Origin of the sequence: Streptomyces sp. NPDC056144, assembly GCF_042264145.1 — a bacterium.
Taxonomy (GTDB): domain Bacteria; phylum Actinomycetota; class Actinomycetes; order Streptomycetales; family Streptomycetaceae; genus Streptomyces.
This window is the reverse complement of sequence record NZ_JBHJVF010000015.1, coordinates 56,796-166,605: the sequence shown is the minus strand read 5'-3', so window position 1 is coordinate 166,605 and position 109,810 is coordinate 56,796. Positions and strand designations below refer to the sequence as shown.

General features: G+C 69.9%; 121 protein-coding genes and 4 tRNA genes (2 of these 125 only partly in view). 47 read left to right on the top strand and 78 right to left on the bottom strand.

Annotation, left to right across the window (positions count from 1 at the left end):
• Both coaA and ACFC0Z_RS32075 read left to right on the top strand, forming a co-directional pair.
• Positions 1-249 carry the final stretch of a type I pantothenate kinase gene (coaA, locus tag ACFC0Z_RS32080; protein WP_376445431.1) on the top strand. The gene continues 882 nt to the left of window position 1, outside the view, so 249 of the gene's 1,131 nt are visible here — the last part of the coding sequence; the start codon falls outside the window, past its left edge; the stop codon is at positions 247-249.
• 26 nt (positions 250-275) lie between these two features.
• A complete protein-coding gene (locus tag ACFC0Z_RS32075) occupies positions 276-1,226 on the top strand; it encodes a DUF389 domain-containing protein (protein WP_376445428.1) in 951 nt (316 codons plus the stop codon).
• Between the two features lie 97 nt (positions 1,227-1,323).
• On the opposite strand, the gene glmM is transcribed toward ACFC0Z_RS32075, so the two are convergent.
• The 4 genes from glmM to ACFC0Z_RS32055 all read right to left on the bottom strand — a co-directional run bounded on the left by glmM (position 1,324) and on the right by ACFC0Z_RS32055 (position 5,723).
• Positions 1,324-2,691, bottom strand: coding sequence for a phosphoglucosamine mutase (gene glmM / locus ACFC0Z_RS32070; protein ID WP_376445425.1), 1,368 nt, complete (start codon positions 2,689-2,691; stop codon positions 1,324-1,326).
• A 179-nt stretch (positions 2,692-2,870) separates the two neighbouring features.
• Positions 2,871-3,383 carry a 30S ribosomal protein S9 gene (gene rpsI, locus ACFC0Z_RS32065; protein WP_188269149.1) on the bottom strand — a complete coding sequence of 171 codons (513 nt, stop codon included), beginning with the start codon at positions 3,381-3,383 and terminating at the stop codon, positions 2,871-2,873.
• Between the two features lie 44 nt (positions 3,384-3,427).
• Positions 3,428-3,871, bottom strand: a complete 444-nt coding sequence (gene rplM, locus ACFC0Z_RS32060; RefSeq protein WP_055641831.1) for a 50S ribosomal protein L13 — start codon at positions 3,869-3,871, stop codon at positions 3,428-3,430.
• 229 nt (positions 3,872-4,100) lie between these two features.
• Positions 4,101-5,723 (bottom strand): ABC-F family ATP-binding cassette domain-containing protein, encoded by a 1,623-nt coding sequence (locus ACFC0Z_RS32055; protein WP_376445422.1) that lies wholly within the window; start codon positions 5,721-5,723, stop codon positions 4,101-4,103.
• A 56-nt stretch (positions 5,724-5,779) separates the two neighbouring features.
• Between ACFC0Z_RS32055 and ACFC0Z_RS32050 the strand changes: the two genes are divergently transcribed.
• Positions 5,780-6,796 carry a hypothetical protein gene (locus tag ACFC0Z_RS32050; RefSeq protein ID WP_376445419.1) on the top strand — a complete coding sequence of 339 codons (1,017 nt, stop codon included), beginning with the start codon at positions 5,780-5,782 and terminating at the stop codon, positions 6,794-6,796.
• On the opposite strand, the gene truA is transcribed toward ACFC0Z_RS32050, so the two are convergent.
• The 33 genes from truA to ACFC0Z_RS31885 all read right to left on the bottom strand — a co-directional run bounded on the left by truA (position 6,767) and on the right by ACFC0Z_RS31885 (position 26,470).
• Complete coding sequence (gene truA / locus ACFC0Z_RS32045) at positions 6,767-7,627, bottom strand: tRNA pseudouridine(38-40) synthase TruA (protein ID WP_376445417.1); 861 nt, start codon at positions 7,625-7,627, stop codon at positions 6,767-6,769. The genes ACFC0Z_RS32050 and truA overlap by 30 nt on opposite strands.
• Before the next feature lie 84 nt (positions 7,628-7,711).
• Positions 7,712-8,176: a 50S ribosomal protein L17 gene (gene rplQ / locus ACFC0Z_RS32040; protein ID WP_376445414.1), complete on the bottom strand. Its 465-nt coding sequence runs from the start codon at positions 8,174-8,176 to the stop codon at positions 7,712-7,714.
• Between the two features lie 180 nt (positions 8,177-8,356).
• Positions 8,357-9,379: a DNA-directed RNA polymerase subunit alpha gene (locus tag ACFC0Z_RS32035; RefSeq protein ID WP_071373341.1), complete on the bottom strand. Its 1,023-nt coding sequence runs from the start codon at positions 9,377-9,379 to the stop codon at positions 8,357-8,359.
• 126 nt (positions 9,380-9,505) lie between these two features.
• Positions 9,506-9,910: a 30S ribosomal protein S11 gene (rpsK, locus tag ACFC0Z_RS32030; protein ID WP_003956432.1), complete on the bottom strand. Its 405-nt coding sequence runs from the start codon at positions 9,908-9,910 to the stop codon at positions 9,506-9,508.
• 66 nt (positions 9,911-9,976) lie between these two features.
• Positions 9,977-10,357, bottom strand: coding sequence for a 30S ribosomal protein S13 (rpsM, locus tag ACFC0Z_RS32025; protein ID WP_015035595.1), 381 nt, complete (start codon positions 10,355-10,357; stop codon positions 9,977-9,979).
• 185 nt (positions 10,358-10,542) lie between these two features.
• A complete protein-coding gene (gene rpmJ / locus ACFC0Z_RS32020) occupies positions 10,543-10,656 on the bottom strand; it encodes a 50S ribosomal protein L36 (RefSeq protein ID WP_003956441.1) in 114 nt (37 codons plus the stop codon).
• Between the two features lie 62 nt (positions 10,657-10,718).
• On the bottom strand, positions 10,719-10,940 hold the full coding sequence (infA, locus tag ACFC0Z_RS32015; RefSeq protein WP_003956442.1) for a translation initiation factor IF-1: 222 nt from the start codon (positions 10,938-10,940) through the stop codon (positions 10,719-10,721).
• Positions 10,941-11,446: 506 nt separating this feature from the next.
• A complete protein-coding gene (gene map, locus ACFC0Z_RS32010; protein WP_189800374.1) occupies positions 11,447-12,298 on the bottom strand; it encodes a type I methionyl aminopeptidase in 852 nt (283 codons plus the stop codon).
• 96 nt (positions 12,299-12,394) lie between these two features.
• Complete coding sequence (locus tag ACFC0Z_RS32005) at positions 12,395-13,042, bottom strand: adenylate kinase (protein ID WP_376445411.1); 648 nt, start codon at positions 13,040-13,042, stop codon at positions 12,395-12,397.
• Positions 13,042-14,361: a preprotein translocase subunit SecY gene (gene secY, locus ACFC0Z_RS32000; RefSeq protein ID WP_376445409.1), complete on the bottom strand. Its 1,320-nt coding sequence runs from the start codon at positions 14,359-14,361 to the stop codon at positions 13,042-13,044. The genes ACFC0Z_RS32005 and secY overlap by 1 nt, the downstream gene beginning before the upstream one ends.
• 416 nt (positions 14,362-14,777) lie before the next feature.
• Entirely contained in the window at positions 14,778-15,233 is a 456-nt protein-coding gene (rplO, locus tag ACFC0Z_RS31995) for a 50S ribosomal protein L15 (RefSeq protein WP_360800242.1), read from the bottom strand.
• A 1-nt stretch (position 15,234) separates the two neighbouring features.
• Positions 15,235-15,417 (bottom strand): 50S ribosomal protein L30, encoded by a 183-nt coding sequence (gene rpmD / locus ACFC0Z_RS31990; RefSeq protein ID WP_015035589.1) that lies wholly within the window; start codon positions 15,415-15,417, stop codon positions 15,235-15,237.
• Positions 15,417-16,019, bottom strand: coding sequence for a 30S ribosomal protein S5 (rpsE, locus tag ACFC0Z_RS31985; RefSeq protein WP_015035588.1), 603 nt, complete (start codon positions 16,017-16,019; stop codon positions 15,417-15,419). Before rpsE ends, rpmD begins: the two co-directional genes overlap by 1 nt.
• A 45-nt stretch (positions 16,020-16,064) precedes the next feature.
• Positions 16,065-16,448: a 50S ribosomal protein L18 gene (gene rplR, locus ACFC0Z_RS31980; protein ID WP_015035587.1), complete on the bottom strand. Its 384-nt coding sequence runs from the start codon at positions 16,446-16,448 to the stop codon at positions 16,065-16,067.
• Positions 16,449-16,451: 3 nt separating this feature from the next.
• Positions 16,452-16,991 carry a 50S ribosomal protein L6 gene (gene rplF / locus ACFC0Z_RS31975; protein ID WP_376445407.1) on the bottom strand — a complete coding sequence of 180 codons (540 nt, stop codon included), beginning with the start codon at positions 16,989-16,991 and terminating at the stop codon, positions 16,452-16,454.
• 21 nt (positions 16,992-17,012) lie between these two features.
• Positions 17,013-17,411 carry a 30S ribosomal protein S8 gene (gene rpsH / locus ACFC0Z_RS31970; protein ID WP_015035585.1) on the bottom strand — a complete coding sequence of 133 codons (399 nt, stop codon included), beginning with the start codon at positions 17,409-17,411 and terminating at the stop codon, positions 17,013-17,015.
• A gap of 205 nt (positions 17,412-17,616) precedes the next feature.
• Positions 17,617-17,802, bottom strand: coding sequence for a type Z 30S ribosomal protein S14 (locus ACFC0Z_RS31965; protein WP_003948630.1), 186 nt, complete (start codon positions 17,800-17,802; stop codon positions 17,617-17,619).
• A 5-nt stretch (positions 17,803-17,807) separates the two neighbouring features.
• Positions 17,808-18,365 carry a 50S ribosomal protein L5 gene (rplE, locus tag ACFC0Z_RS31960; protein ID WP_086024646.1) on the bottom strand — a complete coding sequence of 186 codons (558 nt, stop codon included), beginning with the start codon at positions 18,363-18,365 and terminating at the stop codon, positions 17,808-17,810.
• Positions 18,362-18,673: a 50S ribosomal protein L24 gene (gene rplX / locus ACFC0Z_RS31955; protein WP_041130777.1), complete on the bottom strand. Its 312-nt coding sequence runs from the start codon at positions 18,671-18,673 to the stop codon at positions 18,362-18,364. The genes rplE and rplX overlap by 4 nt, the downstream gene beginning before the upstream one ends.
• Positions 18,674-18,675: 2 nt before the next feature.
• On the bottom strand, positions 18,676-19,044 hold the full coding sequence (gene rplN, locus ACFC0Z_RS31950; RefSeq protein ID WP_003956455.1) for a 50S ribosomal protein L14: 369 nt from the start codon (positions 19,042-19,044) through the stop codon (positions 18,676-18,678).
• A gap of 106 nt (positions 19,045-19,150) precedes the next feature.
• Positions 19,151-19,432, bottom strand: a complete 282-nt coding sequence (gene rpsQ, locus ACFC0Z_RS31945) for a 30S ribosomal protein S17 (RefSeq protein ID WP_024755411.1) — start codon at positions 19,430-19,432, stop codon at positions 19,151-19,153.
• Positions 19,432-19,656 carry a 50S ribosomal protein L29 gene (gene rpmC / locus ACFC0Z_RS31940; protein ID WP_056552388.1) on the bottom strand — a complete coding sequence of 75 codons (225 nt, stop codon included), beginning with the start codon at positions 19,654-19,656 and terminating at the stop codon, positions 19,432-19,434. The genes rpsQ and rpmC overlap by 1 nt, the downstream gene beginning before the upstream one ends.
• A complete protein-coding gene (rplP, locus tag ACFC0Z_RS31935) occupies positions 19,656-20,075 on the bottom strand; it encodes a 50S ribosomal protein L16 (RefSeq protein ID WP_017239579.1) in 420 nt (139 codons plus the stop codon). The genes rpmC and rplP overlap by 1 nt, the downstream gene beginning before the upstream one ends.
• A gap of 5 nt (positions 20,076-20,080) precedes the next feature.
• Positions 20,081-20,920, bottom strand: a complete 840-nt coding sequence (rpsC, locus tag ACFC0Z_RS31930) for a 30S ribosomal protein S3 (protein WP_015035579.1) — start codon at positions 20,918-20,920, stop codon at positions 20,081-20,083.
• Positions 20,920-21,267: a 50S ribosomal protein L22 gene (gene rplV, locus ACFC0Z_RS31925; RefSeq protein ID WP_030359020.1), complete on the bottom strand. Its 348-nt coding sequence runs from the start codon at positions 21,265-21,267 to the stop codon at positions 20,920-20,922. Before rplV ends, rpsC begins: the two co-directional genes overlap by 1 nt.
• A 42-nt stretch (positions 21,268-21,309) precedes the next feature.
• Entirely contained in the window at positions 21,310-21,591 is a 282-nt protein-coding gene (gene rpsS / locus ACFC0Z_RS31920; RefSeq protein WP_015035577.1) for a 30S ribosomal protein S19, read from the bottom strand.
• Positions 21,592-21,603: 12 nt separating this feature from the next.
• Positions 21,604-22,440, bottom strand: coding sequence for a 50S ribosomal protein L2 (gene rplB / locus ACFC0Z_RS31915; protein ID WP_376445399.1), 837 nt, complete (start codon positions 22,438-22,440; stop codon positions 21,604-21,606).
• Between the two features lie 40 nt (positions 22,441-22,480).
• A complete protein-coding gene (rplW, locus tag ACFC0Z_RS31910) occupies positions 22,481-22,804 on the bottom strand; it encodes a 50S ribosomal protein L23 (protein ID WP_024755407.1) in 324 nt (107 codons plus the stop codon).
• The gene (gene rplD, locus ACFC0Z_RS31905) at positions 22,804-23,454 is read right to left on the bottom strand and encodes a 50S ribosomal protein L4 (protein WP_376445396.1); all 651 of its coding nucleotides are present in this window, start codon (positions 23,452-23,454) and stop codon (positions 22,804-22,806) included. Before rplD ends, rplW begins: the two co-directional genes overlap by 1 nt.
• Positions 23,455-23,461: 7 nt before the next feature.
• Positions 23,462-24,106 carry a 50S ribosomal protein L3 gene (gene rplC / locus ACFC0Z_RS31900; RefSeq protein WP_267045310.1) on the bottom strand — a complete coding sequence of 215 codons (645 nt, stop codon included), beginning with the start codon at positions 24,104-24,106 and terminating at the stop codon, positions 23,462-23,464.
• An 11-nt stretch (positions 24,107-24,117) separates the two neighbouring features.
• Positions 24,118-24,426 (bottom strand): 30S ribosomal protein S10, encoded by a 309-nt coding sequence (gene rpsJ / locus ACFC0Z_RS31895; RefSeq protein ID WP_003948644.1) that lies wholly within the window; start codon positions 24,424-24,426, stop codon positions 24,118-24,120.
• 446 nt (positions 24,427-24,872) lie between these two features.
• On the bottom strand, positions 24,873-26,111 hold the full coding sequence (locus ACFC0Z_RS31890; RefSeq protein WP_376445393.1) for an RNA polymerase sigma factor: 1,239 nt from the start codon (positions 26,109-26,111) through the stop codon (positions 24,873-24,875).
• Positions 26,108-26,470 (bottom strand): YciI family protein, encoded by a 363-nt coding sequence (locus ACFC0Z_RS31885; protein WP_376445391.1) that lies wholly within the window; start codon positions 26,468-26,470, stop codon positions 26,108-26,110. Before ACFC0Z_RS31885 ends, ACFC0Z_RS31890 begins: the two co-directional genes overlap by 4 nt.
• A 222-nt stretch (positions 26,471-26,692) precedes the next feature.
• Between ACFC0Z_RS31885 and ACFC0Z_RS31880 the strand changes: the two genes are divergently transcribed.
• Positions 26,693-28,669: a PIG-L family deacetylase gene (locus tag ACFC0Z_RS31880; protein ID WP_376445389.1), complete on the top strand. Its 1,977-nt coding sequence runs from the start codon at positions 26,693-26,695 to the stop codon at positions 28,667-28,669.
• A gap of 97 nt (positions 28,670-28,766) precedes the next feature.
• Here ACFC0Z_RS31880 and tuf read toward each other — a convergent pair whose 3' ends face one another.
• The 5 genes from tuf to ACFC0Z_RS31855 form a co-directional block, all read right to left on the bottom strand.
• Entirely contained in the window at positions 28,767-29,960 is a 1,194-nt protein-coding gene (tuf, locus tag ACFC0Z_RS31875; RefSeq protein ID WP_376445386.1) for an elongation factor Tu, read from the bottom strand.
• A 149-nt stretch (positions 29,961-30,109) separates the two neighbouring features.
• Positions 30,110-32,236, bottom strand: a complete 2,127-nt coding sequence (fusA, locus tag ACFC0Z_RS31870; RefSeq protein WP_376445384.1) for an elongation factor G — start codon at positions 32,234-32,236, stop codon at positions 30,110-30,112.
• 39 nt (positions 32,237-32,275) lie between these two features.
• Complete coding sequence (gene rpsG, locus ACFC0Z_RS31865) at positions 32,276-32,746, bottom strand: 30S ribosomal protein S7 (RefSeq protein WP_055641845.1); 471 nt, start codon at positions 32,744-32,746, stop codon at positions 32,276-32,278.
• A gap of 2 nt (positions 32,747-32,748) precedes the next feature.
• On the bottom strand, positions 32,749-33,120 hold the full coding sequence (rpsL, locus tag ACFC0Z_RS31860) for a 30S ribosomal protein S12 (protein WP_003948652.1): 372 nt from the start codon (positions 33,118-33,120) through the stop codon (positions 32,749-32,751).
• A 313-nt stretch (positions 33,121-33,433) separates the two neighbouring features.
• Positions 33,434-33,886, bottom strand: a complete 453-nt coding sequence (locus tag ACFC0Z_RS31855; protein ID WP_376445380.1) for a helix-turn-helix domain-containing protein — start codon at positions 33,884-33,886, stop codon at positions 33,434-33,436.
• A gap of 252 nt (positions 33,887-34,138) precedes the next feature.
• Here ACFC0Z_RS31855 and ACFC0Z_RS31850 point away from each other — a divergent pair, with 252 nt between their 5' ends.
• The 3 genes from ACFC0Z_RS31850 to ACFC0Z_RS31840 are packed head-to-tail and all read left to right on the top strand — an operon-like array spanning position 34,139 to position 35,389.
• The gene (locus tag ACFC0Z_RS31850) at positions 34,139-34,414 is read left to right on the top strand and encodes a WhiB family transcriptional regulator (protein ID WP_376445377.1); all 276 of its coding nucleotides are present in this window, start codon (positions 34,139-34,141) and stop codon (positions 34,412-34,414) included.
• The gene (locus ACFC0Z_RS31845) at positions 34,407-35,186 is read left to right on the top strand and encodes a hypothetical protein (protein WP_376445374.1); all 780 of its coding nucleotides are present in this window, start codon (positions 34,407-34,409) and stop codon (positions 35,184-35,186) included. Before ACFC0Z_RS31850 ends, ACFC0Z_RS31845 begins: the two co-directional genes overlap by 8 nt.
• Positions 35,186-35,389 (top strand): hypothetical protein, encoded by a 204-nt coding sequence (locus tag ACFC0Z_RS31840; protein ID WP_376445372.1) that lies wholly within the window; start codon positions 35,186-35,188, stop codon positions 35,387-35,389. The genes ACFC0Z_RS31845 and ACFC0Z_RS31840 overlap by 1 nt, the downstream gene beginning before the upstream one ends.
• Before the next feature lie 91 nt (positions 35,390-35,480).
• Here the strand turns inward: ACFC0Z_RS31840 and ACFC0Z_RS31835 are convergent, their stop codons facing one another.
• A complete protein-coding gene (locus ACFC0Z_RS31835) occupies positions 35,481-36,365 on the bottom strand; it encodes a hypothetical protein (RefSeq protein ID WP_376445369.1) in 885 nt (294 codons plus the stop codon).
• Between the two features lie 189 nt (positions 36,366-36,554).
• On the opposite strand from ACFC0Z_RS31835, the gene ACFC0Z_RS31830 reads away from it, so the two are divergent.
• The 4 genes from ACFC0Z_RS31830 to ACFC0Z_RS31815 all read left to right on the top strand — a co-directional run bounded on the left by ACFC0Z_RS31830 (position 36,555) and on the right by ACFC0Z_RS31815 (position 38,531).
• Complete coding sequence (locus tag ACFC0Z_RS31830; RefSeq protein WP_376445366.1) at positions 36,555-36,965, top strand: hypothetical protein; 411 nt, start codon at positions 36,555-36,557, stop codon at positions 36,963-36,965.
• Positions 36,966-37,111: 146 nt separating this feature from the next.
• Entirely contained in the window at positions 37,112-37,723 is a 612-nt protein-coding gene (locus ACFC0Z_RS31825; RefSeq protein WP_376445363.1) for a phage tail protein, read from the top strand.
• Between the two features lie 107 nt (positions 37,724-37,830).
• Positions 37,831-38,121 carry a hypothetical protein gene (locus ACFC0Z_RS31820; protein ID WP_376445361.1) on the top strand — a complete coding sequence of 97 codons (291 nt, stop codon included), beginning with the start codon at positions 37,831-37,833 and terminating at the stop codon, positions 38,119-38,121.
• Positions 38,122-38,309: 188 nt separating this feature from the next.
• Positions 38,310-38,531: a hypothetical protein gene (locus ACFC0Z_RS31815; protein WP_376445358.1), complete on the top strand. Its 222-nt coding sequence runs from the start codon at positions 38,310-38,312 to the stop codon at positions 38,529-38,531.
• A 77-nt stretch (positions 38,532-38,608) separates the two neighbouring features.
• Here ACFC0Z_RS31815 and ACFC0Z_RS31810 read toward each other — a convergent pair whose 3' ends face one another.
• On the bottom strand, positions 38,609-39,388 hold the full coding sequence (locus ACFC0Z_RS31810; RefSeq protein ID WP_376445355.1) for a hypothetical protein: 780 nt from the start codon (positions 39,386-39,388) through the stop codon (positions 38,609-38,611).
• 307 nt (positions 39,389-39,695) lie between these two features.
• Here ACFC0Z_RS31810 and ACFC0Z_RS31805 point away from each other — a divergent pair, with 307 nt between their 5' ends.
• The 14 genes from ACFC0Z_RS31805 to ACFC0Z_RS31740 all read left to right on the top strand — a co-directional run bounded on the left by ACFC0Z_RS31805 (position 39,696) and on the right by ACFC0Z_RS31740 (position 52,069).
• Positions 39,696-39,908, top strand: a complete 213-nt coding sequence (locus ACFC0Z_RS31805) for a hypothetical protein (RefSeq protein WP_376445353.1) — start codon at positions 39,696-39,698, stop codon at positions 39,906-39,908.
• Between the two features lie 102 nt (positions 39,909-40,010).
• A complete protein-coding gene (locus ACFC0Z_RS31800; RefSeq protein WP_376445350.1) occupies positions 40,011-40,988 on the top strand; it encodes a hypothetical protein in 978 nt (325 codons plus the stop codon).
• Positions 40,989-41,019: 31 nt separating this feature from the next.
• Entirely contained in the window at positions 41,020-42,219 is a 1,200-nt protein-coding gene (locus ACFC0Z_RS31795; RefSeq protein ID WP_376445348.1) for a phage tail protein, read from the top strand.
• A 14-nt stretch (positions 42,220-42,233) separates the two neighbouring features.
• The gene (locus ACFC0Z_RS31790) at positions 42,234-43,499 is read left to right on the top strand and encodes a tape-measure protein (RefSeq protein ID WP_376445345.1); all 1,266 of its coding nucleotides are present in this window, start codon (positions 42,234-42,236) and stop codon (positions 43,497-43,499) included.
• A 74-nt stretch (positions 43,500-43,573) separates the two neighbouring features.
• On the top strand, positions 43,574-44,497 hold the full coding sequence (locus tag ACFC0Z_RS31785) for a phage tail protein (RefSeq protein ID WP_376445342.1): 924 nt from the start codon (positions 43,574-43,576) through the stop codon (positions 44,495-44,497).
• Positions 44,498-44,567: 70 nt separating this feature from the next.
• Positions 44,568-45,758 carry a hypothetical protein gene (locus tag ACFC0Z_RS31780; protein WP_376445340.1) on the top strand — a complete coding sequence of 397 codons (1,191 nt, stop codon included), beginning with the start codon at positions 44,568-44,570 and terminating at the stop codon, positions 45,756-45,758.
• Between the two features lie 62 nt (positions 45,759-45,820).
• On the top strand, positions 45,821-47,005 hold the full coding sequence (locus tag ACFC0Z_RS31775; protein ID WP_376445337.1) for a hypothetical protein: 1,185 nt from the start codon (positions 45,821-45,823) through the stop codon (positions 47,003-47,005).
• 36 nt (positions 47,006-47,041) lie between these two features.
• A complete protein-coding gene (locus ACFC0Z_RS31770) occupies positions 47,042-48,181 on the top strand; it encodes a hypothetical protein (protein ID WP_376445335.1) in 1,140 nt (379 codons plus the stop codon).
• A gap of 12 nt (positions 48,182-48,193) precedes the next feature.
• On the top strand, positions 48,194-49,306 hold the full coding sequence (locus ACFC0Z_RS31765) for a hypothetical protein (RefSeq protein ID WP_376445332.1): 1,113 nt from the start codon (positions 48,194-48,196) through the stop codon (positions 49,304-49,306).
• Positions 49,306-50,016, top strand: coding sequence for a hypothetical protein (locus ACFC0Z_RS31760; RefSeq protein ID WP_376445330.1), 711 nt, complete (start codon positions 49,306-49,308; stop codon positions 50,014-50,016). Before ACFC0Z_RS31765 ends, ACFC0Z_RS31760 begins: the two co-directional genes overlap by 1 nt.
• A 28-nt stretch (positions 50,017-50,044) precedes the next feature.
• Positions 50,045-50,524 carry an ATP-binding protein gene (locus tag ACFC0Z_RS31755; RefSeq protein ID WP_376445329.1) on the top strand — a complete coding sequence of 160 codons (480 nt, stop codon included), beginning with the start codon at positions 50,045-50,047 and terminating at the stop codon, positions 50,522-50,524.
• Positions 50,525-50,641: 117 nt separating this feature from the next.
• Positions 50,642-51,565 carry a peptidoglycan-binding protein gene (locus tag ACFC0Z_RS31750; RefSeq protein ID WP_376445326.1) on the top strand — a complete coding sequence of 308 codons (924 nt, stop codon included), beginning with the start codon at positions 50,642-50,644 and terminating at the stop codon, positions 51,563-51,565.
• Between the two features lie 17 nt (positions 51,566-51,582).
• Positions 51,583-51,819, top strand: a complete 237-nt coding sequence (locus ACFC0Z_RS31745; protein ID WP_376445323.1) for a hypothetical protein — start codon at positions 51,583-51,585, stop codon at positions 51,817-51,819.
• On the top strand, positions 51,806-52,069 hold the full coding sequence (locus tag ACFC0Z_RS31740) for a hypothetical protein (protein ID WP_376445321.1): 264 nt from the start codon (positions 51,806-51,808) through the stop codon (positions 52,067-52,069). The genes ACFC0Z_RS31745 and ACFC0Z_RS31740 overlap by 14 nt, the downstream gene beginning before the upstream one ends.
• Before the next feature lie 72 nt (positions 52,070-52,141).
• Here ACFC0Z_RS31740 and ACFC0Z_RS31735 read toward each other — a convergent pair whose 3' ends face one another.
• The 10 genes from ACFC0Z_RS31735 to ACFC0Z_RS31690 form a co-directional block, all read right to left on the bottom strand.
• Positions 52,142-56,053 (bottom strand): DNA-directed RNA polymerase subunit beta', encoded by a 3,912-nt coding sequence (locus ACFC0Z_RS31735; protein WP_376445318.1) that lies wholly within the window; start codon positions 56,051-56,053, stop codon positions 52,142-52,144.
• A gap of 100 nt (positions 56,054-56,153) precedes the next feature.
• Positions 56,154-59,636 (bottom strand): DNA-directed RNA polymerase subunit beta, encoded by a 3,483-nt coding sequence (gene rpoB / locus ACFC0Z_RS31730; RefSeq protein ID WP_376445315.1) that lies wholly within the window; start codon positions 59,634-59,636, stop codon positions 56,154-56,156.
• 547 nt (positions 59,637-60,183) lie between these two features.
• Entirely contained in the window at positions 60,184-60,570 is a 387-nt protein-coding gene (gene rplL / locus ACFC0Z_RS31725) for a 50S ribosomal protein L7/L12 (RefSeq protein WP_376445312.1), read from the bottom strand.
• A gap of 111 nt (positions 60,571-60,681) precedes the next feature.
• The gene (gene rplJ, locus ACFC0Z_RS31720) at positions 60,682-61,212 is read right to left on the bottom strand and encodes a 50S ribosomal protein L10 (RefSeq protein WP_030687887.1); all 531 of its coding nucleotides are present in this window, start codon (positions 61,210-61,212) and stop codon (positions 60,682-60,684) included.
• 247 nt (positions 61,213-61,459) lie between these two features.
• Positions 61,460-62,386 (bottom strand): hypothetical protein, encoded by a 927-nt coding sequence (locus tag ACFC0Z_RS31715; protein WP_376445309.1) that lies wholly within the window; start codon positions 62,384-62,386, stop codon positions 61,460-61,462.
• Positions 62,387-62,505: 119 nt separating this feature from the next.
• Positions 62,506-63,234: a 50S ribosomal protein L1 gene (gene rplA, locus ACFC0Z_RS31710; RefSeq protein WP_189800408.1), complete on the bottom strand. Its 729-nt coding sequence runs from the start codon at positions 63,232-63,234 to the stop codon at positions 62,506-62,508.
• Between the two features lie 80 nt (positions 63,235-63,314).
• A complete protein-coding gene (gene rplK / locus ACFC0Z_RS31705) occupies positions 63,315-63,749 on the bottom strand; it encodes a 50S ribosomal protein L11 (protein WP_137993976.1) in 435 nt (144 codons plus the stop codon).
• Positions 63,750-63,907: 158 nt separating this feature from the next.
• Positions 63,908-64,813, bottom strand: coding sequence for a transcription termination/antitermination protein NusG (gene nusG, locus ACFC0Z_RS31700; protein ID WP_376445305.1), 906 nt, complete (start codon positions 64,811-64,813; stop codon positions 63,908-63,910).
• Between the two features lie 43 nt (positions 64,814-64,856).
• The gene (gene secE, locus ACFC0Z_RS31695) at positions 64,857-65,144 is read right to left on the bottom strand and encodes a preprotein translocase subunit SecE (protein ID WP_376445303.1); all 288 of its coding nucleotides are present in this window, start codon (positions 65,142-65,144) and stop codon (positions 64,857-64,859) included.
• Positions 65,145-65,249: 105 nt separating this feature from the next.
• Positions 65,250-65,322 (bottom strand) — tRNA-Trp (locus tag ACFC0Z_RS31690).
• Between the two features lie 206 nt (positions 65,323-65,528).
• Here ACFC0Z_RS31690 and ACFC0Z_RS31685 point away from each other — a divergent pair.
• The 3 genes from ACFC0Z_RS31685 to ACFC0Z_RS31675 all read left to right on the top strand — a co-directional run bounded on the left by ACFC0Z_RS31685 (position 65,529) and on the right by ACFC0Z_RS31675 (position 69,372).
• Positions 65,529-66,752: a pyridoxal phosphate-dependent aminotransferase gene (locus tag ACFC0Z_RS31685; RefSeq protein WP_376445300.1), complete on the top strand. Its 1,224-nt coding sequence runs from the start codon at positions 65,529-65,531 to the stop codon at positions 66,750-66,752.
• Between the two features lie 126 nt (positions 66,753-66,878).
• Positions 66,879-67,901: an adenosine deaminase gene (locus ACFC0Z_RS31680; RefSeq protein ID WP_376445298.1), complete on the top strand. Its 1,023-nt coding sequence runs from the start codon at positions 66,879-66,881 to the stop codon at positions 67,899-67,901.
• Between the two features lie 115 nt (positions 67,902-68,016).
• Positions 68,017-69,372: a capsule biosynthesis protein CapZ gene (locus tag ACFC0Z_RS31675; protein ID WP_376445296.1), complete on the top strand. Its 1,356-nt coding sequence runs from the start codon at positions 68,017-68,019 to the stop codon at positions 69,370-69,372.
• 96 nt (positions 69,373-69,468) lie between these two features.
• Here the strand turns inward: ACFC0Z_RS31675 and ACFC0Z_RS31670 are convergent, their stop codons facing one another.
• The 6 genes from ACFC0Z_RS31670 to ACFC0Z_RS31645 all read right to left on the bottom strand — a co-directional run bounded on the left by ACFC0Z_RS31670 (position 69,469) and on the right by ACFC0Z_RS31645 (position 72,022).
• Positions 69,469-70,596 (bottom strand): UDP-N-acetylmuramate dehydrogenase, encoded by a 1,128-nt coding sequence (locus ACFC0Z_RS31670; RefSeq protein ID WP_376445460.1) that lies wholly within the window; start codon positions 70,594-70,596, stop codon positions 69,469-69,471.
• A complete protein-coding gene (locus ACFC0Z_RS31665; RefSeq protein ID WP_376445294.1) occupies positions 70,593-71,021 on the bottom strand; it encodes a MaoC family dehydratase in 429 nt (142 codons plus the stop codon). The genes ACFC0Z_RS31670 and ACFC0Z_RS31665 overlap by 4 nt, the downstream gene beginning before the upstream one ends.
• Before the next feature lie 2 nt (positions 71,022-71,023).
• Positions 71,024-71,476: a MaoC family dehydratase N-terminal domain-containing protein gene (locus ACFC0Z_RS31660; protein WP_376445291.1), complete on the bottom strand. Its 453-nt coding sequence runs from the start codon at positions 71,474-71,476 to the stop codon at positions 71,024-71,026.
• A gap of 100 nt (positions 71,477-71,576) precedes the next feature.
• On the bottom strand, positions 71,577-71,741 hold the full coding sequence (gene rpmG / locus ACFC0Z_RS31655; RefSeq protein WP_003956487.1) for a 50S ribosomal protein L33: 165 nt from the start codon (positions 71,739-71,741) through the stop codon (positions 71,577-71,579).
• Between the two features lie 89 nt (positions 71,742-71,830).
• A tRNA-Met gene (locus tag ACFC0Z_RS31650) sits at positions 71,831-71,903 on the bottom strand.
• A gap of 46 nt (positions 71,904-71,949) precedes the next feature.
• Positions 71,950-72,022: transfer RNA gene (locus tag ACFC0Z_RS31645), tRNA-Thr, on the bottom strand.
• Positions 72,023-72,228: 206 nt separating this feature from the next.
• Between ACFC0Z_RS31645 and ACFC0Z_RS31640 the strand changes: the two genes are divergently transcribed.
• Together ACFC0Z_RS31640 and ACFC0Z_RS31635 are read left to right on the top strand one after the other, a co-directional pair.
• A complete protein-coding gene (locus ACFC0Z_RS31640; RefSeq protein WP_376445288.1) occupies positions 72,229-73,509 on the top strand; it encodes an amidohydrolase family protein in 1,281 nt (426 codons plus the stop codon).
• A gap of 2 nt (positions 73,510-73,511) precedes the next feature.
• Positions 73,512-74,168 (top strand): SDR family oxidoreductase, encoded by a 657-nt coding sequence (locus ACFC0Z_RS31635; protein ID WP_376445286.1) that lies wholly within the window; start codon positions 73,512-73,514, stop codon positions 74,166-74,168.
• Between the two features lie 65 nt (positions 74,169-74,233).
• On the opposite strand, the gene ACFC0Z_RS31630 is transcribed toward ACFC0Z_RS31635, so the two are convergent.
• Positions 74,234-74,315 (bottom strand) — tRNA-Tyr (locus ACFC0Z_RS31630).
• Between the two features lie 168 nt (positions 74,316-74,483).
• Between ACFC0Z_RS31630 and ACFC0Z_RS31625 the strand changes: the two genes are divergently transcribed.
• From ACFC0Z_RS31625 to ACFC0Z_RS31610, 4 genes are all read left to right on the top strand, one after another.
• A complete protein-coding gene (locus ACFC0Z_RS31625) occupies positions 74,484-74,975 on the top strand; it encodes a YajQ family cyclic di-GMP-binding protein (RefSeq protein WP_376445284.1) in 492 nt (163 codons plus the stop codon).
• A gap of 105 nt (positions 74,976-75,080) precedes the next feature.
• Positions 75,081-75,578: a methylated-DNA--[protein]-cysteine S-methyltransferase gene (locus ACFC0Z_RS31620; RefSeq protein WP_376445283.1), complete on the top strand. Its 498-nt coding sequence runs from the start codon at positions 75,081-75,083 to the stop codon at positions 75,576-75,578.
• A complete protein-coding gene (locus ACFC0Z_RS31615) occupies positions 75,575-76,237 on the top strand; it encodes an alpha-ketoglutarate-dependent dioxygenase AlkB (RefSeq protein WP_376445281.1) in 663 nt (220 codons plus the stop codon). The genes ACFC0Z_RS31620 and ACFC0Z_RS31615 overlap by 4 nt, the downstream gene beginning before the upstream one ends.
• A 10-nt stretch (positions 76,238-76,247) precedes the next feature.
• Positions 76,248-77,486: an APC family permease gene (locus ACFC0Z_RS31610; RefSeq protein WP_376445278.1), complete on the top strand. Its 1,239-nt coding sequence runs from the start codon at positions 76,248-76,250 to the stop codon at positions 77,484-77,486.
• 379 nt (positions 77,487-77,865) lie between these two features.
• On the opposite strand, the gene ACFC0Z_RS31605 is transcribed toward ACFC0Z_RS31610, so the two are convergent.
• From ACFC0Z_RS31605 to ACFC0Z_RS31545, 13 genes are all read right to left on the bottom strand, one after another.
• Positions 77,866-78,240, bottom strand: coding sequence for a YccF domain-containing protein (locus ACFC0Z_RS31605; protein WP_376445276.1), 375 nt, complete (start codon positions 78,238-78,240; stop codon positions 77,866-77,868).
• Positions 78,237-79,100, bottom strand: coding sequence for a zinc metalloprotease HtpX (htpX, locus tag ACFC0Z_RS31600; protein ID WP_376445273.1), 864 nt, complete (start codon positions 79,098-79,100; stop codon positions 78,237-78,239). The genes ACFC0Z_RS31605 and htpX overlap by 4 nt, the downstream gene beginning before the upstream one ends.
• A 154-nt stretch (positions 79,101-79,254) precedes the next feature.
• On the bottom strand, positions 79,255-79,719 hold the full coding sequence (gene mscL, locus ACFC0Z_RS31595; protein WP_376445270.1) for a large conductance mechanosensitive channel protein MscL: 465 nt from the start codon (positions 79,717-79,719) through the stop codon (positions 79,255-79,257).
• A gap of 37 nt (positions 79,720-79,756) precedes the next feature.
• Positions 79,757-81,277 carry an NADH-quinone oxidoreductase subunit N gene (locus ACFC0Z_RS31590; RefSeq protein ID WP_376445457.1) on the bottom strand — a complete coding sequence of 507 codons (1,521 nt, stop codon included), beginning with the start codon at positions 81,275-81,277 and terminating at the stop codon, positions 79,757-79,759.
• Between the two features lie 5 nt (positions 81,278-81,282).
• Positions 81,283-82,836: a NuoM family protein gene (locus tag ACFC0Z_RS31585; protein WP_376445455.1), complete on the bottom strand. Its 1,554-nt coding sequence runs from the start codon at positions 82,834-82,836 to the stop codon at positions 81,283-81,285.
• Between the two features lie 27 nt (positions 82,837-82,863).
• Positions 82,864-84,849: an NADH-quinone oxidoreductase subunit L gene (locus tag ACFC0Z_RS31580; RefSeq protein ID WP_376445267.1), complete on the bottom strand. Its 1,986-nt coding sequence runs from the start codon at positions 84,847-84,849 to the stop codon at positions 82,864-82,866.
• Complete coding sequence (gene nuoK, locus ACFC0Z_RS31575) at positions 84,846-85,262, bottom strand: NADH-quinone oxidoreductase subunit NuoK (protein WP_376445264.1); 417 nt, start codon at positions 85,260-85,262, stop codon at positions 84,846-84,848. The genes ACFC0Z_RS31580 and nuoK overlap by 4 nt, the downstream gene beginning before the upstream one ends.
• A complete protein-coding gene (locus tag ACFC0Z_RS31570; protein ID WP_376445453.1) occupies positions 85,262-85,825 on the bottom strand; it encodes an NADH-quinone oxidoreductase subunit J in 564 nt (187 codons plus the stop codon). The genes nuoK and ACFC0Z_RS31570 overlap by 1 nt, the downstream gene beginning before the upstream one ends.
• Complete coding sequence (locus ACFC0Z_RS31565; RefSeq protein ID WP_376445262.1) at positions 85,825-86,391, bottom strand: NuoI/complex I 23 kDa subunit family protein; 567 nt, start codon at positions 86,389-86,391, stop codon at positions 85,825-85,827. The genes ACFC0Z_RS31570 and ACFC0Z_RS31565 overlap by 1 nt, the downstream gene beginning before the upstream one ends.
• 2 nt (positions 86,392-86,393) lie before the next feature.
• Positions 86,394-87,362, bottom strand: coding sequence for an NADH-quinone oxidoreductase subunit H (locus tag ACFC0Z_RS31560; protein WP_376445259.1), 969 nt, complete (start codon positions 87,360-87,362; stop codon positions 86,394-86,396).
• Positions 87,359-89,314: an NADH-quinone oxidoreductase subunit C gene (locus ACFC0Z_RS31555; protein WP_376445256.1), complete on the bottom strand. Its 1,956-nt coding sequence runs from the start codon at positions 89,312-89,314 to the stop codon at positions 87,359-87,361. Before ACFC0Z_RS31555 ends, ACFC0Z_RS31560 begins: the two co-directional genes overlap by 4 nt.
• The gene (locus ACFC0Z_RS31550) at positions 89,311-89,874 is read right to left on the bottom strand and encodes an NADH-quinone oxidoreductase subunit B (RefSeq protein WP_376445253.1); all 564 of its coding nucleotides are present in this window, start codon (positions 89,872-89,874) and stop codon (positions 89,311-89,313) included. Before ACFC0Z_RS31550 ends, ACFC0Z_RS31555 begins: the two co-directional genes overlap by 4 nt.
• A complete protein-coding gene (locus ACFC0Z_RS31545; RefSeq protein ID WP_376445250.1) occupies positions 89,865-90,266 on the bottom strand; it encodes an NADH-quinone oxidoreductase subunit A in 402 nt (133 codons plus the stop codon). The genes ACFC0Z_RS31550 and ACFC0Z_RS31545 overlap by 10 nt, the downstream gene beginning before the upstream one ends.
• A 201-nt stretch (positions 90,267-90,467) precedes the next feature.
• Between ACFC0Z_RS31545 and ACFC0Z_RS31540 the strand changes: the two genes are divergently transcribed.
• The 5 genes from ACFC0Z_RS31540 (at position 90,468) to ACFC0Z_RS31520 (ending at position 97,209) form a co-directional block, all read left to right on the top strand.
• Positions 90,468-91,631, top strand: coding sequence for a sensor histidine kinase (locus tag ACFC0Z_RS31540; RefSeq protein ID WP_376445247.1), 1,164 nt, complete (start codon positions 90,468-90,470; stop codon positions 91,629-91,631).
• A 147-nt stretch (positions 91,632-91,778) separates the two neighbouring features.
• Complete coding sequence (locus tag ACFC0Z_RS31535; RefSeq protein WP_376445244.1) at positions 91,779-93,038, top strand: sensor histidine kinase; 1,260 nt, start codon at positions 91,779-91,781, stop codon at positions 93,036-93,038.
• Between the two features lie 194 nt (positions 93,039-93,232).
• Complete coding sequence (locus ACFC0Z_RS31530) at positions 93,233-93,892, top strand: LuxR C-terminal-related transcriptional regulator (protein ID WP_376445450.1); 660 nt, start codon at positions 93,233-93,235, stop codon at positions 93,890-93,892.
• 325 nt (positions 93,893-94,217) lie between these two features.
• A complete protein-coding gene (locus ACFC0Z_RS31525) occupies positions 94,218-96,155 on the top strand; it encodes a 2-oxoacid:acceptor oxidoreductase subunit alpha (RefSeq protein ID WP_376445242.1) in 1,938 nt (645 codons plus the stop codon).
• Positions 96,148-97,209, top strand: coding sequence for a 2-oxoacid:ferredoxin oxidoreductase subunit beta (locus ACFC0Z_RS31520; protein WP_376445239.1), 1,062 nt, complete (start codon positions 96,148-96,150; stop codon positions 97,207-97,209). The genes ACFC0Z_RS31525 and ACFC0Z_RS31520 overlap by 8 nt, the downstream gene beginning before the upstream one ends.
• Positions 97,210-97,274: 65 nt before the next feature.
• Here the strand turns inward: ACFC0Z_RS31520 and ACFC0Z_RS31515 are convergent, their stop codons facing one another.
• Complete coding sequence (locus tag ACFC0Z_RS31515; protein WP_376445236.1) at positions 97,275-97,673, bottom strand: winged helix-turn-helix transcriptional regulator; 399 nt, start codon at positions 97,671-97,673, stop codon at positions 97,275-97,277.
• A 111-nt stretch (positions 97,674-97,784) separates the two neighbouring features.
• Here ACFC0Z_RS31515 and ACFC0Z_RS31510 point away from each other — a divergent pair, with 111 nt between their 5' ends.
• The 3 genes from ACFC0Z_RS31510 to ACFC0Z_RS31500 all read left to right on the top strand — a co-directional run bounded on the left by ACFC0Z_RS31510 (position 97,785) and on the right by ACFC0Z_RS31500 (position 100,431).
• On the top strand, positions 97,785-98,660 hold the full coding sequence (locus ACFC0Z_RS31510) for an SDR family oxidoreductase (protein WP_376445233.1): 876 nt from the start codon (positions 97,785-97,787) through the stop codon (positions 98,658-98,660).
• 119 nt (positions 98,661-98,779) lie between these two features.
• Positions 98,780-99,751: an EamA family transporter RarD gene (gene rarD / locus ACFC0Z_RS31505; RefSeq protein ID WP_376445231.1), complete on the top strand. Its 972-nt coding sequence runs from the start codon at positions 98,780-98,782 to the stop codon at positions 99,749-99,751.
• A 5-nt stretch (positions 99,752-99,756) separates the two neighbouring features.
• Positions 99,757-100,431 carry a DUF4291 domain-containing protein gene (locus tag ACFC0Z_RS31500; RefSeq protein ID WP_376445228.1) on the top strand — a complete coding sequence of 225 codons (675 nt, stop codon included), beginning with the start codon at positions 99,757-99,759 and terminating at the stop codon, positions 100,429-100,431.
• Here ACFC0Z_RS31500 and ACFC0Z_RS31495 read toward each other — a convergent pair.
• Positions 100,374-101,027, bottom strand: coding sequence for an NADPH-dependent F420 reductase (locus tag ACFC0Z_RS31495; protein ID WP_376445225.1), 654 nt, complete (start codon positions 101,025-101,027; stop codon positions 100,374-100,376). The genes ACFC0Z_RS31500 and ACFC0Z_RS31495 overlap by 58 nt on opposite strands.
• Before the next feature lie 262 nt (positions 101,028-101,289).
• On the opposite strand from ACFC0Z_RS31495, the gene ACFC0Z_RS31490 reads away from it, so the two are divergent.
• The 3 genes from ACFC0Z_RS31490 to ACFC0Z_RS31480 all read left to right on the top strand — a co-directional run bounded on the left by ACFC0Z_RS31490 (position 101,290) and on the right by ACFC0Z_RS31480 (position 105,271).
• The gene (locus ACFC0Z_RS31490) at positions 101,290-102,612 is read left to right on the top strand and encodes a VanZ family protein (protein ID WP_376445223.1); all 1,323 of its coding nucleotides are present in this window, start codon (positions 101,290-101,292) and stop codon (positions 102,610-102,612) included.
• A 288-nt stretch (positions 102,613-102,900) separates the two neighbouring features.
• The gene (locus tag ACFC0Z_RS31485; RefSeq protein WP_376445222.1) at positions 102,901-103,725 is read left to right on the top strand and encodes a helix-turn-helix domain-containing protein; all 825 of its coding nucleotides are present in this window, start codon (positions 102,901-102,903) and stop codon (positions 103,723-103,725) included.
• Between the two features lie 235 nt (positions 103,726-103,960).
• The gene (locus tag ACFC0Z_RS31480) at positions 103,961-105,271 is read left to right on the top strand and encodes a M28 family metallopeptidase (RefSeq protein ID WP_376445219.1); all 1,311 of its coding nucleotides are present in this window, start codon (positions 103,961-103,963) and stop codon (positions 105,269-105,271) included.
• Between the two features lie 78 nt (positions 105,272-105,349).
• Here ACFC0Z_RS31480 and ACFC0Z_RS31475 read toward each other — a convergent pair whose 3' ends face one another.
• Both ACFC0Z_RS31475 and ACFC0Z_RS31470 read right to left on the bottom strand, forming a co-directional pair.
• Positions 105,350-106,561, bottom strand: coding sequence for an outer membrane lipoprotein carrier protein LolA (locus ACFC0Z_RS31475; RefSeq protein WP_376445216.1), 1,212 nt, complete (start codon positions 106,559-106,561; stop codon positions 105,350-105,352).
• 164 nt (positions 106,562-106,725) lie between these two features.
• Entirely contained in the window at positions 106,726-107,736 is a 1,011-nt protein-coding gene (locus tag ACFC0Z_RS31470; RefSeq protein ID WP_376445214.1) for a polyprenyl synthetase family protein, read from the bottom strand.
• 218 nt (positions 107,737-107,954) lie between these two features.
• Between ACFC0Z_RS31470 and ACFC0Z_RS31465 the strand changes: the two genes are divergently transcribed.
• Positions 107,955-109,454 (top strand): peptide MFS transporter, encoded by a 1,500-nt coding sequence (locus ACFC0Z_RS31465; protein WP_376445448.1) that lies wholly within the window; start codon positions 107,955-107,957, stop codon positions 109,452-109,454.
• Between the two features lie 35 nt (positions 109,455-109,489).
• Positions 109,490-109,810 carry the 5' portion of a CocE/NonD family hydrolase gene (locus ACFC0Z_RS31460; RefSeq protein WP_376445212.1) on the top strand. Its footprint extends 1,680 nt past the window's final position, so 321 of the gene's 2,001 nt are visible here — the first part of the coding sequence; its start codon is at positions 109,490-109,492; the stop codon falls past the right edge of the window.

Below are 109,810 nucleotides of genomic sequence, written 5' to 3'. Positions count from 1 at the left end.
ATCGAGCGCTGGTACCTCAACCGCTTCCGCAAGCTCCGCGACACCGCGTTCCAGGACCCGTCCTCGTACTTCCAGCGTTTCACGCAGGTCTCCGAGGAGGAGGCGATGGAGTACGCCCGGACGATGTGGCGGACCGTCAACAAGGTCAACCTCCTGGAGAACGTGGCGCCGACCCGGGGCCGCGCGACGCTCGTCGTCCGCAAGGGCCCTGACCACAAGGTTCGCCGCCTCAGCCTGCGCAAGCTCTGACGGTCTGCCGGCCGTAAGCTCGGGCCATGTTGCATCTACGGATGATCGTCCCGGGGGACCGCACGAAGGCCGTGGTCGCGCTGATCGAGTCGACGGTCGGCACCACGCACCTCGTGGTGCTGCCGGGCGTGGCCAGGGAACCCGTCGGCGACCTCGTGCTGTGCGACATGGCGCGCGAGTCGGCCGACGAACTCCTGCACGGGCTGAGGGAGATGCAGATCGACCGGGACGGGTCGATCTCGGTGGAGAACATCGACCTGTCGATGTCCACGCGAGCGGACGCGGCCGAGGAGGACGCGCCCGGCGAGGGCGCGGACGCCGTCATCTGGGAGCAGCTGGCGGAGGCGACGCACGAGGAGTCGACGCTCTCCTTCACCTATCTCTCCTTCATGGGGCTCGCGACGATGATCGCGGCCTGCGGCGTCGTCCTGGACAACGCGATCCTGATCGTGGGCGCGATGGCGGTCGGTCCCGAGTTCGGCCCGCTCGCGGGGGTGTGCACGGCGATCGTGCAGCGGGCTCCGAGGCTCGCGGCCCGTTCCCTGATGGCCCTGCTGGTGGGCTTCGTGACCGCCATCCTGGCGACGACCCTGTTCAGCCTGGTGATGGACGTGCTGGGCCTGTTCGAGGATTCCATGCTCGACGCGGAGCGTCCGCAGACCAGCTTTATCTGGCAGCCCGACCTGTTCTCGTTCGTGGTGGCACTCCTGGCCGGAGCGGCCGGCACCCTCTCCCTGACCTCGTCCAAGTCGGGCGCTCTGGTGGGAGTCGCGATCTCGGTGACGACGGTCCCGGCGGCCGCGAACGCCGCGGTGGCACTCAGCTACGGCGAGCTTGCCCAGATGGGCGGTTCGATCGTCCAGCTGCTGCTCAACCTGTTCGGGATCATCCTGGCGGGCACGGCGACCCTGGCCTTGCAGCAGCGGCTGTGGCATTCCCACCGGGGGAGCCTCAAGCGACGGCTGCGCAGGGGCTGACCCCGGCAGGGCCACACGCCAAAGGGCCCGCCGTACCGGATTCCGGTACGGCGGGCCCTTTCACCAGTGCGCCCTTACGCGGGCGCGTGACGGCGCCTCAGGAAGACAGCCCCAGCGCGCTCTTCACGACGTCCGCGAGCCGCTGCGCGACCGCGCGCGCCTGCTCGATGTCGGCGGCCTCGACCATGACGCGGACCAGCGGCTCGGTGCCGGAGGGGCGCAGCAGGACGCGGCCGGTGGTGCCGAGCTCGCGCTCGGCCTCGGCGACGGCCGTGGCGAGTTCGGCGGAGGTGGAGACGCGGGACTTGTCGACGTCCTTCACGTTGATGAGGATCTGCGGCAGGCGCTCCATGACGCCGGCGAGCTCCGCGAGGGACTTGCCGGTGGCCGCGATGCGGGCGGCGAGCATCAGGCCGGTGAGGGTGCCGTCGCCGGTGGTGGCGTGGTCGAGCACGATGACGTGCCCGGACTGCTCGCCGCCGAGCGCGTAGTCGTTCACCTTCATGGACTCCAGGACGTAGCGGTCGCCGACCGCCGTCTGGACGAGGTTCAGGCCCTCGCGCTCCATGGCGAGCTTGAAGCCCAGGTTCGACATGACGGTCGCGACGACCGTGTCTCCGCGCAGGGTGCCGGCCTCGCGCATGGCGAGGGAGAGCACGGCGAGGATCTGGTCGCCGTCGACCTCGTTGCCCGCCGCGTCCACGGCGAGGCAGCGGTCGGCGTCGCCGTCGTGGGCGATGCCGAGGTCGGCGCCGTGCTCGACGACGGCGGCGCGGAGCAGGCCCAGGTGGGTGGAGCCGCAGCCGTCGTTGATGTTGAGGCCGTCCGGCTCGGCGCCGATGGTGACGACCTGGGCACCGGCCCGGGTGAAGGCCTCGGGCGAGACGCGGGAGGCGGCGCCGTGGGCCTCGTCGAGGACGATCTTGAGGCCGTCGAGACGGTTCGGGAGGACAGTGAGCAGGTGGGAGACGTACGTCTCGAAGCCCTCGTCGTAGTCGCGGACGCGGCCGACGCCGGCACCGGTCGGGCGGGTCCAGGGAGCACCGGTGCGGTGCTCCTCGTAGACGGCCTCGATCTTGTCCTCGAGCTCGTCGGCGAGCTTGTGGCCGCCGCGCGCGAAGAACTTGATGCCGTTGTCGGGCATCGCGTTGTGGCTCGCGGAGAGCATGACGCCGAGGTCGGCGCCGAGAACGCCGGTGAGGTGGGCGACGGCGGGGGTGGGGAGGACTCCGACACGGAGCACGTCGACACCGGCGCTGGCGAGACCGGCCACGACGGCGGCCTCCAGGAACTCGCCCGACGCGCGCGGGTCACGGCCGACCACGGCAGTCGGGCGGTGCCCCTCGAAGGTGCCCGCCTCGGCCAGCACGTGCGCCGCCGCGACCGACAGGCCGAGCGCGAGCTCCGCCGTCAGGTCCGCGTTGGCGACACCGCGTACGCCGTCCGTGCCGAAGAGTCGTCCCACAGCTGTCCTCCGAGATACGTGCCCAAGCCGATGAAAGCCGATGAGGCTTATGAAGCCGATGAAGCCGATGAAGCTTGTGATGAAAGAAGGGTGCAGAAAGAAGCGCTTACGAAAAAACGTACGCCCCGACGGCACGGGCAGTGCCGCCGGGGCGTACGCAACAGTCCGAGCAGGCGTGATTAGCGCTTGCTGTACTGCGGGGCCTTACGGGCCTTCTTGAGACCGGCCTTCTTGCGCTCGACCGCACGGTCGTCGCGGGAGAGGAAGCCGGCCTTCTTCAGCGCCGGGCGGTTGTTCTCGACGTCCGCCTCGTTCAGCGCACGGGCAACGCCGAGGCGCAGGGCGCCGGCCTGACCGGAGACACCGCCACCCGCGATGCGGGCGATGACGTCGTAGCGGTTGTCGAGCTCGAGCACCTTGAAGGGCTCGTTGACTTCCTGCTGGTGCACCTTGTTGGGGAAGTAGTCCTCAAGGGTGCGACCGTTGATCTTCCACTTGCCGGTGCCCGGAACGATCCGGACGCGGGCGATGGCGTTCTTGCGACGGCCCAGGCCGGCGGCCGGCTGCGGGTCGCCGAAGCGGGACGCGAGCGACTCGGAGGTGTAGTCACCCTCGACGAGCTCGGTCTCGGTGGTGTACTCCTCAACGCCCTCGAACTCGTCGACGGGGGTCTCGGGGGTGGTCTCGGCCACGATTCTCCTCAGATTTCTTTCGTTCTTAGGGGGTGTGGCCGGAACTACTGCGCGACCTGGGTGATCTCGAACGGAACCGGCTGCTGGGCAGCGTGGGGGTGGTTCTCGCCCGCGTAGACCTTCAGCTTCGAAAGCATCTGACGGCCCAGGGTGTTCTTGGGGATCATGCCCTTGATGGCCTTCTCGACGGCCTTCTCGGGGTTCTTGTCCAGCAGCTCGTCGTAACGGACGGAGCGCAGACCACCCGGGAAGCCGGAGTGGCGGTAAGCCAGCTTCTGGGTCTTCTTGTTGCCGGACAGGTGGACCTTGTCAGCGTTGATGATGATGACGAAGTCGCCCATGTCCATGTGCGGGGCGTAGACCGGCTTGTGCTTGCCTCGCAGGAGGTTCGCGGCCGTGGTCGCCAGACGGCCCAGGACGATGTCCTGCGCGTCGATGATGTGCCACTGGCGAGTGACATCGCCGGGCTTGGGGCTGTACGTACGCACTTCGTAGCCTTCGCTTCTTCAGTGGATGGAGTCCAGACACACCTGAAGCGATCATGCAGCTGGGGCCGCACTGCCGGGACCATCGCCCGTATGCGAGCCACTGGTAACTGCTCCAGGGAACCTGCGCCAGGGGGCCGACCGCGCGAACACGACCAACCCACTACGCATAACAAACCGCAACACTACCCGCGCCACCCCCGACGGGTCAAAACGCCCCGGGGCCTGACGGTCACCGCGCCCGCTCGACCCGCCGCTCGTCCCACACCGGCTCCGGGGTCTCCCTGACCACCCCGTCCGAGCCGAAGACCAGGAAGCGGTCGAAGGACTTCGCGAACCAGCGGTCGTGCGTGACGGCCATCACCGTCCCGTCGTACGACTCCAGGCCGTCCTGGAGCGCCTCGGCGGACTCCAGGTCCAGGTTGTCCGTGGGCTCGTCCAGGAGCAGCGCCGTGGTGCCGGCCAGCTCCAGGAGCAGGATCTGGAACCGCGCCTGCTGCCCGCCGGAGAGCTTGTCGAAGGACTGGTCGCCCTGCCGCTCCAGCTCGTACCGCCGCAGCATCGACATCGCCGCGCCCCGGTCCTTGGCGTGCTCCGTCCACAGGATGTCGACGAGCGGCCGCCCGGACAGCTCCGGGTGGGCGTGGGTCTGCGCGAAGTGACCCGGCACGACCCGCGCGCCGAGCTTCCACTGGCCGGTGTGCGCGACCGTGGGGTCTCCGGCGAGCAGCCGCAGGAAGTGGGACTTCCCGGAGCCGTTCGACCCGAGGACGGCGACCCGCTCCCCGTAGAAGATCTCCAGCGAGAACGGCTTCATCAGGCCGGTCAGCTCAAGGTTCTCGCAGGTCACAGCCCGTACGCCGGTACGTCCGCCGCGCAGCCGCATGCGGATGTCCTGCTCGCGCGGCGGCTCCGGCGGCGGACCGGCCTCCTCGAACTTCCGCAGCCGCGTCTGCGCCGCCGCGTACCGCGAGGCCATCTCGTGGCTGACGGAGGCGGCCTGCCGCAGGTTGACGACGAGCTTCTTCAGCTGGGCGTGCTTCTCCTCCCAGCGCCGCTTCAGCTCCTCGAAGCGGGCGAACCGCTCGCGCCGGGCGTCGTGGAAGGTGTCGAAGCCGCCGCCGTGCACCCACACGTCCGAGCCGGCCGGGCCGGGCTCGACGGCGACGATCTTCTGCGCGCTCCGGGAGAGCAGCTCCCGGTCGTGGGAGATGAAGAGCACGGTCTTGCGGGTCTCCCGCAGCCGCTCCTCCAGCCAGCGCTTGCCGGGAACGTCGAGGTAGTTGTCCGGCTCGTCGAGGAGCAGCACCTCGTCCGGGCCGCGGAGCAGCGATTCGAGGACGAGCCGCTTCTGCTCACCGCCGGAGAGCGTGCTGGCCTCGCGGAACTGCGCCTTCTCGTACGGGACGCCGAGCGCGGCCATCGTGCAGATGTCCCAGAGGGTCTCGGCCTCGTACCCCTGCACCTCGGCCCAGTCGCTGAGGGCCTGCGCGTACTTCATCTGCGCGGCCTCGTCGTCGACCGTCATGATCAGGTGCTCGGCCTCGTCGACGGCCTTCGCGGCCTTGCGGATGCGCGGCTCGGCGACCGAGACCAGCAGGTCGCGGACGGTGGACTCGTCCCGTACGGAGCCGACGAACTGCGGCATCACGCCGAGCCCGCCGCTGACGGTGACGGAGCCGCCGTGCGGCTGGAGCTCCCCGGAGATCAGGCGGAGCAGGGTCGTCTTACCGGCGCCGTTGGCCCCGACGAGGGCGACGACCGCGCCCTCCCCCACCCGGAAGGAGACGTCCCCGAGCAGGACCCTCCCGTCGGGAAGGTAGTACTCAAGATGTGCGGCCTCGACATGTCCCATGAGGTGCATTGTCACCGCCGGGCTCCCCTTCGCCCAACCGGTTTAGGATGCGCGGCATGAGCTTTGGGGGACCGCAGTGGCCGCAGGAGCCGCAGCAACAGGGGCAGGGTCAGGGCCAGGGGCAGCAGCCGGGGTACGGGCAGGGGCAGCCGGAGTACGGGCAGCAGCCCGGCTACGGCCAGGGGTACGGGGCTCAGGGCTACGGGGGCCAGGACTACGGCCGGCAGCCCTCCTACGGCCAGCAGCCGCCCACTCCCGCCCCCTCCCCCGGCACTCCTGACTGGGGCGCCATGGCGGACGCCTCCGCGAGCCGGGGCCGCCGCAAGCGCTGGCTGCTCGTCGGCACCGGCGTCCTCGCCACCGTCGCGGTGGGCGCGATCGTCGCCACCGCCGTCGTGGCCACGAACAAGAAGAACGACGAGTCGGCCAAGAACGGCGGCGGGACCGTACCCACCGCCACGGCCACCCCGAGCGACTCCCTCACGCCCGCGCCGACCTTCTCCTCGGTGGCCCCGCCGCCCCCGCCGAACCCGAAGGACTACATCTCGGACCCGAAGAAGGACAAGGCGCCGATCAGCGCCGAGGGCCTCTTCCCGGGCAAGAAGCTCACCATGAACAAGCGCCCGTACAAGAAGGGCGCGACCGCCGCCACCACGAACTGCGCGACGGCCACGCAGGGCGCCCTCGGCACCGTCCTGAAGAAGAACGGCTGCCAGAAGGTCCTGCGCGCGACCTACGTGAAGGACGGCGTGGCGATCACCGTCGGCGTCGCCGTCTTCCCGTCCGAGGCGGCGGCCCTCAAGGCGAAGGCCCAGGCCAGCGGCGGCATCGCCCCGCTCGCCGGCGCGGGCGTCCGCGAGTTCTGCCACGGCACCGTCTGCCTGCGCCGGGCGAACTCGGTCGGCCGGTACGCGTACTTCACCCAGGCCGGCTTCGCCGACGGCAAGAAGGTCACCAAGGCCGACAAGGCCGTCTTCCAGGCCAGTGACGACCTCGGCCGCTTCGCGTTCAACCAGATCTACGCCCGCGGGCGCACCCAGGCCTCAGCAGCAGCCGACGCTCCCGGGGAGTGACCTCTTGTTGCGCGCCTCCCGGCTGCGGGCGGCGAGCAGCGCGTCCTCCGGGTAGCCGACCTCTTCGAGGGTGAGGCCGTGCGGCCGTACGACGTGCACGGCCGAGTCCCGGACGCCGGCGGCGAGCACCTTGCCCGGCCAGTCCACGGGCCGGTGCCCGTCGCCGACGAAGAGCAGGGCGCCGACGAGCGAGCGGACCATGTTGTGGCAGAAGGCGTCCGCCTTGACGGTCGCCTCCAGGATCCCGTCCTCGCGCCGCTCCCACCGCAGCACCTGGAGCGTGCGGATCGTGGTCGCGCCCTCGCGCTTCTTGCAGTACGCGGCGAAGTCGTGCTCGCCGACGAGGGCGGTGGCGGCCTCGTTCATGGCGTCCATGTCGAGGGCCCAGTCGTGCCACAGGACGTGCCCGCGCAGGAGCGGGTCGACGCCGCCGGGGTTGTCGGTGACGCGGTAGGCGTACCGGCGCCAGACCGCGGAGAACCGCGCGTTGAACCCGGCGGGGGCCTCGGCCACCTTCCACACCCGGACGTCGTGGGAGAGCCGCCCGGCGAGCCGTCGCAGCAGCTTGTCCTGGTGCTCGGCCCACACGTCGACGGGCAGGTCGACGTGGGCGACCTGGCCGCGCGCGTGCACGCCGGCGTCCGTCCGGCCGGCGACGGTCAGCTCGTACGTCTCCTTGGACCGCGTCACGGTCCGCAGGGCGTCCTCGATCTCGCCCTGCACGGTCCGCTGCCCCTGGGCCTGCTTGGCCCAGCCGGAGAAGTCCTTGCCGTCGTACGAAAGGTCCAGCCGAACCCGTACGAAACCGTCCTGCACGTCATCGCTGCTCACGCGGAAATCCTCTCAGACACACGGGTGCGGGCCCGCACCCCCCGAGAGGGGTACGGGCCCGCGAGAGAAAGCTCTCAGGAACGCTTACGCGTCCTTCGACTCCTCGGCCGGAGCCTCGGCGGCCGCGTCGGCCTCCTTGACGGCGCGCTTGGCAGCGGCCTCGGCCTCGGCGACGGTCGCCTTCTTGGCGATCTCGCCCTCGACGAGCTCGATCACGGCCATCGGGGCGTTGTCGCCACGACGGTTGCCGATCTTGGTGATACGGGTGTAACCACCGGGACGCTCCGAGTAGCGCGGGGCGATCTCGGTGAAGAGGGTGTGGACGATGCCCTTGTCGGTGATCGTCTGCAGCACCAGGCGACGGTTGTGGATGTCGCCCTTCTTCGCCTTGGTGATCAGGCGCTCGGCGACGGGGCGCAGGCGACGGGCCTTGGCCTCGGTCGTCGTGATGCGGCCGTGCTCGAAGAGCGACTTCGCCAGGTTGGCGAGCAGCAGACGCTCGTGAGCGGCGCTGCCACCGAGACGGGCACCCTTGGCGGGACGCGGCATGGTGTTTCTCCTTGTGATCTGCACCGGCCGTATGAGGTACCGGTGTCAGTGTCCGAGCGAGCGGTTACTCGTCGGAGATCCGGCCGGGCCCCGAAGGGGCGAGGCCGGAAGGGGCGCGGGGAACTGCGCGATCAAGCACAGCGCACCCGCACCCGCAAACGGACCGGATGGCCCGAGCTCTTAGTACTGCTCGGTCTCGACGAAGCCCGCGTCCGCGTCGTCGTCGGCGCCAAAGGCGTCCGCCGCGGCGGTCGGGTCGAATCCGGGCGGGCTGTCCTTGAGCGCGAGGCCCATGCCGGCCAGCTTCGCCTTGACCTCGTCGATCGACTTCGCACCGAAGTTGCGGATGTCGAGCAGGTCGGCCTCGGAGCGGGCGACGAGCTCACCCACGGAGTGGATGCCCTCGCGCTTGAGGCAGTTGTACGAACGAACGGTGAGCTCGAGCTCCTCGATCGGCAGCGCGAGGTCGGCGGCGAGGGCCGCGTCCGTCGGGGACGGGCCCATGTCGATGCCCTCGGCGTCGATGTTGAGCTCGCGCGCCAGACCGAACAGCTCGACCAGGGTCTTGCCGGCGGACGCCATGGCGTCACGCGGGCGCATGGCCTGCTTGGTCTCGACGTCGACGATGAGCTTGTCGAAGTCGGTGCGCTGCTCGACTCGGGTCGCCTCGACCTTGTAGGTGACCTTGAGAACGGGCGAGTAGATGGAGTCGACCGGGATACGGCCGATCTCCTGGCCCGCCTGCTTGTTCTGGACGGCGGAGACGTAGCCGCGACCGCGCTCGACGGTCAGCTCCATCTCCAGCTTGCCCTTGCCGTTGAGCGAGGCGAGGACGAGGTCGGGGTTGTGCACCTCGACACCGGCCGGGGGCGCGATGTCGGCGGCGGTGACCAGACCCGGGCCCTGCTTGCGCAGGTACATCACGACCGGCTCGTCGTGCTCCGAGGAGACGACCAGCTGCTTGATGTTGAGGATCAGGTCGGTGACGTCCTCCTTGACGCCCGGCACGGTGGTGAACTCGTGCAGGACACCGTCGATGCGGATGCTGGTGACAGCGGCACCCGGGATCGAGGAGAGGAGGGTACGGCGGAGGGAGTTGCCGAGGGTGTAGCCGAAGCCCGGCTCCAGCGGCTCGATGACGAACCGGGAGCGGAACTCGTCGACGACCTCTTCGGTCAGCGACGGACGCTGAGCGATCAGCATGCGTTCAATCCTTCAGTCGTGGACGCCCACTATTTGACGCCCTACGGGAAATACCTACTACAAGGGTACGGGCGGCACGGTCCGAAGAGCCGTACCGCCCGAAGTCCTCAGTCAAGCAGCCGTGCGTCAGACGCGGCGGCGCTTGGGGGGACGGCAGCCGTTGTGCGGCGTGGGGGTGACGTCCTGGATCGAACCGACCTCGAGGCCCGTGGCCTGGAGGGAGCGGATCGCGGTCTCGCGGCCGGAGCCCGGACCCTTGACGAAGACGTCAACCTTGCGCATGCCGTGCTCCTGCGCGCGGCGGGCGGCCGACTCGGCGGCCATCTGCGCGGCGAAGGGGGTGGACTTGCGCGAGCCCTTGAAGCCGACGTGGCCGGCGGAGGCCCAGGAGATCACGTTGCCGGACGGGTCCGTGATCGAGACGATCGTGTTGTTGAACGTGCTCTTGATGTGCGCGTGGCCGTGAGCGACGTTCTTCTTTTCCTTGCGGCGCACCTTCTTGGCAGCGCCCTGACGACCCTTGGGGGGCATGTCGTTCTCCTACGGGAGGTGGTCGGTCCTACAGCGAAGACCGCTTGGTCAAGCGTCCGCTGAGGACTACTTCTTGCCCGGCTTCTTCTTGCCGGCGATGGCGCGACGCGGGCCCTTGCGGGTACGAGCGTTCGTGCTGGTGCGCTGACCGCGGACGGGCAGGCCACGACGGTGGCGCAGGCCCTGGTAGCAGCCGATCTCGACCTTGCGGCGGATGTCGGCGGCGATCTCGCGGCGGAGGTCACCCTCGGTCTGGAGGTTGGCGTCCACGTACTCGCGGATCTTGACGAGGTCTTCCTCGGCAAGGTCGCGGACACGGGTGGAGGGGTTCACGCCGGTCGCGGCGAGGATCTCCTCGGAACGGGTACGCCCGATGCCGAAGACGTAGGTGAGTGCGACCACCACACGCTTTTCGCGCGGGATGTCAACACCGGAAACGCGTGCCACTAATGGCTCCTGTGTTCTCGGGGGTCTGCTGCAGAACCACTCCCGACCGCCGTGTGAGGTACGAGTCGGGTCTCCGGCCCCCGCCGGAGGTACCGCCGACCCTGATGGGCTGGGCGGGCTCTGCGTATGTACGTATTGCTATGCGTCGCGCGAAGAACTGCGAAATGCAGGTCGGTCGGCGTGCGTCAGCCCTGGCGCTGCTTGTGGCGCAGGTTGTCGCAGATGACCATGACCCGGCCGTGACGGCGGATCACCTTGCACTTGTCGCAGATCTTCTTGACGCTCGGCTTGACCTTCATGGGATGTGAGGTTCTCCGGGTCAGTGCCACCACCCGCGTGGAACCGCGGGTGCGGGCAAGATCTACTTGTACCGGTAGACGATCCGGCCACGCGTCAGGTCGTACGGAGAGAGCTCCACGACGACCCGGTCGTCCGGAAGGATTCGGATGTAGTGCATCCGCATCTTGCCGGAGATGTGCGCGAGGACCTTGTGACCGTTCTGGAGCTCCACCTTGAACATGGCGTTCGGGAGGGACTCGATCACGGTGCCCTCGATTTCGATGGCACCTTGCTTCTTGGCCACGCTTCGCCTTTCGAATCGGCTACCTTGATCGACTCTCGCCGCCGCGTGCGGACACACGGGTACACGAGAGCCGACGCATCAGTCTACGTCAGGCACCTGGAAAAGACGAATCCGGGAAGTTTGCCCATCCCCGAAGATCCTTATGCAAGGTGCCACGCCGTAGAAAAGACCACTACGCCAGCGGATCCGGCGCCGCCGTCACGCCCAGCTCCGCCAGCTTCGCCTTGCCGCCGACCCAATCCCCGACGCTCCTCTCGCGGGCTCGGCGCCAAGGGCGCCTCACAAGCTTCGAGGGGCTGCGCCGGCCTCCGACCGGCGGGACCAGGCGGCCGGCCCGGACTACGCCAGCGGATCCGGCGCCGCGGTCACGCCCAGCTCCGCCAGCTTCGCCTTGCCGCCGAACCAATCCCCGACGCTCCTCTCGCGGGCTCGGCGCCAAGGGCGCCTCACAAGCTTCGAGGGGCTGCGCCGGCCTCCGACCGGCGGGACCAGGCGGCCGGCCCGGACTACGCCAGCGGATCCGGCGCCGCCGTCACGCCCAGCTCCGCCAGCTTCGCCTTGCCGCCGTCGACCGCGGTGAGGACCAGCGGGCCCTCCTCCGTCAGGGCGATGGAGTGCTCCCAGTGCGAGGACCAGGTGTTGTCGGTCGTGATGACCGTCCAGTCGTCCTTCAGGACCTCGGTGTGCGGCGTACCGAGGGAGACCATCGGCTCGATGGCCAGGCACAGGCCGGGGACCAGCTTCGGGCCCTTGCCGCGCTTGCGGGAGACGTAGTTCAGGAGGTGCGGGTCCATGTGCATCTCCGTACCGATGCCGTGGCCCCCGTAGTCCTCGATGATCCCGTAGCGGCCGAGGCTGTGGTCGCCCACGGCCGGCCGCGGCTGGCGCTTGATGTACGTCTCGATCGCCTTGGAGATGTCCACCAGGCGGTTGCCGAGCTTCATGGCCGCGATACCGGCCCACATCGACTCCTCGGTCACCCGGGAGAGCTCGACGAGCTCCGGCGCGTGCCCGGTGCCCACGAAGGCCGTGTAGGCCGCGTCACCGTGCCAGCCGTCCACGATCGCGCCCGCGTCGATGGAGATGATGTCGCCGTCCTTGAGGACGGTCTTGTCGTCCGGGATGCCGTGGACGACGACCTCGTTCACCGAGGTGCAGATGGTCGCGGGGAAGCCCCCGTACCCGAGGAAGTTCGACTTCGCCCCGTGGTCGGCGATGACCTTCCGCGCGACCTCGTCCAGGTCCTTCGTCGTGGCGCCCGGCACGGCCGCCTCACGCGTCGCCGCGTGGATGGCGGCGACGACCAGCCCGGCCTCGCGCATCTTCGCGATCTGCTCGGGGGTCTTGATCTGCACCATCGTGGCGGCCTTTCTTGCGTGTACACGGGACAGAACAACGATACGGCCGCGGCGCCCCTGACGGGCACCGCGGCCGTATCGCACGAACCGGGGGTGTTACTTCTGAAGCGCTTCCATCGCCTTGGCGGTGACCTCGTCCACCTTGCCGAGCGCGGAGATCGTCACGACCAGGTTCTGCGCCCGGTAGTAGTCGATGATCGGCTCGGTCTCCGTGTGGTAGACCTCCAGGCGCTTGCGCACGGTCTCCTCGGAGTCGTCCTCGCGCTGGTACAGCTCGCCGCCGCAGACGTCGCAGACGCCCTCGACCTTGGGAGCGTTGTAGGTCGCGTGGAACACGTGCGCGGAGTCGTTGCGGCAGATGCGGCGACCCGCGATCCGCTTCACGACCTCGTCCTCGGGGACCTCCAGGTCCAGGACCGCGTCGAGCTGGACGTCGCCCTCCTTGAGGATCTCGTCCAGCGCCTCGGCCTGGGCCACGTTGCGCGGGAACCCGTCGAGCAGGAAGCCGTTCACGGCGTCCTCCTGCTCCATACGGTCCTTGGCCATCCCGATCGTCACGGAGTCCGGCACGAGCTGGCCGGCCTTCATGTACGACTGAGCCTCCACACCCAGCGCGGTGCCCTGCGAGATGTTCGCACGGAACAGGTCACCCGTGGAGATGTGCGGAATGGCCAGGTTCTTGGCGAGGTACGCGGCCTGCGTACCCTTGCCTGCCCCGGGCGGCCCGACGAGGACGATTCGCATCAGCGGAGGAACCCTTCGTAATTGCGCTGCTGGAGCTGGCTCTCGATCTGCTTCACGGTCTCCAGCCCCACACCCACGATGATGAGGATGCTCGTCCCACCGAAGGGGAAGTTGGCATTGGCGCCACCGAAGCCTGCCAACGCCATCGTCGGCACAAGAGCGATCAGACCCAAGTACAGCGAGCCCGGCCAGGTGATCCGGTTGAGCACATAGCTCAGGTACTCGGCAGTAGGTCGACCAGCCCGGATGCCCGGGATGAAGCCACCATACTTCTTCATGTTGTCCGCAACTTCCTCGGGGTTGAACGAGATCGCCACGTAGAAGAAGGCGAAGAACACGATCAGGAGGAAGTACGCGGCGATGTAGTAGGGGTGGTCACCCTTGACGAAGTGGGCTTCGATCCAGGTCTTCCAGCCGGCGGTGCTGTTCGAGAACTGCGCGATCAGCGCCGGGATGTAGAGAAGCGACGACGCGAAGATGACAGGAATCACACCTGCCTGGTTCACCTTCAGCGGGATGTACGTGGACGTACCGCCGTAGGAGCGCCGGCCGATCATGCGCTTCGCGTACTGCACCGGGATACGGCGCTGGGCCTGCTCGACGAAGACCACGAGGGCCACCATCGCGAAGCCGACCAGGATGACGGTGCCGAACTCGATCCAGCCGTCGGCCAGGTCACCCTCGACCTTGATCTTCCACAGCGCGCCCGGGAAGCCGGCGGCGATCGAGATGAACATCAGGATCGACATGCCGTTGCCGATGCCGCGGTCGGTGATGAGCTCACCGAGCCACATGACGACGCAGGTACCCGCGGTCATCGTGATGACCATGGTGGCGATGGCGAAGATCGACTGGTCGGGGACGACCTGGTCGGCGACCACACAGCCGCTGAAGAGCGCACCGCTCTTGGCGGTGGCCACGAGGCCCGTGCCCTGCAGGACGGCCAGCGCGACGGTCAGGTACCGGGTGTACTGCGTGATCTTCGCAGTGCCGGACTGGCCCTCCTTCTTGAGGGCTTCGAGACGCGGGATCACGACGGTGAGCAGCTGCAGGATGATGCTCGCCGTGATGTACGGCATGATGCCGAGCGCGAAGATGGTGATCTGCAGCAGCGCGCCGCCACTGAACATGTTGACCAGGCCGAACAGGCTGTTGTTGCCCTCGCTGGCCTGCTTCACACACTGCTGGACGGCCTCGTAGCTGACGCCGGGCACCGGGATGTGGGCGCCGAGGCGGTACAGCACGATGATGGCGAGCGTGAAGAGCAGCTTCTTGCGCAGGTCGGGCGTCTTGAACGCCCGGGCGAACGCGGTGAGCACGGTGCCTCCTGCGACCCCCGCGCTATGCGTCAAGGGTGACGGTCTTGAGGTTCGACGATTGGTTATCGGTCTTCAATCCCGTGCGGGCATACCGCACGGAGTCTAGACAGTGCACGCCACCTTACCGGCGACCATGCCCGCCTAGGAACGACCAAAGGGGGATACCCCTTTTGGGAGCATCCGGGCCCGGCTCCGTCCGAAGGCCGTCGGCCGGGCCTCGTACTCACTTTCCAGGGGCGTCCGGCGGGAACGGGACCGGTACGCGGGCCGCCCGAGTCCATCACCTCCGGAGGCCGAAGCCGCCGGGAGAACCTCCGGGGAACCTCCGGGAGAACCTCCGGGGAACGCAGAGAAGCCCGGCCGGCTCCCCCGAAGGGGAACCGGCCGGGCTTGCTCAGTGCTGCTGTCTACCGGGCTCAGACGAGCTCGGTGACGGTGCCACCGGCGGCGGCGATCTTCTCCTTGGCGGAGCCGGAGACGGCGTCAACCGTCACCTGCAGCGCCACGGTGATCTCGCCCTGGCCGAGGACCTTGACGAGCTGGTTCTTGCGAACCGCACCCTTGGCGACCAGGTCGGCCACCGTGACCTCGCCACCCTGCGGGTAGAGCGCGGTCAGCTTGTCCAGGTTCACGACCTGGTACTCGGTGCGGAACGGGTTCTTGAAGCCCTTGAGCTTCGGGAGACGCATGTGGAGGGGCATCTGCCCACCCTCGAAGCGCTCCGGAACCTGGTAACGGGCCTTGGTGCCCTTGGTACCACGACCGGCCGTCTTACCCTTCGACGCCTCACCACGACCGACACGGGTCTTCGCGGTCTTGGCGCCGGGGGCCGGACGGAGGTTGTGGGCCTTCAGCGGGTTGGTCTCCGCCATGTCAGTCAACCTCCTCGACCGTCACGAGGTGGCGGACGGTGTGCACCATTCCGCGGAACTCGGGGCGGTCCTCCTTGACAACCACGTCGTTGACCTTCTTGAGGCCAAGCGAGCGCAGGGTGTCGCGGTGGTTCTGCTTGCTGCCGATGTACGACTTCGTCTGCGTGACCTTGAGGCGAGCCATTACGCACCCGCCCCAGCACGCGCACGGAGCAGAGCCGCGGGAGCGACGTCCTCGAGGGGCAGACCACGGCGAGCCGCGATCTCCTCGGGACGCTGCAGGCCCTTGAGGGCCTCCACGGTCGCGTGCACGATGTTGATCGCGTTGTCGGAGCCGAGCGACTTCGACAGGATGTCGTGAACGCCGGCGCACTCGAGCACGGCGCGCACCGGGCCACCGGCGATAACACCGGTACCGGGGGAAGCCGGCTTGAGCAGGACGACGCCCGCGGCCTTCTCGCCCTGGATCGGGTGAGGGATGGTGCCCTGGATGCGGGGAACCTTGAAGAAGTTCTTCTTGGCTTCCTCGACGCCCTTGGCGATGGCCGCGGGAACTTCCTTGGCCTTGCCGTAACCGACACCTACGGTGCCGTCACCGTCACCCACCACGACGAGCGCGGTGAAGCTGAAGCGACGACCACCCTTGACAACCTTGGCGACGCGGTTGATCGCGACAACGCGCTCAACGTACGCGGTCTTCTCGGCGGCAGCGCCACCGTCGCGACCCTTCCGGTCCCGCCGCTCGCCGCCACCGGCACCGCTGCCGCGGCGCTGGGGTCCAGCCATTGGATTACCTCTCTCTGTTACGTCCGTTAGTCCCGGAACCGGGGCTTAGAACTTCAGCCCGGCTTCGCGGGCGGCGTCAGCCAGAGCGGCAATGCGCCCGGCGTACCTGTTGCCACCACGGTCGAACACGACAGCCTCGACACCGGCGGCCTTGGCGCGCTCGGCGACAAGAGCGCCGACCTGCTTGGCCTGCGCGGACTTGTCACCCTCGCCGCCACGGATCGACGCGTCCAGGTTCGACGCCGACGCAAGGGTGTGACCCTTGAGGTCGTCGATGACCTGAGCGGTGATACCGCGGTTCGAACGCGTCACGACGAGGCGCGGACGCTCCGCCGTACCCGACACGTTCTTGCGGATGCGGATGTGGCGGCGGGCCTTGGCGGCACGCTTGTAAGCGTCGCCCTTGGCGATCTTCACACCGTATGCCATGGCTTACTTACCAGCCTTTCCGACCTTGCGGCGGATGACCTCGCCGGCGTACTTGACGCCCTTGGCCTTGTACGGGTCGGGCTTCCGCAGCTTGCGGATGTTCGCCGCGACCTCGCCGACCTTCTGCTTGTCGATGCCCTCGACCGAGAACTTGGTCGGCGACTCGACCTTGAACGAGATGCCCTCGGGCGCCTCGATCAGGATCGGGTGGCTGTAGCCGAGCTGGAACTCCAGACCGGAGCCCTTCGCGGCCACGCGGTAACCGACACCGCTGATCTCGAGCGCCTTCACGTAACCCTGGGTCACACCGGTGATCATGTTGGCCACCAGCGTGCGGGACAGGCCGTGAAGGGCCTTGTTCTGACGCTCGTCGTTCGGACGGTTGACGTTCAGAACGCCATCCTCGCCCTTAACGATCTCGATCGGCGCGGCGACGGTGTGGGTCAGGGTGCCCTTGGAACCCTTGACCGTGACCGTGCGGCCCTCGATGGTGACGTCCACGCCGGCGGGAACCTGGATAGGCAGCTTGCCAATACGCGACATTAGCTATTCCTCCGTTCCCGACTACCAGACGTAGGCGAGGACTTCCCCACCTACGCCCTTCTTGCCTGCCTGCTGGCCGGTCAGGAGACCGTGGGACGTGGAGATGATCGCCACGCCCAGGCCGCCGAGAACCTTCGGCAGGTTGGTGGACTTCGCGTAAACCCGGAGGCCGGGCTTCGAGATCCGCTTGATGCCCGCGATGGAGCGCTCACGGTTCGGACCGAACTTGAGCTCGAGGACGAGGTTCTTGCCGACCTCGGCGTCCTCGACCTTCCAGCCCGTGATGAAGCCCTCCTGCTGGAGGATTTCCGCGATGTGAGACTTGATCTTGCTGTGCGGCATCGTCACGGAGTCGTGGTATGCCGAGTTCGCGTTACGCAGACGAGTCAGCATGTCCGCGATCGGATCAGTCATGGTCATGAATTGGCCTTCGGCCTCTCTCGCCGGGGTTTCCAGTGCGCCATCCCTCTCCCCACACAGGGGCGGGACGGGTGCGGCGCGGGGACCTACGGCGTAGTAAGTCGTACGGGCGGCGGACGCCCAACCACACAAGCCTAAGGCATGCGGGGCCGGGCATCCGCCGACCAATGCTTACCGAGAGACTCCGGTCATCCCAACTAGGGGATTACCAGGAGCTCTTGGTCACGCCCGGCAGCTCGCCACGGTGAGCCATCTCACGAAGGCACACGCGGCACAGGCCGAACTTGCGGTACACGGAGTGGGGACGACCACAGCGCTGGCAGCGCGTGTAGCCACGCACGCCGAACTTGGGCTTGCGGGCAGCCTTCGCGATGAGAGCCTTCTTCGCCATCTCGCTTACGCCTCCTTGAAGGGGAAGCCGAGGTGACGCAGAAGGGCACGGCCCTCGTCGTCGTTGGTCGCCGTGGTCACCACGGTGATGTCCATACCCCGGACACGGTCGATCTTGTCCTGGTCGATCTCGTGGAACATGACCTGCTCCGTGAGACCGAAGGTGTAGTTGCCACGCCCGTCGAACTGCTTGGGGGACAGACCACGGAAGTCGCGGATGCGCGGAAGCGCGAGCGACAGGGTGCGGTCCAGGAACTCCCACATGCGGTCGCCACGGAGGGTGACGTGCGCACCGATCGGCTGGCCCTCACGCAGCTTGAACTGCGCGATGGACTTGCGGGCCTTGGTGACGGCCGGCTTCTGACCGGTGATGGTGGTCAGGTCGCGGATCGCACCGTCGATCAGCTTCGAGTCACGGGCGGCGTCGCCGACACCCATGTTGACCACGATCTTCACGAGGCCGGGAACCTGCATGACGTTCTCGTACGAGAACTCCTCACGCAGCTTGCCCGCGATCTCCTCGCGGTACTTCGTCTTGAGACGCGGAGTGGTGGTAGCCATCAGATGTCCTCACCCGTCCGCTTGGCAACGCGGATCTTGTTGCCCTCGTCGTCGAAGCGGTAACCGACACGCGTGACGACCTTCTTGCCGTCCTTCTCCACGACCAGCTGGACGTTGGAGACGTGGACCGGAGCCTCGGTCGTGACGATGCCACCGGCCTGCGACGGGCCGGCCTTGGTGTGCTTCTTGACCCGGTTGACACCCTCGACGAGGACGCGGTTCTCAGCGGGGAAGGCCGTGATGACCTTGCCCTGCTTGCCCTTGTCCTTACCGGTGATGACCTGGACCAGGTCGCCCTTCTTGATCTTCATGCTTACAGCACCTCCGGCGCGAGCGAGATGATCTTCATGAACTTCTTCTCGCGCAGCTCACGGCCGACCGGGCCGAAGATACGGGTGCCACGAGGGTCGCCGTCGTTCTTGAGAATGACAGCGGCGTTCTCGTCGAAGCGGATGTACGAGCCGTCCTGGCGGCGGCGCTCCTTGACGGTGCGAACGATGACCGCCTTGACGACGTCACCCTTCTTCACGTTGCCACCGGGGATCGCGTCCTTGACGGTGGCGACGATGACGTCACCGATGCCCGCGTAGCGGCGACCCGAGCCACCGAGAACACGGATGCAAAGGATCTCCTTGGCACCAGTGTTGTCGGCGACACGCAGTCGCGACTCCTGCTGGATCACGTCTATCTCCTGATTTGTCTGCCGGTTCCCGGCGGGGTCGCGCTAAGCGAGAGCACGACCCCACCGAGCCTGGCGGAACGAACTCGAAGGGTTACCCCTTCAAGAATTACTTGGCCTTCTCGAGGATCTCGACGACGCGCCAGTGCTTCGTCGACGACAGCTTCCGGGTCTCCATCAGGAGGACGCGGTCACCGATGCCGGCAGCGTTCTGCTCGTCGTGAGCCTTGAGCTTGTTCGTACGGCGGATGACCTTGCCGTACAGCGCGTGCTTGACGCGGTCCTCGACAGCGACGACGACGGTCTTGTCCATCTTGTCGCTGACGACGAGGCCCTCGCGGACCTTACGAGCGTTGCGCTCGGTCTTCTCAGTCACGTTGCTCTCGCTCATCAGACGTTCTCCACCGTCTCGATGCCCAGCTCGCGCTCGCGCATCAGGGTGTAGATCCGGGCGATGTCCTTACGGACGGACTTGAGCCGACCGTGGTTCTCGAGCTGGCCCGTCGCCGCCTGGAAGCGGAGGTTGAACAGCTCTTCCTTGGCCTCGCGGAGCTTGTTGAGAAGCTCCTCGTTGCCCAGCTCGCGCAGCTCGGACGCCTTGGTACCGGCCGACATCACAGCTCACCTGCTTCGCGCTTCACGATCTTGCACTTCATCGGCAGCTTGTGGGCCGCACGGGTGAGGGCCTCGCGCGCGATCTTCTCGTTCGGGTAGGACAGTTCGAACATCACCCGACCCGGCTTGACGTTCGCGATCCACCACTCCGGAGAACCCTTACCGGAACCCATGCGGGTCTCGGCGGGCTTCTTCGTCAGCGGGCGGTCCGGGTAGATGTTGATCCAGACCTTGCCGCCACGCTTGATGTGGCGGGTCATCGCGATACGAGCCGCCTCGATCTGGCGGTTGGTCACGTAAGCCGGCGTGAGGGCCTGAATGCCGTACTCGCCGAACGCAACCTGCGTACCACCCTTGCTCGCGCCGGAGCGCTTGGGGTGGTGCTGCTTGCGGTGCTTGACCCTACGGGGGATCAGCATGTCGGTCAGGCCTCCGTTCCGGTGCTCTCAGCCGGAGCAGCGGCGGCAGCCTCGGCCTTGGGGGCCTCGGCGGCCGGAGCCGACTGCTGCGGCTTGCGGCCGCGGCCGCCACGCTCGCCACCACGGCCACCACGGCCGGCCGGGCGGTCGCCAGCGCCGGCACCACGGGCCGGGCGGTTACCCGCACGGGCCGCAGCGTTCTCGGCGCGGACCTCGGCGATGTTCTTGACGTCGCCCTTGTAGATCCAGACCTTGACGCCAATGCGACCGAAGGTCGTCTTGGCCTCGAAGAAGCCGTAGTCCACGTTCGCGCGGAGCGTGTGCAGCGGCACACGACCCTCGCGGTAGAACTCCGAGCGGGACATCTCGGCGCCGCCGAGACGACCGCCACACTGGATCTTGATGCCCTTGGCGCCGGCCTTCATCGTGCCCTGCATGCTCTTACGCATGGCGCGACGGAAGGAGACGCGGGAGGAGAGCTGCTCGGCAACGGCCTGAGCAACCAGCTGAGCGTCCATCTCGGGGTTCTTGACCTCGAGGATGTTCAGCTGGACCTGCTTGCCCGTGAGCTTCTCGAGGTCGCCGCGGATGCGGTCGGCCTCGGCGCCACGGCGGCCGATGACGATGCCGGGACGCGCGGTGTGGATGTCCACACGCACACGGTCACGGGTGCGCTCGATCTCAACCTTCGAGATGCCGGCGCGCTCCATGCCGGACGTCATCATCCGACGGATGGCGACGTCTTCCTTGACGTAGTCCTTGTACAGCTTGTCGGCGTACCAACGGGACTTGAAGTCCGTGGTGATGCCGAGCCGGAACCCATGCGGGTTAACCTTCTGGCCCATTACCGGGTTCCTTCCTTGCTGCTGACGACCACGGTGATGTGGCTGGTCCGCTTACGGATCCGGTAGGCACGGCCCTGGGCACGCGGACGGAACCGCTTCAGGGTCGGGCCCTCATCGACGAACGCCTCGCTGATGAACAGCGAAGAGGCGTCCGTGTGGTCGTAGTTGTGCGCGGCGTTGGCGATGGCGCTGTCCAGCACCTTGCCAACCGGCACGCTCGCGGCCTGCGGGGCGAAACGCAGGACCGCCTGAGCCTCCGTGGCATCCATGCCACGGATAAGGTCCACCACACGGCGGGCCTTCATGGGCGTAACGCGGATGTACCGCGCCTGGGCCCTGGCTTCCATGGTTGTCCTTCCAGTGTCTGTCATGGTCATTCCACCCCGCTACTAGCGGCGCTTCGACTTCCGGTCGTCCTTCACGTGACCCCGGAAGGTGCGCGTCGGCGAGAACTCGCCGAGCTTGTGGCCGACCATCGACTCGGTGACAAACACCGGAATGTGGGTCTTGCCGTTGTGCACCGCGATCGTGTGGCCGAGCATGGCCGGGATGATCATCGAGCGACGGGACCAGGTCTTGATGACGTTCTTGGTACCGGCTTCGTTCTGGGCGTCCACCTTCTTGACGAGGTGGCCGTCGACGAAGGGTCCCTTCTTGAGACTGCGCGGCATCTAAACCCGCTCCTAGCGCTTCTTGTTCGTCTTGCGGCGGCGGACGATGTACTTGTTCGAAGCCTTCTTCGGCGAACGAGTACGACCCTCCTTCTGACCCCACGGGGAGACCGGGTGGCGACCACCGGAGGTCTTGCCCTCACCACCACCGTGCGGGTGGTCGACCGGGTTCATCGCCACACCGCGAACGGTCGGGCGAACGCCCAGCCAGCGCTTACGGCCGGCCTTGCCCCAGTTGATGTTCGACTGCTCGGCGTTGCCGACCTCGCCGATGGTGGCGCGGCAGCGGGCGTCGACGAGACGGATCTCACCGGACGGCATACGAAGGTGGGCCATCGTGCCCTCCTTCGCGAGCAGCTGCACGGAGGCACCAGCGGAGCGCGCGAACTTGGCACCGCCACCGGGACGGAGCTCGATCGCGTGGATCGTGGTACCGACCGGGATGTTGCGGAGCGCCAGGTTGTTGCCGGGCTTGATGTCAGCGCCGGGGCCGTTCTCGACGCGGTCACCCTGCGTCAGACCCTTGGGGGCGATGATGTAGCGCTTCTCGCCGTCCAGGTAGTGGAGCAGCGCGATGCGCGCGGTGCGGTTGGGGTCGTACTCGATGTGAGCGACCTTCGCCGGCACGCCGTCCTTGTCGTGACGACGGAAGTCGATCACACGGTAGGCGCGCTTGTGGCCACCGCCCTGGTGGCGGACGGTCACACGACCGGTGTTGTTACGGCCGCCCTTGCTGTGCAGGGGGCGGACCAGCGACTTCTCCGGCGTGGACCGCGTGATCTCGACGAAGTCGGCTACGGAAGAGCCACGACGGCCCGGCGTAGTCGGCTTGTACTTGCGGATTCCCATTTCTCAGTCCTCGTCCGATTCCGGACGATCCAGACCGCCCTTAGGCGGTCGGACCGCCGAAGATGTCGATACGGTTGCCCTCGGCAAGGGTCACGATGGCGCGCTTGGTGTCCTTGCGCTTGCCGAAACCGGCCTTGGTGCGCTTGCGCTTACCCTGGCGGTTGATCGTGTTGACCCCGGTGACCTTGACCGAGAAGACCGCCTCGACGGCCTGCTTGATCTGGGTCTTGTTGGAGCCAGGCGCGACGATGAACGTGTACTTGTTCTCGTCCAGCAGGGCGTAGCTCTTCTCCGAGACAACCGGCTTGACGAGAATGTCGCGCGGGTCCGAGAAGGTCTTGCTGGTGACGACGGCCTCAGTCATCAGGCGTCGCTCCCTTCGGTCTCAGCGGTCTGGGGGCCAGACACGAAGGACTCGAGGGCGGCCTGGGTGAAGACCACGTCGTCGGAGACGATCACGTCGTACGTGTTGAGCTGGCCCGGCTCCAGGATGTGCACCTGGGGCAGGTTGCGGGCGGACAGCCACGCGGCCTCGTCGGCACGCTCGACGACCAGGAGCAGGTTCTTGCGCTCCGAGATCTTGCCGAGCAGCGTCTTGGCGGCCTTGGTGGAGACAGCACCCTCGACCACGCCGGTGACGACGTGGATGCGGGAGTGGTTCGCCCGGTCCGACAGGGCACCGCGGAGGGCGGCGGCCTTCATCTTCTTCGGGGTCCGCTGCGAGTAGTCACGCGGCACGGGACCGTGCACGACGCCACCACCGGCGAACTGAGGGGCGCGGGTCGAGCCCTGACGGGCGCGGCCGGTGCCCTTCTGGCGGTAAGGCTTCTTGCCACCACCACGGACTTCGCCACGGGTCTTGGTCTTGTGCGTGCCCTGACGGGCCGCGGCCAGCTGCGCGACGACGACCTGGTGGATCAGCGGGATGCTGACCTTGGCGCCGAAGATCTCCGCGGGGAGCTCGACGGTCCCGGCCTTGTCGCCAGACGGCGAAAGGATGTCAATGGTGCTCATCGGTTCCTCAAACCCCCTTGGCCGCGGTGCGGACCAGGACGAGGCCACCGTTGGGGCCGGGGACGGCGCCCTTGATGAGCAGCAGACCCTTCTCGGCGTCAACGGCGTGAACGGTCAGGTTCTGGGTGGTCACACGCTCGTTGCCCATGCGACCAGCCATCTTCATGCCCTTGAAGACACGGCCCGGGGTGGCGCAGCCACCGATGGAACCGGGCTTGCGGTGCACGCGGTGGGCACCGTGCGACGCCTTGCCACCACGGAAGTTGTGGCGCTTCATGACGCCGGCGAAGCCCTTGCCCTTGCTCTTCGCGGTGACGTCGACCTTCACGCCGGCCTCGAAGAGCTCGGCGGTGATCTCCTGGCCGAGCGTGTACTCGGAGGCGTCAGCGGTGCGGAGCTCCACCAGGTGGCGGCGCGGGGTGACGTCGGCCTTGGCGAAGTGACCCTTGAGGGGCTTGTTCACCTTGCGCGGGTCGATCTCGCCGAAGGCGATCTGGACCGACTCGTAGCCGTCGCTGTCGTTCGTACGGACCTGGGTCACGACATTCGGGCCGGCCTTGACGACGGTGACCGGGACAACCCGGTTGTTCTCGTCCCAGACCTGCGTCATGCCGAGCTTCTCGCCCAGGATGCCCTTGATGTTCTTGGCCATCTCGCGCGCCCTCAGAGCTTGATCTCGATGTCGACACCGGCCGGGAGGTCGAGACGCATGAGCGAGTCAACCGTCTTCGGCGTGGGGTCGAGGATGTCGATGAGGCGCTTGTGCGTGCGCATCTCGAAGTGCTCGCGCGAGTCCTTGTACTTGTGCGGCGACTTGATGACGCAGTACACGTTCTTCTCAGTGGGCAGCGGCACCGGGCCCGCGACCGACGCACCAGTGCGGGTCACCGTCTCGACGATCTTCTTCGCCGAGGAGTCGATGACCTCGTGGTCGTAGGCCTTGAGCCGGATGCGGATCTTCTGTCCCGCCATGGCTACTAGTAGTCCTTTGTCTCTTAACGCTCTGGCATCCCGGTCGACTGCGCTTCCTGAGAAGCACCGCCTCACCTCCGACCCACGCGGTCGGGCGTGTCGCACTCCCTCTACGCAGAAATCCCGAAGGATTTCCCAACCAAGGGGGTGCGGTCGCCATGACCGCGAATCGGGGGCGAAACACCCACCGGGAACCTGGCAGGCACCCCGCTGACGCTTCCCAGAAGATTCCCGTACGTCCGACCCGAAGGGTCGACGAGTACTGTGGGACTCGCTTCCGGTCCTCCCGACGGGAGGCGCGCAGCATCGGCACTCAACCGAGCAACTCCGACAGTCTGCCATACGCGGCCATCTCGCCGCCAATCAGAAGCGAAGACTGTACCCCACGTCACCTTCGGGTACGCGCCAGGGCGCATGTCGCCCCTGCGAATCTTCGGCGTCCGGGCTCAGCCGAGCCGCCGGGCCCGCTCCGTCAGGTGCCGCCGCTCCGGCGCGCTGGGGGCCCTGCGGGCCGCCTCGCGGTAGGCGAGAGCCGCCTCCTCCCTCTTCCCGAGCAGTTCGAGCAGATGGGCCCGGGTGGCGAGCAGCCGGTGGTGACGGGCGAGGCGCCTGTCCCCCGCCAGCCCGTCCAGGAGATCCAGGCCGGCCGCCGGGCCGTGGACCATCGCGACCGCCACCGCCCGGTTGAGCGTGATCATCGGGTTGGGTCCGGTCCGCTCCAGGAGCTCGTACAGGGCGAGGATCTGCGGCCAGTCCGTCATCTCCGCCGACCCGGCCTCGTCGTGGACGGCCGCGATCGCCGCCTGGAGCTGGTACGGGCCCACCTGCCCGCGCGGCAGGGTACGGCTGATCAGCGCCACCCCCTCGGCGATCAGAGCGCCGTCCCAGCTCCCCCGGTCCTGCTCGGCGAGCGGCACGAGCTCCCCGTGCGGACCGGTGCGGGCCGGGCGGCGGGCGTCCGTGAGCAGCATCAGCGCGAGCAGCCCCGCGGTCTCGGCGTCCTCGGGGACGAGCCGGAGCAGGAGCCGGGTCAGCCGGATCGCCTCGGTGGAGAGCGCGGGCGCGGTGAGGTCCTCGCCGCCGCTGGCGGTGTACCCCTCGTTGAAGACCAGGTAGAGGACGTGCCGCACCTCCGCGAGGCGGGGCGCCCGCTCCCCCTCGGGCAGCGCGAGCGAGCCGCCGGCCGCCCTGATCGTCTGCTTGGCCCGGCTGATCCGCTGCGCCATGGTCGCCTCGGGTACGAGGAAGGCGGCGGCGATCTGCGCGGTGGTGAGGCCGCCGACGGCTCGGAGCGTGAGCGCGATCCGGCTCGGCGGGGACAGCTCCGGGTGGCAGCAGAGGAAGAGCAGCGACAGGGAGTCGTCCCGGTCGCTCTCGGGCGTCTCGTCGGCCGCCCGCGCGAGGAGCGCGGAGTCGGGCGTGGCGAGCGCGACGGCGTCCTCGCGGCGGCGGCGCGCGGCCTCGGCGCGCACGAGGTCCACGTACCGCCGTCCGGCGACGGTCAGCAGCCAGCCGCGCGGGTTGTCGGGGACCCCGTCCCCGGGCCACTGGCGGGCGGCGGCGATCAGGGCCTCCTGGACGGCGTCCTCGCAGAGGTCGAAGTCGCCGTACCGCCGGACGAGCGCGCCGAGGACCCGCGGCGCGCTGGCGCGCAGCAGGTCCTCGACCTCGGCGGAACCGCTCACGCGTCCGCCGCCGCCTCGTGCAGGACGGGCCAGAGCTCGACGGGGTCGACGTCGGCGAAGGGCATGTCGGCGGCTATCTCCTGGGCGCGCTCCAGGCTCTCGCAGTCGAGCAGGTAGAAGCTCGCCAGGTACTCCTTGGTCTCCAGGTACGGCCCGTCGGTGACCGCCGGGGCGCCGCCCTCGCGCCGTACGAGCTGCGCGGCGGCCGCGTCCGCGAGGCCGTACGCGCCGATGAGCTCGCCGCTCTCCCGGTACTTGCGGTTGAAGGCGTCCTGACGGGCGATCGCCTCGGGCCAGGCCTCGGCGGGGAAGGAGTCCCACTTGGCCTGGTTGCCGTAGATCATCGCGACGTACTTCATCTCGGTTGCCTTCCTGTCCCGCGTGCCCTGCGGCGCGCTGTCACCCCTTGGTCGGAGCCGCCGGCGGGGGCTCGACATCGGCGCGCCCACTTTCCCGAAGAATTTCCGAAGATCTTTTTCCGCGGGTGAATCCTCGCAGCGGAGAGCTCGTCCGTACACAACCACGGGTACCGGATACGCGTCTTGATCACGACGCCAGGCACCGAGGGAACGGATCCGCACGTGACGACAGCCCCCCGCCGCAGGTCGGTGCTCGCCATCGCCCTCGCCGTCACGGCCGCCGCCTCCGGCTGCTCCGTGCCCGAGCCGCGCAGGACCGCGCCGACCGCCGACCCGGCCCCCGGCAGGCCGATCGCCCCCGCGCGGGCCCGCCGGGCGCTGCTGCTCCAGGTCGCCGCGCATCCGGACGACGACCTGTACTTCATGAACCCGGACACGCAGCGCCTGCTCGACTCCGGGGTCCCGCTCGTCTCGGTGTACGTGACGGCCGGCGAGCACACCGGGCGGAACCGGATCGCGGGGATGCCGGAGACTCCCCCGGACCGGGCCGCGTACTCCTCCGCCCGCCACCAGGGCCTGCGCCAGGCGTACGCCGACGCCCTCGGCCTCCCCCCGTTCACGCCGTGGCGGCGGGAGGCCGTCACGCTCGCGGGCGGCCGGCACGCCGAGGTCGCCACGCTCACGAGCGGGCGGCGCCGGGTCGAGCTGGTCTTCCTGAACCTGCCGATGCACACCACCCGCCGGTACATGGCGGTCCCCGCGCTCTGGCACGACCGGGCCCTCGAACTGCCGACGCACCTGTCGGCCGGTTCGCCGCTGACACGCTCGGAGCCGTACGACTACGACGGCCTGGTCGGCGTCCTCGTCGGGCTCCTGCGCCGCTACCGCCCCACCGTCGTGCACACCCTGGACCCGGACCCCGACCTCAGGACCGGCGACGAGGCCGCGCGCCGGCGGGACAGCGAGCAGCCGGGGTACGAGGACCACGGCGACCACACGGCCGTCGCCTGCTTCACCTGGGCCGCGCTGAGCCGCTGGGTCTCCGAGGCGGTACGGGACGGGGCGCCGGTCCCGGCGTTCGCGACGACCGCCTTCCGCGGCTACTACAACCGCCACTGGCCCAAGAACCTCCCGCCCGGGGTCCTGAAGGAGAAGGCCGCCCACCTGGTCCCGTACGGCGGGGACCCGTCCTGGGACTGCGGGAACCCCTCGGGCTGCGGCGACTACGGCGTGGGCGGCGACCGGCCGCTCACCAACCGGAAGGGCTGGGTGCGCTCGACGCACCACCGCTGGCCCGGCGCGGGCCCGGCGCTGACGGAGGGCCCCGACGGCCGCCTGACCGCGTACGGGGTGCTCGGGCTGCGCGCGGTGCGGTGGCGGGAGGAGGAGAAGGGGGTGTGGGGCGAGGCCGAGGACCTGGGCGGCGGCCCGCTCGCGCCCGCGCTCGGCTCGGCGGTCCTCGGCGACGGGCGCGTCCTGCTCTTCGGCGTGCGGTTCGCGGCGCTCGAAGGGCACGGCGGGCCGAACCGGCGCGAGGTGGTGCTCCTGGAGCAGCGCTCCCCCGGCGGCCCGTTCCTCGCCTGGCGCGGGCTCGGCGGCCCGGAGCGCGGGGACGACCGGGGGCGTCGGATCGGCGCCCCGGTGGCGGTCACGGCCCGCGACGGCCGCGTCCACCTGTTCGTACGGAACGCGGACAAGGGCGTCTCCACGCGCGCGCGTGAGGCGGCGGACGGCTCCTGGGGGCCCTGGCGTGCGCTTCCCGGGACCGAGGAGGTCCAGGACGGCCTGGCGGTGTCGCTCGACGCCGAGGGCCGGATCCATCTGTACGCGGCCGGGCGGGAGTCCGTACGGCACTGGGTGGACGGGGTCCCCCAGGAGGCGCCGCTCCCCCTCTCCGGCTCCACGGTCGCCTCCGCCGACGGCGCCCTGTACTACCGGCCACCGGCCGCGGCGGAGCTGCTCGGCCCGGCGGGCGACGCCGGGCTCGACGGGTACGGGGCCGTGGCCGCCGCGCGGTCGGCGGCGCTGGGGGCGGTCCTGCTCGGCACGGACGCGAGGGGGCGGCCCGCGCTCAGGTCCGGCGACCGGCTCCGTACGGCTCCGGGAACGGCGGTCGCGACGGCCCTGCACGTCGGGGCGCGCGGGGCGACGGTCGTGGGCCTGGGCGCCGACGGCCGCCCGTGGTCCTGGAGGCCGTAGAGGAGCCTCCGGGAACGCGAGAAGGCCCCGCACCTTGCGGTGCGGGGCCTTCCCTTACTGCTCAGCAGCTCATGCGAGCTACCAGGTCAGTTCAAGATCAGGCAGTGATCTTGACGACCTGGCCGGCGCCGACGGTCCGGCCACCCTCACGGATGGCGAACTTGAGGCCCTCCTCCATGGCGATGGGCTGGATCAGCTCAACGCTCATGGCGGTGTTGTCGCCCGGCATGACCATCTCGGTGCCCTCGGGGAGGGTCACGACGCCGGTCACGTCCGTGGTACGGAAGTAGAACTGCGGGCGGTAGTTGTTGAAGAACGGGGTGTGACGGCCACCCTCGTCCTTCGACAGGATGTACGCCTGCGCCTCGAAGTTGGTGTGCGGCGTGACCGAGCCCGGCTTGATGATGACCTGGCCGCGCTCGACATCCTCGCGCTTGATGCCACGGAGGAGCAGACCGACGTTCTCACCGGCCTGGCCCTCGTCGAGCAGCTTGCGGAACATCTCGATACCGGTGACCGTGGTGGTGGTCTTCTCGGTCTTGATGCCGATGATGTCGACGGTCTCGTTGACCTTGAGGATACCGCGCTCGATACGACCGGTGACGACGGTGCCACGACCGGTGATCGTGAAGACGTCCTCGATCGGCATCAGGAACGGCTTGTCGACGTCACGCTCGGGCTGCGGGATGGACTCGTCCACGGCCTTCATGAGGTCGAGGAGCTTGCCGCCCCACTCAGCGTCGCCCTCGAGGGCCTTGAGCGCGGAGACGCGGACGACCGGCAGGTCGTCGCCCGGGAACTCGTACTCGGAGAGGAGCTCACGGACCTCGAGCTCGACGAGCTCCAGGATCTCCTCGTCGTCCACCATGTCGGCCTTGTTCAGGGCGACGACGATGTACGGAACGCCGACCTGGCGAGCAAGGAGGACGTGCTCCTTGGTCTGCGGCATCGGGCCGTCGGTGGCGGCGACCACGAGGATGGCGCCGTCCATCTGCGCGGCACCCGTGATCATGTTCTTGATGTAGTCAGCGTGACCGGGGCAGTCGACGTGAGCGTAGTGACGCTGCTCCGTCTGGTACTCGACGTGCGCGATCGAGATCGTGATACCGCGCTGGCGCTCCTCAGGAGCCTTGTCGATCTGGTCGAAGGCCGAGGCCTCGTTCAGGTCCGGGTACGCGTCGTGCAGCACCTTGGTAATGGCGGCCGTGAGGGTCGTCTTACCGTGGTCAATGTGACCGATGGTGCCGATGTTGACGTGCGGCTTAGTCCGCTCGAACTTTGCCTTCGCCACTGAATCCTCCTGCGGAGTGGTTCTGTACGCCTTGCTTCATCGGCGCCAGGTGATCTTTGCTGGGATGCCAGTCGCCGGGGTCGTACCTCGGGGTTCCGGGGCCGAGCCCCGACGACTGGTGTCAAGCCTAAAGCGTGAACTCGGGAGAGTTACTCGCCCTTGGCCTTCGCGATGATCTCCTCGGCGACGTTCCGCGGAACCTCGGCGTAGGAGTCGAACTGCATCGAGTAGCTTGCGCGACCCGAGGTCTTGCTGCGGAGGTCGCCGACGTAGCCGAACATCTCCGAGAGGGGCACGAGGCCCTTCACGATGCGGGCACCGTGACGCTCCTCCATGGCCTGAATCTGGCCACGGCGGGAGTTGATGTCGCCGATGACCTCACCCATGTAGTCCTCGGGCGTGGTGACCTCAACGGCCATCATCGGCTCAAGGATGACGGGGGAAGCCTTGCGCGCGGCCTCCTTGAAGGCCTGCGAACCGGCGATCTTGAACGCGAGCTCGGAGGAGTCGACCTCGTGGTAGGCACCGTCGAGAAGAATGACGCGGACGCCAGTCATCTCGTAGCCGGCGAGGATACCGAACTGCATGGCCTCCTGCGCACCCGCGTCGACCGAAGGGATGTACTCCTTCGGGATGCGGCCACCGGTGACCTTGTTCACGAACTCGTACGAGGCGTCGCCCTCGGTGATCGGCTCGATCGCGATCTGCACCTTGGCGAACTGACCCGTACCACCGGTCTGCTTCTTGTGGGTGTAGTCCACACGCTCGACGGCCTTGCGGATCGTCTCGCGGTAAGCGACCTGCGGCTTGCCGACGTTCGCCTCGACCTTGAACTCGCGACGCATACGGTCGACGAGGATGTCGAGGTGAAGCTCGCCCATACCACCGATGATGGTCTGGCCGGTCTCCTCGTCAGAGTGGACCTGGAAGGAGGGGTCCTCCTCCGCGAGACGCTGGATGGCGACACCCAGCTTCTCCTGGTCACCCTTGGACTTGGGCTCGATGGCGACCTGAATAACCGGGGCCGGGAAGTCCATGGACTCCAGGATGACCGGGTTCTTCTCGTCACACAGCGTCTCACCAGTGGTGGTCTGCTTGAGGCCCATGACGGCGACGATGTCGCCGGCGCCCACCGAGTCGATCTCCTCACGCTTGTTCGCGTGCATGCGGTAGATCTTGCCGATGCGCTCCTTCTTGCCCTTGACGGAGTTCAGCACCGCGGTGCCGGCCTCCAGGCGACCGGAGTAGATCCGGACGAAGGTGAGCTTGCCGAGGTGCGGGTCGCTCGCGATCTTGAACGCGAGCGCCGACAGCGGCTCGTCGTCGGACGGCTTGCGCTTCACGACGACCTCGGCGTCCTTGACGTCGTGGCCTTCGATGGCCTCGACGTCCAGGGGCGACGGGAGGTAGCGGACGACGGCGTCGAGCAGGGGCTGAACGCCCTTGTTCTTGAACGCGGTACCACAGAACACCGGGGTGACCGTGGTGTCGCCACCCTTGCCCGAGGCAATGGTGATGCGGCGAACGGCGGCGTAGAGCTGCTCCTCGGTGGGCTCGACGCCCTCGAGGAAGAGCTCCATGATCTCTTCGTCGTTCTCCGCGACGGCCTCGACCAGCTTGCCGCGGTACTCGTCCGCGAGCTCCTGCTTGTCGGCGGGGATGTCGACGACGTCGTACATCTCACCCTTGCTGGCCTCGGCGGACCAGACAAGCGCCTTCATGCGGACCAGGTCGATGACGCCCTGGAAGTCGGCCTCGGCACCGATCGGGAGCTGCATGACGATCGGGGTCGCGCCAAGGCGGTTCACGATCATGTCGACGCAGCGGAGGAAGTCGGCGCCCGTGCGGTCGAGCTTGTTGACGAAGCAGATACGCGGAACGCCGTAGCGGTCCGCCTGACGCCAGACAGTCTCGGACTGGGGCTCGACACCGGCCACACCGTCGAACACGGTCACAGCACCGTCGAGCACGCGCAGCGAACGCTCCACCTCGACGGTGAAGTCGACGTGGCCCGGCGTGTCGATGATGTTGATCGTGTGGTCGACGTTCTCGAGCGGCCAGTGGCAGGTGGTGGCAGCGGACGTGATCGTGATGCCACGCTCCTGCTCCTGCTCCATCCAGTCCATCGTGGCAGCGCCGTCGTGGACTTCACCGATCTTGTACGAAACGCCGGTGTAGAACAGGATCCGCTCGGTGGTGGTCGTCTTGCCCGCGTCGATGTGGGCCATGATGCCGATGTTGCGCACCTTGGCCAGGTCAAGCGAAGTGGTAGCCATAAGGCTTCAGTCTTCTCTCGGTCTCGATGTGGGTTGCGACTACCAGCGGTAGTGCGCGAAGGCCTTGTTGGACTCGGCCATCTTGTGCGTGTCCTCACGCTTCTTGACCGAAGCACCGAGGCCGTTGGAGGCGTCGAGGAGCTCGTTCAGGAGGCGCTCGGTCATGGTCTTCTCGCGACGGGCGCGGGAGTAACCGACGAGCCAGCGGAGGGCCAGCGTGGACGCGCGGCCCGGCTTGACCTCGATCGGCACCTGGTAGGTGGCGCCACCGACACGGCGGGACTTGACCTCGAGGGACGGCTTGACGTTCTCAAGCGCGCGCTTCAGCGTGATGACCGGGTCCTGGCCGGTCTTCTCACGAAGACCCTCCATGGCGCCGTACACGATGCGCTCGGCGGTGGAACGCTTGCCGTCAAGCAGGATCTTGTTGATCAGCGAGGTGACAAGAGGAGAGCTGTAGACCGGGTCGATGATGACCGGGCGCTTCGGGGCGGGGCCCTTACGAGGCATTCTTACTTCTCCTTCTTGGCGCCGTAGCGGCTGCGAGCCTGCTTACGGTTCTTGACGCCCTGCGTGTCGAGGGAACCGCGGATGATCTTGTAGCGAACACCCGGAAGGTCCTTCACACGGCCACCACGCACGAGCACGATGGAGTGCTCCTGCAGGTTGTGACCCTCACCCGGAATGTAGGCCGTGACCTCGATGCCCGAGGTCAGACGCACACGCGCGACCTTACGGAGGGCCGAGTTCGGCTTCTTCGGGGTGGTCGTGAACACACGCGTGCAGACGCCACGACGCTGAGGGGAACCCTCAAGTGCGGGCGTCTTGTTCTTCTCGACCTTGTCCTGCCGGCCCTTACGGACCAGCTGCTGGATCGTAGGCACTACTTCTCCGGTTTCTGTGTGCCGTCGGTAAAACTAACCTGGAACATTCGCCGACCCACGCGGTCGGGTGTGTCGGACCCTGCGGACTCCCGCCAGAGGCGGAAAAGGCACGGATCACGGTGGCCAGTGAGCGGAATCGCCGTGCGGCTGAAGACACGCACAGGACCCCAGGCACACCCCAGGCACAAGGCATGAGCGTACCTATCGCATGGACTCCGGTCAAAACAAATGCCCACGCGCGCGGAGCCCCGGGCGTGTCCCACGCCTTGAGATCACGCGCGACGGGGCGGGCGTGACGACCGACGGTGGGCGGTCAGTCGCGGGCGGTGCGGCGCGCCTCGGGCGCGGCCGTGTCGTCCGCGACCTCCTCGTCGGGCTCCAGGAACTGGTTGACGACCTTGACGAAGACGCCGAGGCGCTCGTCGGGGACGCCGAGCCAGCGGGCGAAGTCCTCCATCGTCGGCTGCCAGTCGCTCGGCGGGAGCAGATCCGCGGCGAGCGGCAGCTCCTCGGGGCTCACGCGGCCGGACCGGATCAGCATGTCGCGGACGGAGACCCCGAGCAGCGGGGCGATCCGGCGCATGGTCTCCAGGTCGGGCATGCTCTGGCGCTGGAGGAGCCGCGTCACGGCGGCGCGGTGCACGCCGGCCTCGTCGGCGATCCGGGACTTGCCGCCACCGCGTGGGCTGTCGATGTCGTAGCCGCGCTCGCGCATCAGGGTCTCGACCCAGCCGGCGAACTCGTCCAGCCCTTGGCTGCTGCTCATGTGTACCGCTCCCTCACTACCCCCACCTCCGGATGCCTCACTTTAGCGTGCTTGCGCGCACGGAATTACGTGCTTTCGTGCACGCAACTGTATGGATTCCATGAAGACCTGGTCAGGGTCGCCCCAAAAGATTGTTGCGCGCTCGCACGCAACATGTCAGGCTGCGGGACGCCGCACTCGCCGGCCCCCTGAGCCCCACCAGCCCCCGTGGCTTCCTGGCGCCCCGGTGGCCCCGGAACGTGGAGAACCGTCTTGTTCCAGCCCGACCCGACCCCCTGGCAGGCCGCCGCCGCGTGCGCCGACCTCCCCCCTGCCGTCGTCTTCGCCCGCCGCCCCAAGGACGCCGCCCCGGCACTGCGGGCCTGCGCCGCCTGTCCCGTACGCCGCGAGTGCGAGGGCGCGGTGGCCCCGGCCGAGAGCTACTTCGACGGCGTCTGCGCGGGCCGCCTCTGGCGCAACGGCCGCCCGGCGGACGAGCGCCGCGTGGCGAAGGCGGTCGCGATGGCGGGAGGCCGCGGCCGTGGCTGACCACATCGTGAACGGAGCGAACGTCTCCCCGGTGGAGCTCGTGCTCCGGGACGTCGTCCTCTGGACCGCCTCGCTCGCGCGCCGGTTCCCCGAGCTCTCCGAGGAGCTGGCGCCCGGCCGCCGCTCCCCCGGGACGGCCCCGGCCGCCGCCTCCCCGCACCCCGGCCGCGACGAGGAGATCCGAGCCGAGCGGCGCGAGGCCCTGCTGCTCGAACAGCGCCACGGACTCGCCGTCCCCGGCTACGGCGCCGCCCCGATCCGGCTCCACGTCTCCGACGCCATCCGGGACATCACCGACGGCGTGGTGGAGCTGGAGGAGGCGGTCTGCGCCCGGCTCACCCTGCCCCGCCCGCGCAGGGCCGGGGTCGTCGAACGGCTGCGCCGGATCGTCGGCCTGCTCGACGCCGTCGCCGCGCACCCGGACCTCGCCCGGCACGTCCGCGACGAGATCCGGCGGATGGCCCGCCGCTGCGCCCGCACGCTCGGCGAGGCCGAGACGGTCGTCCGGGTCTCGGGCCGCTGCCCGTGGTGCGACTCGGTGTCGCTGCGGGCGTTCCCGGACCGCCGGGCGGTGCTGTGCGTGAACCCGGCCTGCGTCTGTACGGACACGGCGTGCGGGTGCCAGGACGACCCGGCGTACCGGCACCTGTGGCCGGAGGAGCAGTGGGCGGAACTGACGGAGGCGTCGGGGACGCGTACGGAGGAGATCGAGGCGGCGATGGACGCGACGGACACGAACGCGACCCAGGACTCGAAGGAGACGGCACGCTGATGCTGAGCACCCCCTCACTGCCCGCGCTGATCCCCGGGCCGCTCGCCGCAGAGGAGGCGGGGGTCGCCCCCGCGACCATCCGCAAGTGGGTCCAGCTGGGCCATCTGCGGGCCGCGGGGAAGGCGGGCCGCGCGCAGCTCTTCCGCCTGGAGGACGTCTTCGCGGCGGAGCGCCTGGCCCGTCGCCGTACGCGTACCGCCTGACCGCCCTTCACACCAGAACGCCCGAACACCCGAACACCCGAGCGCCCCTGGTCCGGTCCACACCGGAGCAGGGGCGCTTCGTCATGCCGTCCTATGCCTGGAGGAAGGCGTGCAGGGAGCTGACGAGGGTGGCGGCGAAACGTTCCCTCACGGGCTCGGGGACGAGGTCGAGGGAGAGGTACGGGTTGAGGTCCTCCAGCTCGACGAGGAGGAGGTCCCCCTCGGGCGTGCGGCAGGCGTCGACGCGCTGGATGCCGTGGTCGAGGGTGTTCCAGTCGACGAAGCGGCGGGCGAAGGCGAGGTCGTCGGCGGTGGGCTCGTACGGCTCCAGGACCCAGCGGCGCTCGGGGTCGGGGGCGTACAGGGCGTACTGGAAGAGGTCGTCGACGAAGTAGAAGGAGACCTCGTAACGGAAGTCGATCCGCGGCTGGACGAGGAGGTCGCCGTCCCCGTCCCCGTACGGGAGGGCGGCGAGTTCCTCGTACGGGAGGAACCGCAGTCCTATGGAGTCGGCGCCGGCCTTCGGCTTGACCGCGTAGCTCGCGGCCTCGGGGAGGCGGTGGAGGTCCTCGGGCCGGTCGACGGTGGGGATGACGGGGTACCCGGCGGCGGTGAGGTCGAGCAGGTACTGCTTTCCGGCCATGTCGCCGCGGCCGTGGAGCGGGTTGTAGACGCGGGTCCCGGCGGCGCGGGCGCGCTCGCGGAAGTCCTCGTACGCCTCCTGGTAGGCGAGGACCGGGCCGCTGTTGCGGACGACGACGGCGTCGAAGGCGTCCATGAGGGCGGCGGCGTCGAGCGGGTGACAGAGCGCCAGGTCGAAGTCGGCGCGGAGGCGGGCGGTGAGGTGGACGTCCTCGTCGCCGTAGCGGCGGCCTCGGGCGGGGTAGGCGAGGTCGGTGACGTAGAGGAGACGGGGGCGGGGGCGGGGGTGGGGGTGGGGGTGGGGGTGGGGGTGGGGGTGGCTGGCGGCGGGCATGGCGGCTCCCTGGGTCGCGGGTGGCGGCCAACCTACCGGGGCTCTGACCTGCCGCGGAGACTCCCCTCCCGTTTCTAGTTGCGTGCGCGCACGATCGCTGTCACAGTTGGTGCAGCGGCGGAGCTGCGCCCGCAGGACGGGACGCGGCTCCGCCGTCCGCGTACCCCTCCCCTCCCGAGGAGAACCGTCATGACCACTCCCCCGAGTGCTTTCCCGGACGTCGAGAAGCTGGTCGTCGACGTCCTCAAGGCCGACCCCGCCCTCGCCGGCGTCACCGTCGCCGCCTCCGCGCCCGCCGGCTTCGACGGCACGACGAGCGCCGTCCTGGTGAACCGCCGCGGCGGCGCCTGGATCGGCGACCAGCACGTCGACATGCCGCTGATCGAGTTCGAGGTGTACGGGCCGAGCAAGACCGCGGCCCACGTCCTCGCCAACGCGGCCCGGCGGGCGCTGCTCGCCACGATCGGCAAGCCGATCGGCGCGAACAACCGCGTGCACGACGTCGAGGAGCAGGACGGGCCGCGCTGGATGCCCGACTACCTCTACCGGGGCGCGAACCGCTACCTCTGCGTGATCCGCCTCTCCCTGAGCGTCTTCTAGCCGCTCACGGCGCCCTCGCGGGCACCGCAGCCGGCACACGCTCACCCCACAGACCAGGCCTCGCCGTCCGGCGGGGCCTTTGCCGTACCCGGACCGGGTCATCCGGCCGGGGCGGCGCCCTCACCCACCGCAAGGAGAAACTCACCATGGCTGGAAACAACTCCGCCGAGATCCGCGTCGCAGGCACCGGCAAGCTCTACGTCGCCGACGCCGGCACCTCCGCCCCGGCCACCTTCGGCACCGACACCGCCGTCGACTGGACCGGCGCGGGCTGGAAGGACCTCGGCTTCACCTCCGGCGACGGCGTCACCTTCTCGAAGAAGGACAAGCTGGAGGCCATCGACTCGTGGCAGTCGGTCTCCCCGGTGCACTACATCTACTCCGCCCGTGACCTCTCGCTGAAGTTCTCGATGCTCCAGTTCAACGAGGACACGCTGCCGTTCTTCATGGGCGGCGGCTCGGTCAAGGCGGAGCCGACCCCGGCGGTCGACACCTACCGCTACGAGATCGCGGAGCGCGCGTTCGCCGACGTCCGCGCCCTCGGCCTGGAGTTCACCGACGTCAAGGCCGGTGGCACCACCGCGGTCACGTACCGCTTCATCATCCCGCGCGGCCAGGTGACGGCCTCCGACGACATCAAGCTGGCCCGCAAGGCCGCGTCGCAGCTGGGCATCACCTTCTCCGCCATGTCGAAGGGCGACGGCAAGCCGCTGGCGACCTTCCTCATGAAGGACAGCCAGTACAGCGCCACGGTCTGATCCGTCTGACCAGGCGGCACCCGGGGCGGGACGGCGTCTCGCCGTCCCGCCCCACCCTTCTCCCCTCTTTCTCCATCCGACTCACCCGACCAAGGAGTACGCATCCCATGGCCCGTTTCGACGTCAACGCCGCCCGCGCCCAGCGCCAGGAGGCCCACGGCCGCAAGTGGTCCTTCGAGCTGGACGGCGAGGCCTACACCCTTCCGACGGAGCTGAGCCGCGCCACCGCCAAGGCGCTGCGCAAGCTCGACGACAACGACGTGGACGGGCTGCTCGCGCTCCTGATGGGTGAGGAGCAGTTCTCCCGCTTCGAACAGCACGACGTCACCATGCAGGACATCGCCGCCATCCTGGAGGCCTACGGCAAGGAGACCGGGCTCGGCCTGGGGGAAGACTGAGCCTCGTCGAGTTCGCCGACGAACACGCCGAGGCAATTGAGGCGGACTTCCTCCGCTACTACGGGATCGACTTCCTCGACTGGCACCGCGAGGAGCTCTCCAGCCGGCGGGTCCTCGCGCTGATCAAGCATCTGCCGAGGGACAGCGCCCTCCAGCGGGAGCTCCACGGCGAGGCGGCCGAGTGGTCGGTGACCGACCACCTCCTCGCCGCGACGGTGGACCATCTGGCCGTCTCCAACTGGATGTTCCAGTGCGTCAACTCCTCGGAGGACGCCGACCAGCCCGATCCGCCGAAGCCCGTGCCCCGTCCCGACGGCCGGGACGAGGAGGACGAAGGGCGGGACGAGCCTGCCGCCGAGGTGGAGATCCCCGAGGTCTCTCCCGGGCAGCTCGCCCGGTTCTTCGGCTGAGCCGACGAGTGAGCCGACGGCTCTTCGGCCGAGCCGGCGAGTGAGCCACACCCCCGCGGCCCCCGGTGCCCCTCCCCTCAGGGAGTGGGCTCCGGGGGCGCTTCCTGCGCTCGCTCGGCGACCATGTCCTCCTCCAGGGCCCTGGCCCGTTCGGAGAGGCGGCGCGGCCTGTTCGCGCGCGGCTCCGCGGGGCCGGACTCGGCGTCGGAGGCACGGCGGTCGGCGGGCGGGCCGCTCTGGGCCGGTACGGAGACGTGGACGGGCGCGCCGGCCAGCGGCGGGACGATCGGGCGGCCGCCCTTGCCGCGGACGATCTTCCGTACGGGCCGGCCGTTGCGGCGGGCGCGGCTCTCCTGGGCCGTGAGGAGCACCTCGGGCTCGGGGTCCGGCAGCGCGTCTTCCGGTTCCGCTTCCGGCTCGGGCCGCTGTTCGAACAGCTCGCGTTCCCTGCGTACGCGCTCCTCGGCCTCGACGAGGGCCGCGGGCGGTTCGAGGAGCCGGGCGAAGGGCAGCGCGATGACCCGGGCGCCTTCCCGGCCCGTTTCCGTACGGCGCTGGGGGCGGCGGATCCCCCGCGCCTCCTCCTGGCCCTGCGCGTAGGCGTCGGCGACGCGCTTCTCGTACTCCCTCCGGATACGCGGGAGTTCGTCCGCGACGGCCTCGGCCCAGCCGCCGGTGAAGGCGGCGGTCTCGCGGCGGTCGACCTCGGCCCGGGGCAGGACGACGAGGTCCTCGGGCGCGTATCCGTGGAGGTGGACGAGTTCGGAGAGGTGCGCGATGAGGTGGGGCAGTCCGGGATGGCTCGCGAGCCAGTCGACGACTCGCTCTCCCCGGTTGGCGCCCGGCTCCGTTTCCATGCGTCAGTGCTGCCTTCCAGCCCCCTGGGGTCCCCGCGCGCCCCTCGCGCCCCACCCGCCGCCTGGAGTGGTCGGCCCCTGGTACGCGTCTTGTCAGGTTACCCGGTCGAACGTCTGAACCGATCAAGGGCCGAACCCGGCCGGAGAGCCCCGAGGAGACACGCCGTCAGCAGTTTCCCGCTCGACAAACATCGAACAAATGTTCCACACTCTGTTCGCACAGAAGTTCGAACACGTGGTGCCCCCGCTCCTCACCTCCGCGGCGCCGCCACACACGCACGGGCAAGCAACCGGAAGGCAGGCGTCCATGACCCAGCAGGCCGAGGCATCGCGACCGCAGATCCCTCTCCAGGACCGCCTCCGCCGACTTCTCGACGGACCCGCGGCCCTCGACAAGAGAGCGTTGCTCGGCAGCCTGTACGCCGAACTCTCGCGCTGCGAGACCGTCGCGTACGCGGCCGGCTGGAACGACGCCCTCGCGACGGTCCGCCGCGGTCAGCGCCGGACCGAGGACGCGTAACCGCCTCCGGCCGCCCCCGCCGCCCCACACGAACAAGCCCCTGCCGGAACCCGGCGGGGGCTTTTCGGCGCTTGGCCCTCACGGGCCGGAAGCGGAGCAGACATGCCCCCTCTCACCCATGACCCGGCGAAGACGATCCCCGAGCTCTCGCAGAACCAGCGGGACCAGTACCAGTACCTCACGAAGATCGACGGCGGCCATCTGCCGACGACCGACTGGATGACGAACCTGATGGCCCCGGTCAACAAGTTGATCGAGGACCTCAAGGCTCAGCAGGACAAGGTCGCCGAGGAGGTCGTCAAGCCCACCTGGCAGCAGATCCTGGAACAGCTCGGCCTCACACCCGTGGCCGAGATCATCAAGAAGGGCATCGAGGAAGGCATCGGCGCCGCCATCATCGCCGGCATCGTCGCCCTGGGTGGCGTCATCGTCCCCCTCCTGATGATCGCGATCGGCGCTTCCCTGGTGTTCTGGCTACAGAAGAAGCTGAAGAACGCCAACAACGAGACGATCGGCATGCGGCCGGACGGCAGCTTCGGCCGCCGGAACTTCACGGACATCCAGAACGAGCGCAACGGCGTCGCCGCCGGCGGCATCGCCGACCTCCCCGCGACCGCCAACTTCGACAACCTGCGCACCCAGCTCTCGCAGCTGAACCCGCACCTGGAGAAGTTCAACCTCCACGCTCCGGACTTCAAGAAGAACCTGCGCGGCATGCCGAGCGACAGCAAGGCCACGAAGATCGCCGCCGCCGTCAAGAAGATCGGCGACGCCGTCGCCGCCGTCGACCACACGAAGATGCCCCTGGTGGCGGACGGCATGGGCAAGATCAACACCGCGATGGCCACCGCGGACCCCCGGAAGACCACCAGGTTCGCCGACGCCATCGGCAAGCTCAAGACCAACATGACCGGCCTCGACCTGGACAAGGTCCCCAGGATGGCGACCTTCCAGAGCGCGGCCGAAGCCGCCGAGAAGCTCGCCCAGCACACCGGGACGCTCTCCGGCCGGATGCGCGACTTCGCCCGCGCGGTCAAGGACCTCAACGCCGAGATGGGCGGCGGCGCCGCCCCCGCCTGATCCCCACCCCACCCAGAAAGGAGGTACACCCATGTCTCTCGTCAAGAACCTCAAGAACGTCTCCACGGGCCTCAGCGGGCTCAAGACCCAGGCCTCCGGCGCGGGCACGGCCGTCAAGAAGGTCGGCGACGCCGGCAAGGCCGCCAACGGACAGCTCAAGAACCTCAAGACCGCCGCCCAGGGCTCCACCGGTCAGCTGAAGAACCTCAAGACCGCCTCGGACCAGGCCGAACGGTCCATGAAGAAGGCCGGCGACACCGCCCAGTCCGCCGGCGGCAAGTTCGGCAAGTACGAGTCGGGTGCCGGCAAGGCCGCCAAGGGCCAGGACAAGCTCAACAAGTCCATGAAGGGCAACATCCTCGCCCGGCTGCTGGAACTCTTCATGCCGCTCATCGAGAAGATCGTCGAGATGGCGTCCCGCTCGAAGACGATGCAGACGATCATGAAGAAGGCCTTCGACGCCATCAAGACGGTGATCAGCGCCGTCATGAAGGCCATCGGCCCGATCATGAAGAAGGCCGGAGACCTGATCAAGACGGTCTGGAACGGCATCAAGACCGCCGTCTCGACCGTCGTGAAGGCCGTCGCCACGGTCATCAAGACCTACGTGAACATCTGGAAGACCGTCATCACGACGGTGATGAACGCGATCAAGACGGTCGTCGGCGCGGTCTGGAAGGGCATCAAGGCCGTCATCACCCCGGTCGTCGACTGGATCAAGACGGCCATCCCCAAGGCGTTCACCGCCGTCAAGGAGAAGATGTCGTCCATCTGGAACGGCCTCAAGGACATCGCGTCCCGGGCGTTCGACGGCATCAAGAACGGCGTGAAGGGCCCGATCAACTCCGTCATCGGCCTCATCAACTCGATGATCGGCAGCCTCAACCGGGTCAAGGTCAGCGTCCCCGGCTGGGTCCCCGTCGTCGGCGGCAAGACCTTCGGCGTCAACCTGCCCACCATCCCGATGCTCGCCACCGGCGGTGTCGTCATGCCCCGCAGCGGCGGTGTCCCGGCGATCCTCGCCGAGGCGGGCGAGGCCGAGGCCGTCCTCCCGCTCTCCAAGCTGGACCGGCTGCTCTCCGCCACCGCCAAGCGCGCCCGCCTGGCCGCCGGGAACCAGGTCGGCAAGTCGGGCGTGGGCCTGCACATCGAGCACTACCACGCGGCCCGCGGCAGTGACCCGCAGTCCACGGCCGACGCCCTGATGTACCTGGCGAAGGCGCGCGGATGAGTGCCGCCGTCGCCATGCCTCAGTTCAGGGTCGTCCTCCCGCAGGTGGACTCCCTGCGGCGGGGCGTCGACCAGGCGGGCACGACGCTGCGACGGCTGAAGCAGGACGTCCAGAGCGCGTCCGGCGGTCTCGGCGCCCTCGTCGGAGGCATCCGCACCGCCGGCACCACCCTCCGTACCCTCGGCACCGCCGCCTCCGGCGCCGCGACCTCCGTGACGAGGATCCGCCAGTCGACCGCGCCCGCCGGCATCAAACGGCTCGGCGCGGCGGCCGACAAGGCCCGTACCGCCGGAGGAAAGGTCGGCACCGGGGTCGGGGCGATCCTCGGGATCCTCCTGCCGCTGCTGCCCGTCGCCGACGTCGTCACCCGGCTGATGGACACCTTCGGCACCGTCATGACCGTCGCGTCCGTCGTGATGACCGCCGTCAACGTCGCCATGCGGGCCAACCCGCTCGGCTTCCTCGTCGGCGTCATCGTGCCCGTCGCCGCCGCCCTCATCGAGTACGCGATGAGTACGGAGACGGGCCAGAGGATCATGAAGCAGGTCTTCGACCAGGCCCTCAAGGTCGTCCAGCAGATCTGGCAGTTCCTCGCCCCCTTCGTGCGGGCGATCGGCACCGCCGTCGGGGTCTACTTCCGTGGCTACCTGACCCTGATCACCGGCGTGATCAAGGGCATCGGCACCGTCGTCGAGGGCGTCTCGAAGATCGGCGGCGCCGTCTCCTCCGCCTGGAACGCGCTCCGCGGGATCGCCTCGGGCGCGATGGACGGCATCAGGAACGCCGTACGGCCCGTCACCGACTGGATCACCTCGTCCGTCCCCGGCTTCTTCCGGACCGCGAAGGACGCGGTCTCGGGGGCCCTGCGCGGGATCGGCGATCTGATCAAGGGCGCGCTGAGCTCCGTGATCGGGGTCGTGAAGGGCCCGGTCAACGGCATGATCGCGTTCGTCAACTGGATCATCGACGGCCTCAACAAGCTCAGCTTCGAGATCCCCTTCACCGGCAAGAAGTTCGGTGTCGAACTCGACAAGATCCCGATGCTCGCCGAAGGCGGCATCGTCTCCCCCGGCGACGCGGACGACTACCGCATCGACTCCCTCGCCCAGCTGGAGAACCGGCGCGTGCCGGCGATCACCGAGCGGTCCGAAGAGCCGTACCGGATCCGGGACTTCTACGAGAAGCCGGGCGCCGGCCCCCGCGCGACCGCCGAGGACCTGCTCTTCCTGGCGACCGCCCAGGCCGCCGGGTCGGCCGCCCAGACCGCCTGGGCCGCCTGAGCCGCCTGAGCCGCCTGAGCCGTACGAGCACGAGCCGAACGACACCCTCCCATCAGAAGTGAGGTGACGGCCCCATGGCCGAGACCACCACCGCCAACGCCGGAAGCACCCTCACCGCCGACCTCCCGCCCGGCTCGCTGATCACCCAGGACGGGCAGATCCAGTGGGCCGGGCTGCTGATCGGCCCCGGCACCCCCTTCGCCGTCGACAAGTCCGGCCTCTCGGGCTGGGAGGACCTGCCCGAGTACGACGCCTCCGACGCCGAACGCCCGACCGCCCACGGCTCCTGGCCCGGCTCCCGTTTCGCCAAGCCGCGCAAGATCGGCGGCACGATCGTCCTGATGCCGGAGTGGAACCAGGCGGGCCCGGCGATCCGCGCCCTGCGCCAGTCCCTCGCCCTCCTCGACGAGGAGCGCTGGCTCACCGTCCGGCTGCACGGCGAACTCCTCGCCGTGCGCGCCCGGATCGCCCAGCGCGTCATCCCCGCCGACCAGGGCTTCGCCACCCAGGGCAGCTCCCGCATGTCCGTCCAGTGGCTGGCATCCGACCCCCGCCGGTACATCGCGGCCGAACAGATCGCGTCGACCCCTCCGCCGCAGCCCGAGCGCGGCCTCGAGTGGACGCTCAAGTGGCCGCTCGACTGGGGGAAGGCGGAGAGCACCGGCGACGCCGTCGTCGTCAACTCCGGCTCGGCGGCCGCCCATCCGGTGATCGTCTTCCGCGGCCCCTGCTCCGTCCCCACCGTGACCGAGCGGGTCAGCCGGCGCCGTCTGCGGTACGCGATCGACCTCGCCGCGGGCGACGAACTCGTCGTCGACACCGGCGCCGGCACCGTCCTGCTCAACAACTCCGCGTCCCGCCGGCACACCGCGATGGGCGACTCCGACCCGGAGGAGCTCTTCGCCCTCGACCCCGGCCGCACCGAACTGTCCTTCCGGCCCGACTGGGCCGCCCCCGGCGCCCAGATGACCGTCCGCTGGCGCAGCGCCGAGTGGTGACAGCCAAGCGGTAGACCTCCGCCGCGCCCACCCCCGCAGGGACACGCCCACCCCCACAGAAAGGCCCACCATGACCGTACGCGCCGCCTGGCTCCAGCCCACCGGGCAGACCCGGCAGGACACCCGCGTCACCCTGTCCGCCCTGCTCACCCCGGCCGGCCAGAACCCCGAGGACGTGCCGCTCCGGTCGCGCAGCGGCATCCTGCCCGGCGGCTTCGCGCTGACCGGCAACGGGTCGCTGCAGTGCTCGGTCGGCACCGGCCGGGCCGTGATCCAGGGGAAGGGCGGCGAGCAGGGCGCCTACCTCGTCGCCGTGCTCGCCGCCGAGCCCCTGACGCTCGCCGACGGCGACGCCCAGTACGACCGGATCGACCTCATCGAACTCGCCGTCCTGGACGACGAGTTCGACAGCACGGGGACGACGAGGGCCGAGGTACGGCTGATCAAGGGCGTCGCCTCGGCCACCCCGGCCGTACCCGCGAGCGGCCCGGGCAGCTCGATCCCGCTGTACTCGGTCAGGGTGAAGGCCGGGACCTCCGCCTCGGTCGGCGGGGTCGCCTGGACCGGCGCCGACGTCACCGCCCTGCACTACCCGACGGTCGCCCTCGGCGGCATCGTGCCGGCGAGCGGTTTCAAGGGCGCGTACGTCGGCCAGTACCGCGACGCCTCCGGCCTGCTCCAGCGCTGGGACGGGACGACCTGGGTCTCGTACCCGAAGCCGCTCGGCGGCATCGCGCCCACCGGCACCGTCTCGACCGGCAGTTACACGGGCCAGTACCGGGACAACGCGGGCGTCCTCCAGCGCTGGGACGGCACGGCCTGGCAGTACGCGGAGGGCAAGGCGACGGTGCTCTTCAGCGCCTCCCAGACGACGGCGCAGAGCGTCACCCCCAACCAGTGGACACCGCTCTCCCTCCAGTCCGTCGAGGTCGACGACCTCGCGGGCTGGACGGGCGGCAACGCCTACGTGGTCCCCCGCACCGGCTGGTGGCGGGTCACCGGCCACGCCGTCTGGAGCAGCGACGCGACGACCGGGATGCGCGGGGCCCGCCTGATGGTCAACGGCATCGGCGTCCCCCGCTGCACCTGGCTCACCCCCGCCGGCACCGGCGCCGTCGTCGTCGGCGGCGAGGGCCTGGTCAAGCTCACGGCGGGCAACGTCCTGGAGATCGCCGGCTACCAGACCCACACGGCGGCGGTCCGCACCCTCGGCGGCTCCGGGTACGCCTGCTCGCTCACCGCCCAGTGGATCAGGTCCTGATCCACCCCTCCGCCCCTCCCCCTCCTTCCCCGACCCCTCCTTCCCCGAACGGAGAACACCCCATGAACCTGCGCAGCAGCTGGGTCGCCGAAGTCGGCCAGACCCGCGAGGACACCCGCCTCACCCAGACCGGTGTGACGACCCTCGCCAACCCCGTCGAGGTCCACTCCGGCATCCTGCCGGGCTCGTACGACGGCAGGTACCGGCTCTCGGGCTTCTGGACCGAGGGCACCACCGCCATGACGGCGACCGTCTCCGAGGGCCGGGCCGTCATCCAGGGCGACATCACGCAGGGCGTGTACCCGGTGACCCTCCCGCTCTCCCAGGTGGTCACCTTCGAGGCGGGCGACGCCCAGTTCGCCCGCATCGACCTGATCGTCATCCGGGTCTACGACCACCTCTACGACTCCTCGAGCCGCAACGAGGCGAAGGTCGAGATCATCAAGGGCGTGCCGGCCGCGACCCCGCAGGTCCCGGCCGTCCCCGACCGCAGCCTCGTCCTGTACGAGGTGCTGGTGCCGTCCGCCGCCAGCGCGGGCAACGGCGGCATCCCGTGGGCCACCTCCCTGCTGGACCGGCGCACCCCGGTCGTCTCCCTCGGCGGCATCCTCCCGGTCGTCGGCACGGAGAAGCCGGGCGTCTACCCGGGCCAGTACCAGGACTCCGGCGGCGCGCTCCAGCGCTGGGACGGGAGCGCCTGGGTGCCGTACCCGTCGGCGATCGGCGGCATCGCCCCGGCCAACGCGGTCAACGTCGCCAGCTACACGGGCCAGTACCGGGACACCGCGAGCGGCGTGCTCCAGCGGTGGAACGGCACGGCGTGGGCGCCGGCGGTGCCGGGGCCGTACTTCACCGACAACACCGACTACGGCGACACCACGTCGACGACCTACACCTCGACGCTCGCGGGCCGGGTCACGAACCCGCTCTCGCTCACCTTCACCGCCACGACCTCGAAGATCATCGTCAGCTTCGGCTCCCGCATGAAGTCCGGAAACGACGGCTACTACGCCTACATGGCGCTGAAGCTCACCTCGGGCGCCACGGTCGTCCAGGACCTCGACGACGAGTACACGACCCTGGTCGCCGGCACCCTCGCCACCTCGGCCGCGACCACGCGCCGCCTCACCGGCCTCACGCCCGGGACGACGTACACGCTCACCGCCTTCTTCCGCGTCCAGGCCAACACCCTCAGCCTCAAGGCCGGTTTCGACAACACCTTCATCCGCGTCGACCCGCTGCCGTAGCCCGACCGTCCGCCCTCACCACTCCCGGGAGAAACCATGCCCCTGCACACCGGTTGGCTCGCCCCCGAAGGGCAGACCCGCCACGCCACCCGTCACGTCGTCGTCGGCGCCACCACCCCCGTCGGCCCCCTGCACGCCCGCTCCGGCATCCTGCCCGGCACGTACGACGGGAAGTACCGCGTCGGCGGCCTGTGGATGAGCGGCAACGGCCCGATGACGGCGACCGTCTACCACGGCCGGGCCGTCGTCCAGGGCCCGATCACCCAAGGCGCGTACCCCGTCACCCTCGAAGGCGACACCGTCATCACCTTCGCGGACGGCGACGCCCAGTACGACCGGATCGACCTGGTCGTCCTCCGCGTCTACGACACCCAGTACGACGGCTCGCAGCGCACCGAGGCCGCGATCGAGATCGTCAAGGGCACCGCGGCGGCCACCCCGGTCGCCCCGGACGTCCCGCCCCTCTCGCTCGCCCTCTTCACCGTCAGGGTGAAGGCCGGGACGTCCGCCGGCTCCGGCGGCATCCAGTGGGCGTCCGGAGTCATCACCGACCTGCGGGTCACCACCGCCGGGGTCGGCGGCATCCTGCCCGTCTACAACAACGCGGCCGTGCCGGGCTCGTACCCGGGGCAGTACCAGGACAACGACAACTCGCACTTCCTGCAGCGCTGGGACGGCACGGCCTGGGTCGCCTACCCGAAGGAGGTCGGCGGGATCGCGCCCACCGGCACGATCTCCGTGGGCAGTTACACCGGCCAGTTCCGCGAGTCGTCCGGCACGCTCCAGCGGTGGAACGGCACCGCCTGGGACACCTACCGCCCGCCGCGCGACATCGAGGCCCTCTCCTCCGGCGCCCTCGTGGGAACGGGCTGGACCCTGGCCTCGTTCGCCGCCCGCCGCACCCGCGACGGCGTGGTCAGCTTCCGCGCGAGCGTCACCCGCACGGGTGGGGACATCGTCGCCAGCAGCGTCGGCGGCACCTCCGACTACCACCTGATCACGCTGCCGACGGGCTGGTGGCCGGCGATCAACATCGACGTCACGGCCTCCGACACGATGGCCTCCGGTGCCGCCACCGTCGCCTACTACGGCACCGTCACCCTCCGCGACTGGAGCCCCACCGCGACCATCCCCAACGGCCGCGTCCTCAGCGTCTCCGGCACCTACGTCCAGTAAGGGAGGACCCCCATGACACTCGACACTCCCTACCGGGCGATCTTCTGCGACCTGCTCACCGACCAGACGATCGACATCCTGCCCCTGCGGGACGTCCAGATCGACGACTACATCGGCAAGGCCGGCTCCCTCTCCGGCACCATCCCCATCCCCGACAAGGCGATGGCCGCCCGCGTCCGCCAGATCGAGGAGGGCCGCACCGCGGTCTACCTGGAGCGCGGCGGCGACCTGTGGTGGGGCGGCATCGTCTGGACCAGCACGCTCCAGAGCAGCGGGCGCGGGGTCCTGACCCTGTCCATCCAGGCGGCCACCTTCGACTCGTACGCGGCCCGCCGCCGCATCCGCACGAACATCTCCGTCACCGCGCCCACCGACCAGCTGGAGATCGCGCGGACCCTCTGGAAGGAACTCCAGAAGGCCGAGGGCGGCGACATCCGCGTCGGATACGGCTCCGAGACCTCGGCCGTCACGCGCACCGCGAGCTGGCGCAAGGGCGACGAGACCCTCTACTCGGAGGCCCTCGAACAGCTCGCCCGCGTCGACGCCGGCACCGACTCCGGCTTCGAGCACCAGATCATGGTCTACCGGGACCCCGTCACCCTCCGGCGGGTCCGGCAGCTGCGGCTCGGATCCCCGCGGATCCGGACCGGCGAGACCGACCTGATCCTCGACCGGCCCGGCGCGATCCTGTCGTACTCGTTCCCGCGCGACGCCACCCGCGGCGGCACCACCGCCCTGGCCCGCGGCGCGTCGATCAACAGCAACGCCGCCGCCGAGTCCCGGCCGCTGACCTCGGCGGAGAAGGAATCGCCGCTGCTCGACGCGGGCTGGCCGCGGATCGACCTGTCCTCCGACCACAACGAGGTCACCAGCCAGGCCACCCTGGAGAAACTGGCGGCCTCCGAGCTGGTCCAGTCCGCCGGCGCCGTCGTCATCCCCGAGATCAGCATCCGCCTCGGCGGGGTCGTGCCGCCGACCCTCCTCGGGCGCACCACCCGCATCCGTATCACCGACGAATGGCACCCGACCGGTCTCGACGCCCGGTTCCGGATCATCGGCGTCAAGGTCAAGCCGCCGGAGCGCGGCCGTCCGGACACCGCCGATCTCTACCTTGAGGAGGCCTGATGCCCCAGCTGCCCGAGGACATCATCGACCGGCTCACCCAGATGGAACGCCGGATCCAGGCGCTGTCCACCGCGGTCAACACCCGTCCCGCGCTCAACGAGGTCACCGACGGCGCCTTCAACGTGAAGCTGCCGAACGGCAACACCGTGCTCCAGGTGGGCAAGTGGTACGAGGACCCCGAGAAGACCGAGTACGGAGTGGCCCTGCGCCGCCAGACCGGTGAGCTCGCCGTCGCGCTCTTCAACGGCGTCGGCACCGACACCGCCAAGCAGGTCCTGCGGCTCTACGACGCGTACGCCCACGAGATCTTCTCCGACGACATCGTCAAGGGCGGCATCGCCCGGCCGTGGCTCGCGATGCTGCCGCCGCAGGACCTCGCCTCCGCGAACTGGCCGGCGACCAGCACCGTCAACACCTGGACGACGATCGCCCGCTCCCACAACCCGGTCTTCCAGCCGCAGATGCGGCTGATCATGGAGACCCGGGTCAGCTCGGGCGCGACCGGCGAGGTGAAGGTCCTCGTCGAGGGCACGAACCAGTTCGGCCCGGTCGTCACCGCCGGCAACCAGTTCGACGCCACCGGCCCGATCCTCGCCGACATCAGCGCGCGCTTCGGCACCACGGTCAGGGTCGAGGTCCAGGCCCGGGTCACGAGCGCCTCCGGCACCGTCTACGCGAAGCCGGTGCTGATGTACGGCACCCAGAGCTGAACCGCCCCCGCCCAGAGAGGACCCCCGCATGAACATCGACCCGAACCAGCCCTGGGGCGTGGCCATCGACTACGCCGGCCGCGCCACCGTCACCGAGGGCGGCCACACCCTCGACATCCGCATCTACGACTCCGCCCTCGGCGGCGCCCTCCAAGTGGACTCCGTCACCGGCGAGTACCCGCAGGTCTTCGTGACGGCCCAGCTCGGCGAGGCCGGCACGGCCGGCTCCGCGCTGCGCGGCAACGGCGTCGTCGTCCTCAACGCGCAGGGGGGCGTACCGGTGGCGCCGAACCGGACGGCCGTGCCGGAGGCCGTGGCCGCCGCGCTCGCCGACTTCGAGGAGCGCCGGGCGGCGTACGCGGCACTGTGCGCGACCTGGGCGCCGCCGGCCCCGGAGCCGGAGCCGACCCCGAACCCGAACCCGAACCCTGAGCCGACTCCCGAGCCGACCCCGACGCCGACCCCCGAGCCGGGCAAGGAAGAGGCGGACGCGACCCCGGTCCCGTAACCGCCACTCGCCCCCTCCTCCCCCCTCCCCCCTCCCCGCACGTACGCCCGCCCGAGCGCGGGCCTTCTTCATGTCAGGACCTGATGTCAGGACCTGATCGGTTCAGGAGGACACCACATGGCCACTCCCCTCCCCGCGGACCGGCTCCTCGCCGCGCTCCGCGCCGAAGGCGTCACCGTCGTCGAACATCCCGGCTGGCGCACGCACAACCGGAACCAGGCCGGCGCCTGGGGCCCGGTGACCGGCGTGATGATCCACCACACCGTCTCCACCGGCACCGCCTCCTCCGTCGAGCTCTGCTTCAACGGGTACGACGGCCTCCCCGGCCCGCTCTGCCACGGCGTCATCGCCAAGGACGGCACCGTCCACCTCGTCGCCAACGGCCGCGCCAACCACGCCGGAGGCGGCGACCCGTCCGTCCTCCAGGCCGTGATCACCGAGACGTACGGGGACCGGCCGCCGGTCCCCCGCGCCCACCAGGGCAGCCCGAACGCCGTGGACGGCAACTCCCGCTTCTACGGCTTCGAGTGCGTCAACCTCGGCAACGGCACCGACCCCTGGCCGGCCGCCCAGCTCGACGCGATCGAACGGGTCTCCGCCGCCCTCTGCCGGGCCCACGGCTGGGGCGCCAGGTCGGTCATCGGCCACCTGGAGTGGTCCGACTGGAAGAGCGACCCCAAGGGCTTCGCCATGCCGACGATGCGCGACCGCGTCCAGGCCCGGCTCGGCAAGGCCCCGGCCGGCGCAAAGCCCCCGGCCGGCGCCAAGCCGGCCACCCCCCGCCTCCACCCCTTCCCGGGCGCCTCGTTCTTCCGTACGGAGACGAGCTCCCCGGTCATCACCGCGATGGGCCGCCGCCTCGTCGCCGAGGGATGTTCCGCGTACGGGGTCGGCCCCGGCCCCCGCTGGAGCGAGGCCGACCGCCGCAGCTACGCCAAGTGGCAGCACAAGCTCGGCTTCCGGGGCTCGGACGCCGACGGGATGCCGGGCGCCGCCTCCTGGAACGCGCTGAAGGTCCCGTACACGCCGTCCGCCAAGTGACCCCGAGGAGCAGACCGATGTCCGATGCCGCCAAGCGCACGGCCCGCACCGTCCTCCAGTCCGCCGTCGGCATCGCCGTCGTCCTGCCCGCGATCGTCGACGCCTCCGGCGTCCCCGCGACCCTTCCCTGGGTCGCGGGGGCGCTGGCCGTCGCCGGCGGACTGGCCCGCGTGATGGCCCTCGACGTCTTCCAGCGGCTGCTGCCGTCCTGGCTGCGGCCGACCGAGGGCAGTGGTGCCGATGACCGAGCCTGACCCGAACGACCCCGTCGCCGTCGCCCTCGAACTGGAACGGCTCCGCGGCACCCTCGAAGCCGGCTTCGCCCGCGTCGACGGCTCGCTCGCGCTGCTCGTGCAGCGCAGCGACCAGACCGACAAGCAGCTCGCCGACCACGAGGCCCGCCTCGACGCCCTGGAACGCAACCGCTGGCCCCTCGCCAGCATCGCCGCCCTCGCCACGAGCGCCGGCGCCCTCGTCGCGGTGTGGGAGATCACCGCCCGCTGACACGGGGCACGCCGGAAACGCCGAAGGGCGGCCACCCCGGAAAACCGGGGTGACCGCCCTTCGCACCACTACTTACTGGTTGTACGGACCGTAGTCGTAGTCCTCCAGCGGAACGGCCTGACCGGAGCCCGAGCCGAACGGCGAGTAGTCGATGTCGTCGTAGCCGACGGCCGAGTACATCGCGGCCTTGGCCTCTTCGGTCGGCTCGACCCGGATGTTGCGGTAGCGGGCGAGGCCCGTACCGGCCGGGATGAGCTTACCGATGATGACGTTCTCCTTGAGGCCGACCAGGGAGTCCGACTTGGCGTTGATCGCCGCGTCGGTCAGAACCCGGGTCGTCTCCTGGAAGGACGCCGCCGACAGCCACGACTCGGTGGCGAGCGAGGCCTTGGTGATACCCATCAGCTGCGGACGGCCGGAGGCGGGGTGACCGCCCTCGGTGACCACACGACGGTTCTCGGTCTCGAACTTCGAGCGCTCGACGAGCTCGCCCGGCAGCAGCTCCGCGTCGCCGGACTCGATGATCGTCACGCGGCGGAGCATCTGCCGGATGATGATCTCGATGTGCTTGTCGTGGATCGACACGCCCTGCGAGTTGTAGACCTTCTGGACCTCGGCGACCAGGTGGACCTGGACCGCACGCTGACCGAGGATGCGCAGCACGTCGTGCGGGTTGGTCGCACCGACGGTGAGCTTCTGGCCGACCTCGACGTGGTCGCCCTCGCCCACGAGCAGACGGGCACGCTTCGAGATCGGGAACGCCGTCTCGTCGGTGCCGTCGTCCGGGGTGACGACGATCTTCTTGGTCTTCTCGGTCTCCTCGATACGGACGCGGCCGGCCGCCTCCGAGATCGGGGCGACACCCTTGGGCTGACGCGCCTCGAAGAGCTCGACGACACGCGGCAGACCCTGGGTGATGTCGTCACCGGCCACACCACCGGTGTGGAAGGTACGCATCGTCAGCTGGGTACCGGGCTCACCGATGGACTGGGCGGCGATGATGCCGACCGCCTCACCGATGTCGACCAGCTTGCCGGTGGCGAGCGAACGGCCGTAGCAGAACGCACAGGTACCGACGGCCGACTCACAGGTCAGGACCGAGCGGGTCTTGACCTCCTCGACGCCCGCGGCGACGAGGGCGTCGATGAGCACGTCACCCAGGTCGACGTTGGCAGGCGCGATGACCTTGCCGTCGACGACGACGTCCTCGGCGAGCATCCGCGCGTACACGGAGGTCTCGACGTCGTCCGTCTTCCGCAGGACACCGGCCTCGTCCTTGGCCGCGATCCGCAGCTTCAGACCGCGCTCGGTGCCACAGTCCTCCTCGCGGATGATGACGTCCTGCGAGACGTCCACCAGACGACGGGTCAGGTAACCCGAGTCGGCGGTACGCAGGGCGGTGTCAGCCAGACCCTTACGGGCACCGTGCGTGGAGATGAAGTACTCGAGGACGGTGAGGCCCTCGCGGAACGACGCCTTGATGGGACGCGGGATCGTCTCGTTCTTGGCGTTCGACACCAGACCACGCATACCGGCGATCTGACGCATCTGCATCATGTTTCCTCGGGCACCCGAGTCAACCATCATGAAGATGGGGTTCGTCTTGGGGAAGTTCGCGTTCATCGCCTCGGCAACCTCGTTGGTCGCCTTGGTCCAGATCGCGATGAGCTCCTGCGTGCGCTCTTCCTTGGTGATCAGGCCGCGCTCGTACTGCTTCTGGACCTTCTCGTCCTGCGCCTCGTAGCCCTTGACGATCTCCTTCTTCGCCTCGGGAACGACGACGTCGGAGATGGCCACGGTGACGCCGGAACGGGTCGCCCAGTAGAAGCCCGCCGCCTTCAGGTTGTCGAGCGTCGCCGCCACGATGACCTTGGGGTAGCGCTCGGCGAGGTCGTTGACGATCTCGGAGAGCTGCTTCTTGCCGACGGAGTAGTCGACGAACGGGTAGTCCTCGGGCAGCAGCTCGTTGAAGAGCGCGCGACCCAGGGTCGTCCGCAGACGGAAGGTGTCACCCTGCTGCCACTCGGCGGCGACGTGGTCGTCACCCTCCTCGGCGACCGGGGGAACCCAGCCGCGCGGAGCGACGGTGCCGACGGGGAAGCGGATGTCGATCTCCGACTGGAGAGCGAGCTCGCCCGCGTCGAACGCCATGATCGCCTCGGCCGTGGAGCCGAACGCGCGGCCCTCGCCCTTGGTGTCACGGAGCTCGCCGTCCGTGGTCAGGAAGAACAGACCGAGGACCATGTCCTGGGTCGGCATCGTGACCGGGCGGCCGTCGGCCGGCTTGAGGATGTTGTTCGAGGACAGCATCAGGATGCGGGCCTCGGCCTGCGCCTCCGCGGAGAGCGGCAGGTGGACGGCCATCTGGTCACCGTCGAAGTCCGCGTTGAACGCGGTGCAGACGAGCGGGTGGATCTGGATGGCCTTGCCCTCGACGAGCTGAGGCTCGAAGGCCTGGATGCCGAGGCGGTGCAGCGTGGGCGCACGGTTCAGCAGAACCGGGTGCTCGGCGATGACCTCTTCGAGGACGTCGTACACGACCGTGCGGCCGCGCTCGACCATCCGCTTGGCGCTCTTGATGTTCTGCGCGTGGTTCAGGTCGACCAGGCGCTTCATCACGAACGGCTTGAAGAGCTCCAGCGCCATGGCCTTCGGGAGACCACACTGGTGCAGCTTCAGCTGCGGACCGACGACGATGACGGAACGCGCGGAGTAGTCCACACGCTTGCCGAGCAGGTTCTGACGGAATCGACCCTGCTTGCCCTTCAGCATGTCGCTGAGGGACTTCAGCGGACGGTTGCCGGGGCCCGTGACCGGGCGACCACGACGGCCGTTGTCGAAGAGGGCGTCGACCGCCTCCTGGAGCATCCGCTTCTCGTTGTTCACGATGATCTCGGGGGCACCGAGGTCGAGCAGACGCTTCAGACGGTTGTTGCGGTTGATCACGCGGCGGTACAGGTCGTTCAGGTCGGAGGTCGCGAAGCGGCCACCGTCCAGCTGCACCATCGGACGCAGGTCCGGCGGGATGACCGGGACGCAGTCGAGAACCATGCCCTTGGGGCTGTTCGCGGTCTGCAGGAACGCGGAGACGACCTTGAGGCGCTTGAGCGCACGGGTCTTCTTCTGGCCCTTGCCGGTACGGATGATCTCGCGGAGGCGCTCGGCCTCCTCCTCGAGGTCGAAGGACTCCAGGCGCTTCTGCAGCGCCGCGGCACCCATCGAGCCGTCGAAGTACGTGCCGAAGCGGTCACGCAGCTCGCGGTAGAGGAGCTCGTCGCCCTCCAGGTCCTGGACCTTGAGGTTCTTGAAGCGGGACCAGACCTCGTCCAGACGGTCGATCTCGCGCTGCGCACGGTCGCGCAGCTGCTTCATCTCGCGCTCGGCACCCTCGCGCACCTTGCGGCGCACGTCGGCCTTGGCACCCTCGGCCTCGAGCTCGGCGAGGTCGTTCTCGAGCTTCTTGGCGCGGGCCTCCAGGTCGGAGTCGCGACGGTTCTCGATCTGCTGACGCTCGACGGAGACGTGCGCCTCAAGCGAGGGCAGGTCACGCGTACGACGCTCGTCGTCGACGAACGTGATCATGTACGCCGCGAAGTAGATGACCTTCTCGAGGTCCTTCGGGGCGAGGTCGAGCAGGTACCCGAGGCGCGACGGGACGCCCTTGAAGTACCAGATGTGGGTGACGGGAGCGGCCAGCTCGATGTGGCCCATCCGCTCACGGCGCACCTTCGCGCGGGTGACCTCGACGCCACACCGCTCACAGATGATGCCCTTGAAGCGGACACGCTTGTACTTGCCGCAGTAGCACTCCCAGTCCCGGGTCGGACCGAAGATCTTCTCGCAGAAGAGTCCGTCCTTCTCGGGCTTGAGCGTGCGGTAGTTGATGGTCTCCGGCTTCTTGACCTCGCCGTGGCTCCACTGACGGATGTCGTCAGCGGTGGCCAGACCGATCCGGAGCTCGTCGAAGAAGTTGACGTCGAGCACTATGCGTCAATCCCTCTCAGGGTTGTAAGGCTGTGGGGTCTGATACGGGGGTCCTGGGGCCGGCGGGGGGACCATCACTGGTCCCCCTGCCGGACTCCCGTCAGACCTCTTCGACGCTGCTCGGCTCGCGCCGGGACAGGTCGATGCCGAGCTCCTCCGCTGCGCGGAAGACGTCCTCGTCGGTGTCGCGCATCTCGATGGACATGCCGTCCGAGGACAGCACCTCCACGTTGAGGCACAGGGACTGCATCTCCTTGATGAGCACCTTGAAGGACTCGGGGATGCCGGGCTCAGGGATGTTCTCGCCCTTGACGATGGCCTCGTAGACCTTCACGCGGCCGGTCACGTCGTCGGACTTGATCGTCAGCAGCTCCTGGAGGGCGTAGGCGGCGCCGTATGCCTCCAGCGCCCACACCTCCATCTCACCGAAGCGCTGGCCACCGAACTGGGCCTTACCACCCAGCGGCTGCTGGGTGATCATCGAGTACGGACCGGTCGAACGCGCGTGCAGCTTGTCGTCGACCAGGTGGTGGAGCTTGAGGATGTACATGTACCCGACGGAGATCGGGTCCGGGAACGGCTCGCCGGAGCGGCCGTCGAACAGCCTCGCCTTACCGGTCGGGAGCACCATGCGCTCTCCGTCGCGGTTCGGGATGGTGTGGTTCAGCAGGCCCGCGAGCTCGTCCTCACGCGCACCGTCGAAGACCGGGGTCGCGACGTTGGTGCCGGGGGCGACCTGGTCGGCGCCGATCGCCTGGAGGCGCTGCGCCCACTCGTCCGCGAGACCGGAGACGTCCCAGCCGCGGCTGGCGAGCCAGCCGAGGTGGATCTCCAGGACCTGTCCCGGGTTCATTCGGGACGGGACACCCAGCGGGTTGAGGATGATGTCGACCGGGGTGCCGTCCTCGAGGAAGGGCATGTCCTCGATCGGAAGGATCTTGGAGATGACACCCTTGTTGCCGTGACGGCCGGCGAGCTTGTCACCATCGGTGATCTTGCGCTTCTGGGCGACGTAGACGCGGACCAGCTGGTTCACGCCCGGGGGAAGCTCGTCACCCTCCTCGCGGTCGAAGACGCGGACGCCGATGATCTTGCCGATCTCGCCGTGCGGGACCTTCAGCGAGGTGTCACGGACCTCACGCGCCTTCTCACCGAAGATCGCGCGGAGCAGGCGCTCCTCGGGGGTCAGCTCGGTCTCACCCTTGGGCGTGACCTTGCCGACGAGGATGTCGCCGGCGACGACCTCGGCACCGATACGGATGATGCCGCGCTCGTCGAGGTCCGCGAGGACCTCCTCGGAGACGTTCGGGATGTCCCGGGTGATCTCCTCCGGGCCGAGCTTGGTGTCACGGGCGTCGACCTCGTGCTCCTCGATGTGGATCGAGGAGAGGACGTCGTCCTGCACGAGGCGCTGCGACAGGATGATCGCGTCCTCGTAGTTGTGACCCTCCCACGGCATGAACGCCACGAGCAGGTTCTTGCCGAGCGCCATCTCGCCGTCTTCGGTGGCGGGACCGTCGGCGAGGACCTGGCCCTCGATGACGCGCTGCCCCTCGTCCACGACGACCTTCTGGTTGACAGAGGTGCCCTGGTTGGAGCGGGAGAACTTGTGCAGGCGGTACGTGATGTACGTGCCGTCGTCGTTGGCGACCGTGATGTAGTCGGCCGACAGCTCCTGGACGACACCGTCCTTCTCGGCCTTGAGCACGTCGCCGGCGTCGGTGGCGCAGCGGTACTCCATGCCGGTGCCGACGAGCGGGGCCTCCGACTTAATCAGCGGCACCGCCTGACGCATCATGTTCGCGCCCATGAGGGCACGGTTGGCGTCGTCGTGCTCGAGGAAGGGGATCATCGCGGTCGCGACCGACACCATCTGGCGCGGCGAGACGTCCATGTAGTCCACGTCCGACGGCTCGACGTAGTCGACCTCGCCGCCACGCTTGCGGACCAGGACGCGCGGCTCGGTGAACTGCATCTCGTCGTTGAGCGCGGCGTTGGCCTGCGCGATGACGAAGCGGTCCTCCTCGTCGGCGGTGACGTAGTCGACCTCGTCGGTGACCTGGCCGTCGACGACCTTGCGGTACGGCGTCTCGATGAAGCCGAACGCGTTGACGCGGCCGTACGAGGCGAGCGAACCGATCAGACCGATGTTCGGGCCTTCGGGGGTCTCGATCGGGCACATGCGTCCGTAGTGGGACGGGTGCACGTCTCGGACCTCGAAGCCGGCCCGCTCACGGGACAGACCACCCGGGCCCAGCGCGGACAGACGACGCTTGTGCGTCAGCCCGGAGAGCGGGTTGTTCTGGTCCATGAACTGCGAGAGCTGCGACGTTCCGAAGAACTCCTTGATCGACGCCACCACGGGGCGGATGTTGATCAGGGTCTGCGGGGTGATCGCCTCGACGTCCTGCGTGGTCATCCGCTCGCGGACGACGCGCTCCATACGAGCCAGACCCGTGCGGACCTGGTTCTGGATGAGCTCGCCGACGTTGCGCAGACGACGGTTGCCGAAGTGGTCGATGTCGTCGGTCTCGACGACGATCTCGTTGCCGTTCTCGCCGACCGTCTCGGTCTCGCCCGCGTGGAGCTTGACCAGGTACTTGATCGTGGCGATGACGTCGTCGGTGGTGAGCACGCCGGCGTCCAGCGGCTCGTCGGCGCCGAGCTTCTTGTTCACCTTGTAGCGGCCGACCTTCGCGAGGTCGTAGCGCTTCGGGTTGAAGTAGAGGTTCTCGAGCAGCGTCTGAGCGGCCTCACGGGTCGGCGGCTCGCCCGGACGCAGCTTGCGGTAGATGTCGAGCAGCGCGTCGTCCTGGCCCTGGGTGTGGTCCTTCTCCAGGGTGGCGCGCATGGACTCGTACTCGCCGAACTCCTGCAGGATCTGCTCGGTGGTCCAGCCGAGAGCCTTCAGGAGGACGGTGACCGACTGCTTGCGCTTGCGGTCGATGCGGACACCGACGAGGTCGCGCTTGTCGATCTCCATCTCCAGCCAGGCACCCCGGGACGGGATGATCTTGGCGGAGAAGATGTCCTTGTCGGACGTCTTGTCGATCGAGGAGTCGAAGTAGACACCCGGCGAGCGGACGAGCTGCGACACGACGACACGCTCGGTGCCGTTGATGACGAAGGTGCCCTTGTTGGTCATGAGCGGGAAGTCGCCCATGAAGACCGTCTGGGACTTGATCTCGCCGGTCTCGTTGTTGGTGAACTCGGCGGTGACGAAGAGCGGGGCACCGTACGTGAAGTCACGGTCCTTGCACTCGTCGATCGAGTTCTTCGGCGGCTCGAAGCGGTGGTCGCGGAAGGTCAGCGACATCGACCCGGAGAAGTCCTCGATCGGAGAGATCTCCTCGAAGATCTCCTCCAGGCCGGACTTCGTGGGGACGTCCTGTCCCGACTCAAGGGCAGCCTCGACGCGAGCCTTCCAGGCGGCGTTGCCGAGCAGCCAGTCAAAGCTCTCGGTCTGCAGCGCGAGGAGGTTCGGAACCTCGAGGGGCTCCTTGATCTTTGCAAAGGAGATGCGCAGCGGGGCGGTGCTTGCGCCGTTGTTCGTATTGGTCGAGGCGTTGCGCGAGGCGGCCAAGAGGGGGTCCTTCCGAGGGCTCGGACTCACTACGCGCGTACCGGTCCCCAGCAACGCTTCACGGCAGACTTTTCCTGATATGACCAAAAGGCCAGGTCAGATGGGGTCGGTCCACGAAGCTGATGCGAAGGTATGCCCCTGGTGACGGGCAGGGGGCAGCTAACAGGCAGCGCAAAGGGTCAGTGTAGCCACTTGGCTCACTGATGTCCAGGGCGACTTCTTCGCGACCCTCGTTGCTCTCAACTCCGCGGTACCTCGCGCCGTGCGGCGCACCTCGATACTGCCCGTTCAGTCGTCGATCCATGCCTCGGATACGGATCGTTGTGACGACGCGTCCTGAGAATTGCGCGCTGCGTGCGGTTCGTCAAGGCCCCCCGGTCGACGGGGCGCACGGCGAAGATCACCATACTCCGCCCCGGACGCCCACAGGAGCCCCCGCCACGCTCTTCCCGGGGAACGCCGAAAGGCGACCACCCAGAAGGGTGATCGCCTTTCGATGCCCCCGCGTTACACGGGGGCAGGAGTCACTCAGCGACTCGAAACGGTCTTACTTGACCGTGACGGAGGCACCGGCGGCCTTGAGGGCCTCGGCGGCCTTGTCAGCGGCCTCCTTCGCGACCTTCTCGAGGACCGGCTTCGGGGTGCCGTCGACGAGGTCCTTGGCCTCCTTGAGGCCCAGGGAGGTGAGCTCGCGCACGACCTTGATGACCTGGATCTTCTTGTCGCCGGCACCCTCGAGGATGACGTCGAACTCGTCCTGCTCCTCGGCGGCGGCAGCGCCACCGTCACCCGAGACCGGACCGGCGGCAACGGCGACGGCCGCGGCGGCGGTGACGTCGAACTTCTCCTCGAAGGCCTTCACGAACTCGGAGAGCTCGATGAGGGTCATCTCCTCGAACTGGGCGAGGAGGTCGTCCTGAGAGAGCTTCGCCATGATGGGCGATCCTTCCACTAATTCGGCTGGTGCCGATGTGTCTATAAAGGCGGGCGTAACGGCCCGCTACGACCCGCGCACTAGGCGGCGCGGATCAATGCGCGAGCCGAATTACTCGGCACCGCCCTGCTCGGCGAGCTTGACGCGAAGCGCTTCCGCGGTGCGGACGAACTTCGACGGCAGCGCCTGGAAGAGCGAGGCAGCCTGAGACTGCTTACCCTTGAAGGCACCGGCCAGCTTGCTGAGCAGAACCTCGCGGGACTCGAGGTCCGCAAGCTTCTTGATGTCGTCGGCGGAGAGAGCCTTACCGTCAAGGACACCGGCCTTGATGATGAGGTTCGGGTTCTCCTTGGCGAAGTCACGCAGAGCCTTCGCCGACTCCACCGGGTCACCGGTGACGAAGGCGACCGCGGTCGGACCAGCGAAGTGCTCGTCCAGTGCGGTGATCCCGGCCTCGTTGGCCGCGATCTTGGTCAGCGTGTTCTTCACCACGGCGTACTGGGCGTTCTCACCGAGCGAACGACGCAGCGTCTTGAGCTGCGCAACGGTGAGACCCCGGTACTCGGTCAGCACGGCGGCGTTGGAGCTCTGGAACGCGTCCTTGAGCTCGGCCACCGATGCAGCCTTGTTGGGCGTCGGCATAGTGCTTCGGCCTCCTTCCGGGTGATGAGGACCGCTCAGAAGGGGGCTGAACAAACAAAACGCCCCGGCGCAGGCGCACGGGGCGTAGCTCGACCGGATGCAATATCCGGGAACTTTCCACAGTCACCTGCGCGGGTCGTCCGCAGTCAGCGGATCCTTCGGCCACCGCACCCGGTAGGGGCACAGCAACGACCAGCGGTCTTTGGCTTCTGTGGAAGAGTACGTGAGGGTGTCCGGTTCGGGCAAATCAGCCCTGGGTGCCCGCCCCGCCGAGGCCCTTCAGCATCTCGAAGAGGTCGAGGGTGTCCTTGGCCGGCGGGGCCTGGACGGCGGCCTTGGTGCCGTAGTCGCTGTAGTCGGCGGTCAGCTTCATCCTGCCCTCGGCCATGGTCATGTCGATGTCCATGCGCGCCGGGTAGCCGTCCTCGTTCACCCAGAGCTCGGTGTCGTAGCCCTTGAAGCCCGCCTTCTTCATGCCCTCGACGAGCTTGGCGTGGTCTTCCTTGGAGAGCAGCTTGGACGTGTCGTTCGCCTTGAGCATCTGCTCCAGGGTGAGCGTGCCCTTGTAGTGCTGGGTCTCCATGCCGTTGATCTTTTCGGCTCCGACGTGCTTCACGTCCGGGGAGTCGAGGAGCAGGGCGAGCTGCTGGGCCGGGTCCTGGTTCATGTTGTCCAGGCCGCCGGTCAGCTGCTTCTGGAGCCCCTTGTCACCGGCGAGCTCGCCCGCGGCCTTCAGGTCCAGCTTCATCCAGCGCTTGCCGTCCATCTCGGAGGCCAGCTTGGTCCCCATGTCGACGTACATGACCTGGTCGAGCATGACCATGCGCATCTGCTCGGGCATGTCCGCGCCCGCACCGGCGCCCGCGCCGGCGCCCGCGAGAGCCGAGCCCTTCATGGTGAAGTCCATGACGGCGGGGTCCCAGCCCTGCACGCCGGTCATCTCGGTGGTGCCGGACTCCGCGCCGGCGCCTTCCATGGTCATCGTCATCTTGACCTTGGCCGCCTTGGCCGCCGAGGTCTTCTCGTACGCGGCCGTGATGACCTTCGTGACGTCACCGTGGTCGTTCGTCTTCGGCGCGGCCTTCGCGTCGCCGTCCTGACAGCCCGCGACGCCGGTCACCACGGCCACGGCCGTCAGGGCCACACCGGCGCGCTTCCAAGCGGTCTTGTTCATGAGCGTCCCCACCCGTTTGGTCCAGTTTTCTTTACGGTCTCTTGAACCGTAACAAGAAGCCGGCCCCGCACCTCCGGAGAGGTGCGGGGCCGGCTGACCACTCAGCGAACCGGTGAGGTTCAGACCGCGGCCGGGTCCTCCTCGACGAGGAGGTTACGGGTGCGGTTGGAGTCCAGCGGGATGCCGGGGCCCATCGTGGTGGAGAGGGCGGCCTTCTTGATGTAGCGGCCCTTGGCGGCGGACGGCTTCAGACGGAGGATCTCCTCCAGCGCCGCGGCGTAGTTCTCGACCAGCTTCGTGTCATCGAAGGAGACCTTGCCGATGATGAAGTGCAGGTTCGAGTGCTTGTCGACGCGGAACTCGATCTTGCCGCCCTTGATGTCGTTGACAGCCTTCGCGACATCGGGGGTGACGGTGCCGACCTTGGGGTTCGGCATGAGACCACGCGGGCCGAGGACGCGGCCGAGGCGGCCGACCTTGCCCATGAGGTCCGGGGTGGCCACAACGGCGTCGAACTCGTTCAGGCGGTTGCCCTTGGAGATCTCGTCGATGAGCTCGTCGGAACCGACGATGTCGGCGCCAGCGGCAATCGCGGCCTCGGCACGGTCACCGGTCGCGAAGACCAGGACCCGGGCGGTCTTGCCGGTGCCGTGCGGGAGGTTCACGGTGCCGCGGACCATCTGGTCGGCCTTGCGCGGGTCGACACCCAGGCGGAAGGCGACCTCGACGGTGCCGTCGAACTTCGTGGCGGCGGTCTCCTTCGCGAGGCGAACGGCCTCGAGGGGAGCGTAGAGCCGCTCGCGGTCGATCTTGGCGTCCGCGGAGCGGAGAGCCTTGCTGCGCTTCACTGCTTCTCCTGTGGTTCAGGGGTGGAGTCGTGGTGCGGGCCGCGCCGGCCCTACCACTAGAGGTCAAACGGGGGGGGTGATCAGCCCTCGACCGTGATGCCCATGGAACGGGCGGTGCCGGCGATGATCTTGGACGCGGCGTCCAGGTCATTGGCGTTGAGGTCGGGGAGCTTGACCGTGGCGATCTCGCGGACCTGGGCGGCCGTGAGCTTGGCAACCTTGGTCTTGTGCGGCTCGCCGGAGCCCTTCTCCACACCCGCGGCCTTGAGGATCAGCTTGGCGGCCGGCGGAGTCTTGGTGATGAAGGTGAAGGAACGGTCCTCGTAGACCGTGATCTCCACCGGCACGACCATGCCACGCTGCGACTCGGTCGCGGCGTTGTAGGCCTTGCAGAACTCCATGATGTTGACGCCGTGCTGACCGAGCGCGGGGCCGACCGGCGGGGCCGGGTTGGCCGCACCGGCGTTGATCTGGAGCTTGATAAGCCCCGTGACCTTCTTCTTCTTGGGAGGCATTGCTCTCTCCGGGTCCTAGTGAGAGTGTTCAGCCCGCCTTCCGGTCATCCGGATGCAGGCATACCGCACAACGATAACGGGTATAGACGTGCGGCTAAAAACCGAGCAGGTCAGAGCGGCTGCGAGAGCCCCTCTGACCTGCTCGGAAGACGGTGAGATCAGTTCTTCTGGATCTGGTCGAAGCTCAGCTCGACCGGGGTCTCGCGACCGAAGATCTCGACGAGGCCCTTGACCTTCTTCGAGTCCGGGTTGATCTCGTTGATCGTGGCCTGGAGCGTCGCGAAGGGACCGTCGGTGACGGTGACCGAGTCGCCGACCTCGAAGTCGAGGACCTGGACCTCCAGCTTGCGGGCCGGAGCCGGCTTGCCCTCGGCTTCGGCGGCCTCGCGGGCGGCCTTCTCCTCGGCCTCCGGGGCGAGCATCTTGACGATCTCGTCCAGGGTCAGCGGGTACGGGTCGTAGGCGTTGCCCACGAAGCCGGTGACGCCGGGCGTGTTGCGAACGACACCCCAGGACTCGTTCGTCAGGTCCATGCGGACGAGAACGTAGCCGGGGAGCTTGTTCTGCTTGACGTTCTTCCGCTCGCCGCCCTTGATCTGGACGATCTCTTCCTCGGGGACCTCGGCCTGGTAGATGAAGTCCTCGACGTTGAGCGAGACGGCACGCTGCTCGAGGTTGGCCTTCACGCGCTTCTCGTAGCCCGCGTAGGTGTGGATGACGTACCACTCGCCGGGGAGCGTGCGCAGCTCCTCGCGGAGCGCGGCGATCGGGTCGACCGGGGCGGCCGGCTCGGCCTCCTCCTCGGCGTCCTCGTCCTCGTCCTCGGTGTCGGCGTCCTCGACGTCCTCGTCCTCGGACTCGTCGTCGCCCTCGTCCTCGGCGTCGACGTCCTCGACAGCCTCGATCTCGGCGTCGGCGTCCTCGTCGGACTCCTCGACGGCCTCGATCAGGATGTCGTCTGCAGCGTCAGCGTCGGCCGGGTCCTCGTCGGCGGCCTCGACGATGTCCAGCTCGTCCTCGACGGACTCGGACTCGAAGGCGTCGTTCAGGTTCGCGTCAGACACGGTGGCTGCTTCTTCCTGCGATACAGATGGGTGGAACAAAAAGTCAGCCGAAGACGTACTTGACTGCTTCCTGGAAGCCATAGTCAATCACGGTGACGAGGCCGATCATGATGACGACGAAGACAATCACCACGGTGGTGTACGACGTCAGCTGGCTGCGAGTGGGCCAGACGACCTTGCGGAGCTCCGCGATGATCTGGCGGTAGAAGAGCGCGAGGCGGGCCAGAGGGCCCTTCTTGCCGCGCTTGCCGCCCTTACGGGCCTTCTTCTTCGACTCGGAGGCCGCGTCTTCGGCATCAGGCATGTCGATGGAGCCTACGGCGTCCGTCACGATCTCTCACCTGATTCCGGGTCGGCCGTGCCGCGCCCGGGTGGAGCCGCACGGCGGTGCAATGAAGTACGTACACATGCGCACAACACCTGGCGGTGTGTGTAGCAGGGCCGGAGGGACTTGAACCCCCAACCGCCGGTTTTGGAGACCGGTGCTCTACCAATTGAGCTACGACCCTTTGTTGATGCCCCTCAACCTACCGCATCGTGAGATGTGGTCGGTGCGGGCCAACGAGGAGTGAGCATACGCGGTGATGGGGGCTCACGTCGAACAGAAACCGCGCCGACCTGCTCTCGGACGGGCGTACGACCGGGAATGACCGTTCCTGTCCGGTCCGTGAAACCCGTGTCCCGGGGCCGTATCCGGTCTGGGACGATGGGCCGTATGAGCGCTGCTACCCCTCCCACCGAGCGTCGGGTCTCCGCACGCATCGGTGCGATCTCCGAGTCCGCCACCCTCGCCGTCGACGCCAAGGCCAAGGCCCTCAAGGCCGCCGGGCGCCCGGTGATCGGCTTCGGTGCCGGCGAGCCCGACTTCCCGACCCCCGACTACATCGTCGAGGCGGCCGTCGAGGCCTGCAAGAACCCGAAGTTCCACCGCTACACGCCGGCCGGCGGTCTGCCCGAGCTGAAGGCCGCGATCGCCGCCAAGACGCTCCGCGACTCCGGTTACGAGGTCGACGCCTCCCAGGTCCTGGTGACCAACGGCGGCAAGCAGGCGATCTACGAGGCCTTCGCCGCGATCCTCGACCCGGGCGACGAGGTCATCGTCCCGGCGCCGTACTGGACCACGTACCCCGAGTCGATCCGCCTCGCGGGCGGTGTCCCGGTCGAGGTCGTGGCCGACGAGACCACCGGCTACCGGGTCTCGGTGGAGCAGCTGGAGGCGGCGCGCACGGAGAAGACCAAGGTCGTCCTCTTCGTCTCCCCGTCCAACCCGACCGGCGCGGTCTACTCCGAGGCCGACGCCGAGGCGATCGGCCGCTGGGCCGCCGAGCACGGTCTGTGGGTCCTGACGGACGAGATCTACGAGCACCTGGTCTACGGCGACGCGAAGTTCACCTCGCTGCCGGCGATCGTGCCCGAGCTGCGCGACAAGTGCATCGTGGTCAACGGCGTGGCGAAGACGTACGCGATGACGGGCTGGCGCGTCGGGTGGATCGTGGGCCCGAAGGACGTCGTGAAGGCCGCGACGAACCTCCAGTCGCACGCCACGTCCAACGTGAGCAACGTCGCGCAGGTCGCCGCGCTCGCCGCCGTCTCGGGCAACCTGGACGCCGTCGCGGAGATGCGGACGGCCTTCGACCGCCGCCGCCAGACGATCGTGCGCATGCTGAACGAGATCGAGGGCGTGTACTGCCCGACCCCCGAGGGCGCGTTCTACGCGTACCCGTCGGTGAAGGGCCTGCTCGGCAAGGAGATCCGCGGCAAGCGCCCGGAGACCTCCGTGGAGCTCGCCGCCCTGATCCTGGACGAGGCCGAGGTCGCGGTCGTCCCGGGCGAGGCCTTCGGCACGCCGGGCTACCTGCGTCTCTCGTACGCGCTGGGTGACGAGGACCTCGTCGAGGGCGTGTCCCGGATCCAGAAGCTGCTGGCGGAAGCCAAGTAGCACGAGTCGCTCACGGCTCACGGGCCCCCGGTTCTTCGGAGCCGGGGGCTCGTTTTTACGTTCGGGCAAGGTACCGATAGGGAAAACGGACTGTTCTCGTCCATTCGGGTGCGGCAGGATCGGCCAATGGAGCACGTTTACCGCGACCTCAGCGCCCTGCCCAAGGCCCATCTGCATCTGCACTTCACCGGATCGATGCGGCCCACGACGCTCATCGAGCTGGCCGACAAGTACGGCGTCCGCCTCCCGGAGGCCCTGAGCAGCGGTACGCCCCCGAAGCTGCGGGCGACCGACGAGCGCGGCTGGTTCCGCTTCCAACGCCTCTACGACATCGCGCGCTCCTGCCTGCGCGAGCCCGACGACATCCGGCGCCTGGTCCGCGAGGCGGCCGAGGAGGACGTCAGGGACGGTTCGGGGTGGCTGGAGATCCAGGTCGACCCGACCTCGTACGCGCCGCTGCTCGGCGGTCTCATCGCGGCGATGGAGATCATCCTCGACGCGGTCGACGCGGCCTCCCGCGACACCGGGCTCGACATGCGGGTGGTCGTCGCGGCGAACCGCATGAAGCACCCGCTGGACGCGCGGACCCTCGCGCGGCTCGCGGTGCGGTACGCGGACCGGGGCGTCGTCGGCTTCGGGCTCTCCAACGACGAGCGGCGCGGCATGGCCCGCGACTTCGACCGGGCCTTCGCGATCGCCCGGGACGGCGGTCTGCTCGCGGCCCCGCACGGCGGCGAACTGACGGGCCCGTCCTCGGTACGGGACTGCCTGGACGACCTGGGGGCGACCCGGGTCGGCCACGGCGTCCGCTCGGCGGAGGACCCCCGGCTGCTGCGGAAGCTCGCGGAGCGCGGGGTGACCTGTGAGGTCTGCCCCGCCTCCAACGTGGCCCTCGGGGTGTACGAGAAGCACGAGGACGTACCGCTGCGGACGCTCTTCGAGGCGGGGGTGCCGATGGCCCTGGGCGCGGACGACCCGCTCCTCTTCGGCTCGCGGCTCGCGGCCCAGTACGAGATCGCCCGCCGCCACCACGCCTTCACGGACGAGGAGCTGGCGGAACTGGCCCGTCAGTCGGTGCGGGGTTCGGCGGCCCCGGAGGACGTACGGGCGAAGCTGCTTGCGGGGATCGACGGCTGGCTCGCCACCTGAGGGTCATATGATTGCCACTTCATTGACTGTGAACCGTCGTCCTCATCGACGCGCACCGCCGCCGGCCGCGACCGGCGACCGGCCCACCGGAGGGCGCTCGGAGACGGGAGCGAGAATGACATCTGGAGCCGTCGAAAACGCCGACGTGCCGGCGGAGGCCCTGCAAGCGGAGATCGCGCGCCTCGACCGCCGCGTCGCCGAGCTGGAGGCGGAGCGCCGCAAGCACGCGCACAGCTCCGGGTCCCTCACTCTCGATGAATTCCTCGAACCGGTCCGTCTCGCGCGCCGGGGCCTGGACCTGCGGAAGGCGAGCGGGGAGAAGCAGGAGAAGGTGATCAAGGTGGTCCGGCCGTCCGCGGTCACGGTGCCCCTGTCCTCCTCCTTCCGCCGGACGCCGCCGCGCAAGCCGGAGGACCGGCAGCCCGAGTACCTCGAGCAGTTCGACGACCGCACGCTCTTCTACGACGTCTTCCAGTACGGCGACGACGTGCACCTGAGCGGCCCGCCGCTGAGCAACCTCAAGGAACCGCTCAGCAACGGCGCCTGGCGCGTCGACGGCGCCGACGTCACGGGCGACCTCGACCTCCGCGACTGGGGCCGCACGCAGCGCTCGTCGGTCCTGGGCGCCGGTGAGGGCCGCGAGCTCTCCTTCAGCCTGGGCAACGACCGGTTCACCGCGGAGATCGCGCCGAACGAGTCGCACCTCTTCGCCGGGCAGCGCACGATCATCACGAAGTCCAAGGACAACGACCTCGTCTGGATCCAGGACTTCCTGCGCTACTACCACCTCGTGCACGGGGTCACCGGAATCGTCTTCTACGACAACAACTCCACGACCTACACCCCGCAGGACGTCGCCGACGCCATCGCGGAGGTGGACGGGATCACCACGGCCGTCGTCGTGGACTGGCCCTTCCCCTTCGGCCCGCAGGGCGGCCCCAACAAGGTCTGGGACTCCGACTACTGCCAGTACGGGCTCCTGGAGCACGGTCGCTTCCGCTACCTGTCCCAGGCGGCCGGCGTGATCAGCGCGGACATCGACGAGCTGATGCTCGCCGACGACGGCCGGTCGGTCTTCGAGCACGCCGCCGAGTCGGAGACCGGCGTCGTGATGTTCTCCGGCTACTGGATGGCCAAGGCGACGCGTACGCCGATGCCCTCCGACCGCCAGCGCCGCTTCACCGACTACCACCACCGCGCCAAGGGCACGACGACGGTGAAGTGGGCGGCCCTGCCGGCCGTCGTGGACGAGCTGACCACGCAGTGGCGCGTGCACAGCGTCGCGGGCTCGGGCGCCGTGAAGACGGACAAGATCCACCACCGGCACTTCGAGGGTGTGAACAGCGGCTGGCGTTACAACCGCTCCGAGGGCGTCGCCCAGACGGACGTCCACGTCTACGACCCGCGCATGAGCCGCGTCCTGGACATCGTCTTCGGCGAGAAGCCCGAAGACGTCAAGGGCTCCTGGTAAGCCCTGGTAAGCCCTGGTAAAGCATGGACGAGATCCCCGGCGGTGTCCTCACCGCCGGGGATCTCGCGTTGTACGGGGTTGATCCGCCGGACAGCCCTAGAGGCTGACGCCGACCGTCACCGGCTCGTTGACGAGGGTGATCCCGAAGGCGTCCCGGACGCCCGCGACGACCTCGCGGGCGAGCGCGAGGAGGTCCTCGGTGGTCGCCTCGCCCCGGTTGGTGAGGGCGAGGGTGTGCTTGGTGGAGATCCGGGCGGGCCCGGCACCGTACCCCTTGGTGAAGCCGGCCTTGTCGATGAGCCACGCGGCCGAGGTCTTCACGTGCCCGTCGGTGCCCGTGGGGAAGGCGGGCGGGCTGACGTCGGCGCCGAGGCGCTCGGTCACGCGCGTGAGGAAGGTCTCGTACTCCCCCGCCGTGAGGATCGGGTTGGTGAAGAAGGAGCCGGCGGACCAGGTGTCGTGGTCCTCGGGGTCCAGGACCATGCCCTTGCCCGCGCGGAGCCCGAGCACGGTCTTGCGGGCGTGCGCGAGCGGCACGCGGTCGCCGACCTCGACGCCGAGGGCCCGGCCGGTCTCGGGGTAGTTCACCGGCGCGGACAGGCCGTCCGCGTCCTCCAGCTCGAATCGGACGCGCAGGACGACGTACCGGTCGGGCTGGTCCTTGAAGAGGCTGTGGCGGTACGAGAAGGCGCACTCGGCGTTGGTGAGGGTGACCGTCTCGTCGGCGCGCCGGTCGTAGGCGACGACCTCGGTGACGGTGGCGGAGACGTCCTGGCCGTAGGCGCCGACGTTCTGGATCGGGGTGGCGCCCGCGGAGCCGGGGATGCCGGCGAGGCACTCGATCCCGGCGAGCCCGGCCTCGACGGTCCGGGCGACGGCGTCCGTCCAGACCTCGCCCGCGGCGAGCTCCAGGCGCGTGCCGTCGAGGTGGAAGCCGGTGGTGGCGATGCGCAGCGCGGTGCCGTCGAAGCCCTTGTCGCCGATGACCAGGTTGGAGCCGCCGCCGATGATCAGGAGCGGGGTGCCGGTGGCGTCGGCCTCGCGGACGGCCGCGACCACCTCGTCGTCGGTGGTGGCGGTGACGAGCCGGGTGGCGGGTCCGCCGAGCCGGAAGGTGGTCAGGGGCGCGAGGGGGGCGTCTGCGATCTGCTGCACAGGCTCAAGGGTACGGGCCCGCCGCTCGCGCGACGGGCCCGTGAGGTGCGTACGGCGGGCGTACGTCAGGCCAGGCGGACCACGGCCCGGGACATGCCCAGGACCTTCTGGCCGGCGCTCATGGCCGTGATGTCGACCCGCACCTGCTGGTCGTCGAGCTTGGCGGCGACCTTGGCGGAGACCTCGATCTCGGCGCCGACGCCGTCGTTGGGGACGACGACGGGCTTGGTGAAGCGGACGCCGTACTCGACGACGGCGGCGGGGTCGCCGGCCCAGTCGGTGACGACGCGGATCGCCTCGGCCATGGTGAACATGCCGTGGGCGATGACGTCCGGCAGGCCGACCTCGACCGCGAACTTCTCGTTCCAGTGGATCGGGTTGAAGTCCCCGGAGGCACCGGCGTACTGGACGAGCGTGGCGCGCGTCACGGGGAACGTGCGCGCGGGCAGCTCGGTGCCGACCTCGACCTCGTCGTAGGCGATCTTCGCGGTCATGGTCAGGCCTCCTCGGGCGCGCGGGAGACGAGCTTGGTCCAGGCGGTCACGACGTGCTCGCCGGTCTCGTCGTGGACCTCGCCGCGGATGTCCAGGATGTCGTTGCCGGCGAGGGACTTGATCGCCTCGATGGTGGAGGTGACCGAGAGCCGGTCCCCGGCGCGGACGGGCCGGGTGTAGGCGAACTTCTGGTCGCCGTGGACGACGCGGCTGTAGTCGAGACCCAGCTGCGGGTCCTCGATGACGGCGCCGGCCGCCTTGAAGGTGATGGCGAACACAAAAGTCGGCGGGGCGATCACATCGGGGTGACCGAGTTCCTTGGCCGCCTCCTGATCGATGTACGCGGGATTCGCGTCACCGATCGCCTCGGCGAATTCGCGGATCTTCTCGCGGCCGACCTCGTAGGGCGCGGTGGGCGGATAGGTCCGGCCCACGAAGGACTGGTCGAGCGCCATGGACTCGATACCTCCTGCTGGATCTGTGCGACTGGCGACGTGCTGCGACAAACGACACGAGGCCGCCCCCGAGTGGGGACGGCCTCGTGTACGAGCCTGATTAACGCGTCTCGCGGTGCGCGGTGTGCGAGTTGCAGCGAGGGCAGTGCTTCTTCATCTCAAGACGGTCCGGGTTGTTACGCCGGTTCTTCTTGGTGATGTAGTTCCGCTCCTTGCACTCCACGCAGGCCAGCGTGATCTTCGGGCGGACGTCGGTGGCAGCCACGTGAGTGCTCCTTGACGGACGGATAGGATGGATTAACGCATGAAAGAGTAGCCGATCGCAGGACCGACCCCACAATCGGCTACCGTGTGTAGCGGTGACCGGACTTGAACCGGTGACACAGCGATTATGAGCCGCTTGCTCTACCGACTGAGCTACACCGCTTTGATGATCCGGATCCCCGCCCGAAGGCGGGGGCCCTTCTCACCAGAGCCCCAATACGGAATCGAACCGTAGACCTTCTCCTTACCATGGAGACGCTCTACCGACTGAGCTATTGGGGCGAGCGAGGAAGACATTACACGGTCTCCGGCCCATCACCCAAATCCGTTTCCCCGAGGCCCCTCGACGGCCCTCACCAGGCGTCCCGTAGGCCACACGTGGACTCGCCGGTACGACTTTTGCGCTCCTCCTCGAAGGCGGGTCCGAGCGCCCCTAGGCTCGGGCCCACCCCGCGCGTTCTTGATCTTGAGGAGTCTTGAGGAGCCGGATGTCAGCCGACAGCAAGCAGCCCCAGCCGCCCGAGGACGGGGCCGCCACCACCGCCGACGCGACCACGCTCCTGCTCTCCCACGCCCGCCTCACCGACGGCCGCACGGTGGACGTCCGGCTCGTCGGCGGACGGATCGAGGCCGTCGGCACCGCCGGCAGCCTCAGCTCCTCCGGCCCGCGCGTCGACCTCGCCGGCTATCTCCTCCTCCCGGCCGCCGCCGAGCCCCACGCCCACGCCGACACCGCCCTCTCCGCCGAGACCCCGGGCCCCGTCTCGTACGCCCCCGAGGAGGTCCAGCGGCGGGCCACCGAGGCCGCGCTCCTCCAGCTGGGCCACGGCGCCACCGCGCTGCGCGCGCACGTGCGGATCGGCGACGTCCACGGGCTCGGGCCGCTGGAAGCCGTCCTCCAGGCCCGGCGCTCCCTGCGCGGCCTCACCGACCTGACGGCCGTGGCGGTCCCCCGGCTCCTCACCGGGGTCGCGGGCGCGGACGGGCTCGCGATGCTGCGGGACGCGGTGAAGATGGGCGCCGGGGTCGTCGGCGGCTGCCCGGACCTCGACCCCGATCCGGCCGGCTACGTGGAGGCGATCCTGGAGATCGCGGCCGAGCACGGCTGCCCGGTGGACCTGCACACGGACGGGAACGACCCGGCCAGGCTCGCGCGGCTCGCGGCGATGGCCGGCGGGCTGCGGCCCGGCGTGACGATCGGGCCCTGCGGCGCCCTCGGGCGGCTTCCGGGGGACGTGGCACGGCGGGCGGCCGACCAGCTGGCGGCGGCCGGGGTGACGGTGGTGTGCCTGCCGCAGGGCGGCTGCGGGGCGACGGAGACGCGCGGCGCGGCGCCGGTCCGGCTGCTCAGGGCGGCCGGGGTGCGGGTCGCGGCCGGCAGCGGGGCGCTGCGGGACGTCTCGAACCCGGTGGGGCGGGGCGATCCGCTGGAGGCCGCGTACCTCCTGGCCTCGCTCGGCGGGCTGCGGCCCCCGGAGGCGTACGCGGCGGTGAGCACCGAGGCGCGGGCGGCCATGGGGCTGCCGGAGGTGCGGGTGGAGGCCGGGTTCCCGGCGGAGCTGCTCGCGGTGCGCGGGGAGCGACTGGCGGGCGTGCTGTCACTGGCGTACAGCCGGATCGTCGTGCACCGGGGACGGGTGGTGGCGCGGACCAGCGCGGTGCGGGAGTACTGCGACTCGGCGGCGGCTCTGGACCTTCCCCGTCAGACGCGACCCGAACGGCCGCCCGAGCCGGGAAGCCCCGGGGCCGGTCCCGTCGTACGGTCGTGAGTATGCGCATCGTCATCGCTGGAGGACACGGTCAGATCGCCCTGCGCCTGGAGAGGATCCTCGCCACGGGCGGGCACGAGGTCGCCGGGATCATCCGGCGGCAGGAGCAGGGGGACGACCTACGGGAGGCGGGCGCGGAGCCCGTCGTCCTGGACCTGGAGTCGGCCTCGGTGGAGATGGTCGCGGCCGTCCTCCAGGGCGCCGACGCGGCCGTCTTCGCGGCGGGCGCGGGCCCGGGCAGCGGGGCGGGCCGCAAGGAGACCGTGGACCGGGGCGCCGCGGTGCTCTTCGCCGAGGCGGCGGAGCGGGCGGGTGTACGGCGGCACGTGGTCGTCTCCTCGATGGGCGCGGACGCGGCGCACGAGGGCGACGAGATCTTCGACGCGTACCTGCGGGCGAAGGGCGCGGCCGACGACGACGTCCGGGGGCGCAAAGGCCTGGACTGGACGATCCTGCGGCCCGGCGCCCTCACGGACGAGCCGGGCACGGGCCGGGTGCGCCTGGAGGCCCGCACGGGCCGGGGCCCGGTCCCCCGCGACGACGTGGCGGCGGTCATCGCCGAACTCCTGGACACCCCGGCGACGGCCGGCCTGACCCTGGAACTGGTCGGCGGCTCGACGCCGGTCGCGGTCGCGGTGAAGGACGTGGCCGGAAACTGACCGCCTCGGGCGTCCCGAGAAACGAGTGAAGGTCCCCGGTGCAAGCACCGGGGACCTTCTTCACGTGGCGACGCCAGGATTCGAACCTGGGTAGGCTAAGCCGACGGATTTACAGTCCGCTCCCATTGGCCACTCGGGCACATCGCCATGGGTTCGTTGTTCGGGAGCCGCTTTCGCGGTGTTCCCTGGCAACGACGTAAACAATACCTGATCCCGGGGGGTGCTTCGCCACCGGATTGATCAGCCGTTCGGGGCGTGGGGAACCCCCTAGGCTTTGGGGGTACCCCACAGCACCCGAACAAGGAGCCACGAGTCATGGCCGACTCCAGTTTCGACATCGTGTCCAAGGTCGAGCGGCAGGAGGTCGACAACGCCCTCAACCAGGCCGTGAAGGAGATCTCGCAGCGTTACGACTTCAAGGGCACCAACGCCTCGATCGCCTGGTCGGGCGAGAAGATCCTGATGCAGGCGAGCGGCGAGGAGCGCGTCCTCGCGATCCTCGACATCTTCCAGTCCAAGTTGATCAAGCGGGGCATCTCGCTGAAGTCCCTGGACGTCGAGGGCGAGCCGCAGCTCTCCGGCAAGGAGTACAAGCTCTTCGCCTCCGTCCAGGAGGGCATCTCCCAGGAGAACGCCAAGAAGGTCGCGAAGGCCATCCGCGACGAGGGCCCCAAGGGCGTCAAGGCGCAGGTCCAGGGCGACGAGCTGCGCGTCAGCTCGAAGAGCCGTGACGACCTCCAGGCCGTGCAGGCGCTGCTCAAGGGCAAGGACTTCGACTTCGCGATCCAGTTCGTGAACTACCGCTGACCCGGTTCTGACGCGTCGAGGCTCGTGTCCGAAAACCGCCAGCCCGAGGCGGGGCGGCCCCGCACACTGGATCCTGAGAGACCCGTGCGGGGAGAGGAACAAGCCATGACCGTGTACGCGTACGTCGACGGCCCCCTGGGCGAGATGCTCCTTGTCGGAGAGCTCGCCGAAGGGGGCCGTGCCGTTCTCCGCTCCCTGTCGCTGCCGGAGCAGAAGGGCGGTGTGGAGGTCGAGGACGGGTGGACGCTCGCGCCCGAGGCCTTCGCGGAGGTCACCGAGCAGCTGGGCGAGTACTTCGCCGGGCGCCGGGACCGGTTCGACCTCCCGCTCGCCGCCGATGCCGGGACCGAGTTCCAGCGGCGCGTGTGGCAGGCCCTGGAGGAGATCCCGTACGGGACGACCGTGTCGTACGGCGACATCGCCCGGCAGGTCGGTTCGAGCGGGGCAGGGGTGCGGGCCGTGGGGACCGCGATCGGACGCAATCCGCTGCTCGTGGTGCGGCCCTGCCACCGGGTGATCGGTGCGGACGGGAGCCTGCGCGGGTACGCGGCGGGTCTTGAGCGGAAGGAACGGCTCCTGGGGCTCGAAGGGGCCCTCGTGTGACGGCTGACGGCCTGTTCCCGCTCGCCGAGGGGCTTCCCACGCGCGCGCGTGCCGAGGTCGCCCCGGGCGCGGTGCACGTGCCCGGATGGCTGCCGTTCGCGCGGCAGCGGGAGCTCGTGGACGCCTGCCGGGAGTGGGGCCGGGGCCCCGCCCCGTACCGGCAGACGGTGCTGCCCGGCGGGGGCGTCATGTCGGTCAGGTCGCTGTGCCTGGGCCGGCAGTGGGAGCCGTACCGCTACCTCGACGCGGTCGGCGTGCCCGTCCCCGGGTGGCTGGTGGAGCTGGGGCGGGCGGCGCTCGTCGAGGCGTACGGGGACGACCTCGGCTTCACCCCGGACACGGCGCTCGTGAACTTCTACGGGCCCGGGGCGCGGATGGGCATGCACCAGGACCGCGAGGAGCGCTCGGCGGCGCCGGTGGTGTCGCTGAGCCTCGGGGACCGGTGCGTCTTCCGGTTCGGCAACGAGGAGACCCGGGGGCGGCCGTACCAGGACGTCGATCTGGTCTCCGGGGACCTGTTCGTCTTCGGGCGGGAGTCCCGGTGGGTGCACCACGGAGTGCCCAAGGTGTACCCGGGGACGGCCGAGCCGGGGCTCGGGCTCGTCGGGCGGCTGAACATCACGCTGAGGGAGACCGGACTGCCCCTGCCGGGGACCTAAGGTTCGGTACATGACAGGAGAACTGCGCCGGTCGCTCGGCGTCTTCGACGCGGTCGTGATCGGCCTCGGTTCGATGATCGGCGCGGGCATCTTCGTGGCGCTCGGGCCGGCCGCCTGGGCCGCCGGGTCCGGCGCAGGGCTGCTCACGGCGCTCGGCCTCGCCGCGGTCCTCGCCTACTGCAACGCCATGGCCTCGGCGCGGCTCGCCGCGATCTACCCGGCCTCCGGCGGCACGTACGTGTACGGTCGCGAACGCCTCGGCTCCTTCTGGGGCTACCTCGCAGGATGGGCCTTCGTCGTCGGCAAGACGGCCTCCTGCGCGGCCATGGCCCTGACCGTCGGCGCCTACGCCTGGCCGGAGCACGCGCACGCGGTGGCCGTCGGCGCCGTCGTGGCCCTGACGGCCGTCAGCTACCGGGGAGTTCAGAAGTCCGCGCTGCTCACGCGCGTCATCGTGGCGGTGGTCCTCGCCGTCCTCGCGGCCGTCGTCACGGTCTCCTTCGACGCCGGGTCCGCCTCCGCCGCCACGCTCGGCGGAGAGCTCGTCGCGGGCGGGGTGCTCCAGGCCGCGGGTTTGCTCTTCTTCGCATTCGCGGGGTACGCGCGGATCGCCACGCTCGGCGAAGAGGTCCGCGACCCGGCCCGCACGATCCCCCGGGCCGTCCCGATCGCCCTCGGCATCGTCCTCGCCGTCTACGCGCTCGTCGCCGTCAGCGTCCTCACCGTCCTCGGCCCCGAGGCCCTGGCCCGCTCCCCCGCGCCGCTCGCCGACGCGGCACGCGCGGCGGACGCCGCCTGGCTCGTACCGCTCGTCACGGCGGGCGCGACGGTCGCCGCGCTCGGCTCGCTGCTCGCGCTGATCCTCGGCGTCTCCCGGACGACCCTGGCGATGGCCCGCGACGGCTACCTGCCGACCGCGCTCGCCGCCGTACACCCACGCTTCCAGGTCCCGCACCGGGCGGAGGTCGCCGTGGGCGCCCTCGTCGCCCTGGTGGCCGCCACGGCGGACCTGCGGGGCGCCATCGGCTTCTCGTCCTTCGGCGTCCTCGTCTACTACGGAATCGCCAACGCCTCCGCCTGGACCCTAGGCGGCCGCAACCGGCTGCTCGCGGGACCGGGACTCGTCGGATGCGGAATCCTCGCGTTCGCGCTGCCGCTGGGGTCGGTGCTGGCGGGCGCGGGGGTCCTCGCGGCCGGGGTCGTGGCGTGGTCGGTCAGCCGGGGGCGGGGGGTGGCGCCGCGGGGGTAGCCGGGTGGGTGGGGCGCCGGTGCCGGTTCCGGTGCCGGGTGGGCAGGCGGGGCGCCTGCGGCGGGCCTTCCCCCACCCCGCCCCTTCCCGAAACCGGGGCGCTGCCCCGGACCCCGCGCCTCAAGCGCCGGCGAGGCTGAGGTGCCGGGGCTCCGCCCCAGGCCCCCGGTCCGCAGACGACCGACGGGCTGAAGCACTCGGGGCTCCGCCCCGGACCCCGCGCCTCAAACGCCGGCGGGGCTGGATTTCAGCCCGCCCGGCGTTTGAGGGCACGGCCGCCAGGCCGTACGGGGGTCCGGGGGCCTGCCCCCGGCTTCGGGAAGGGGCGGGGTGGGGTGAAGGCCCCGCGCAGCGGCCCCCCGTCCCCGCCCAACGCCCATCAACTCGTCGGGACGATTTCCTTGCCCAGCGGCATCAGCGAGACCGGGATCATCTTGAAGTTCGCGATGCCGAGCGGGATGCCGATGATCGTGATGCAGAGCGCGATGCCCGTCGTGATGTGCCCCAGCGCCAGCCACCAGCCGGCCAGGATCAGCCACAGCACGTTGCCGACGCAGGAGGGCGCCCCCGCGTCCCGGCGGTCGACGACCGTCTGGCCGAACGGCCAGAGCGCGTAGAGGCCGATGCGGAACGCGGCGAGGCCGAACGGGATGCCGATGATCGTGATGCAGAGCAGGACGCCCGCGGCCATGTAGCCCAGGAACATCCAGAATCCGCAGAGGATCAGCCATATGACGTTGAGGATGGTCTTCACGGGCGGCGACCTGCCATCTGTTCGAGCCGGGCGATGCGCTCGGCCATCGGCGGATGTGTGGAGAACATCTTGGACATGCCCTTACCCGGGCCGAACGGGTTCGCGATCATCATGTGGCTCGCGGTCTCGATCTTCGGCTCGGGCGGGAGCGGCAGCTGCTTCGTCCCCGCGTCCAGCTTCCGCAGGGCGCTGGCCAGGGCGAGCGGGTCGCCGGTGAGCTGGGCGCCGGAGGCGTCGGCCTCGTACTCCCGGGAGCGGGAGATGGCCAGCTGGATGACCGCCGCGGCGATCGGCCCCAGGATGACGATCATCAGGTAGCCGAGGATGCCGGGGCCGTCGTCGTCGTTGGAGCGGCCGACCGGGATCAGCCAGGCGAAGTTGACGAGGAACATGATCACCGAGGCGAGGGCGCCGGCGACCGAGGAGATGAGGATGTCCCGGTTGTAGACGTGGCTGAGCTCGTGGCCGATGACCCCGCGGAGCTCGCGCTCGTCGAGGATCGCGAGGATGCCCTCGGTGCAGCACACGGCCGCGTTGCGCGGGTTGCGGCCGGTGGCGAAGGCGTTGGGCGCCTGGGTCGGCGAGATGTAGAGCCGGGGCATGGGCTGGCGGGCCTGGGTCGAGAGCTCGCGCACCATCCGGTAGAGCGCGGGCGCCTCGAACTCGCTGACCGGGCGGGCCCGCATGGCCCGCAGCGCCAGCTTGTCGCTGTTCCAGTACGCGTACGCGTTGGTGCCGAGCGCCACGACGAGCGCGACGATCAGCCCCGTACGCCCGAAGAAGCTGCCGATGACGATGATGAGGGCGGAGAGCCCTCCGAGGAGGACGGCGGTCCTCAGCCCGTTGTGCCGGCGGTGCACGGTACGCCCTCCAAGTGGTGCGGCAGGGGAACCCTTTTTGCTGTGGTGATCCTCTGGTGCTCTGGTCCAGTGGACCCTCCCTTCCTGGTCAACGCCAGGCGGGAGGCTCGGGTTCCCCGGCTCGCGGGGGGTGCCGTGTGGGCCGTACGGGTGATCAGCGGGCCGCCGGGACGGCGACCTTCTCCAGGGCGCCGGCACCGACGACGGTGGGCTCGACCTCACTGGTGCAGTGGGCGCAGCGGGTGGCGATGGCCGGGATCTCGGTGAAGCAGCGGGGGCAGTCGCGCTTCTCCGACTTCGGGTCGGCGGCCTCTTCCTTGGCGAACTTGCTCTGGATCTTCGTCATCGGGACGACGATCAGGAAGTACAGGACCGCCGCCGTGATGACGAAGGCGATGACGGCGGCGATGGCCAGACCATACGGGAAGACCGTGCCCTGGACCTTGAAGCTGGCCTCGCTGAAGTCGCCGACCGAGCCGGTCGCCAGACCGATGAGCGGGGTGATGAACGCCTTGCTGAAGCCCGTGACGACGGCCGTGAACGCCGAGCCGACGGCCAGACCGATGGCCATCGAGACGACGTTTCCGCGAAGTATGAAGTCCTTGAATCCGTTCAGCACGGGGTGTTGCTCCTCGGTTCTGCTCTGCGTGGGGGGGTCAGAAAAGGCTGTCCGTCGCGAAGCGGAGGGCGAACTGCGGGTAGCCCGACAGGACGGCTCCGGCGGCGGCGGTCAGCGCGATCGCCAGGGTGACCGGTGCGGACGTCCGGTACGCGCGCGTGGCGGCCGGTTCCCCCTCCGGCGTACGGAAGAGGAGGGCCGTCCAGCGCAGGTAGTAGTACAGCGCGATCACGACGTTGAGGCCCATGACCACGGCCAGCCACCCGAGGCCCGCGTCGACGGCCGCCGAGAAGACGGTCACCTTGGCGAAGAGGCCGATGATACCCGGGGGCAAACCGGCCAGATTCAGGAGGAAGAAGGCGAGCGCGAGGGCCGCGGCGGGGCTGGCCGCGTACAGGCCTCGGTAGTCCGCGAGGCGGTTGCGGGGGTGCGTCCGGGCGACGAGGGCGACGACCGCGAAGGCGCCGAGGTTCACGACGGCGTACATGAGGGCGTACGCGACGGTGGCGCCGATCTGGTCGTCGGAGGAGTACGCGGCGGCGGCGATCGGCACCAGGAGGTAGCCGGCCTGGGCGACGGAGGACCAGGCGAGCAGCCGGACCGCGCTCCACGCGCGCGTGGAGGCCTGCCGGAGGGCGGCCACGTTGCCGACGGTCATGGTGAGCGCGGCGAGGACGGCGAGCGCCGGACCCCACACGTCGGCGTACGAGGGGAAGGCGACGACCGTCACGAGGATGAGGCCGGTGAAGCCGACGGCCTTGCCGACCACGGAGAGGTAGGCGGCGACGGGCAGCGGGGCGCCGACGTAGGTGTCGGGGACCCAGAAGTGGAAGGGGACGGCCGCCGTCTTGAAGGCGAAGCCGACGAGGGTGAGGGCGACGCCCGCCTCGGCGAGCGTCTGGAGCTGGCCGGGGACCTCGTCGAGGCGCTGGGCGATCTCGGTGAGGTGGAGGGTGCCGGTGGCCGCGTACACGAAGCTGACGCCGAGGAGGGTGACGGCGGTCGCGGTGACGGAGGAGAGGAAGAACTTGAGCGCGGCCTCTCCCGACCTGCGGTCGCCGCGCTTGAGGCCGACGAGCGCGAAGGCGGGCAGCGAGGCGACTTCGAGGGCGATGACGAGGGTCGCGAGGTCGCGGGAGGCGGGCAGCAGGGCGGCGCCGGCGGCCGAGGAGAGGAGGAGGAACCAGAACTCTCCGGCCGGGAGCTTCTTCTCGGTCTCCGGCAGCGAGAGCAGCGCCGCCACGAGGGCTCCGGCGAGGACGAGCAGCTGGATGACCAGGGTGAAGTGGTCGGCGGTGTAGCTGCACGCCGTCACCTGGGTGTCGGCGGCGAGGCAGAAGGTCTCGCGGTCGCCGGAGCGCAGCGGGAGAAGGAGCGCGAGGGCGGCGGTGAGGCCGCCGATCGCAATCCAGCCGAGGAGCCGCTTGCGCTCGGGCGGGAGGAAGAGGTCGGCGACGAGGACGACGAGGGCGGCCACGGCCGTGAGGGTCGGGGGCGCGATCGTCAGCCAGTCGACGGACTGGACGAGCGAGGCGTCTGCGCTGGCGAACGTCGTCACTGCGGTCACTGGGTGCCTCCGGCGAGGAGCTTCTGGACGGCCGGGTCGGTGAGGCCGAGGAGGACGGCGGGCCAGAGTCCGGCGAGGACGGTGAGGGCGACGAGCGGGGTCCAGGCGGCGAACTCGTACCCCTGGACGTCGGCGATCGGCGCCTCGCCCGCGGGGCGGGGGCCGCCCATGCAGACGCGGCGGACGACGACGAGGAGGTACGCGGCGGTGAGGAGGGTGCCGAAGGCGCCGATCGCCATGAAGGTGAGGAAGGCGGCTCGGTTGAGGCCCGCCGCCGGTTCGAACGCGCCGAAGAGCGCGAGCATCTCGCCCCAGAAGCCGGCCAGGCCGGGGAGGCCGAGGGAGGCGACGGCGGCGAAGGCGAGGAGGGCGCCGAGGCGGGGGGCGCGGCCGTAGAGGGCGGCGCCGGTGGCTCCGGCGAGGGTGTCGAGGTCGGCGGTGCCGTACCGGTCCTTCAGGGCGCCGACCAGGAAGAAGAGCAGGCCGGTGACGAGGCCGTGGGCGATGTTGGCGAAGAGGGCGCCGTTGACCCCGGTGGGGGTCATGGTGGCGATGCCGAGGAGCACGAAGCCCATGTGGCCGACGGAGGAGTACGCGATCAGGCGCTTGAGGTCGCCCTTGGCGCCGGGGCGCGCGAGGGCGAGGCAGGCGAGGGATCCGTAGACGATGCCGGCGACGGCGAAGGCGGCCAGGTAGGGCGCGAAGGCGTGCATGCCGTCGGGGGCGATCGGCAGGACGATGCGGACGAAGCCGTACGTGCCCATCTTGAGCATGACGCCGGCGAGGAGGACCGAGCCGACGGTCGGGGCGGCGGTGTGGGCGTCCGGGAGCCAGCTGTGGAGCGGCCACATCGGGGTCTTCACGGCGAGGCCGAGACCGATCGCGAGAACGGCGATGACCTGCACGGATGTGGTCAGTCCACGGCCGTTGTCAGTGGCCAGTGCCACCATGTCGAATGTGCCGGCCTTCACACCGATGAGGAGCAGGCCGAGCAGCATGACGACGGAGCCGAGCAGCGTGTAGAGGACGAACTTCGTGGCGGCGGCCTGCCTGCCCTCGCCGCCCCAGCGGGCGATGAGGAAGTACATCGGGATGAGGACCATCTCGAAGGCCAGGAAGAAGAGGACGAGGTCGAGGACGGCGAAGGTGGCGAGGGTGCCGGACTCCAGGACGAGGAGGAGCGCGACGAACGCCTTCGGGGACGGGCCCGACGGCATCTTGAAGTAGCTGTAGAGCGCGCAGAGGAAGGTCAGGAGCGCGGTCAGGACCAGGAGGGGGAGGGAAATGCCGTCGACACCGAGGTGGATCCGCACGTCGAGTGCCTGGATCCACGTGATGTCCGTCGTGGCCTGCATCCTCGACGGGTGGTCGTGGTCGAAGCCGAGCGCGAGGACGATCGCGGCCAGCAGGATCACGCCGGTGACGGTCACGCCGTGGCGGAGCACGGCCTGGTCCGGGGACTTCCCCTTCAGCCCGGGCGGGGCCGGGAGGAGAGCGGCGGCGGCGCCGAGGAGCGGTCCGGCGACGATCAACGCGAGAAGGAACTGCATCACGGATTCGCTGATATCGATCACGGCTCACGCTCCTGCGGCGGCGTTGGCGAGGGCGACTGCGGCGATCACCAGGACGACGGAGCCGGCGAGCAGGGCGCTCAGGTAGGTCTGGACGTTGCCGGTCTGGGCGCGGCGGACGAGCCATCCCAGTCCCTTGGCGGTCTGGCCCGCGCCCCGGACGTAGGTGTCGACGACCTCGCGGTCCAGGAAGCGGACCAGGGAGGCGGCGGCGACGACGGGGCGGACGAAGGCGGCCCGGTAGACGGCGTCGAGGTGGAAGCCGTCGGCGGCGGGGCGGTGCAGCGGCCCGAGGAGGGCGCGGCCGGGGTCGGCCGGGTCCTCGGCGGGGTGCGGCAGGCTCAGCGCCTCGGCCTCGACGAGACCGCCGTCGGCGTCCGGGTCGGGCACGTGCGGTACGGGGATGCCGACGGCGGCCTTGGCGCTCAGGGTCCGCCAGACCGCGTACGTGATCACCGCTCCGGCGGCGGCGAGGCCGGTGCCGAGGACGGCCGTGGTGACCGTCGGGGTGAGGGCGTTTCCGTCGAACCAGTCGTCGAGGTAGGTGACGGTGAGCCCGAAGCCGAGCGACGGGAGGGCCAGCACCCACAGGACCGTGGTCATGGCGATCGGCTGACGGCCGTGGTCGGGGGCCTCGGCGCCGCGGCCGCGGAAGGTCCGCAGCCAGAGGCGGAGCGCGTAGGCGGCGGTGAGCAGGGCGGTCAGGAGCCCGGCGACGAGGACGATCCAGCCTGCCCCGGCGGGGGCCGGCTGGACGGCGTGCTCCCCGAGCGCGGTGTGCTCGGCGGCCACGAGGACGGCTTCCTTGGAGAAGAAGCCGGCGAAGGGCGGGATCGCGGCGAGCGCGAGGAGGGCGACGGTCATCGTCCAGTACGCGTCGGGGATGCGCTTCGCGAGGCCGCTCATGCGGGACATCGCGGTGAGCGAGTTGGTGCCGGCGGCGTGGATGACCGTACCGGCGGCGAGGAAGAGCAGCGCCTTGAAGGCGGCGTGCGAGAGGAGGTGGAAGACGGCGGCCCCGCGGTCGCCGACGGCGAGCGCTCCGGCCATGTAGCCGAGCTGGCCGATCGTCGAGTAGGCGAGGACCCGCTTGATGTCGTCCTGCGCGAGGGCGGCGAGCGCCGAGCCGACCATCGTGATCGCGGCCATCACTGCGAGCACGGTCATGGCCGCGGCCGAGGCGGCGAAGACGGGGAGCAGCCGGGCCGTGAAGTAGATGCCGGCGGCGACCATCGTCGCCGCGTGGATGAGCGCGGAGACGGGGGTGGGGCCGGCCATCGCGTCCGGGAGCCAGGTGTGCAGCGGGAACTGCGCCGACTTGCCGGCCACGCCCGCGAGGAGCAGCAGCGCGATCAGGGTCGGGTGGTCGAGGCCGCCGCTCGCGACGGCGCCGAGGACGCCGGTGATGCGGAAGGTGCCGGCGTCGGCGGCGAGCGCGAAGAGACCGATGAGGAAGGGGACGTCACCGAGCTTCGTGACGAGGAAGGCCTTGAGGGACGCGGCCCGTGCCTCGGGGGTCTCCCAGTAGTGGCCGACGAGGAAGTACGAGCAGATGCCCATGATCTCCCAGCCGACCAGGAGCACCATCAGGTCGCCGGAGTAGACGACGAGCAGCATCGCGGAGGTGAAGAGGGAGACGAGCGCGGCGTACGAGGGGTAGCGCGGGTCCTCGCGGAGGTAACCCGTCGAGTAGATCTGCACGCAGGTCGCGACGACGCCTACGAGGACGGCGACGAGGGCGGCGAAGCCGTCGATGTGCAGGGCGAGGTCGATGGGGACCGAGCCGGTCGGGGTGAGCTGGGTGGCCGCGTCGATCGCCTTGCCCCCGCCCTGGCGGGCGGCGACGAGGACGGCGAGGACGGCGGCGGCGAGCGTCGGGAGGACGGCGAGCGGGCGCACGAAGCCGGGGGCCTTGCGGCCGAGGAACAGGCCGGCGGCGGAGCCGAGGAAGGGAAGGAGGGGGACGAGGACGGCGAGGGTGGTCGTGGTCACGCGGCGGCCTCGGCCTTCTCGTCGAGGGGTCGTTCCCCCGGTGCGTCGTGTGCGTCGTCCGCGTCGGCCTCGTCGTCGGCGCCGATCTCGTCGTCCGCCGGGTTCCGGTGCTCGGCGGTGTCGCGGAGGAGGTCGACGTCCGCGGTGCCCCGGTTCCGGTGGACCATCAGGACGATGGCGAGGCCGATGCCGATCTCGGCGGCGGCGACGGCGATGGTGAAGAGGGTGAGCGCCTGGCCGGCGTGGAGGGTGTCGCGGAGCCAGACGTCGAAGGCGACCAGGTTGAGGTTGACGGCGTTGAGCATGAGCTCGACGGACATCAGGACCAGGATCGCGTTGCGGCGGGCGAGGACGCCGTACACGCCCACGCAGAAGAGGAGGGCGGCGAGGACCGCGGGATAGGCGAGGTGCATCAGCGTTCCTGCCCCTTCTCGTCCTTCTTGCGGGAGAGGACGATCGCGCCGACGAGTGCGGCGAGGAGGAGCACGGAGAGGGCCTCGAAGGGCAGCACCCAGTGCCGGAAGAGGGTGGATCCGGTGACCTCGGTGGAGCCCTGGACGGCGCCGTCCAGATCGATCCAGGTCGTGCGGAAGGCGTCGACGACGACCCAGACGAGGGCGACGGCGGCGGCCACCGCGACGGCGAGGGCGACCGGGCGGTTGCCCGAGTCGGCGTCCGGGGAGCGACCGATGGGGGCCTTGGTGAGCATGAGGCCGAAGAGGAGCAGGACGACGACGGAGCCGACGTAGATCAGCACCTGCACCCAGGCGATGAACTCGGCCGTCAGGAGCAGGTACTCCACCGCGAGCCCGCCGAGCGCCACGACCAGCCAGAGAGCGGCGTGGACGAGCTGGCGGGTGGTGACGGTGACGACGGCCGCGCCGAGGGTCACGAGGCCGACGAGAAGGAAGGCGATCTCGACGCCGGTGGGCGAGAGGAAGGCGTGGGCCTGCGCCCCCGCATGTGCTGCCAGGATCACTGCTGCTCCTCCCCCGCCCCGGCCTCGGCGGCGGCCGCCGCCGCTGCCGCGGCCTTCTCCGCCGCCTTGCGGGCGGCGGCGATCTCCTTCGGTTCCTCCGCCTTCGGGTCGAGCGCGGGCGGCTCGGGGACGGTCCACATCCACTCGCGGAGCTTGTCCCGCTCGTGGGTGAGCTCGTGGATGTCGGTCTCCGCGTACTCGAACTCGGGCGACCAGAAGAGCGCGTCGAAGGGGCAGACCTCGATGCAGATACCGCAGTACATGCAGAGCGAGAAGTCGATGGCGAAGCGGTCGAGGACGTTCCTGCTGCGCTCGCGTCCCCCGGGGACGGCGGCCGGGACCGTCTCCTTGTGGGAGTCGATGTAGATGCACCAGTCGGGGCACTCGCGGGCGCACAGCATGCAGACCGTGCAGTTCTCCTCGAACAGGCCGATGACACCGCGCGTGCGGGGCGGCAGCTCGGGCTGGACGTCCGGGTACTGCGCGGTGACGGTCTTCTTCGTCATCGTGCGGAGCGTGACGGCGAGCCCCTTGGCGAGGCCGGAGCCGGGAATCGGAGCCATGGTTACTGGATCGCCACCTTCACGATGCCGGTGAGCGCGATCTGCGCCAGGGCGAGCGGGACGAGCGTCGTCCAGGCGAGCTTCTGCAGCTGGTCCTCGCGCAGACGCGGGTACGTCACCCGCAGCCAGATGACGACGAAGGCGAGGACGGCCGTCTTGAGCAGGGTCCAGACCCAGCCGAGGCCGTCGGCGCCGAACGGGCCGTGCCAGCCGCCGAGGAAGAGGACGGTGGTGAGACCGCAGAGGACGACGATGCCCGCGTACTCGGCGAGCAGGAAGAGCGCGAAACGGAGACCGGTGTACTCGGTGTACGCGCCGAAGATGATCTCCGAGTCGGCCACCGGCATGTCGAACGGCGGACGCTGGAGCTCGGCGAGACCCGCCACGAAGAAGACGATCGCGCCGACGATCTGCCAGGGCAGCCACCACCACTCGAAGGCGTTCAGGATGCCGGGGAGGGAGACGGTGCCGGCGGCCATCGCGACCGAGGCGGCGGCGAGCAGCATCGGCAGCTCGTACGCGAGGAGCTGGGCGGCGGTACGGAGACCACCGAGCAGCGAGAACTTGTTGGCCGACGCCCAGCCGGCCATCAGGCTGCCCAGCACCCCGACGCCCATCACGGCCAGGACGAAGAAGATGCCCGCGTCGACGACCTGGCCGACGGCCCCCTCGCTCGGTCCGATCGGGATCGCGACGAGGACGAGGAGATACGGGAGGAGGGCGACGGCCGGCGCGAGCTGGAAGATCCGCCGGTCCGCGTCCTTCGGGACGACGTCCTCCTTCTGCGCGAACTTCACGCCGTCGGCGACGAGCTGCGCCCAGCCGTGGAAACCACCGGCGTACATGGGGCCGAGGCGGCCCTGCATGTGGGCCATGACCTTGTGCTCCGTCTGCCCGACGACGAGCGGCAGGACGAGGAACACGGCGAAGACGACGATCAGCCGGAGGGCGACGTCGAGTACGTCGTTCACGCGGGATCGCCTCCGGCGGGGGTGGTGGGGTGGTCGGTCGGTTCGGTCGGTTCGGTCGGTTCGTCGGCGGTGCCGTCGCCCTTGGCGGGCGGGGCGGACGCGACGGTGCTGCCGTCGCCCTCGGCGGGCGAGGCGGACGCGACGGTGCTGCCGTCGCCGCCCTCGGCGGGCGGGGCCTTCGGCGGGCCCTTCGGCGCGGGATCGCCTCCGGCGGGGTCGGTCGGTCCGTCGGCGGTGCCGTCGCCCTCGGCGGGCGAGGCGGGCGGGGCGGACGCGGCGGTGGTGCCGTCGTCGCCCTCGGCGGGCGAGGCGGGCGGGGCGGACGCGGCGGTGGTGCCGTCGCCTCCCTCGGCAGGCGGGGCCTTCGGCGTGGGCTCGTCCTCCTCGAAGGCCGGACGGGCGTGGTGCCAGGGGGCGTCGGAGCTGCGGGTCCGGGGGGTGGGAGCCGTGCCCCGCTCCGGGGCCGGTGCCGGTGCAGGGGGCGTGTCGGCGCCCGTGCCGGAGTCCGGCGCCGCCGCCTGGCTCACCGAGCCGTCGCTCGCGGAACGCGCACGGCGCGGCGGGCGGGCCGCCGGGGCGGGTGCCCCGGTGCCGGGGTCGGCCGGGGTCGCTGCCTCCGCCTGGGCCTGGTCGGCAGGCTCCGCCGCCGCCTGGCTCACCGAGCCGTCGCTCGCGGAACGCGCGCGGCGCGGCGGGCGGGTCGCCGGGGCGGATGCCCCGGTGCCGGGGGCGGCCGGGGTCGCTGCCTCCGCCGAGGTCTGGTCGGCAGGCTCCGCCGCCTGGCTCACCGAGCCGTCGCTCGCGGAACGCGCGCGGCGCGGCGGGCGGGCCGCCGGGGCGGATGCCCCGGTGCCGGGGGCGGCCGGGGTCGCTGCCTCCGCCGAGGTCTGGTCGGCAGGCTCCGCCGCCGCCTGGCTCACCGAGCCGTCGGACGCGGAGCGCGCGCGGCGCGGCGGGCGGGCCGCCGGGGCGGATGCCCCGGTGTCCGGCTGCGCGGGGGCGGCCGGGTCCGGGCCCGGGGCTGCCGTCGCCTCGGCAGCGGGAGCCTCCGAGGAGGTCGCCTCGGCGGACGGGGCCGTCGTCTGGCTGGTCGAGCCCTCGCTTGCCGAGCGGGATCGGCGGGCCGGGGCCGACGGGTCCGGGGCAGCCGGGGGCGCGGGCGCGTCCGCAGGCGGCGTCGGGTCCGTCTGGGTTGCCGAGCCTTCCGTCACCGAGCGGGTGCGGCGCGGCGGGCGGGCCGCCGCCGGGGGTGCGGGCGCGTCCGCGGGTGTCGTCGGGTCCGTCTGGCTTGCCGAGCCTTCCGTGACCGTGCGGGCGCGGCGGGCCGGGCGTTCGCCGGCGGCCGCTCGGGCGGGGCGGGCCGGGGCCGGGGGGAGCTGGCCCTTGAGGGGGCCCCACTCGTTGGGGTCGGGGACGCCGGGCGGGAGCATCTGGCGGCGCTTGGGGCCGCCGCCGTCGTGGGACTCGCCCGGCTCCTTCGCGCCGGGCCACGCCTTCGCGACCCGCGCCGCGAGGACGAAGTCCTTGCGCAGCGGGTGGCCCTCGAAGTTCTCGGGGAGCAGGAGGGGGACGAGGTGCGGGTGGCCCGTGAAGTCCACGCCGAACATCTCGTGCGTCTCGCGCTCGTGCCAGCCCGCGCCCGCGTACACGCCGACCGCCGTCGGCAGGGCGGCGGCCTCGTGCGGGACGGTCGTACGGAGCAGGAGGCGGCGCGGGCGGCCGTCCGCGAGGGACACCACGTGCGCGCAGATCCGGAAGCCCGTGCCGGGTTCGTCGACGGCGCTCAGCCAGTCGAAGAAGGTGCAGCCGAGGCCGTCCCGGGCGGTCGTCAGCGCCTCGATCCAGGCGCTGGGCGGGACGTCGACGGTCAGGAGGTCGTACGCCTGCTCCGCCGTCGCCTCCTCGCCGAAGAGTTCCGTGACCGCCCCGGGGAGGGAGTCGTACGCGTTCACTCGGCGGCCTCCGGGGCCTTGACCAGCGGGCTCGTCAGCTGCGCCACGGAAGGAGCCGCGGCGTACCGCTCCGCCAGGCTCTCGCGCGCGATCTTCTCCTGGAGCTTGAGGATGCCCTGGAGGAGCGCCTCGGGGCGGGGCGGGCAGCCGGGGACGTACACGTCGACGGGGATGATCTGGTCGACGCCCTTGGTGACGGAGTACGAGTCCCAGTACGGGCCGCCGCAGTTCGAGCAGGCGCCGAAGGAGATCACGTACTTCGGCTCGGGCATCTGCTCGTACAGGCGCTTCACGGCCGGGGCCATCTTGTCCGTCACCGTGCCGGAGACGATCATCAGGTCCGCCTGGCGCGGGCCGGGCGCGAAGGGGATCACGCCGAGCCGGATGAAGTCGTGCCGGGCCATCGACGCGGCGATGAACTCGATCGCGCAGCAGGCGAGGCCGAAGTTGAAGACCCACAGGCTGTAGCGGCGGCCCCAGTTCAGGACCACCTTCATCGGCTCGGGCGCGAGGCGGGCGAGCGGGCCGAGCGTGGGGGCGGGCAGCGGTGTTACGTCCATGCCAGGACGCCCTTCTTGTACGCGTAGAGCAGCCCCACGGCCAGGAAGCCGAGGAAGATGAACATCTCGACCAGGGTCGTGGCGCCGAAGCCGGGTGCCGCGAAGACCGTCGCCCAGGGGAAGAGGAAGATCGAGTCGACGGCGAAGATCACGTAGAGGAAGGCGTACACGTAGTAGCGGACCTGGGTGTGGGCCCAGCCCTCCCCCACGGGGTCGACGCCGCACTCGTAGGTGAGGAGCTTCTCCGGCGTCGGCACGACGGGCCTGAGCAGCCGGTTGGCGCTGAACGCCACGGCGACGAAGAGCACGCCGACGACGGCGAGCAGGCCGACGACGGAGTACGTCTGGAAGTAGTCCGCCGCGTCGGCCGCGACAACGGTCGGTTCCCGCACGTCCGCCCCTCGGTCTCGTGTCTCATGGATCAACGTGGATTTGTACGGACGCGAGTCTAGGCCCTGCTAAAGGGACGGTAAGCAGTCGCGGGGGAGGGAGTGGGGAGCGAGCGGGGAGGGAGAGGGGTGGGGATATCCCCCCTTCCTCTCACCGACCTCCCCCATGGCGTCGTGACGTGCGCGGACGGCAGTCTGGGGGACATGAGTGCCGCAGCCGATCATGACCCAGCCCCCCGTCGTCCCGTTCGCGCCGCCTACGGGAAGGAGACGTGGAAGGAGATCGCCTTCCTCCTCTCCAACCTCTTCACGGCCCTGGCCGGATTCGTCTACGCGGTCGTGACCGTCGTGCTCGGCGTCGGCCTCTCCGTCACGGTCATCGGCCTGCCGCTGCTCGCCCTCGGTCTCGGCGGCGCGCGGATCATCGGCCGCTCGGAGCGGGCCCGGGCCCGTGCGCTCCTGGGCGTACGGGTCGTGGAGCCGTCCAGGCTGCCGGCGCGCGACGGCTTCTTCCCCTGGCTGTGGAACGCGCTGAAGGACCCGGTGGCCTGGCGGACCCAGCTGTACGGGCTGATCCGGCTGCCCTGGGGGATCGTGACGTTCACCGTCACCCTCGTCTCGCTGATCGTGCTGTGGCCGCTGCTCCCGTTCATCGCGCGCGGGTTGTCCAACGCCGACCGGGGCATGGTCCGGGGGCTGCTCTCGCCCTCCGACGAACTGGAGCGGCGGATCGCCGAGCTGGAATCCGACCGGGGCGTCGTCGTCGACACGGCCGCGGCGGACCTGCGGCGCATCGAACGCGACCTCCACGACGGGGCGCAGGCCCGGCTCGTCGCCCTGGCCATGGGGCTCGGCCTCGCCAAGGAGAAGCTCCTCGAAGACCCCGAGGCCGCGGCGGCGATGGTCGACGAGGCCCACGGCGAGGTGAAGCTCGCGCTCCAGGAACTGCGGGACCTCGCCCGGGGCATCCACCCCGCCGTCCTCACCGACCGGGGGCTCGGCGCCGCGCTGTCCTCCGTGGCCGGGCGGTGCACGGTGCCGGTGAAGGTGGCGGTGGACCTGGAGGAGCGGCCGGCCGAGGCGATCGAGGGCATCGCGTACTTCACCGTCTCCGAGCTGCTCCAGAACGTCTCGAAGCACGCGCGCGCCCGGACGGCGTCCGTGGAGGTCTGGCGGGTCGAGAACCGGCTGATGCTCCAGGTCCGGGACGACGGGGTCGGCGGGGCGCGGCTCGACGGCGGCTCGGGGCTCGCGGGCCTGACGGAGCGGCTCGGGGCGGTGGACGGGCTGCTGGTCGTGGACTCGCCGGAGGGCGGGCCGACGACGGTGACGGCGGAGCTGCCGTGGCGGGGGCGGGTGGGCTCGTAGGCCTCTGGCTCGAAGGGGGGTTAACCCCCGGGCGGAGACGCCCACTCCCCTCATGGTCCCGGGGCCGCCGAAACGGAACCCTGGAACTCGTACCGCTTCACGCACCGCTCCCCCTTACGGACTTACGGACAGAGAAGGACGAACGCGATGGCCTCCCCCCGTCTCCCCGCCGCGATCCGCGCGCCGTTCGAGGCCCGCACCTGGCGTGCTTTCCTCTACGTGCTGATCGGGCTGCCGCTCGGCGTCCTCTGGTTCGCGCTCGCCGTCTCCCTCACCTCCGCCGGTCTCGGCCTCCTCATCACCTTCCTCGGCATCCCGATCCTGGCCGGCGCGCTCGCCATGTGCCGGGGCTTCGGCGCCGTCGAACGCGCCCGGGCGCGCGGGCTGCTCGGCCTCGACGTGCGGGCGCCGGAGCCGGTGCGCGGGAAGACCGGCGGGGCGTTCTCCTGGATGGGCGCGATGCTGAAGAGCGGGGCGTCGTGGCGGCACCTGCTGTACGCGGTCCTGCACATGCCGTGGGCGGTGTTCGGGTTCTCGGTGGGGGTCGCGTTCTTCGCCTGGGGCTGGAGCCTCTTCACGTACCCGCTGTGGCAGTGGGTCCTTCCCCTGTACGCGGGGCAGGACGGCATCCAGCTGTACGGGGACGGGGCACGGAACTTCTACCTCGACTCGCCCTTCGAGATCGCCGTCACCAGCGCCGTCGGGCTGGCCTTCGTCCTCCTCTGGCCGTGGGTGACGCGCGGCATCGTCTCCGTCGACCGGCTGCTCGTCTCCGGGCTGCTCGGGCCGTCGCGGCTCGCCTCGCGCGTGACGGAACTGGAGTCGGACCGGGGCGTCGTCGTCGACACGGCCGCGGCGGACCTGCGGCGCATCGAACGCGACCTCCACGACGGGCCGCAGGCGCGGCTGGCCTCGCTCGCGATGGACCTCGGGCTCGCCAAGGAGAAGCTCACGGAGGACCCGGAGGCGGCGGCGGCGATGGTCGACGAGGCGCACGGCGAGGTGAAGCTCGCGCTCCGGGAACTGCGGGAGGTCGCCCGGGGCATCCACCCCGCCGTCCTCACCGACCGGGGGCTCGACGCGGCCCTGTCCTCCGTGGCCGCGCGGAGCGCCGTACCGGTGACGGTCGAGGTCGACCTGCCGGGGCGGCCGGCACCGGCGATCGAGGGGATCGCGTACTTCGCCGTCGTGGAACTCCTGCGGAACGTGCCGGCGCACGCGGGGGCGCGGCGGGCATGGGTGGACGTGTGGCGTGCGGGCGAACGGCTGATGGTGCAGGTACGGGACGACGGGGCGGCCGGGGGGTACGGGAACGGGCTCGGCGCCATGACGGCGCGGGTCGAGGCGGTGGACGGGGTCGTGGCGGTCGACGCGACGACGGTGACCATCGAACTGCCCTGGCGGTAGGCAGGGGGACCCCCGGCCCTGCGGGACGACTGCCCACACGGAGGTGACGCCCCTCCCCGACCCCGGCACCGCCCCGGCGCCCCGCCCCGCAGGGATCCCGCCCCCGTGCGAGCGGGCGTGGGGGACCATGGGGGCGTACGGGGCGGCCTGTGGTCGTCTGGGAGCTAGCTTGGGGGCAGGACGTGGCGGAGCAGGTGCGGGTGGTCATCGCCGAGGATTCGGTGTTGCTGCGCGAGGGGCTGACCCGGCTGCTGACCGATCGGGGTCACGAGGTCGTCGCCGGTGTGGGTGACGGCGACGCGCTGGTGAAGCTGGTGGGTGAGCTCGCGGACCAGGGCGCACTGCCGGACGTCGTCGTCGCCGACGTACGGATGCCGCCGACCCACACCGACGAGGGTGTCCGCGCCGCCGTTCACCTGCGCAGGGAGTATCCGGGACTCGCCGTGCTCGTGTTGTCGCAGTACGTGGAGGAGCAGTACGCCACCGAACTCCTGGCCGGTTCGACGCGCGGCGTCGGCTATCTCCTGAAGGACCGCGTGGCGGAGGTCCGCGAGTTCGTGGACGCCGTCGTCCGGGTCTCCCAGGGCGGTACGGCCCTGGATCCCGAGGTCGTGCAGCAGCTGCTGGGCCGCAGCCGCCAGCAGGACGTGCTGGCCAATCTGACCCCGCGCGAGCGGGAGGTTCTCGGTCTGATGGCGGAGGGGCGGACGAATTCGGCGATCGCGAAGCAGCTCGTTGTCAGCGACGGCGCGGTGGAGAAGCACATCAGCAATATCTTCTTGAAGCTGGGGCTCTCGCCCAGTGAGGGGGACCACCGGCGGGTACTCGCCGTGTTGACGTACTTGAAGTCCTGAGACGACTGCCCGAATCTGACACCCTGTCAGAAAAAGCGGGGAGTACGGCCCGAGGTCCCCTGTCAGACCCCTGACAGCAGGACCTAGGTCCAATGGCCGACCCTCCGCTTGGCCCCCCGGAGCCCCTCCGAGTGGCGACAGAACGTGACAATTCAGGGCAAGAGGGCGTCTCAAAAGAAGATCCGATGCGCGAGAAGTCCCGGGCGGCTCCCCCTCGTGGTCGTAGGGTGGGCCACGGGACGACCGGTGATCGGCCGGCCGTCTCACGAGCCTTCTCCCGCCTCAGGGCGGAAGAGTCCCCTTGCCGCGAGGGAGGTCCAGTTCAGTGACCAGCCAGGTCAGTAGCGAGGCCGGTGAGGCCCTGGTCGGGGAGCAGCGCAGCGCCCCGACGACGGCTCACCACGGCACCGAGAAGGAAGTGCGCCGGCTCGACCGGGTGATCATCCGCTTCGCGGGTGACTCCGGTGACGGCATGCAGCTGACGGGTGACCGCTTCACCTCGGAGACGGCGTCCTTCGGGAACGACCTCTCCACGCTGCCGAACTTCCCGGCCGAGATCCGCGCACCCGCCGGAACCCTGCCGGGCGTCTCGTCCTTCCAGCTGCACTTCGCCGACCACGACATCCTGACGCCGGGCGACGCCCCGAACGTGCTGGTCGCGATGAACCCCGCCGCTCTGAAGGCGAACATCGCCGACGTACCGCGCGGTGGCGAGATCATCGTCAACACCGACGAGTTCGCCAAGCGCGCCATGGCCAAGGTCGGATACGCCGAGAGCCCCCTCGAAGACGGCTCCCTCGACGGGTACCACGTCCACCCCGTGCCGCTCACGACCCTCACCATCGAGGCGCTGAAGGAGTTCGGGCTGTCCCGGAAGGAGGCCGAGCGCAGCAAGAACATGTTTGCGCTCGGACTGCTCTCCTGGATGTACCACCGGCCCACCGAGGGCACGGAGTCCTTCCTCCGGGCCAAGTTCGCGAAGAAGCCGCAGATCGCCGAGGCGAACGTCGCGGCCTTCCGGGCCGGCTGGAACTTCGGCGAGACCACCGAGGACTTCGCCGTCTCGTACGAGGTCGCCCCCGCGACCCGCGCCTTCCCGACGGGCACGTACCGGAACATCTCCGGGAACCTCGCCCTGTCGTACGGGCTCGTCGCCGCGAGCAGGCAGGCCGAGCTGCCGCTCTACCTCGGGTCGTACCCGATCACCCCGGCGTCCGACATCCTGCACGAGCTCAGCAAGCACAAGAACTTCGGCGTCCGCACCTTCCAGGCCGAGGACGAGATCGCCGGCATCGGCGCCGCCCTCGGGGCCGCCTTCGGCGGGTCCCTCGCCGTGACCACCACGAGTGGCCCCGGCGTGGCGCTCAAGAGCGAGACGATCGGTCTCGCGGTCTCTCTTGAGCTGCCGCTGCTGATCGTCGACATCCAGCGCGGCGGCCCGTCCACCGGCCTGCCGACCAAGACCGAGCAGGCCGACCTCCTCCAGGCGATGTACGGGCGCAACGGCGAGGCGCCGGTGCCGATCGTCGCGCCGAAGACCCCGGCGGACTGCTTCGACGCGGCCATCGAGGCGGCGCGCATCGCCCTCGCCTACCGGACCCCCGTCTTCCTCCTCTCCGACGGCTACCTCGCCAACGGCTCCGAGCCCTGGCGGATCCCGGAGGTCGACGAGCTTCCCGACCTCCGGACCGCCTTCGCCACCGGCCCGAACCACACGCAGGCCGACGGCACCGAGGTCTTCTGGCCGTACAAGCGCGATCCCGAGACCCTGGCCCGTCCGTGGGCCGTCCCGGGCACGCCGGGCCTCGAACACCGCATCGGCGGCATCGAGAAGCAGGACGGCACCGGCAACATCTCGTACGACCCCGCCAACCACGAGTTCATGGTCCGCACCCGCCAGGCCAAGATCGACGGCATCGACGTCCCCGACGTCGAGGTCGACGACCCGGACGGCGCGTCGACCCTGGTCCTCGGCTGGGGTTCCACCTACGGGCCGATCACGGCGGCCGTCCGCCGTCTCCGGGCCGCGGGCAAGCCCGTCGCCCAGGCCCACCTGCGGCACGTCAACCCGTTCCCGAAGAACCTCGGGGAGGTGCTGCGGCGGTACGAGAAGGTCGTCGTCCCCGAGATGAACCTCGGGCAGCTCGCGACCCTGATCAGGGCGAAGTACCTCGTCGACGCCCGCAGCCACACCCAGGTCAACGGCATGCCGTTCAAGGCCGAGCAGCTCGCGGCCGTCCTCAAGGAGGCCATCGATGGCTGAGTCCGCGCAGTCCCTCCTGAGCCTGGTGCCCAAGGCCGAGGCCGTCCAGACCATGAAGGACTTCAAGTCCGACCAGGAGGTCCGCTGGTGCCCGGGCTGCGGTGACTACGCGGTCCTCGCCGCCGTCCAGGGCTTCATGCCCGAGCTGGGCCTGGCGAAGGAGAACATCGTCTTCGTCTCCGGCATCGGCTGCTCGTCCCGCTTCCCGTACTACATGAACACCTACGGGATGCATTCGATCCACGGCCGCGCCCCGGCCATCGCCACGGGCCTGGCCACGAGCAGGCGCGACCTCAGCGTCTGGGTCGTCACGGGCGACGGCGACGCGCTGTCCATCGGCGGCAACCACCTGATCCACGCGCTGCGCCGGAACGTGAACCTCAAGATCCTGCTCTTCAACAACCGGATCTACGGCCTCACGAAGGGCCAGTACAGCCCGACGAGCGAGGTCGGCAAGATCACGAAGTCCACGCCGATGGGCTCGCTCGACGCACCCTTCAACCCGGTGTCCCTGGCGCTCGGCGCGGAGGCCTCCTTCGTGGCCCGTACGGTCGACTCCGACCGCAAGCACCTCACCGAGGTGCTGCGCCAGGCCGCCGACCACGACGGCACGGCGCTCGTCGAGATCTACCAGAACTGCAACATCTTCAACGACGGCGCCTTCGAGGTCCTCAAGGACAAGGACCAGGCCAAGGAGGCGGTCATCCGCCTGGAGCACGGGCAGCCGATCCGCTTCGGCGCCGAGCTCGACAAGGGCGTCGTCCGCAACCCCGACACCGGCGACCTCGACGTCGTCACCGTCACGCCCGAGAACGAGTCCCGGATCCTCGTCCACGACGCCCACGCGGCCTCGCCGACGACCGCGTTCGCGCTCTCGCGGCTCGCGGACCCGGACACGCTCCACCGCACCCCCATCGGCGTCTTCCGCTCCGTCGGCCGCCCGGTCTACGACACGCTGATGACCGAGCAGCTCGACACGGCCGTGGAACGGCAGGGCGAGGGCGACCTCGCGCGGCTGCTCACGGGGAACGACACGTGGACGGTGGCGGGGTAGGACCCGTCGTGTGTACGCGGGAGGGGCCCGGTCCGTTCGTCGGACCGGGCCCCTCCCGGCGTACGTCAGGCCCGCGCGTCGTCGTACCGCGCGCGGGCCTCCTCCACCGCCGGGACCCACCGTTCCGTCCAGCGGGCGAGCTCCGCGACCTGCCGGGCGGCCTCCTCGCCGAGGGCGGTGAGGCTGTAGTCGACGCGCGGCGGGATGACGGGCCGGGCCTCGCGGTGGACGAAGCCGTCGCGCTCCAGGGTCTGGAGCGTCTGCGTCAGCATCTTCTCGCTGACCCGCCCGACCCGCCGGCGCAGCTCGCTGAAGCGGTACGGGCGCTCGGCCAGCGCGATGAAGACGAGGACGCCCCACCGGCTGGTGACGTGCTCCAGGACGTTGCGAGCGGGGCACATGGCCCCGTCGACGTCGCCGAGCAGGCTCTCCACGGGACTTTCCACCGCGCTCTCCACGGGCATGTCACTTACCTCCACACCAGTACCTTACTTCAAAGTGGGTACTTACGAATCGACAGCGCCCCACGTACGGTGAGTGGAGACCCCCTCCCCACGCGCAAAGGAACCACCGCCATGAGCAGCATCGTCGTCACCGGCGCCACCGGACAGCTCGGCCGTCTCGTCATCGACGCCCTCCTCGCCACCGTCCCCGCCGAGCAGGTCGCCGCCGTCGTCCGCGACAAGGAGAAGGCGGCCGGCCTCGCCGAGCGCGGTGTCGAGCTGCGGATCGCCGACTACAGCCGTCCCGAGACGCTGGCCGGGGCCTTCGAGGCCGGTGACCGGGTGCTCCTGATCTCCGGCAGCGAGGTCGGGCAGCGGGTTCCGCAGCACGCGGCCGTGATCGACGCGGCGAAGGCGGCGGGCGTCGCCCAGCTCGCGTACACCGGCGTCCTCGGCGGCGACGCGGCCGACTTCACGCTGGCCGACGAGCACAAGGAGACCGAGCGGCTGATCCTCGCCTCCGGCCTCCCGTACACGCTCCTGCGCAACGGCTGGTACAGCGAGAACTACACGGCGAACCTCGCCCCCGTCCTCGCCCACGGCGCCGTCGTCTCCAACGCGGGCGAGGGCCGGATCGCCTCCGCGACCCGCGCCGACTACGCCGCCGCGGCGGCGGCCGTCGTCGCCGGTCCGCTCGACGAGCACCTGGGCAGGACGTACGAGCTGAGCGGCGACACGGCGTGGTCGTTCGCCGAGTACGCGGCCGAGGTCGCCGCCCAGTCCGGCCGCGAGGTCGTCTACAGCGCGCTCCCCGCCGAGGCGCACCTGGAGATCCTCACCGGCGCCGGGGTGCCGGCGGTCTTCGCCGAGATCCTCGTGGACGTGGACCGGGCCGCCGAGCACGGCGCCCTCGCGCTCCGGACCGGCGACCTGTCGCGGCTCATCGGCCGCCCGACGACGCCGATCGCGGAGTCGATCAAGGAGGCCCTGGCGGCCACCACCGCGTAAGAGGTGCGACAGGGAGACGGCTATAACAATGTCATGACCGTATAGCGATACGGCCATGACAACCCGCCTCGCGCGGCGCTACCTTCGACAGGACAGCGTGGCGCGGGGCGGGAGGTCCAGTGAAGACCCAGAAACAGCAGGACAACGGCAGAACGGGACTGCTCTACGGATTCGGCGCCTACGCCGTCTGGGGCCTGGTCCCGCTCTTCTGGCCACTCCTCAAGCCCGCCGGGGCCGTCGAGATCCTCGCCCACCGGATGGTCTGGTCGCTCGCCGTCGTCGGCCTCGCGCTGCTCGCGCTGCGCCGCTGGAGCTGGATACCCGAGCTGGTGCGCGACCCGCGCAAGCTCGGCCTGATCGCCCTCGCCGCGGCCGTCATCGCCGTGAACTGGGGGCTCTACATCTGGTCGGTGAACAACGAACGGGTCGTCGAGGCCTCCCTCGGCTACTTCATCAACCCGCTCGTGACCATCGCCCTCGGCGTCCTCGCCCTCAAGGAGCGGCTTCGGCCGGTCCAGTGGGCGGCCGTCGGCGTCGGCCTCGCGGCCGTGCTCGTCCTCGCCATCGGGTACGGGCGTCCGCCGTGGATCTCCCTCACCCTCGCCTTCTCCTTCGGCATATACGGCCTGGTGAAGAAAAAGGTCAACCTCGGGGGCCTGGAGTCGCTCGCCGCCGAGACCGCCGTCCTCTTCCTGCCGGCCCTCGGCTACCTCGTCTGGCTCGGCACCCAGGGCACGCTGGTCTTCGGCACCGAGGGCCTCGGGCACGCGGCCCTGCTCGCCTCCACCGGCATCGTCACGGCGGTGCCGCTGATCTGCTTCGGCGCGGCCGCCATCCGCGTACCGCTGTCGACGCTCGGCCTGCTCCAGTACCTCGCGCCGACCTTCCAGTTCCTCCTGGGCGTCGTGTACTTCCACGAGGAGATGCCGCCGGAACGCTGGGCCGGCTTCTCCCTCGTCTGGCTGGCGCTCACCATCCTCACCTGGGACGCCCTGCGCACGGCCCGCCGAAACCGGGTGCAGCTGGAGACCCTCGCCGCGCAGCCCGCCGGAAATCCGGTGGCCTCGCCCACGGGGAGCCCGGCACCCTGAGCCGCATGACTCCCGAGCCCAACCAGCGCGTCCGCGCGCTCCACACCGACAGCACGGTCACCGTCTACCAGGCGTACGCCCCCGGAATCGGCCTCCCGGCCGCCCGCGACGGACGCTTCCCGAGCGCGTGGAAGCGGGACCGGATGACGTGGATCAAGCCGTCGTTCCTGTGGATGATGTACCGCTGCGGGTGGGGGACGAAGGAGGGCCAGGAGACCGTCCTCGCCGTCGAGATCACCCGCGAGGGCTTCGAATGGGCCCTCCGGAACGCCGCCCTCTCGCACTACGCGCGCGGCTTCCACGCCGACGAGGCGTCCTGGAAGCGGGAGCTGCGGGACGCCCCCGCCCGGGTCCAGTGGGACCCGGAGCGGGACCTGCGGCTGAACCCGCTCCCGTACCGCTCGCTCCAGCTGGGTCTGGCGGGCGAGGCGTCGCGGCGGTACGCGGACGAGTGGACGGTCTCCGTGCGGGACGTCACGCCGCTCGCCCACGAGATCCACGGCCTGGTGCGGGCGGGCGACCTGACGGCCGCCGAACGCCTACTGCCCCGGGAGACCCCGTACCCGGAGGCACCGGGCCTCCTCGACCGCGTACGGGACCGGAGGGAGGCGCAGGTCCCGGCTCAGCCCTTGGCGACGGAGACGGCGAAGTTGAAGTCCCCCGTCCCGAGGACGCCGTAGAGGCGGAGCCAGATCGGGAGCACCTGCTCGGTCGCGCGGGCGGAGGAGAGGTCGCCGAGGTCGAGGACCCGGTCGGCCGGCCACCCGAAGGAACCGAGCAGCCCGGTGACGACCGCCTTGGCGTCCTCGTCGTCACCGCTCACGAAAACGTTGTGATCCCCGGGCACCAGCCCCGGCTCGACCATCACCGTGTTGCTCATGGTGTTGAGCGTCTTGACGACCCGGGCCTCAGGGAACGCCTTCTGGAGGTGCTCGGCGAGGCTGAGCCCGTCGAAGGTGACGACGTTCGGCGGGAAGCCCTGGGAGAAGTCCAGCGGGTTGGACACGTCGACGAGGACCTTGCCGCGCAGGTTCTCCGCGCCGGCGGCCTCCAGCGCGGCGAGCGAGACGAGCCCGCCGGTCGCGTTCACGACGAGCTCGGCGGAGGCGGCGGCGTCGGCGAACGTCCCGTGAGCCCCGCCGGACTCCTCCGCCCACTTCGCGGCGTCGGCGTTGTCGGCGGTCCGCGACCCGAGGGTCACCTCGTGCCCGAGCCCCGCGAGCCTCCCGGCGATCCGACGCCCGACCTCACCCGTGCCCAGTACGGCGATCTTCATTGCGACGCGCTCCTTCATGCATGACCTTCACGGCCCCTGCGGCCCCCGTGACCCCTCTTGGCCGAAAAACGACCGTCGAGCCCCGACTGTACGGCCACAACTACGGCCCCGCGCGTTCGATTCCCACCACCAGGCCTTTTCTGCGGGCCTGTTGGGGTCGGGCAGCCGCCGCACACGCCGAGGTGACAGATCCACCGGGAGACGGTGGGGCCCGCATCGGCGCGTCCGTAAACTCGCCGCCTCCGCACCAGAGAGTCGTCACATGCTGCACGCTGTCTTCAACGGGCACGGCACCTTCGCCCTCCTCGCCGTCCTGCTCTCCGCCGCTGTCGGACTCGTGGCGTTCAGGAAGGCGCCCGCCGACACCGAACGGCCCTTGTGGCGCGGCCTGTTCGCCGCCTCCGTCACGGCCGTCGTCAGCCTGACGCTGTGGTCGACCGGGGGCACGTCCGACAAGCCGATGACGTGCGTGGTCAACCGGGCCCTGATGGAGCCGTTCTTCACCGAACAAGGGCTGTGGAACGCCGGACTGTTCCTCCCCGTCGGGTTCTTCGGCGTGCTCGCGTACCGCAAGGTGCTCGGGGTGGCGGTCTTCGGCGTGCTCCTGACGGCGGCGATCGAGACGCTTCAGGCCACCCTCATGTTCCTCGGCCGGGGGTGCGACACCAGCGACCTGCTCATGAACTCCGTCGGCGCCGCCACCGGCGCGCTCGCCGGCTGGTTCGTCACCCTCCTGGAACGGCCGAGGAGCCGGTTCGCCCACCGGTGGGAGGCGCGGAGCGCGTACGCCGCGTCGGCGTCGCTCGTGGTCATCGCCCTCGCCATGGGGCTCCTGGTGGAACCACAGCCCATGGAGCGGACGGTGGCGATCGGGCGGGCGACCGACGAGCAGGAGCTCGCGGTCAAGGAAGCCGTACGGGCCGCCTTCGACGGGCGCGTGTCCGTCACGGACGTGCAGTTCGCCTACGGCCCCGGCGATACGGGAACGGTGACGGCCCAGCTCTCCGTGGGCGCGCAGGCGGAGCTTCGCTGGCCGGACCGGAGCCGGTTCCAGGCCACCCTCGACTTCTCCGCCGAGGACGCTCCCACCGGCTACCGGGTCCCGGGGCGGCACACCGCCCCGAAGGACGCCCGGCAGGCCGAGTCGATCGCCCGCGCCTACGCCGCACGCCACGCCGGCTGGGGCCTGTCCGGCACCGTCGCGCGGACGTCCCCGGCCGGCGAGACGGGCGAACTGGGCTGGGACACCAGCTGGCGCCGGACCGACGCGAACGGCGTCCTCATGCCCCTGCGACTCGACGTCCAGGTCGACCGGACCGGTCGCGTCAGCCAGGTGCTGATGAGCAACCTCCCGGACCAGAAGGTCGCCGAACCTCGCGTCCGACGCGAGGAGGCACTCGCGGCACTCCTCGGCCCGGACCGCACCGGCCGCCCCTCGGGGTCGTCGTCGGCCGTACTGATGGCCGCCCGACGCGATGGCGCATGGATTCCCGCCTGGTACGTCGAGGTGCGCGAGGACTCCATGACGACGACGGGCCACGTGGACGCCCTCACCGGCGAGGCGTTCGACGCCGAGGCGCCGTAGCCGACGGGGGCGGGGCCCGGCACGTCCAGGCCCACCGCGACGCTGCTTTCGGCGTCGCGGTGGGCCGCGCGATAAAAGCTTTAAAGCCCTGGGGAAGTACCTTCCCAACCCCTCCCCTCCCTCCCGGAGGCGCCGTCACTCACACGGGTGACTTCTGCCAACTGGACTGGATTTGGGGCCGGTTGCCTGGCATATGCTCACGCCGACAACCCCACAAAACACGTCGGCCCCCGACGGGACTGCAATCCCAGTCGAGGGCCTGACCACCGAGGAAGCGATACCTTCCCGATGGCTTCGTCACAGGCTAGCGCGCTGCCGCGCGCTTCCGGGCTCGTTCACGTCAACGTCCGCCACACGACGCACTACACCGTCGTCGGCAACCACCTCGCCCAGCGCCGGGGCATGTCCCTCGCCGCGAAGGGGCTCGCCACCTACCTCCAGTCGATGCCGGCCGGGGCCTGCGTCAGCGTCAAGGCCGTCGCGGCCGAGCACAAGGACACGGAGTTCCGCGTCGCCGTCTTCATGCGGGAGCTGGAGTCCTACGGCTACCTGGAGCGCGTCCGGGAGCGGCTGCCCAGCGGGCGGTTCGTACAGCGGACGATCTCGTACAACCGGCCGAAGGATGAGCTCGACCTCACGCCGTCGCCGCAGAAGCCGCCGCCAACGCCGCCACCGGCCCCGGAGCCCGAGCCGGACTCGGAGCCCGAGCCCGCACCCCTCGCGGAGCCGCTCTCCGAACAGCACCGGCCCGCCGCCCAGCTGCTCGCCTCACTCCGCCTCCACGAACCCCGGCTCCTGCTCTCCGCCCGGGACGTCGAACGGCTCGCCCCCTCCCTCACCGCCTGGCTCGATCGCGGGGCCCAGGCCGACGCCGTCGTGCGGACGCTCTCCGCCTGCCTCCCGGAGAGACTGGCCCACCCGGCGGGCCTCCTGGCCCACCGCCTCACCACCCTGATGCCGCCGGAGCTACCCGCCCGCGCCTCCGCTCCACCTCCCCGCGCCCTCCAGGTCTGCGAGGAGTGCGAACGCCCCTTCCGCTCCCCCACCACCGACCCCGGCAGCCTCTGCCGCGACTGCCGCGACGTTCACTCCCTCGGGCAACAGGTCGCCTAGCGACGCCGGTCGGGGAGACGTTCGCTCACCGAACTACCCTGACCGGTTTCCGCTCTTGACGCAGAGTCAAACTCTCGCTGAACATTCAGCACGCGCAACGGTGCGCACAGCAGTACGCACGAACAACTGAACACAGCGCACGCACACGCACAGCTCCAGCGCCTCGTGGCACACACGCCCGGGGCGTCTCGCACGTTCCGTCCCCATCCCCGTTCGGAATCCGGAGCCCCCACAGATGAACATCTCCGTGCCCAGACGTGTCACCGCGGTCGCCGCCCTCGCGGCGCTCGCTCTCGGCGGTCTCAGCGGGACCGCCACCGCCGGGTCGCAGGCGGCTGCCGCCGCGCCCGACATTCCGCTCGCCAACGTCAAGCAGCACTTGACCGACCTCCAGTCGATAGCCACCGCCAACGGCGGCAACCGCGCCCATGGCCGTACCGGCTACAAGGCGTCCATCGACTTCGTGAAGGCCAAGCTCGACGCCGCCGGCTACACGACCACGCTGCAGACCTTCACCTCCAGCGGCGCCACCGGCTACAACCTGATAGCCGACTGGCCGGGTGGTGACCCGAACCAGGTCCTCATGGCCGGTTCGCACCTCGACTCGGTCACCTCGGGTCCCGGCATCAACGACAACGGGTCCGGTTCCGCCGCCGTCCTGGAGACCGCGCTCGCCGTCTCCCGCGCCGGGTTCCAGCCCACCAAGCACCTGCGCTTCGGCTGGTGGGGCGCGGAGGAGCTCGGGCTCATCGGCTCGAAGTACTACGTCAACAACCTGCCGACCACCGAGCGTTCGAAGATCAAGGGCTACCTGAACTTCGACATGATCGCCTCGCCCAACCCGGGCTACTTCGTCTACGACGACGACCCGACGATCGAGCAGACCTTCAAGGACTACTTCGCCGGGCTCGGCATCTCCACCGAGATCGAGACCGAGGGCGACGGCCGCTCCGACCACGCCCCGTTCAAGAACGTCGGCATCCCCGTCGGCGGTCTCTTCGCGGGCGCCGACTACATCAAGACGGCGGCCCAGGCCACGAAGTGGGGCGGCACCTCCGGTCAGGCCTTCGACCGGTGCTACCACTCCTCCTGCGACACGACGGCGAACATCAACGACACCGCCCTCGACCGCAACAGCGACGCCATCGCCCACGCGATCTGGACGCTGTCCGGGACCACGACCACCCCGCCCACCGGGACGGTCTTCGAGAACACGGCCGACGTGACCATTCCGGACTCCCCCGGAGCCGCGGTGACCTCGACCGTCAACGTCACCGGGATCACCGGCAACGCCCCGTCGAACCTCGCCGTCGGCGTGGACATCGTCCACACCTACCGCGGTGACCTGGTCGTCGACCTCGTCGCGCCCGACGGCTCGGTCTACAGCCTCTCCAACCGCGCCGGCGGCAGCGCCGACAACATCCAGCAGACCTTCACCGTGAACGCCTCCTCCGAGGTCGCCAACGGCGCCTGGAAGCTCCGCGTCCAGGACAAGGCCTCCGCCGACACCGGGTACATCAACAGCTTCAAGCTGACGTTCCCGTAACGGAGAAACGAGCTCCCGGGTGGGTCGGTGACCATCGCCCCGACCCACCCGGGCTCCCAATCAGCCTGCCCGCGCCGCTTACTTGGCCGCGTTCGCCGCGTCCACCAGCGCGTCCTTCGTCACCGCGCCGACGTACACCGTGCCGTCGTCCGTGACCAGCGCGTTCACGATCTTCGTCGTGAAGACCGTGCCCGAGCCGAACTTCCCGGTGACCTTGTCGCCGAACGAGTCCAGGAGACCCTGGATCTCCTTCGGCGCCTCCTCCGTCCTGGTGGGAGCCGGGGCGCCGGTGTCGATCTTCGCGATCGTCGTCCAGCCCTCTCCGATGACGTTCAGCCCGCCCTTGCCGTCGGGGCCGGCGAAGTCCTCGCCGAGGTCGAGGCCGAACTGCTTCCCGAAGTCCTTGCCGAAGTCGGGGCCGGCGCCGGGGCCCTCGCCCTTCTCCGCCTCGCCGAAGCCCTCCGTCACCTTCGCGCCCTTCGGCGCCTCGAAGGCCGAGGCGGCCGGCTTGCCGAAGTCGACCTTCGTGAAGCCCGCGTCGACGACCGGCTTGCCGCCCTGGACCGAGGCGAGCGTGAACTTCAGCGGCGTACCGGTCGCCGAGTCCACCGCGATCTTGATCGACTCGACCGTCGAGCCGGACTGCTTCGGCTTGATCAGCAGCTGGTACGCGTCCCGGCCGGCCACCTTCGCCGTGCCGCCGACGGTGATCGACGTCGTGTCGCCGGCCGCCTTCAGGACCTCGTCGGCGAGCGCCTTCGGCGTGGCCGGGAGCTCCTTCTCCGCCTCGGCGGAACCCTTGGCGGCGCCCTCGGCCGCGCCCTTCTCGTGGACGGCCTCGTTCGTCTTGCTGTCGTACGCCCAGACGTCGTCGCCGTTGTGGATCAGGCTGTACTCGTCCTTGCCGTCGACGAACGTCAGCTTCTGGCGCTCGGGGCCGTCGGCGGCCACGCGGAGCGTGTGCGTACCGGAGACGAGCTCGGTGAGCTTCGCCGTCGGGTCCGTGGACGGGGAGGCGGAGGCGGAGGACGAGTCGTCACCCGCGATGCCCGCCAGACCCGAGGCCAGGCCGTCGAGCGGCAGGCCGAGGTCGGTCGAGATCCGGAACGTGCCGGAGAGGGTCTGGGTGTCCGAGGCCGCGATCTTCTCGATGAGCTGCTGGGCGGTGATCTCCGGCAGGTCCGGGTCGCCGGACGCGGCCAGCGCCGGGACGAGCCCGATGGTCGCCGCGGCGACGCCTGCCACCGCGGCCGGGACGATGAACCGGCTCGCCTTACGGGTGTCTGCCATGGTCTCCGCTTCCTCCGTGCGCCGATGTGGTGCCGTCGTGGTGCCGTCGTGGTCGATGACTCGACCCCTCGATGACTCCATCTCACCAAAACGGCGGCACGGAAGCGTCAGCCCATGGGATACACCTGACGTACTGCTCCGGTATGACCCGACCCTGAGATTCCCTAGCCCGCGCGGTGGACCACCGCGTCGCACAGCTCCTGCAGCGCCGACTTCGCGTACCCGTCGGGCAGCGGGTCGAGCATCGCCCGCGCCTCCTCCGCGTACCGCACGGTGTCCCGGCGGGCGTGCTCGAGGGCGGGGTGGACGCGCAGGCGGCGCAGCACCTCGGCGTGCCGGGCGTCGTCCGTGAGGTCGCCGTCGACGAGGGCGACGAGCTCGACGTCCTCGGGCCGGCCGTGGGCGGCCGCCTCGGCCCGCAGGCGCAGGACGGGGAGGGTCGGGATGCCCTCGCGGAGGTCGGTGCCGGGGGTCTTGCCGGACTCGTGGGAGTCGGAGGCGATGTCGAGGACGTCGTCGGCGAGCTGGAAGGCGACGCCGAGCCGCTCCCCGTACTGGGTGAGGATGTCGACGACGCCGGGGTCGGCGCCGGCCATCATCGCGCCGAAGCGGCAGGAGACGGCGACGAGCGAGCCGGTCTTCCCGCCGAGGACGTCGAGGTAGTGGTCGATCGGGTCGCGGCCGTCGGTCGGGCCTGCGGTCTCCAGGATCTGACCGGTCACGAGCCGTTCGAACGCCTCGGACTGGATGCGTACGGCCTCGGGACCGAGGTCCGCGAGCGTGTGCGACGCACGGGCGAAGAGGAAGTCACCCGTGAGGACGGCGATGGAGTTGCCCCAGCGCGTGTTGGCGCTCGGGACCCCGCGCCGGACGTCGGCCTCGTCCATGACGTCGTCGTGGTAGAGCGTGGCCAGGTGGGTGAGTTCGACGACCACGGCGGAGGGCACGACGCCCGGCGCGTACGGGTCGCCGAACTGGGCGGCCAGCATCACGAGCAGGGGGCGGAACCGCTTGCCGCCGGCCAGGACGAGGTGCTGCGCGGCCTCGGTGATGAAGGGGACGTCGCTCTTGGTGGCGTCCAGGAGGCCCGCCTCCACGGCCGCCAGACCGCTCTGGACATCGGCCTCAAGAGCCTGGTCCCGCACGCTGAGGCCGAACGGCCCGACGACGGTCACGAGGGGGTCTCCTGTCTGCTGACGCCTGCTCGGCGATCAAACGGTTGTTTACACGGTTGATCACACGGTTGATCACACGGATTGTCGACGTGTCGCTCGATTCGCTCAAGCCAGCGTATCCGGTCACCTTTCGATCACCGTGGGCGCCTTCCCGTCACCCCCGGTATGTTCGTGATCAGCTCATACGACCAGGAGTAGGCGTTTTGTCCCGAACAACGATCGAGAACGATACGAACGGCGACGGCGGCGAGCAACCGCCGCCCGAGGACGACCACGCGTTCCTCGGCCACCCCCGAGGGCTGCTGACGCTCTCGGGCCTCGAAGTCTGGGAGCGGTTCTCGTTCCTCGGCATGCAGGCGATCCTCGTCCTGTACTTCGCCGCGGCCGTCTCCGACGGCGGCCTCGGCATGGACTCCGGGACCGCCGCCTCCGTCTCGGCCGCCTACGGCACGCTCGTCTACCTCGTCTCGGTAGCCGGCGGCTGGCTCGCGGACCGCATCCTCGGCTCGTACCGCGCGGTCCTCTGGGGCGGCATCCTCATCGCCTGCGGCCACTACTCGATGGCCGTGCCGACCGCCGCCATGACCTGGGTCGGCCTCGGCCTGATCAGCGCCGGTACGGGTCTGCTGAAGCCGAACGTGGCGACGATGGTCGGCAAGCTGTACCGCACCGACGACGACCGCCGTGACGCCGGTTTCGCGCTCTACTACATGGCGATCAACATCGGCGCCTTCGCCGGACCGCTGATCACCGGCTGGCTCGCCGACCACAAGGGCTACCACTGGGGCTTCTCGGCCGCCGCCATCGGCATGACCTTCGGCCTCGTCCAGTACGTCACGGGCCGCCGTCACCTGGCCGGACGCAAGCACGGCGCCGAGTTCCCGCTCGCCCCCGACGCGATGCGCGGCGCCGTCCGCATGATGGTGATCGGCGCGGTCGGCGTGGCCGCCGCCGCCACGGCGCTCGCCCTCGCGGGCTGGCTCACCATGGACCGGTTCGTCGACGTCCTGACGCTGATCTCGGTGATCGCGCCCGTCGTCTACTTCTGGGTGATGTTCCGGAGCCCCCGGGTCACCGCCGAGGAGCGCGGCCGCCTGAAGCCGTACATCGTGCTGTTCCTGGCCTCGGTCGCGTTCAACTTCATCCTCTTCCAGGCGTACTCGACGATGATGCTGCTCGCGTCCACCAACGCCCGCACGACCATCCTCGGCTTCGACTTCCCGGCCAGCTGGTACGCCTCCGCCCTCGGCGCCTTCGAGGTCCTCCTGGCCCCCGTGGTGGCCGCCGTCTGGGCCCGGATGGGCCCCCGCCAGCCGCACGCCTCCAACAAGATCGCCTTCGGTGTGATCCTCGGCGGTCTGTCGTTCCTCCTGATGGTCCTGCCGACCTCCGGGCACGCGGACGACACGTACCAGATGGCCGCCTGGTGGATCGTCGGCTCGTACCTGCTCCTCGGCCTCGGTGACGTGCTCCTGGAGACCTCCGGCATGTCCGCGACGAGCAAGCTCGCCCCGAAGGCCTTCTCCAGCCAGACGATGTCCCTCTGGTTCCTCTCGCTGGCGCTCGCCAACGGCATCCAGGCGCAGACCGTGAAGCTCTACGACGACGTCTCCAAGCCCGTGTACTTCGGCGTCAACGGCGCCGTGGCCGTCGCCGTCGGCCTCGCCGTGATCGCCCTGGCGCCCTGGCTGCGCCGCACCATGCACCCCGTCCACTAGGGAACCAAGGGAACCAAGGGAGCCGTGAGGACCCGATGACGAAGATCCGTACCGACTTCCCGTACGAGACCCGGCACGAGGACGTCCGCATCCCGCTGCCGGACGGAACCAGGCTGTACGCGCGCGTGTGGCGGCCCGTCACCGAGGAGCCCGTACCGGCGCTCCTGGAGTACCTGCCGTACCGCCTGACCGACTGGACCGCGCCCCGCGACTGGCAGCGCCACCCCTGGTACGCGGGCCACGGCTACGCGTCCGTACGGGTCGACGTCCGCGGCCACGGCAACAGCGAGGGCCTCCCCGGCGACGAGTACGACGCCGTCGAGCTCGCCGACGGCGTGGCCGTCGTGAACTGGCTC

Bases quoted from the DNA above. Each gene is read 5' to 3' on its own strand.
- ACFC0Z_RS32075 (WP_376445428.1), top strand. From the start codon at position 276: ATGTTGCATCTACGGATGATCGTCCCGGGGGACCGCACGAAGGCCGTG.
- ACFC0Z_RS32055 (WP_376445422.1), bottom strand. From the start codon at position 5,723: ATGGGACATGTCGAGGCCGCACATCTTGAGTACTACCTTCCCGACGGG.
- ACFC0Z_RS32050 (WP_376445419.1), top strand. From the start codon at position 5,780: ATGAGCTTTGGGGGACCGCAGTGGCCGCAGGAGCCGCAGCAACAGGGG.
- rplQ (WP_376445414.1), bottom strand. From the start codon at position 8,176: ATGCCGCGTCCCGCCAAGGGTGCCCGTCTCGGTGGCAGCGCCGCTCAC.
- ACFC0Z_RS32035 (WP_071373341.1), bottom strand. From the start codon at position 9,379: ATGCTGATCGCTCAGCGTCCGTCGCTGACCGAAGAGGTCGTCGACGAG.
- rpsK (WP_003956432.1), bottom strand. From the start codon at position 9,910: ATGCCCCCCAAGGGTCGTCAGGGCGCTGCCAAGAAGGTGCGCCGCAAG.
- rpmJ (WP_003956441.1), bottom strand. From the start codon at position 10,656: ATGAAGGTCAAGCCGAGCGTCAAGAAGATCTGCGACAAGTGCAAGGTG.
- map (WP_189800374.1), bottom strand. From the start codon at position 12,298: ATGGTGCAGATCAAGACCCCCGAGCAGATCGCGAAGATGCGCGAGGCC.
- ACFC0Z_RS32005 (WP_376445411.1), bottom strand. From the start codon at position 13,042: ATGCGAATCGTCCTCGTCGGGCCGCCCGGGGCAGGCAAGGGTACGCAG.
- rplO (WP_360800242.1), bottom strand. From the start codon at position 15,233: ATGGCGGAGACCAACCCGCTGAAGGCCCACAACCTCCGTCCGGCCCCC.
- rpmD (WP_015035589.1), bottom strand. From the start codon at position 15,417: ATGGCTCGCCTCAAGGTCACGCAGACGAAGTCGTACATCGGCAGCAAG.
- rpsE (WP_015035588.1), bottom strand. From the start codon at position 16,019: ATGGCTGGACCCCAGCGCCGCGGCAGCGGTGCCGGTGGCGGCGAGCGG.
- rplR (WP_015035587.1), bottom strand. From the start codon at position 16,448: ATGGCATACGGTGTGAAGATCGCCAAGGGCGACGCTTACAAGCGTGCC.
- rplF (WP_376445407.1), bottom strand. From the start codon at position 16,991: ATGTCGCGTATTGGCAAGCTGCCTATCCAGGTTCCCGCCGGCGTGGAC.
- rpsH (WP_015035585.1), bottom strand. From the start codon at position 17,411: ATGACCATGACTGATCCGATCGCGGACATGCTGACTCGTCTGCGTAAC.
- ACFC0Z_RS31965 (WP_003948630.1), bottom strand. From the start codon at position 17,802: ATGGCGAAGAAGGCTCTCATCGCGAAGGCTGCCCGCAAGCCCAAGTTC.
- rplX (WP_041130777.1), bottom strand. From the start codon at position 18,673: ATGAAGATCAAGAAGGGCGACCTGGTCCAGGTCATCACCGGTAAGGAC.
- rpsQ (WP_024755411.1), bottom strand. From the start codon at position 19,432: ATGAGCGAGAGCAACGTGACTGAGAAGACCGAGCGCAACGCTCGTAAG.
- rpmC (WP_056552388.1), bottom strand. From the start codon at position 19,656: ATGTCGGCCGGTACCAAGGCGTCCGAGCTGCGCGAGCTGGGCAACGAG.
- rplP (WP_017239579.1), bottom strand. From the start codon at position 20,075: ATGCTGATCCCCCGTAGGGTCAAGCACCGCAAGCAGCACCACCCCAAG.
- rpsC (WP_015035579.1), bottom strand. From the start codon at position 20,920: ATGGGCCAGAAGGTTAACCCGCATGGGTTCCGGCTCGGCATCACCACG.
- rplV (WP_030359020.1), bottom strand. From the start codon at position 21,267: ATGGAAGCCAGGGCCCAGGCGCGGTACATCCGCGTTACGCCCATGAAG.
- rpsS (WP_015035577.1), bottom strand. From the start codon at position 21,591: ATGCCGCGCAGTCTCAAGAAGGGACCCTTCGTCGACGGCCACCTCGTC.
- rplB (WP_376445399.1), bottom strand. From the start codon at position 22,440: ATGGGAATCCGCAAGTACAAGCCGACTACGCCGGGCCGTCGTGGCTCT.
- rplW (WP_024755407.1), bottom strand. From the start codon at position 22,804: ATGACTGAGGCCGTCGTCACCAGCAAGACCTTCTCGGACCCGCGCGAC.
- rplD (WP_376445396.1), bottom strand. From the start codon at position 23,454: ATGAGCACCATTGACATCCTTTCGCCGTCTGGCGACAAGGCCGGGACC.
- rplC (WP_267045310.1), bottom strand. From the start codon at position 24,106: ATGGCCAAGAACATCAAGGGCATCCTGGGCGAGAAGCTCGGCATGACG.
- rpsJ (WP_003948644.1), bottom strand. From the start codon at position 24,426: ATGGCGGGACAGAAGATCCGCATCCGGCTCAAGGCCTACGACCACGAG.
- ACFC0Z_RS31885 (WP_376445391.1), bottom strand. From the start codon at position 26,470: ATGAAGTACGTCGCGATGATCTACGGCAACCAGGCCAAGTGGGACTCC.
- fusA (WP_376445384.1), bottom strand. From the start codon at position 32,236: ATGGCTACCACTTCGCTTGACCTGGCCAAGGTGCGCAACATCGGCATC.
- rpsG (WP_055641845.1), bottom strand. From the start codon at position 32,746: ATGCCTCGTAAGGGCCCCGCCCCGAAGCGCCCGGTCATCATCGACCCG.
- ACFC0Z_RS31855 (WP_376445380.1), bottom strand. From the start codon at position 33,886: ATGAGCAGCAGCCAAGGGCTGGACGAGTTCGCCGGCTGGGTCGAGACC.
- ACFC0Z_RS31840 (WP_376445372.1), top strand. From the start codon at position 35,186: ATGCTGAGCACCCCCTCACTGCCCGCGCTGATCCCCGGGCCGCTCGCC.
- ACFC0Z_RS31835 (WP_376445369.1), bottom strand. From the start codon at position 36,365: ATGCCCGCCGCCAGCCACCCCCACCCCCACCCCCACCCCCACCCCCAC.
- ACFC0Z_RS31830 (WP_376445366.1), top strand. From the start codon at position 36,555: ATGACCACTCCCCCGAGTGCTTTCCCGGACGTCGAGAAGCTGGTCGTC.
- ACFC0Z_RS31825 (WP_376445363.1), top strand. From the start codon at position 37,112: ATGGCTGGAAACAACTCCGCCGAGATCCGCGTCGCAGGCACCGGCAAG.
- ACFC0Z_RS31820 (WP_376445361.1), top strand. From the start codon at position 37,831: ATGGCCCGTTTCGACGTCAACGCCGCCCGCGCCCAGCGCCAGGAGGCC.
- ACFC0Z_RS31810 (WP_376445355.1), bottom strand. From the start codon at position 39,388: ATGGAAACGGAGCCGGGCGCCAACCGGGGAGAGCGAGTCGTCGACTGG.
- ACFC0Z_RS31805 (WP_376445353.1), top strand. From the start codon at position 39,696: ATGACCCAGCAGGCCGAGGCATCGCGACCGCAGATCCCTCTCCAGGAC.
- ACFC0Z_RS31800 (WP_376445350.1), top strand. From the start codon at position 40,011: ATGCCCCCTCTCACCCATGACCCGGCGAAGACGATCCCCGAGCTCTCG.
- ACFC0Z_RS31795 (WP_376445348.1), top strand. From the start codon at position 41,020: ATGTCTCTCGTCAAGAACCTCAAGAACGTCTCCACGGGCCTCAGCGGG.
- ACFC0Z_RS31790 (WP_376445345.1), top strand. From the start codon at position 42,234: ATGCCTCAGTTCAGGGTCGTCCTCCCGCAGGTGGACTCCCTGCGGCGG.
- ACFC0Z_RS31785 (WP_376445342.1), top strand. From the start codon at position 43,574: ATGGCCGAGACCACCACCGCCAACGCCGGAAGCACCCTCACCGCCGAC.
- ACFC0Z_RS31780 (WP_376445340.1), top strand. From the start codon at position 44,568: ATGACCGTACGCGCCGCCTGGCTCCAGCCCACCGGGCAGACCCGGCAG.
- ACFC0Z_RS31775 (WP_376445337.1), top strand. From the start codon at position 45,821: ATGAACCTGCGCAGCAGCTGGGTCGCCGAAGTCGGCCAGACCCGCGAG.
- ACFC0Z_RS31770 (WP_376445335.1), top strand. From the start codon at position 47,042: ATGCCCCTGCACACCGGTTGGCTCGCCCCCGAAGGGCAGACCCGCCAC.
- ACFC0Z_RS31765 (WP_376445332.1), top strand. From the start codon at position 48,194: ATGACACTCGACACTCCCTACCGGGCGATCTTCTGCGACCTGCTCACC.
- ACFC0Z_RS31760 (WP_376445330.1), top strand. From the start codon at position 49,306: ATGCCCCAGCTGCCCGAGGACATCATCGACCGGCTCACCCAGATGGAA.
- ACFC0Z_RS31755 (WP_376445329.1), top strand. From the start codon at position 50,045: ATGAACATCGACCCGAACCAGCCCTGGGGCGTGGCCATCGACTACGCC.
- ACFC0Z_RS31750 (WP_376445326.1), top strand. From the start codon at position 50,642: ATGGCCACTCCCCTCCCCGCGGACCGGCTCCTCGCCGCGCTCCGCGCC.
- ACFC0Z_RS31745 (WP_376445323.1), top strand. From the start codon at position 51,583: ATGTCCGATGCCGCCAAGCGCACGGCCCGCACCGTCCTCCAGTCCGCC.
- ACFC0Z_RS31740 (WP_376445321.1), top strand. From the start codon at position 51,806: ATGACCGAGCCTGACCCGAACGACCCCGTCGCCGTCGCCCTCGAACTG.
- rplL (WP_376445312.1), bottom strand. From the start codon at position 60,570: ATGGCGAAGCTCTCTCAGGACGACCTCCTCGCCCAGTTCGAGGAGATG.
- rplJ (WP_030687887.1), bottom strand. From the start codon at position 61,212: ATGCCGACGCCCAACAAGGCTGCATCGGTGGCCGAGCTCAAGGACGCG.
- ACFC0Z_RS31715 (WP_376445309.1), bottom strand. From the start codon at position 62,386: ATGAACAAGACCGCTTGGAAGCGCGCCGGTGTGGCCCTGACGGCCGTG.
- rplK (WP_137993976.1), bottom strand. From the start codon at position 63,749: ATGCCTCCCAAGAAGAAGAAGGTCACGGGGCTTATCAAGCTCCAGATC.
- ACFC0Z_RS31685 (WP_376445300.1), top strand. From the start codon at position 65,529: ATGAGCGCTGCTACCCCTCCCACCGAGCGTCGGGTCTCCGCACGCATC.
- ACFC0Z_RS31680 (WP_376445298.1), top strand. From the start codon at position 66,879: ATGGAGCACGTTTACCGCGACCTCAGCGCCCTGCCCAAGGCCCATCTG.
- ACFC0Z_RS31675 (WP_376445296.1), top strand. From the start codon at position 68,017: ATGACATCTGGAGCCGTCGAAAACGCCGACGTGCCGGCGGAGGCCCTG.
- ACFC0Z_RS31665 (WP_376445294.1), bottom strand. From the start codon at position 71,021: ATGACCGCGAAGATCGCCTACGACGAGGTCGAGGTCGGCACCGAGCTG.
- ACFC0Z_RS31660 (WP_376445291.1), bottom strand. From the start codon at position 71,476: ATGGCGCTCGACCAGTCCTTCGTGGGCCGGACCTATCCGCCCACCGCG.
- ACFC0Z_RS31640 (WP_376445288.1), top strand. From the start codon at position 72,229: ATGTCAGCCGACAGCAAGCAGCCCCAGCCGCCCGAGGACGGGGCCGCC.
- ACFC0Z_RS31635 (WP_376445286.1), top strand. From the start codon at position 73,512: ATGCGCATCGTCATCGCTGGAGGACACGGTCAGATCGCCCTGCGCCTG.
- ACFC0Z_RS31625 (WP_376445284.1), top strand. From the start codon at position 74,484: ATGGCCGACTCCAGTTTCGACATCGTGTCCAAGGTCGAGCGGCAGGAG.
- ACFC0Z_RS31620 (WP_376445283.1), top strand. From the start codon at position 75,081: ATGACCGTGTACGCGTACGTCGACGGCCCCCTGGGCGAGATGCTCCTT.
- ACFC0Z_RS31610 (WP_376445278.1), top strand. From the start codon at position 76,248: ATGACAGGAGAACTGCGCCGGTCGCTCGGCGTCTTCGACGCGGTCGTG.
- ACFC0Z_RS31585 (WP_376445455.1), bottom strand. From the start codon at position 82,836: ATGCAGTTCCTTCTCGCGTTGATCGTCGCCGGACCGCTCCTCGGCGCC.
- nuoK (WP_376445264.1), bottom strand. From the start codon at position 85,262: ATGCACCTCGCCTATCCCGCGGTCCTCGCCGCCCTCCTCTTCTGCGTG.
- ACFC0Z_RS31565 (WP_376445262.1), bottom strand. From the start codon at position 86,391: ATGGCTCCGATTCCCGGCTCCGGCCTCGCCAAGGGGCTCGCCGTCACG.
- ACFC0Z_RS31550 (WP_376445253.1), bottom strand. From the start codon at position 89,874: ATGGACGTAACACCGCTGCCCGCCCCCACGCTCGGCCCGCTCGCCCGC.
- ACFC0Z_RS31540 (WP_376445247.1), top strand. From the start codon at position 90,468: ATGAGTGCCGCAGCCGATCATGACCCAGCCCCCCGTCGTCCCGTTCGC.
- ACFC0Z_RS31535 (WP_376445244.1), top strand. From the start codon at position 91,779: ATGGCCTCCCCCCGTCTCCCCGCCGCGATCCGCGCGCCGTTCGAGGCC.
- ACFC0Z_RS31520 (WP_376445239.1), top strand. From the start codon at position 96,148: ATGGCTGAGTCCGCGCAGTCCCTCCTGAGCCTGGTGCCCAAGGCCGAG.
- ACFC0Z_RS31515 (WP_376445236.1), bottom strand. From the start codon at position 97,673: ATGCCCGTGGAGAGCGCGGTGGAAAGTCCCGTGGAGAGCCTGCTCGGC.
- ACFC0Z_RS31510 (WP_376445233.1), top strand. From the start codon at position 97,785: ATGAGCAGCATCGTCGTCACCGGCGCCACCGGACAGCTCGGCCGTCTC.
- ACFC0Z_RS31500 (WP_376445228.1), top strand. From the start codon at position 99,757: ATGACTCCCGAGCCCAACCAGCGCGTCCGCGCGCTCCACACCGACAGC.
- ACFC0Z_RS31495 (WP_376445225.1), bottom strand. From the start codon at position 101,027: ATGAAGATCGCCGTACTGGGCACGGGTGAGGTCGGGCGTCGGATCGCC.
- ACFC0Z_RS31490 (WP_376445223.1), top strand. From the start codon at position 101,290: ATGCTGCACGCTGTCTTCAACGGGCACGGCACCTTCGCCCTCCTCGCC.
- ACFC0Z_RS31485 (WP_376445222.1), top strand. From the start codon at position 102,901: ATGGCTTCGTCACAGGCTAGCGCGCTGCCGCGCGCTTCCGGGCTCGTT.
- ACFC0Z_RS31480 (WP_376445219.1), top strand. From the start codon at position 103,961: ATGAACATCTCCGTGCCCAGACGTGTCACCGCGGTCGCCGCCCTCGCG.
- ACFC0Z_RS31475 (WP_376445216.1), bottom strand. From the start codon at position 106,561: ATGGCAGACACCCGTAAGGCGAGCCGGTTCATCGTCCCGGCCGCGGTG.